This is a genomic window from Mesobacillus sp. (assembly GCF_057785455.1).
In genome coordinates this window covers 1-115,343 of sequence record NZ_JBYNSB010000030.1, presented here as the reverse complement: position 1 = coordinate 115,343, position 115,343 = coordinate 1, and the positions used below count along the sequence as shown (strand labels likewise).

At 44.3% G+C, this 115,343-nt stretch carries 115 protein-coding genes, 1 other RNA gene, 3 pseudogenes, 3 riboswitches and 1 other annotated feature (1 of these 123 running past the window's edge); of the genes and pseudogenes, 38 read left to right on the top strand and 81 right to left on the bottom strand.

Features of this window, described 5'->3' with window-relative positions; all coding sequences use genetic code 11:
• Both AC3EBE_RS11780 and AC3EBE_RS11775 read right to left on the bottom strand, forming a co-directional pair.
• A protein-coding gene (locus AC3EBE_RS11780; protein ID WP_488595219.1) for a DUF86 domain-containing protein crosses the window boundary here: on the bottom strand, positions 1-221 show its 5' portion. 217 nt of this gene lie to the left of the window's left edge; only the first 221 of its 438 coding nucleotides appear in the window; its start codon is at positions 219-221; the stop codon falls past the left edge of the window.
• 21 nt (positions 222-242) lie between these two features.
• Positions 243-1,532 (bottom strand): EAL domain-containing protein, encoded by a 1,290-nt coding sequence (locus AC3EBE_RS11775; RefSeq protein WP_488595218.1) that lies wholly within the window; start codon positions 1,530-1,532, stop codon positions 243-245.
• Positions 1,533-1,891: 359 nt separating this feature from the next.
• On the opposite strand from AC3EBE_RS11775, the gene AC3EBE_RS11770 reads away from it, so the two are divergent.
• Positions 1,892-2,158 (top strand): DUF3055 domain-containing protein, encoded by a 267-nt coding sequence (locus AC3EBE_RS11770; RefSeq protein ID WP_488595217.1) that lies wholly within the window; start codon positions 1,892-1,894, stop codon positions 2,156-2,158.
• An 81-nt stretch (positions 2,159-2,239) separates the two neighbouring features.
• The gene (locus tag AC3EBE_RS11765; protein ID WP_488595269.1) at positions 2,240-2,524 is read left to right on the top strand and encodes a cytosolic protein; all 285 of its coding nucleotides are present in this window, start codon (positions 2,240-2,242) and stop codon (positions 2,522-2,524) included.
• A 57-nt stretch (positions 2,525-2,581) separates the two neighbouring features.
• Here the strand turns inward: AC3EBE_RS11765 and AC3EBE_RS11760 are convergent, their stop codons facing one another.
• Positions 2,582-2,872, bottom strand: coding sequence for a YutD family protein (locus tag AC3EBE_RS11760; protein WP_488595216.1), 291 nt, complete (start codon positions 2,870-2,872; stop codon positions 2,582-2,584).
• 146 nt (positions 2,873-3,018) lie between these two features.
• Here AC3EBE_RS11760 and AC3EBE_RS11755 point away from each other — a divergent pair, with 146 nt between their 5' ends.
• Positions 3,019-3,711, top strand: a complete 693-nt coding sequence (locus AC3EBE_RS11755; RefSeq protein WP_488595215.1) for a YhcN/YlaJ family sporulation lipoprotein — start codon at positions 3,019-3,021, stop codon at positions 3,709-3,711.
• Between the two features lie 46 nt (positions 3,712-3,757).
• Here AC3EBE_RS11755 and lipA read toward each other — a convergent pair whose 3' ends face one another.
• Entirely contained in the window at positions 3,758-4,675 is a 918-nt protein-coding gene (gene lipA / locus AC3EBE_RS11750; protein ID WP_488595268.1) for a lipoyl synthase, read from the bottom strand.
• A 280-nt stretch (positions 4,676-4,955) separates the two neighbouring features.
• Between lipA and AC3EBE_RS11745 the strand changes: the two genes are divergently transcribed.
• Positions 4,956-5,951: a M23 family metallopeptidase gene (locus AC3EBE_RS11745; RefSeq protein ID WP_488595214.1), complete on the top strand. Its 996-nt coding sequence runs from the start codon at positions 4,956-4,958 to the stop codon at positions 5,949-5,951.
• An 83-nt stretch (positions 5,952-6,034) separates the two neighbouring features.
• Here AC3EBE_RS11745 and AC3EBE_RS11740 read toward each other — a convergent pair whose 3' ends face one another.
• The 29 genes and pseudogenes from AC3EBE_RS11740 to AC3EBE_RS11600 form a co-directional block, all read right to left on the bottom strand.
• Positions 6,035-6,139: a methionine/alanine import family NSS transporter small subunit gene (locus AC3EBE_RS11740; RefSeq protein WP_488595213.1), complete on the bottom strand. Its 105-nt coding sequence runs from the start codon at positions 6,137-6,139 to the stop codon at positions 6,035-6,037.
• Positions 6,139-7,650, bottom strand: a complete 1,512-nt coding sequence (locus AC3EBE_RS11735) for a sodium-dependent transporter (protein WP_488595212.1) — start codon at positions 7,648-7,650, stop codon at positions 6,139-6,141. Before AC3EBE_RS11735 ends, AC3EBE_RS11740 begins: the two co-directional genes overlap by 1 nt.
• Before the next feature lie 240 nt (positions 7,651-7,890).
• Positions 7,891-9,477, bottom strand: a complete 1,587-nt coding sequence (locus AC3EBE_RS11730; RefSeq protein ID WP_488595211.1) for a Na+/H+ antiporter NhaC family protein — start codon at positions 9,475-9,477, stop codon at positions 7,891-7,893.
• A gap of 130 nt (positions 9,478-9,607) precedes the next feature.
• A riboswitch (Lysine riboswitch) is annotated at positions 9,608-9,789 on the bottom strand.
• Positions 9,790-9,856: 67 nt separating this feature from the next.
• Entirely contained in the window at positions 9,857-10,615 is a 759-nt protein-coding gene (gene yunB / locus AC3EBE_RS11725) for a sporulation protein YunB (protein ID WP_488595210.1), read from the bottom strand.
• Between the two features lie 59 nt (positions 10,616-10,674).
• Positions 10,675-11,784, bottom strand: a complete 1,110-nt coding sequence (locus AC3EBE_RS11720; RefSeq protein WP_488595209.1) for an HD-GYP domain-containing protein — start codon at positions 11,782-11,784, stop codon at positions 10,675-10,677.
• Positions 11,785-12,001: 217 nt separating this feature from the next.
• A complete protein-coding gene (locus tag AC3EBE_RS11715) occupies positions 12,002-12,304 on the bottom strand; it encodes a YunC family protein (protein WP_488595208.1) in 303 nt (100 codons plus the stop codon).
• A 93-nt stretch (positions 12,305-12,397) separates the two neighbouring features.
• Entirely contained in the window at positions 12,398-13,780 is a 1,383-nt protein-coding gene (locus AC3EBE_RS11710; protein ID WP_488595207.1) for a bifunctional metallophosphatase/5'-nucleotidase, read from the bottom strand.
• An 82-nt stretch (positions 13,781-13,862) separates the two neighbouring features.
• Positions 13,863-14,711 (bottom strand): DUF72 domain-containing protein, encoded by an 849-nt coding sequence (locus AC3EBE_RS11705; protein ID WP_488595206.1) that lies wholly within the window; start codon positions 14,709-14,711, stop codon positions 13,863-13,865.
• Positions 14,712-15,170: 459 nt separating this feature from the next.
• A complete protein-coding gene (sufB, locus tag AC3EBE_RS11700) occupies positions 15,171-16,568 on the bottom strand; it encodes a Fe-S cluster assembly protein SufB (protein ID WP_488595205.1) in 1,398 nt (465 codons plus the stop codon).
• Between the two features lie 111 nt (positions 16,569-16,679).
• Entirely contained in the window at positions 16,680-17,126 is a 447-nt protein-coding gene (gene sufU / locus AC3EBE_RS11695) for a Fe-S cluster assembly sulfur transfer protein SufU (protein ID WP_488595204.1), read from the bottom strand.
• Positions 17,116-18,345 carry a cysteine desulfurase gene (locus tag AC3EBE_RS11690; protein WP_488595203.1) on the bottom strand — a complete coding sequence of 410 codons (1,230 nt, stop codon included), beginning with the start codon at positions 18,343-18,345 and terminating at the stop codon, positions 17,116-17,118. Before AC3EBE_RS11690 ends, sufU begins: the two co-directional genes overlap by 11 nt.
• Entirely contained in the window at positions 18,345-19,652 is a 1,308-nt protein-coding gene (sufD, locus tag AC3EBE_RS11685) for a Fe-S cluster assembly protein SufD (protein WP_488595202.1), read from the bottom strand. The genes AC3EBE_RS11690 and sufD overlap by 1 nt, the downstream gene beginning before the upstream one ends.
• Before the next feature lie 18 nt (positions 19,653-19,670).
• Complete coding sequence (gene sufC, locus AC3EBE_RS11680) at positions 19,671-20,456, bottom strand: Fe-S cluster assembly ATPase SufC (RefSeq protein ID WP_144478499.1); 786 nt, start codon at positions 20,454-20,456, stop codon at positions 19,671-19,673.
• A 1,285-nt stretch (positions 20,457-21,741) separates the two neighbouring features.
• Positions 21,742-21,894 (bottom strand): YuzK family famiily protein, encoded by a 153-nt coding sequence (locus AC3EBE_RS11675; RefSeq protein WP_488595201.1) that lies wholly within the window; start codon positions 21,892-21,894, stop codon positions 21,742-21,744.
• Positions 21,895-22,146: 252 nt separating this feature from the next.
• On the bottom strand, positions 22,147-22,518 hold the full coding sequence (locus tag AC3EBE_RS11670) for a carboxymuconolactone decarboxylase family protein (RefSeq protein WP_488595200.1): 372 nt from the start codon (positions 22,516-22,518) through the stop codon (positions 22,147-22,149).
• A gap of 123 nt (positions 22,519-22,641) precedes the next feature.
• Positions 22,642-23,475, bottom strand: a complete 834-nt coding sequence (locus AC3EBE_RS11665) for a MetQ/NlpA family ABC transporter substrate-binding protein (RefSeq protein ID WP_488595199.1) — start codon at positions 23,473-23,475, stop codon at positions 22,642-22,644.
• Positions 23,476-23,489: 14 nt separating this feature from the next.
• The gene (locus AC3EBE_RS11660) at positions 23,490-24,158 is read right to left on the bottom strand and encodes a methionine ABC transporter permease (protein WP_488595198.1); all 669 of its coding nucleotides are present in this window, start codon (positions 24,156-24,158) and stop codon (positions 23,490-23,492) included.
• On the bottom strand, positions 24,151-25,176 hold the full coding sequence (locus tag AC3EBE_RS11655; protein ID WP_488595267.1) for a methionine ABC transporter ATP-binding protein: 1,026 nt from the start codon (positions 25,174-25,176) through the stop codon (positions 24,151-24,153). Before AC3EBE_RS11655 ends, AC3EBE_RS11660 begins: the two co-directional genes overlap by 8 nt.
• Before the next feature lie 221 nt (positions 25,177-25,397).
• Positions 25,398-25,510: riboswitch (SAM riboswitch) on the bottom strand.
• Positions 25,511-25,627: 117 nt separating this feature from the next.
• Positions 25,628-26,938: an O-acetylhomoserine aminocarboxypropyltransferase/cysteine synthase family protein gene (locus AC3EBE_RS11650; protein WP_488595197.1), complete on the bottom strand. Its 1,311-nt coding sequence runs from the start codon at positions 26,936-26,938 to the stop codon at positions 25,628-25,630.
• Between the two features lie 86 nt (positions 26,939-27,024).
• Positions 27,025-27,125, bottom strand: a riboswitch (SAM riboswitch).
• A gap of 85 nt (positions 27,126-27,210) precedes the next feature.
• Entirely contained in the window at positions 27,211-27,528 is a 318-nt protein-coding gene (locus AC3EBE_RS11645; RefSeq protein WP_488595196.1) for a hypothetical protein, read from the bottom strand.
• A 221-nt stretch (positions 27,529-27,749) separates the two neighbouring features.
• On the bottom strand, positions 27,750-29,015 hold the full coding sequence (locus AC3EBE_RS11640) for an MFS transporter (RefSeq protein ID WP_488595195.1): 1,266 nt from the start codon (positions 29,013-29,015) through the stop codon (positions 27,750-27,752).
• A gap of 113 nt (positions 29,016-29,128) precedes the next feature.
• Complete coding sequence (locus tag AC3EBE_RS11635) at positions 29,129-29,455, bottom strand: thioredoxin family protein (RefSeq protein WP_488595194.1); 327 nt, start codon at positions 29,453-29,455, stop codon at positions 29,129-29,131.
• Positions 29,456-29,461: 6 nt separating this feature from the next.
• Positions 29,462-29,818 carry a toprim domain-containing protein gene (locus AC3EBE_RS11630; RefSeq protein WP_488595193.1) on the bottom strand — a complete coding sequence of 119 codons (357 nt, stop codon included), beginning with the start codon at positions 29,816-29,818 and terminating at the stop codon, positions 29,462-29,464.
• Between the two features lie 413 nt (positions 29,819-30,231).
• Positions 30,232-30,471: a YusG family protein gene (locus AC3EBE_RS11625; protein ID WP_488595192.1), complete on the bottom strand. Its 240-nt coding sequence runs from the start codon at positions 30,469-30,471 to the stop codon at positions 30,232-30,234.
• Between the two features lie 145 nt (positions 30,472-30,616).
• A complete protein-coding gene (gene gcvH / locus AC3EBE_RS11620; RefSeq protein ID WP_488595191.1) occupies positions 30,617-30,997 on the bottom strand; it encodes a glycine cleavage system protein GcvH in 381 nt (126 codons plus the stop codon).
• 52 nt (positions 30,998-31,049) lie between these two features.
• Positions 31,050-31,388, bottom strand: a pseudogene (locus tag AC3EBE_RS11615) (arsenate reductase family protein); the annotation flags it as partial.
• A gap of 350 nt (positions 31,389-31,738) precedes the next feature.
• On the bottom strand, positions 31,739-33,523 hold the full coding sequence (locus AC3EBE_RS11610; RefSeq protein WP_488595190.1) for an acyl-CoA dehydrogenase family protein: 1,785 nt from the start codon (positions 33,521-33,523) through the stop codon (positions 31,739-31,741).
• Between the two features lie 86 nt (positions 33,524-33,609).
• A complete protein-coding gene (locus AC3EBE_RS11605) occupies positions 33,610-34,785 on the bottom strand; it encodes an acetyl-CoA C-acetyltransferase (protein ID WP_488595189.1) in 1,176 nt (391 codons plus the stop codon).
• A gap of 60 nt (positions 34,786-34,845) precedes the next feature.
• Positions 34,846-37,227, bottom strand: a complete 2,382-nt coding sequence (locus tag AC3EBE_RS11600) for a 3-hydroxyacyl-CoA dehydrogenase/enoyl-CoA hydratase family protein (protein WP_488595266.1) — start codon at positions 37,225-37,227, stop codon at positions 34,846-34,848.
• Between the two features lie 302 nt (positions 37,228-37,529).
• Between AC3EBE_RS11600 and AC3EBE_RS11595 the strand changes: the two genes are divergently transcribed.
• A complete protein-coding gene (locus AC3EBE_RS11595; RefSeq protein ID WP_475094735.1) occupies positions 37,530-37,661 on the top strand; it encodes a YuzL family protein in 132 nt (43 codons plus the stop codon).
• 543 nt (positions 37,662-38,204) lie between these two features.
• Here AC3EBE_RS11595 and AC3EBE_RS11590 read toward each other — a convergent pair.
• Complete coding sequence (locus AC3EBE_RS11590; RefSeq protein WP_488595188.1) at positions 38,205-39,122, bottom strand: proline dehydrogenase family protein; 918 nt, start codon at positions 39,120-39,122, stop codon at positions 38,205-38,207.
• Positions 39,123-39,342: 220 nt separating this feature from the next.
• On the opposite strand from AC3EBE_RS11590, the gene AC3EBE_RS11585 reads away from it, so the two are divergent.
• Positions 39,343-39,618, top strand: coding sequence for a hypothetical protein (locus AC3EBE_RS11585; protein WP_488595187.1), 276 nt, complete (start codon positions 39,343-39,345; stop codon positions 39,616-39,618).
• 30 nt (positions 39,619-39,648) lie between these two features.
• On the top strand, positions 39,649-39,993 hold the full coding sequence (locus AC3EBE_RS11580) for a spore coat protein (protein ID WP_488595186.1): 345 nt from the start codon (positions 39,649-39,651) through the stop codon (positions 39,991-39,993).
• 52 nt (positions 39,994-40,045) lie between these two features.
• Here AC3EBE_RS11580 and AC3EBE_RS11575 read toward each other — a convergent pair whose 3' ends face one another.
• The 5 genes from AC3EBE_RS11575 to AC3EBE_RS11555 are packed head-to-tail and all read right to left on the bottom strand — an operon-like array spanning position 40,046 to position 43,966.
• Entirely contained in the window at positions 40,046-40,288 is a 243-nt protein-coding gene (locus AC3EBE_RS11575; RefSeq protein WP_488595185.1) for a DUF2573 family protein, read from the bottom strand.
• Between the two features lie 12 nt (positions 40,289-40,300).
• On the bottom strand, positions 40,301-41,065 hold the full coding sequence (locus AC3EBE_RS11570; RefSeq protein ID WP_488595184.1) for an IucA/IucC family C-terminal-domain containing protein: 765 nt from the start codon (positions 41,063-41,065) through the stop codon (positions 40,301-40,303).
• A complete protein-coding gene (locus tag AC3EBE_RS11565) occupies positions 41,065-41,883 on the bottom strand; it encodes an ABC transporter ATP-binding protein (RefSeq protein ID WP_488595183.1) in 819 nt (272 codons plus the stop codon). Before AC3EBE_RS11565 ends, AC3EBE_RS11570 begins: the two co-directional genes overlap by 1 nt.
• A gap of 26 nt (positions 41,884-41,909) precedes the next feature.
• Entirely contained in the window at positions 41,910-42,965 is a 1,056-nt protein-coding gene (locus AC3EBE_RS11560; protein WP_488595182.1) for a FecCD family ABC transporter permease, read from the bottom strand.
• The gene (locus AC3EBE_RS11555; RefSeq protein ID WP_488595181.1) at positions 42,962-43,966 is read right to left on the bottom strand and encodes a FecCD family ABC transporter permease; all 1,005 of its coding nucleotides are present in this window, start codon (positions 43,964-43,966) and stop codon (positions 42,962-42,964) included. The genes AC3EBE_RS11560 and AC3EBE_RS11555 overlap by 4 nt, the downstream gene beginning before the upstream one ends.
• A gap of 223 nt (positions 43,967-44,189) precedes the next feature.
• On the opposite strand from AC3EBE_RS11555, the gene AC3EBE_RS11550 reads away from it, so the two are divergent.
• The 4 genes from AC3EBE_RS11550 (at position 44,190) to AC3EBE_RS11535 (ending at position 49,227) form a co-directional block, all read left to right on the top strand.
• Positions 44,190-45,149: an ABC transporter substrate-binding protein gene (locus AC3EBE_RS11550; protein ID WP_488595180.1), complete on the top strand. Its 960-nt coding sequence runs from the start codon at positions 44,190-44,192 to the stop codon at positions 45,147-45,149.
• 414 nt (positions 45,150-45,563) lie between these two features.
• A complete protein-coding gene (locus AC3EBE_RS11545) occupies positions 45,564-47,048 on the top strand; it encodes a spore germination protein (RefSeq protein ID WP_488595265.1) in 1,485 nt (494 codons plus the stop codon).
• Positions 47,049-47,068: 20 nt separating this feature from the next.
• Positions 47,069-48,163 (top strand): GerAB/ArcD/ProY family transporter, encoded by a 1,095-nt coding sequence (locus AC3EBE_RS11540; RefSeq protein WP_488595179.1) that lies wholly within the window; start codon positions 47,069-47,071, stop codon positions 48,161-48,163.
• Complete coding sequence (locus AC3EBE_RS11535; protein ID WP_488595178.1) at positions 48,160-49,227, top strand: Ger(x)C family spore germination protein; 1,068 nt, start codon at positions 48,160-48,162, stop codon at positions 49,225-49,227. Before AC3EBE_RS11540 ends, AC3EBE_RS11535 begins: the two co-directional genes overlap by 4 nt.
• 42 nt (positions 49,228-49,269) lie before the next feature.
• On the opposite strand, the gene AC3EBE_RS11530 is transcribed toward AC3EBE_RS11535, so the two are convergent.
• Both AC3EBE_RS11530 and AC3EBE_RS11525 read right to left on the bottom strand, forming a co-directional pair.
• On the bottom strand, positions 49,270-50,445 hold the full coding sequence (locus AC3EBE_RS11530) for an FtsW/RodA/SpoVE family cell cycle protein (protein ID WP_488595177.1): 1,176 nt from the start codon (positions 50,443-50,445) through the stop codon (positions 49,270-49,272).
• 208 nt (positions 50,446-50,653) lie between these two features.
• On the bottom strand, positions 50,654-51,436 hold the full coding sequence (locus AC3EBE_RS11525) for a DUF4931 domain-containing protein (RefSeq protein ID WP_488595176.1): 783 nt from the start codon (positions 51,434-51,436) through the stop codon (positions 50,654-50,656).
• A gap of 371 nt (positions 51,437-51,807) precedes the next feature.
• On the opposite strand from AC3EBE_RS11525, the gene AC3EBE_RS11520 reads away from it, so the two are divergent.
• The 7 genes from AC3EBE_RS11520 (at position 51,808) to AC3EBE_RS11490 (ending at position 57,973) form a co-directional block, all read left to right on the top strand.
• Positions 51,808-52,590 (top strand): undecaprenyl-diphosphate phosphatase, encoded by a 783-nt coding sequence (locus AC3EBE_RS11520; RefSeq protein ID WP_488595175.1) that lies wholly within the window; start codon positions 51,808-51,810, stop codon positions 52,588-52,590.
• Positions 52,591-53,320: 730 nt separating this feature from the next.
• Positions 53,321-54,244 (top strand): helix-turn-helix transcriptional regulator, encoded by a 924-nt coding sequence (locus AC3EBE_RS11515; RefSeq protein WP_488595174.1) that lies wholly within the window; start codon positions 53,321-53,323, stop codon positions 54,242-54,244.
• A 2-nt stretch (positions 54,245-54,246) separates the two neighbouring features.
• The gene (locus AC3EBE_RS11510) at positions 54,247-55,107 is read left to right on the top strand and encodes an ABC transporter substrate-binding protein (RefSeq protein WP_488595173.1); all 861 of its coding nucleotides are present in this window, start codon (positions 54,247-54,249) and stop codon (positions 55,105-55,107) included.
• Between the two features lie 25 nt (positions 55,108-55,132).
• Complete coding sequence (locus AC3EBE_RS11505; RefSeq protein ID WP_488595172.1) at positions 55,133-55,831, top strand: ABC transporter permease; 699 nt, start codon at positions 55,133-55,135, stop codon at positions 55,829-55,831.
• Positions 55,828-56,559, top strand: coding sequence for an ABC transporter ATP-binding protein (locus AC3EBE_RS11500; RefSeq protein ID WP_488595171.1), 732 nt, complete (start codon positions 55,828-55,830; stop codon positions 56,557-56,559). The genes AC3EBE_RS11505 and AC3EBE_RS11500 overlap by 4 nt, the downstream gene beginning before the upstream one ends.
• 171 nt (positions 56,560-56,730) lie before the next feature.
• The gene (locus AC3EBE_RS11495) at positions 56,731-57,201 is read left to right on the top strand and encodes a hypothetical protein (RefSeq protein ID WP_488595170.1); all 471 of its coding nucleotides are present in this window, start codon (positions 56,731-56,733) and stop codon (positions 57,199-57,201) included.
• A gap of 19 nt (positions 57,202-57,220) precedes the next feature.
• The gene (locus tag AC3EBE_RS11490) at positions 57,221-57,973 is read left to right on the top strand and encodes a (S)-benzoin forming benzil reductase (protein ID WP_488595169.1); all 753 of its coding nucleotides are present in this window, start codon (positions 57,221-57,223) and stop codon (positions 57,971-57,973) included.
• A gap of 62 nt (positions 57,974-58,035) precedes the next feature.
• On the opposite strand, the gene AC3EBE_RS11485 is transcribed toward AC3EBE_RS11490, so the two are convergent.
• Positions 58,036-58,590, bottom strand: coding sequence for an STM3941 family protein (locus AC3EBE_RS11485; RefSeq protein ID WP_488595168.1), 555 nt, complete (start codon positions 58,588-58,590; stop codon positions 58,036-58,038).
• 162 nt (positions 58,591-58,752) lie between these two features.
• On the opposite strand from AC3EBE_RS11485, the gene AC3EBE_RS11480 reads away from it, so the two are divergent.
• The 3 genes from AC3EBE_RS11480 (at position 58,753) to AC3EBE_RS11470 (ending at position 61,011) form a co-directional block, all read left to right on the top strand.
• On the top strand, positions 58,753-60,102 hold the full coding sequence (locus tag AC3EBE_RS11480; protein ID WP_488595167.1) for a sensor histidine kinase: 1,350 nt from the start codon (positions 58,753-58,755) through the stop codon (positions 60,100-60,102).
• 85 nt (positions 60,103-60,187) lie between these two features.
• The gene (locus AC3EBE_RS11475; RefSeq protein ID WP_488595166.1) at positions 60,188-60,493 is read left to right on the top strand and encodes a hypothetical protein; all 306 of its coding nucleotides are present in this window, start codon (positions 60,188-60,190) and stop codon (positions 60,491-60,493) included.
• A gap of 362 nt (positions 60,494-60,855) precedes the next feature.
• On the top strand, positions 60,856-61,011 hold the full coding sequence (locus AC3EBE_RS11470; protein ID WP_488595165.1) for a hypothetical protein: 156 nt from the start codon (positions 60,856-60,858) through the stop codon (positions 61,009-61,011).
• A gap of 41 nt (positions 61,012-61,052) precedes the next feature.
• On the opposite strand, the gene AC3EBE_RS11465 is transcribed toward AC3EBE_RS11470, so the two are convergent.
• The 3 genes from AC3EBE_RS11465 to nagE form a co-directional block, all read right to left on the bottom strand.
• Positions 61,053-61,244 carry a hypothetical protein gene (locus tag AC3EBE_RS11465; protein WP_488595164.1) on the bottom strand — a complete coding sequence of 64 codons (192 nt, stop codon included), beginning with the start codon at positions 61,242-61,244 and terminating at the stop codon, positions 61,053-61,055.
• 163 nt (positions 61,245-61,407) lie between these two features.
• Complete coding sequence (locus AC3EBE_RS11460) at positions 61,408-62,325, bottom strand: DUF7916 family protein (protein WP_488595163.1); 918 nt, start codon at positions 62,323-62,325, stop codon at positions 61,408-61,410.
• A gap of 66 nt (positions 62,326-62,391) precedes the next feature.
• Positions 62,392-63,768 (bottom strand): N-acetylglucosamine-specific PTS transporter subunit IIBC, encoded by a 1,377-nt coding sequence (gene nagE, locus AC3EBE_RS11455; RefSeq protein WP_488595162.1) that lies wholly within the window; start codon positions 63,766-63,768, stop codon positions 62,392-62,394.
• A 345-nt stretch (positions 63,769-64,113) separates the two neighbouring features.
• On the opposite strand from nagE, the gene AC3EBE_RS11450 reads away from it, so the two are divergent.
• Positions 64,114-64,263: a hypothetical protein gene (locus tag AC3EBE_RS11450; RefSeq protein WP_488595161.1), complete on the top strand. Its 150-nt coding sequence runs from the start codon at positions 64,114-64,116 to the stop codon at positions 64,261-64,263.
• Positions 64,264-64,298: 35 nt separating this feature from the next.
• On the opposite strand, the gene AC3EBE_RS11445 is transcribed toward AC3EBE_RS11450, so the two are convergent.
• The gene (locus AC3EBE_RS11445) at positions 64,299-65,504 is read right to left on the bottom strand and encodes a membrane-associated sensor domain-containing protein (RefSeq protein WP_488595160.1); all 1,206 of its coding nucleotides are present in this window, start codon (positions 65,502-65,504) and stop codon (positions 64,299-64,301) included.
• A 180-nt stretch (positions 65,505-65,684) separates the two neighbouring features.
• Between AC3EBE_RS11445 and AC3EBE_RS11440 the strand changes: the two genes are divergently transcribed.
• Positions 65,685-66,707 (top strand): YeiH family protein, encoded by a 1,023-nt coding sequence (locus AC3EBE_RS11440; protein WP_488595159.1) that lies wholly within the window; start codon positions 65,685-65,687, stop codon positions 66,705-66,707.
• A 289-nt stretch (positions 66,708-66,996) separates the two neighbouring features.
• On the opposite strand, the gene AC3EBE_RS11435 is transcribed toward AC3EBE_RS11440, so the two are convergent.
• The 5 genes from AC3EBE_RS11435 to AC3EBE_RS11415 form a co-directional block, all read right to left on the bottom strand.
• Entirely contained in the window at positions 66,997-67,260 is a 264-nt protein-coding gene (locus AC3EBE_RS11435) for a hypothetical protein (protein ID WP_488595158.1), read from the bottom strand.
• 65 nt (positions 67,261-67,325) lie between these two features.
• On the bottom strand, positions 67,326-68,885 hold the full coding sequence (locus tag AC3EBE_RS11430; RefSeq protein ID WP_488595157.1) for an alpha/beta hydrolase: 1,560 nt from the start codon (positions 68,883-68,885) through the stop codon (positions 67,326-67,328).
• Positions 68,886-69,033: 148 nt separating this feature from the next.
• Positions 69,034-69,474, bottom strand: a complete 441-nt coding sequence (locus AC3EBE_RS11425; protein ID WP_488595156.1) for a hypothetical protein — start codon at positions 69,472-69,474, stop codon at positions 69,034-69,036.
• Between the two features lie 77 nt (positions 69,475-69,551).
• Positions 69,552-70,919, bottom strand: a complete 1,368-nt coding sequence (locus AC3EBE_RS11420) for an FAD-binding oxidoreductase (RefSeq protein WP_488595155.1) — start codon at positions 70,917-70,919, stop codon at positions 69,552-69,554.
• 24 nt (positions 70,920-70,943) lie between these two features.
• Positions 70,944-71,972 carry a ThiF family adenylyltransferase gene (locus AC3EBE_RS11415; protein WP_488595154.1) on the bottom strand — a complete coding sequence of 343 codons (1,029 nt, stop codon included), beginning with the start codon at positions 71,970-71,972 and terminating at the stop codon, positions 70,944-70,946.
• Between the two features lie 148 nt (positions 71,973-72,120).
• Between AC3EBE_RS11415 and AC3EBE_RS11410 the strand changes: the two genes are divergently transcribed.
• Positions 72,121-73,962 (top strand): aldehyde ferredoxin oxidoreductase family protein, encoded by a 1,842-nt coding sequence (locus AC3EBE_RS11410; protein ID WP_488595153.1) that lies wholly within the window; start codon positions 72,121-72,123, stop codon positions 73,960-73,962.
• A 587-nt stretch (positions 73,963-74,549) separates the two neighbouring features.
• Here the strand turns inward: AC3EBE_RS11410 and AC3EBE_RS11405 are convergent.
• The 3 genes from AC3EBE_RS11405 to AC3EBE_RS11395 form a co-directional block, all read right to left on the bottom strand.
• Positions 74,550-74,822 (bottom strand): MoaD-like domain-containing protein, encoded by a 273-nt coding sequence (locus AC3EBE_RS11405; protein WP_488595152.1) that lies wholly within the window; start codon positions 74,820-74,822, stop codon positions 74,550-74,552.
• A gap of 4 nt (positions 74,823-74,826) precedes the next feature.
• Positions 74,827-75,099: a ubiquitin-like small modifier protein 1 gene (locus tag AC3EBE_RS11400; protein WP_488595151.1), complete on the bottom strand. Its 273-nt coding sequence runs from the start codon at positions 75,097-75,099 to the stop codon at positions 74,827-74,829.
• 187 nt (positions 75,100-75,286) lie between these two features.
• Entirely contained in the window at positions 75,287-76,180 is an 894-nt protein-coding gene (locus AC3EBE_RS11395; RefSeq protein ID WP_488595150.1) for a selenium metabolism-associated LysR family transcriptional regulator, read from the bottom strand.
• A gap of 174 nt (positions 76,181-76,354) precedes the next feature.
• Positions 76,355-76,590 (top strand) — a binding site (T-box leader).
• A gap of 94 nt (positions 76,591-76,684) precedes the next feature.
• On the opposite strand from AC3EBE_RS11395, the gene brnQ reads away from it, so the two are divergent.
• Positions 76,685-78,028 carry a branched-chain amino acid transport system II carrier protein gene (gene brnQ, locus AC3EBE_RS11390; protein ID WP_488595149.1) on the top strand — a complete coding sequence of 448 codons (1,344 nt, stop codon included), beginning with the start codon at positions 76,685-76,687 and terminating at the stop codon, positions 78,026-78,028.
• A 95-nt stretch (positions 78,029-78,123) separates the two neighbouring features.
• On the opposite strand, the gene AC3EBE_RS11385 is transcribed toward brnQ, so the two are convergent.
• A complete protein-coding gene (locus AC3EBE_RS11385) occupies positions 78,124-78,666 on the bottom strand; it encodes a GNAT family N-acetyltransferase (protein WP_488595148.1) in 543 nt (180 codons plus the stop codon).
• A 321-nt stretch (positions 78,667-78,987) separates the two neighbouring features.
• On the opposite strand from AC3EBE_RS11385, the gene AC3EBE_RS11380 reads away from it, so the two are divergent.
• A complete protein-coding gene (locus AC3EBE_RS11380; RefSeq protein ID WP_488595147.1) occupies positions 78,988-79,638 on the top strand; it encodes a DsbA family oxidoreductase in 651 nt (216 codons plus the stop codon).
• A gap of 45 nt (positions 79,639-79,683) precedes the next feature.
• On the opposite strand, the gene AC3EBE_RS11375 is transcribed toward AC3EBE_RS11380, so the two are convergent.
• From AC3EBE_RS11375 to AC3EBE_RS11365, 3 genes are all read right to left on the bottom strand, one after another.
• Positions 79,684-82,803 carry an MMPL family transporter gene (locus tag AC3EBE_RS11375; protein ID WP_488595146.1) on the bottom strand — a complete coding sequence of 1,040 codons (3,120 nt, stop codon included), beginning with the start codon at positions 82,801-82,803 and terminating at the stop codon, positions 79,684-79,686.
• Between the two features lie 2 nt (positions 82,804-82,805).
• Positions 82,806-83,261 carry a MarR family winged helix-turn-helix transcriptional regulator gene (locus tag AC3EBE_RS11370; RefSeq protein ID WP_488595145.1) on the bottom strand — a complete coding sequence of 152 codons (456 nt, stop codon included), beginning with the start codon at positions 83,259-83,261 and terminating at the stop codon, positions 82,806-82,808.
• Between the two features lie 151 nt (positions 83,262-83,412).
• On the bottom strand, positions 83,413-83,841 hold the full coding sequence (locus AC3EBE_RS11365) for a cell wall hydrolase (protein ID WP_488595144.1): 429 nt from the start codon (positions 83,839-83,841) through the stop codon (positions 83,413-83,415).
• A gap of 293 nt (positions 83,842-84,134) precedes the next feature.
• On the opposite strand from AC3EBE_RS11365, the gene AC3EBE_RS11360 reads away from it, so the two are divergent.
• The 4 genes from AC3EBE_RS11360 to AC3EBE_RS11345 all read left to right on the top strand — a co-directional run bounded on the left by AC3EBE_RS11360 (position 84,135) and on the right by AC3EBE_RS11345 (position 86,002).
• Positions 84,135-84,404, top strand: coding sequence for a spore germination protein (locus tag AC3EBE_RS11360; protein WP_488595143.1), 270 nt, complete (start codon positions 84,135-84,137; stop codon positions 84,402-84,404).
• 73 nt (positions 84,405-84,477) lie between these two features.
• Positions 84,478-84,720, top strand: a complete 243-nt coding sequence (locus tag AC3EBE_RS11355; protein ID WP_488595142.1) for a spore germination protein — start codon at positions 84,478-84,480, stop codon at positions 84,718-84,720.
• A 28-nt stretch (positions 84,721-84,748) separates the two neighbouring features.
• Positions 84,749-85,192: an Hsp20/alpha crystallin family protein gene (locus AC3EBE_RS11350; RefSeq protein WP_488595141.1), complete on the top strand. Its 444-nt coding sequence runs from the start codon at positions 84,749-84,751 to the stop codon at positions 85,190-85,192.
• A 543-nt stretch (positions 85,193-85,735) separates the two neighbouring features.
• Positions 85,736-86,002: a DUF2188 domain-containing protein gene (locus AC3EBE_RS11345; RefSeq protein ID WP_488595140.1), complete on the top strand. Its 267-nt coding sequence runs from the start codon at positions 85,736-85,738 to the stop codon at positions 86,000-86,002.
• 48 nt (positions 86,003-86,050) lie between these two features.
• On the opposite strand, the gene AC3EBE_RS11340 is transcribed toward AC3EBE_RS11345, so the two are convergent.
• Entirely contained in the window at positions 86,051-86,614 is a 564-nt protein-coding gene (locus AC3EBE_RS11340; protein WP_488595139.1) for an FAD-dependent oxidoreductase, read from the bottom strand.
• A gap of 361 nt (positions 86,615-86,975) precedes the next feature.
• Entirely contained in the window at positions 86,976-87,890 is a 915-nt protein-coding gene (locus tag AC3EBE_RS11335; protein WP_488595138.1) for an ABC transporter permease, read from the bottom strand.
• Between the two features lie 268 nt (positions 87,891-88,158).
• Here AC3EBE_RS11335 and AC3EBE_RS11330 point away from each other — a divergent pair, with 268 nt between their 5' ends.
• The 4 genes from AC3EBE_RS11330 to AC3EBE_RS11315 are packed head-to-tail and all read left to right on the top strand — an operon-like array spanning position 88,159 to position 91,526.
• The gene (locus AC3EBE_RS11330) at positions 88,159-89,310 is read left to right on the top strand and encodes an ABC transporter ATP-binding protein (RefSeq protein WP_488595137.1); all 1,152 of its coding nucleotides are present in this window, start codon (positions 88,159-88,161) and stop codon (positions 89,308-89,310) included.
• Positions 89,311-89,958 carry an ABC transporter permease gene (locus tag AC3EBE_RS11325; protein ID WP_488595136.1) on the top strand — a complete coding sequence of 216 codons (648 nt, stop codon included), beginning with the start codon at positions 89,311-89,313 and terminating at the stop codon, positions 89,956-89,958.
• A gap of 27 nt (positions 89,959-89,985) precedes the next feature.
• Positions 89,986-90,879: a glycine betaine ABC transporter substrate-binding protein gene (locus AC3EBE_RS11320; protein ID WP_488595135.1), complete on the top strand. Its 894-nt coding sequence runs from the start codon at positions 89,986-89,988 to the stop codon at positions 90,877-90,879.
• Between the two features lie 14 nt (positions 90,880-90,893).
• Positions 90,894-91,526, top strand: coding sequence for an ABC transporter permease (locus AC3EBE_RS11315; RefSeq protein WP_488595134.1), 633 nt, complete (start codon positions 90,894-90,896; stop codon positions 91,524-91,526).
• 74 nt (positions 91,527-91,600) lie between these two features.
• Here the strand turns inward: AC3EBE_RS11315 and AC3EBE_RS11310 are convergent, their stop codons facing one another.
• The 3 genes from AC3EBE_RS11310 to AC3EBE_RS11300 form a co-directional block, all read right to left on the bottom strand.
• Positions 91,601-92,635, bottom strand: a complete 1,035-nt coding sequence (locus AC3EBE_RS11310; protein ID WP_488595133.1) for an ABC transporter permease — start codon at positions 92,633-92,635, stop codon at positions 91,601-91,603.
• Positions 92,632-93,498 carry an ABC transporter permease subunit gene (locus AC3EBE_RS11305; protein WP_488595132.1) on the bottom strand — a complete coding sequence of 289 codons (867 nt, stop codon included), beginning with the start codon at positions 93,496-93,498 and terminating at the stop codon, positions 92,632-92,634. The genes AC3EBE_RS11310 and AC3EBE_RS11305 overlap by 4 nt, the downstream gene beginning before the upstream one ends.
• A 466-nt stretch (positions 93,499-93,964) precedes the next feature.
• The gene (locus AC3EBE_RS11300; RefSeq protein ID WP_488595131.1) at positions 93,965-94,396 is read right to left on the bottom strand and encodes a DUF2935 domain-containing protein; all 432 of its coding nucleotides are present in this window, start codon (positions 94,394-94,396) and stop codon (positions 93,965-93,967) included.
• A 115-nt stretch (positions 94,397-94,511) separates the two neighbouring features.
• Between AC3EBE_RS11300 and AC3EBE_RS11295 the strand changes: the two genes are divergently transcribed.
• Positions 94,512-95,228 (top strand): YwaF family protein, encoded by a 717-nt coding sequence (locus AC3EBE_RS11295; protein ID WP_488595130.1) that lies wholly within the window; start codon positions 94,512-94,514, stop codon positions 95,226-95,228.
• A gap of 126 nt (positions 95,229-95,354) precedes the next feature.
• Here AC3EBE_RS11295 and AC3EBE_RS11290 read toward each other — a convergent pair whose 3' ends face one another.
• The 12 genes and pseudogenes from AC3EBE_RS11290 to AC3EBE_RS11235 form a co-directional block, all read right to left on the bottom strand.
• On the bottom strand, positions 95,355-96,758 hold the full coding sequence (locus tag AC3EBE_RS11290; RefSeq protein WP_488595129.1) for a M20/M25/M40 family metallo-hydrolase: 1,404 nt from the start codon (positions 96,756-96,758) through the stop codon (positions 95,355-95,357).
• Between the two features lie 204 nt (positions 96,759-96,962).
• Positions 96,963-99,566: a bifunctional acetaldehyde-CoA/alcohol dehydrogenase gene (gene adhE / locus AC3EBE_RS11285; RefSeq protein ID WP_488595128.1), complete on the bottom strand. Its 2,604-nt coding sequence runs from the start codon at positions 99,564-99,566 to the stop codon at positions 96,963-96,965.
• A gap of 96 nt (positions 99,567-99,662) precedes the next feature.
• Positions 99,663-99,890 (bottom strand): hypothetical protein, encoded by a 228-nt coding sequence (locus AC3EBE_RS11280; RefSeq protein WP_488595127.1) that lies wholly within the window; start codon positions 99,888-99,890, stop codon positions 99,663-99,665.
• Between the two features lie 731 nt (positions 99,891-100,621).
• The gene (locus tag AC3EBE_RS11275; RefSeq protein ID WP_488595126.1) at positions 100,622-101,857 is read right to left on the bottom strand and encodes an MFS transporter; all 1,236 of its coding nucleotides are present in this window, start codon (positions 101,855-101,857) and stop codon (positions 100,622-100,624) included.
• 60 nt (positions 101,858-101,917) lie between these two features.
• Entirely contained in the window at positions 101,918-103,288 is a 1,371-nt protein-coding gene (locus tag AC3EBE_RS11270) for an NAD(P)/FAD-dependent oxidoreductase (protein WP_488595125.1), read from the bottom strand.
• 12 nt (positions 103,289-103,300) lie between these two features.
• Positions 103,301-103,798 carry an arsinothricin resistance N-acetyltransferase ArsN1 family A gene (locus AC3EBE_RS11265; protein WP_488595124.1) on the bottom strand — a complete coding sequence of 166 codons (498 nt, stop codon included), beginning with the start codon at positions 103,796-103,798 and terminating at the stop codon, positions 103,301-103,303.
• 16 nt (positions 103,799-103,814) lie between these two features.
• On the bottom strand, positions 103,815-104,267 hold the full coding sequence (locus AC3EBE_RS11260) for a MarR family winged helix-turn-helix transcriptional regulator (protein WP_488595123.1): 453 nt from the start codon (positions 104,265-104,267) through the stop codon (positions 103,815-103,817).
• 13 nt (positions 104,268-104,280) lie between these two features.
• Positions 104,281-105,411, bottom strand: coding sequence for an NAD(P)-binding domain-containing protein (locus AC3EBE_RS11255; RefSeq protein ID WP_488595122.1), 1,131 nt, complete (start codon positions 105,409-105,411; stop codon positions 104,281-104,283).
• A 375-nt stretch (positions 105,412-105,786) separates the two neighbouring features.
• Complete coding sequence (locus tag AC3EBE_RS11250; RefSeq protein WP_488595121.1) at positions 105,787-106,206, bottom strand: universal stress protein; 420 nt, start codon at positions 106,204-106,206, stop codon at positions 105,787-105,789.
• A 13-nt stretch (positions 106,207-106,219) separates the two neighbouring features.
• Entirely contained in the window at positions 106,220-107,668 is a 1,449-nt protein-coding gene (locus AC3EBE_RS11245; RefSeq protein ID WP_488595264.1) for a SulP family inorganic anion transporter, read from the bottom strand.
• A gap of 177 nt (positions 107,669-107,845) precedes the next feature.
• A pseudogene (locus AC3EBE_RS11240) lies at positions 107,846-108,186 on the bottom strand (FAD-dependent oxidoreductase); the annotation flags it as partial.
• Positions 108,146-108,253, bottom strand: a complete 108-nt coding sequence (locus tag AC3EBE_RS11235; RefSeq protein WP_488595120.1) for an arsenic metallochaperone ArsD family protein — start codon at positions 108,251-108,253, stop codon at positions 108,146-108,148. The gene AC3EBE_RS11235 and the pseudogene AC3EBE_RS11240, both read right to left, overlap by 41 nt.
• 332 nt (positions 108,254-108,585) lie before the next feature.
• Here AC3EBE_RS11235 and AC3EBE_RS11230 point away from each other — a divergent pair, with 332 nt between their 5' ends.
• A complete protein-coding gene (locus AC3EBE_RS11230; RefSeq protein ID WP_488595119.1) occupies positions 108,586-108,714 on the top strand; it encodes a hypothetical protein in 129 nt (42 codons plus the stop codon).
• A complete protein-coding gene (locus AC3EBE_RS11225) occupies positions 108,698-108,898 on the top strand; it encodes a hypothetical protein (RefSeq protein WP_488595118.1) in 201 nt (66 codons plus the stop codon). Before AC3EBE_RS11230 ends, AC3EBE_RS11225 begins: the two co-directional genes overlap by 17 nt.
• A 317-nt stretch (positions 108,899-109,215) precedes the next feature.
• Here AC3EBE_RS11225 and AC3EBE_RS11220 read toward each other — a convergent pair.
• The 6 genes and pseudogenes from AC3EBE_RS11220 to secG form a co-directional block, all read right to left on the bottom strand.
• Positions 109,216-109,434, bottom strand: a pseudogene (locus AC3EBE_RS11220) (HTH domain-containing protein); the annotation flags it as partial.
• Positions 109,435-109,633: 199 nt separating this feature from the next.
• Positions 109,634-109,992, bottom strand: a transfer-messenger RNA (tmRNA) gene (gene ssrA / locus AC3EBE_RS11215).
• Between the two features lie 148 nt (positions 109,993-110,140).
• Positions 110,141-110,608, bottom strand: a complete 468-nt coding sequence (gene smpB, locus AC3EBE_RS11210; protein ID WP_488595117.1) for an SsrA-binding protein SmpB — start codon at positions 110,606-110,608, stop codon at positions 110,141-110,143.
• A 422-nt stretch (positions 110,609-111,030) separates the two neighbouring features.
• Complete coding sequence (gene rnr, locus AC3EBE_RS11205) at positions 111,031-113,430, bottom strand: ribonuclease R (RefSeq protein WP_488595116.1); 2,400 nt, start codon at positions 113,428-113,430, stop codon at positions 111,031-111,033.
• A 34-nt stretch (positions 113,431-113,464) separates the two neighbouring features.
• Complete coding sequence (locus tag AC3EBE_RS11200) at positions 113,465-114,211, bottom strand: alpha/beta hydrolase (protein ID WP_488595115.1); 747 nt, start codon at positions 114,209-114,211, stop codon at positions 113,465-113,467.
• Positions 114,212-114,468: 257 nt separating this feature from the next.
• On the bottom strand, positions 114,469-114,702 hold the full coding sequence (secG, locus tag AC3EBE_RS11195) for a preprotein translocase subunit SecG (protein WP_488595114.1): 234 nt from the start codon (positions 114,700-114,702) through the stop codon (positions 114,469-114,471).
• 216 nt (positions 114,703-114,918) lie between these two features.
• Between secG and AC3EBE_RS11190 the strand changes: the two genes are divergently transcribed.
• Positions 114,919-115,077, top strand: a complete 159-nt coding sequence (locus tag AC3EBE_RS11190) for a hypothetical protein (protein ID WP_488595113.1) — start codon at positions 114,919-114,921, stop codon at positions 115,075-115,077.
• Positions 115,078-115,343 lie beyond the last annotated feature (266 nt).

Sequence of the window (115,343 nt, the reverse complement as noted above, 5' to 3'; positions counted from 1 at the left end):
ATATCGATGATGTCTTCGTAGCTCCCCGGGTCGCGCATGATGAATCCATCAATCATGGCATTTCCCACGTCGAGGATCGCTTCAATCATCGTATGGGCAATGCGTTCAAAAGCGGCCTGCTCCATTGGTGTTTCCCAAGACTGCTGGGTTTCAAAAAAGTCGATCTGTCTGTCCAAAAACGCAAGTGTTGTTTCGATTTGTTCTCTGTCGACAAAGTACATTGCAATCACCCCACAAAGATGCTAGACGGTCTTGAGCAATCCAGGCCGGGCATAAAAGTAGCCCTGAGCCAATTCTACCTTATTCCTAGTAAGAACCGAGGCCTCGGCCTCACTTTCGATACCCTCGGCAACGACAATGGAGCCTGCCTCCCGTGCCACTAGCAAAAGCCCCTTCAGCATGGATTCCTTTACTGAATTTTTGTCGATGTTCTGGATTACGGACCGGTCAATTTTTATCACGTCCGGCATGATTTCGCTGATGGTGTTCAGGCTGGCATAGCCTGCCCCTGTATCATCCACCGCAATTTTTATCCCCATGCCTCTTAACACCTTTATATTATAGATAAAATTTTCAATTCCCTCAATCGAATCCCTTTCTGTTACTTCAAAGGTGATCTGACTTGGCTTGATGCTTTTATAGCGTTGGAGCATATTTTTCAAGTCGCGGATAAAACGTGAGTTGCCAAGTGTTATAGGCGTAAAGTTAATGAAAATATCATGGGTGCAGCCTGTTGACCTGATTTGCTCGAGTGATTTATCGAGCACAATCATCTCAAGCTCATACAGCATGTTTGTCTGCCTGGCGACTGAAAAAAGCTGCAGCGGGCTTTCCAGAGTCGTCCCTTCTGGACCGCGTGTGAGCATTTCCCATGCCCTGATTTCCTTGGTTGCCACATCGATGATTGGCTGTGCGAGCAGCTTGATCTTCCTTTTTGAAATGATTTTGTTCATCTCATAAACCATTTCATTAAAATCAGACTGTATTCTTTTTTCTGCCATTGCGAAGGCCTGCTGATGGCCTTTTAATACTGCTTCATGGACGGATCCAACCGTTTTATCAATAAAAATGTAGCCCGTATCAAAAACAGGCTGGACGGTAGGATACTCATGGAACAGCCGGCTTTCGGCCTCACGCAGGATCTTCTTCATCTTCGTATCTATTTCAGAGATACAATGTCTGTTATGGTCAATCCTGATGAACAGGCTGAGGCTGTCACTATAATAATCATGAAGGACAATCATGTCCTGCTGATCGATTTCTTTTTCAATCACCGCTTTGAAGTGCTTTTTCAGTGCTTTTGAGTACTTCCAATTGTGGTCACCCATCTGGGCTGCCAATTCACGGTGATTTTTGATGGTGTATGCGATGACAGCGACTTCACAGCCATCCTTAAATGCTTTCTTTACCCCTGATACAACAGGGTTCCGCAAAGTAAACTGAGGAGGGTAATAGCAAATTGATGAATGCGGCAGCATTATTTTTCCCCAACCAAGCAGGTTGTCAACAACGCTAGTTATGCGGCGGGCCATAAGTTTCAATCCTCTCAGATGCTTAGAACTTTTAGTTAATTGTACCATATTTATCTAATATAGAGCTTTTTTCCTAGATAGTATTTCGAAATATTTTTATTTTTTTCTGATTAATACAAAAAAACTTCTGTTCCTTATAACTAGGATGTTGATTTCCGTTCCAGGCGTTCGCTTTCCGCCGAGCTGGCGCTGAGCTTGCTGCGCAGGAGTCTGCGCGCCTTCCACTACAATCAACAGATTTCGAAATCAATATTGGGCAATAACCGCACTATTTGGTAAGATGGTGAGTATGAGTGCTAAATGTAAATTTGAGCAGCTAGTTTAATACATAATTCTTAAGCAATTAGGAGGAACTACTTATGACTGATCGATTTTTTCTATATGATGATACAGAAGATACTAAAACACGCTATGTGAGCTTCCTTGGTGAAAATCAGCGCTTTGACCTGGCGATTATGCAGACGAGCCGTTATTACGGTAAGAGTATCGTTCTTGATATCCAGGGCAGCCGTTTCGCCATTATCGGGCAGGATGATTTGGATGAGGAAGGCTACCTGGAGTTTGCCTATAATCTGTCAGAAGAGGATGCAGAGGAGCTGCGTTCATTCCTGAGGCAGCTCGTGTAAGTGTCAGCTGGAACGAACTGTTTGTTTGTTTTGCCCTATTCAAGAAATACTAATAGGACAACAAGCAAAGAGGGTGAGTTCATGAGCAAGGAAGACCGTGAATTGTACTCAGATTTTTCTAATGTTGAAAAACAAAGGAACTATGCTACGGCCGAGGATTTGCCGGACGGACCCTACGGCTCGCCTTTTCGCGAGCATGAGCCTGTTGAAGGAAAAAGCACTCCATGGCGGGAAGGCCAGCGATCGTACAGCAATTTCAATTATGAATTCAAATCGCTGCATCAGGGAATGCCCCGCAAGGAAGCCGGCGCGCATCCTACGCACGATGACCCGTATGAAAGCGAGCAGCCGCCATATAGTGAGTGATGGGTCCCGGTTTTTGCCGGACATTAAAAAGAGGACCCCAATCCAGGGTCCTCTTTCCTATTGGCTTGCGTTTTGCCTGGCTACCTTTTTGGCAACGAAATATGCACAGCCAAAATTGCAATACTCATAAAGATATTCGCTCACCGTACTGATTTTTGTATCAAAGGTCGATTTCTGGTTCTGGTCATCGAAGAAGCCTCTCAGCCTAAGCTGCCCATATCCCCAGTCACCGACAATATAATCGTACTTCGTTAAAATTTCACTATATCTTGCACGGAACGCTTCTTCATTGAACCCATCGCGCGCTTCGTCAACTATTTCGTAACACAAATTGTTGATGCAAATCATTTAAACACCTCTTTTTCATTGCTGTTTTTCATATCCATTCATTCTTTCCCACATTTGGTTTATTTAAATTATAACTGATTCCCCATCAATTACTAAGCAAAAAAAATAAAATCGAAGCCATTCTAATCAGTAGGAGGTGTTTTTTTATGAAAAAGGCAATCATTGCTCTGGGTGTTTGCGGTGCGGTTGCGCTGACTGGGTGTGCAAATAATAACAATGCATCCCCGGATGATCGCGGCGGTGCTGGAATTTACCAGCGAAGCGGAACTACAATGAATGTGAATGATCAGCGGGCAGATATTTACAATAAGAACACAGATAAAGGCTTAAAAAATTCCAGCGAGGATTTTGGCTATGTCCGCCACCAAAGAACAGGGGTAATGGGCACAGACTATAACACTGATGCTTATCGTTCCATCGATCGTGAACAGCTGGCAGATATGATCGGACGCTACAGCCTGATGGCTAAGGATGTAGATGATGTCTCTACCCTTGTTACCGATGAAGAAGTTCTGATTGTTTATAATACTGAATCAGAGAACCGTTTTGAAACAGCGGACCAGGTGAAGAAGATGGCAATGTCAGTTGTTCCCCGCTGGTTCCATGTGTATGTGTCTGATGATCCGAGCCTGCGCAGTGAGGTCGAGAACTTTGCTTCCCTTGATACCGACAGCCGTGATGTAGACACGATGATTGACGGCGTTGTAAAACAAATGCTGAAATCTCCTCAAGGCCGTGATATGAGTACTGGAGAAAATGCAAACGGCGAAGCAAAAGGTGAGATGAATGAAAAGATGGATCGAGACGATCTTTCTACTCAAATGAAAAAAGGGAAATAAAAATGGAAAAGAGTTCAGCAATGCTGAACTCTTTATTTTTCTCCTATTAAGCCTGCTGGGCCGCTGCCTGATCGGCAAGCTCCTGCTTGTGCTTGGCTGCAGAATTGACCTGTTCGTCCGCGTGGTAGGAAGAACGGACCAGTGGACCTGCTTCACAGTGGCTGAAGCCTTTTTGCAGGGCGATTTCTTTTAACTCTGCAAATTCATCTGGATGATAGTATTTAACAACCTCCAGATGTTTTTTCGAAGGCTGAAGGTATTGCCCAAGTGTCAGGATGTCTACATTGTTTGCGCGCAGGTCATCCATCGCTTCGATCAGCTCTTCTTTTGTTTCTCCCAGACCGACCATAATGCTTGATTTTGTTGGGATATCAGGCTGAAGCTCCTTCGCACGGCGCAGGAATTCAAGTGAGCGTTCATACGTCGCACGTGCCCTGATTCTTGGAGTCAGGCGTTTAACTGTTTCAATATTATGGTTGAGGATATCAGGGCGTGCATCCATCAGCGTCTTCAGGTTTTCCAGCACCCCACCCATATCGGAAGGCAATACTTCAATGGATGTGAAAGGATTTTTCCTGCGGACAGCTCTTACCGTTTCGGCAAATACTGCAGCCCCTCCATCCTTCAGATCGTCACGTGCTACAGCGGTAATAACAGCATGCTTCAGGTTCATAAGCGCTACTGAATCTGCCACTCTTTCCGGCTCCTGCCAGTCCAGCTCAGTTGGAAGGCCGGTTTTAACCGCACAGAAGCGGCATGCACGCGTACAAACATCGCCAAGGATCATGAAGGTAGCAGTCCGTCTTACTGCCCAGCATTCGTGGATATTCGGGCATTTAGCTTCTTCACAAACGGTATGTAGGCTCTTTTCCCTCATCATCTTCTTCAAGCCGGTATAATTTTCGTTCGTATTCAACTTTATTTTCAGCCATTCAGGCTTTCTCTGTACTTCTTTTTTGCTCATCATTTTCACTCCATTCCTGCTGCAATACATCAAGAACACCATGAAAAAATCAAGGCCGATCTACAGCTTCTGATGTCACTTTAACATAATGAAAATAACTCGACAAGTGCGATAACTTTCCATTACCATTATTTGATATTTATGAAATGAATCCTTCATCGCAAACTATAACAAGACAAGCAGAAGCATCTTGATATTTCCTGCGAAAGCTTTCTATAGAACGAATCACTTCACGCAGGATCTGGACTTAATTGGTGCAAAATCTGAAGGGAGGATTAAGGTGAAATTTTTAAATGCAGTCATCGTTCTTTTTTTATTATGCCCGGTCCTTTCGGCGAATAAGGCAGCGGCGGCCGAACAGGATACAGATGTGTATAAAAAGAGAATGGACTTATATACCCGTGTTGAGGCTGTTTCCCAAATCCCATGGTATTATATTGCCGCTGTAGATCAATATGAGCGGAATGTCCGCCAGGCACGCAAGGATTTGCCAAAAGCAGAAGGCATTGCTGGCATCTATTTTAAACCGGAGGAATGGGCTGGTTTGCTGAATCCAAATCTTCAGGATCATAATCCAGTATCAATTCAATTTTTCAATGGAATCGGCTTTGATGGGAATGGGGACGGCAAGGCGAACCTGAATGACGACGAGGATGTACTCCAGGCTTTTGCACACTATCTTCTCCATTACGGGACTGATCATGAAAACATAAAAATTGGGCTCTGGAACTATTATAAACGAGATAAAACTGTTGGGATCATCATCGGCAAGGCGATGATTTACAGGCATTTTGGCAGGCTCGACCTGGACACGCATTCCTTCCCTCTGCCATTGCGCAGCAACCACAGCTACAACAATACATGGGGAGATGCCCGCGGCTGGGGAGGCAGAAGGATTCACGAAGGTACTGATATCTTCGCAAACTATGGTGTACCTGTCAGAGCCACTGGGTACGGCATCGTTGAGATGAAGGGCTGGAATAAATACGGAGGCTGGCGTGTCGGAATCCGGGATATTAATAATACTTATCACTATTTCGCCCATTTAAGCGGCTTTGCCAAGGAGCTGCAGGTAGGACAAATCGTTGAACCTGGAACCGTGATTGGCGGTGTCGGCAGCTCAGGCTACGGCCCTCCTGGTACATCAGGGAAATTCCCGCCTCACCTGCACTATGGCATGTACAAGGATAACGGCTATACTGAATGGTCATTTGATCCATATCCTCATTTGAAGATGTGGGCAAGGCAGGAACGTGCACGGCTTAAGAATAAATAAATATTTTTCTTGTATGCTTAGGTTAGATCACCAAGGAACAGGATAAAAAAGGCCAGCCTGATCGGCTGGCCCTTTAACTATTATTAAGATGATCTGGATTTTTTCACAGCGTGCATGACACTTGCTGCAAGTCCTCCCCAAATGATGACCATCCCAACTACCATCATAACTACTGCACTAGCATCCATTATTTTGAAACCCCCTTGTCTTGTGGAATTTCATATAGCGATTTATCCCATTTCTTCACATTCGCGAAGATGAACCCTACAATAATTGCGCCGATGGCAACAAGCCATCCAGAGTAAACATTGAAGATTACCGGGTAGCCGCCATAGCTGGTCTTGATATCTGTCATGATGTTCATTACCATCATGATACCAAGTACGATTGGTGTGATGTACTTAAGGGAAATATTCCACCAGCTTCCAAGCTTGATGTCAGAAATCGCATCTGCATGGCCGCGAAGGGCGTCTGCTTCTTTAGCAATCCAAACGATGAAGACAACTTCCACAAGGCCGGCAAGAGCAACACCGTAGTTGTTGATGAAAGCATCAGCAGAGTCAAGGAAGTTCAATCCGCCCTGAGTAGCGAAAAGGATTGAGATCAGCGCAGAGATTCCGCCTCCGATTGCTACTGCCTTTGTACGTGATACATTGAATTTATCCTGGAATCCGGCAACATATGTTTCAACAATTGAGATTAGTGAAGAAAGTCCCGCCAGTGTCAAGCTGACGAAGAACAGTACACCGAACGCTGCACTGAATGCAGGCAATTCATTGATGATTTGCGGGAAGACCGCGAATGCCAGGATTACACCTTTGCTTACTACCTCGTTAACAGGGACGCCTTGCTGCATTGCCATGAAGCCCAATGCCGCGAATACACCGATACCGGCAAGCAGCTCAAATGAAGAGTTAGCAAAAGCTGTGATGAAAGCATTGTTCGTAATATCCGATTTCTTTGGCAGATAGCTTGAGTATGTGATCATGATCGCAAATGCGATTGATAAACTGAAGAAAATCTGTCCGTAAGCCGCAACCCAGACTTTTCCGTTGAGAATCTGGCTCCAGTCTGGCTTGAAGAAGGCATTCACACCATCAATAGCTCCATCCAGAGTCAACGCGCGAACAACAATGATTAAGAATAAAATAACAAGTGCAGGAATGAAAATCTTGTTCGCAACTTCAATACCTTTTTTGACACCCTTGAACAAAATGCCAAGTGTTATGACCCAGACAATCACCAATGGAAAGAATACTCCTGGTACGATGCTGCCTACCTGGCCTGCATCGACCACTTTCAGGTAATCGCCGACAAGGAATGTAAGCGGGTCGTCTCCCCATTGCTTGCTGATTGAAAAATAAGCATATGACATTGCCCATGCAATGATAACTGCATAATAAGTTGAGATAACAAATGAAATTGCAAGCTGCCACCAGCCAAGCCATTCAGAACCTTTGCGGATTCTTGCGAAGCTTAGAGGTGAAGATCCGCGATACTTATGGCCAATTGTAAATTCAAGAATCAAAATAGGAATACCAGCTGTCAGCAATGCGAATAGATATGGGAAGAAAAATGCACCCCCGCCATTTTCATACGCAACGCCGGGAAAGCGCCAAATATTTCCCAACCCGACTGCTGAACCAACTGCTGCAAGAATAAATCCCGCCCGTGTTCCCCACTGTGGACGATTTTCCATTATGAATCCCCCTTCCTTCCTAACCCAAAGTAAAATATTGATGAATTAGAAAGTTTTATATTTTCTGATTATTTAGTCTAGGAATAGTATAGCTAGTTTTTAATTGCTTGTCAAAATATTATTTTCCTCATAATAAATTTTTTTTAATATTTATTTTCCCAAGTATACCAATCCCTGTATTTATAAAGAGAGTTTTGACGTTAAATGGAAAAGGCTGTCTGGTGAACAGACAGCCTTTTGTTATTCTGCTAGATTTTCTTTTAACGATTCCGCTTCTGGGGACTTGGTGCCAAAGATGAACGCAAATCCAGTTAACAGGATTGCAACTACTGCAAGAGATGCAAGAGTGCTGCCTGTAAAACCCACTACAATGAAGCCAACGGCCGAGATAGCTGCAGTAATGAGCGCATATGGCAGCTGGGTCATGACATGGTCCAAATGGTTCGATCCCGCACCAGTAGAGGAAAGGATCGTTGTATCGGAAATTGGCGAACAGTGGTCACCAAATACCGCACCGGCCAATACGGCTGCAAGAGCCGGAAGAAGCATGCTGATATCTGCTGCAGCAGCGATATCTCCTGCGATTGGAAGCAGGATACCGAATGAACCCCATGAAGTTCCTGTTGAGAACGCCATGATTCCCGCTACGATAAATAGAAGGAATGGCAGGAAGGAAATATTCATGTTTGATTTTTCAACAAGTCCTGCAAGATATGTTCCTGTTTCAAGTCTGCCAATCAAATCAACAATTACCCATGCGAACACAAGAATATAAATGGCCGGAAGCATAGATTTGATTCCCTCAAGAATGCCTTTTCCGAATACATTTGCATTTACACCTTTAAGGACAACTGCCTGTCTTACAAACAGAAGCAATGCGGCAGCGAGTCCCAGCAGGCCGCCTGTTACAAGTGATTTCGTTACATCGGTATTTTCAAGGATTTTAAAAATAGTCGCTTTGCCTTCAACCGCACTCAAGCCTGTCCACATCATCATACCGACAGTTCCGGCAACAAGCGCGGCGATTGGCCAGACTAGGTCTCCTACTGTGCCTTTTGAGCTTGTCGGAAGATCATCTTTTAGCTCCCCTGGGACAGGCTTGCTCTGATCCACAACGATGCCTTCATTCCAGGCACGTGTTTCGTGGACCTTCATTGGTCCGATATCGATATTGCGAAGCGCTACGATGAACACCATAGCAAGTGCAGCAAGTGCGTAAAAATTCATTGGAGCGATTTGCATGAATGCCGAGAAGGCACTATATTCTGTTACTCCATGCGCAGCAAGGATCGTGCCGATCAGGGCGATAATGTAAGCCCCCCAGCTTGAAATCGGAGATACAACACACATTGGAGCGGATGTTGAATCAATAATATAAGCAAGCTTTGCGCGAGACACCTTTTGACGGTCCGTAATCGGGCGCGAGATTTGTCCTACAGCCAGGGCATTGAAGTAATCATCAATAAAAATGATAATACCTAAAAATGCACCTACTAGCTGGGCGCCAGCTCTTGTTTTAACACGCTTCATTGCCCATTCGCCAAATGCGCGGCTGCCGCCGGAAATTGAGATGAACGCTGTAATGATTCCCAAAAGCAATAAGAACAGGATGATATATAGACTGTATGTGTTCAGCTCGCCATCGGCAATGAATATTCCTTTTACCGCATCGCCTATGATTGAAAAGGTCTTGCCAATATTGAACTCAGAAAGCAATAAAGCCGCTGCGGCGATGCCCGTCCCCAAAGACAGAAGCACCTTTCGTGTGATTACTACCATTAGAATCGCCAGCAAGGGCGGAAGTAATGAATATATTGTGTTCTCCATTTTTTCTCCTCCTAGTTTTTTGTCAGGGGGAAACTGTTCCATGAAAAGAGCAACAAGTCCAGATAAATATAAAAGGGCAACGATAGAGAATGTCTATCGCTGCCCTTGATAAGCAACTAGTTTCTCCATCACGATCTGTAGCTCCCCATTATGGAGATTCCTCCATAATGACAGTGGTACTCTTGTTCAAAGTACCCCCAGCAATATAAATGCGACACATTTAAACTGCTTCGGCAAAATTCCCTTTCAGCTGTGATCAACGTTGTCATCCTCACACAGCATACTCTTGAATTCTGCACCTCTACCCCACCGGAATGATAAGGTTATTTATTCAATTAGGTTTATAATATAACAATATAGTAAACTTGGCAACTCCTTTTTACTCACCCGGCAATTGGATAGCTGGTGAAGAATCCCCGCCGCCATTGTAAAATTGGGGCACTTTTCCAGGATAATAGAAGCTTCCGATCGGGATATCCTCTTGGACTGTGGCTATATCTGTTGCGAATGGAATAATAATTTGCACATTTACCTTTACTCTAACCGAAACATTGATCAGGGTGTTGTTGATGCCATGCTCCTCTGTTTCCCAAACGATATCCGCTGTGACATCGCCAATCGCATTGAATTTTACCGGAACCCTCGGCCCCATATTACCGAGAAGCGCATTATTGGTAGCCTGCCCTAATGGGACATAGTAGATGATTCCTTCCTGCCTTTCATCCTCATCTGTAACAAGCTCCACATCTGACAGCATTTCAAGTGAGGTGAGATTCCCTCTTTCTGCTTCCTTAAGATTCATTTGCACAATGTTCGTCGTCTCAGCCTTCACGCGGTTGATGATTTCGGTGTTGAACTTCACTACAGTGGTTGTACCGCCATCAACCGGGACAAACTCAATGACTTTATCAATATCCATGCCGCTTGCGATTTTCTTATTAATGGCTTTATTGATTACCAGTGTCGCAATCTTCCTTGTCTGGGATTCTGCATATCTCATTAGTGTTGGTTCAAGACCTTTATCTATAATCCAGAGCCCTGCTGCTGTTGAAAAAGAAAAAAAGACAAAGGTCAGCAGGAACACGTATCTGAAAGGCAATGGCCCTTTTCGAGGCAGCCTGCGGCCGAACTTTGCCAAAACAAATCCCCCCTCTAAAGCTATATGTATGCTTTAAAGGGGGGAACTAGCCTTAAAAACTAATAATTGTTGGCGTACTCATATTTCATGATGGTGTCACAGCTGACGATCATAATTGATAAATTGACCTTAAGGTCGATTTCATATGGGTTGACCCGCTGGCCGTTTTCTTCGAGTACCCGTATGAGCGGGCGTTCGCTCAAGCCTGGATTCTGGGCAGCGACTGCTCCTTTGCGTCCGTCGCTTAGCACGACTGTCAATCCGATTGGGTAGATTGCTACTGCCCTGCGGAAAGCATCGACGACCTTCGGATCGAATAAGCTCCCCGAGCCGGAATAGAGGATTTCCAGTCCTTCATGGGGCAGCATAGCCGGCCTGTAGACACGGTTTGAGGTAACAGCATCAAATACATCCGCTACTCCAAGGATTCTTCCGAACAGGTGGATGCTGTCATCTTTAAGCCCCCTCGGATAGCCTGAGCCATTTAGGCGTTCATGGTGCTGGTAGGCACAATGGGCAACAATCAAAGGAACTCCTGGAACATTGCGAAGCAGTTGAAAGCCATCCTCAGCATGCGCCTTGATGATCTGGAATTCTTCAGCTGTCAGGCGGCCTGGCTTAGTTAATATTTCCTCAGGCACCTTCATTTTGCCGACATCATGCAAAATTGCACCAAGTCCGAGCAGCTCAAGCTCCTTAGGCGGCAGCTTCATTTCGATTCCAATTGCCAGTGAATATAGCGTCACATTTAAAGAATGCGAAAAAATATAGTGGTCGTGGATAAAGACATCTGACAGCAGATTGAGCAGTTCCCTGCTTCTCTGCAGTTCATCCAGCAAAATGCTGATCAGCTTCTTGAATTTCCGCGCCGATTTTTCGATCACGAAGGACTGTGATATTTTCGTATCCATCTGAATTTGCCTGAATGATTCCCCAATGGACTTGATGGCATCAATCCGTAATTCCTCGGAAATGGAGTTCGTTAAGACAAGATCATTTGTGTCAGGATCACTTATATAGAGATAATCGATTCCAAACTCCAGGAGGCGGCCCAAAATCTTCTTCTCAAGCACCGCACCTACATTTAACAGGATTTTCCCCTGGTCATTATAGATGGCTTTTGCAAGTAAAGCACCATCCTCAACAGTTGAGGTCGCTACCAATCTCATGTCAATTCCCACTTTTTCTGTTTGATGTTGGCTGATTTCGAAAACATTGTGGAAGTCATCCAGCAAGAAAATTTTACATATTACGACAATTATTTCTTCCATTCTAACATAATCATGCATGAAATGGTTATCGTTTTTTAGTTGGGAAAAATCGATGATAATCAATTTTGTTCATGGTAATGAGGAACATAGAAAAAGACAGCCTGGGCGGCTGTCTTTAATTCATTAAAAGCAAGGCATCCTTGCCGATCATTCCTTTTACTGCTCCAAGGTTCTCTGCTTCAAAAGTAACGGATTCCAAAGGTGCTTCAAGCAATTCATCAATTGTTTTTACCCCTACTGCCCTGCCGGCGATGACCTTCCTGGCCTTAAGCTTTTCATTGAGCAGCGCAACATCCAGGGCTCCGCACATAATATATCCTTTATCTCCAGTCACAACAAGCAGATTGGTCTTTGGCAATCTGACGGTAATGCATAAGAAAGTCCTGCCCTCTATCTCTATCGGTGACATTTCCATCATGGAACACACTCTCCTTCCATTTATCCAATAACACTTTATGAATAGAACAGGAAAAGCGTGATATTTTGCATAAAATCTATTTAGATTTGAGGATTACTTGCAGTATACTGAAGCAATTTTCCATTGCAGCAGATTGCGCAAGAACTCCGGCAGCCAGTATCTTTTGTTTTCTGCACGGTATATCTCGGGGAAGAACCGGCCAAACGTGAACATATCCGGAATCGCCAACACATATTCTTTTTTCGGATCAAGCTGTTTTCCATTTATCAAGATCGTCGTGACATTATGCTGCATCTGAAATTCAATGCCATCATATACCATTACACCCATAACGGTCCCCCGGAAGCCCAGTCCTTTGATTTGCATATGCGGCCATTTTTCGTCGCGCGTCTGAAGAAGCACTTCCTTTAATTCAGCTCCTGAAAGCCTGATTGTGCATGGATTAATCGGGTGCGGACATATTTCAAGCAGGTCGTACTCGGTAACCTCCCCAGCTTTTAAGCCATCAAGCAGCATTCCTGCATTCATGAAAGCGCAATCGGCATCACACCATTCACGGAGAGCCTGGGTCAGCATGGCGGAAAGCTCGGATACCTCCATTGGGTCGGCATTTAAGTCATCAGGCAATATCGCTGCCCTCTTTGAAAGCAGTCTTTTTCCTTCGCTGAAATACCCATTGACGAGCTCAAGCTCATTATCAGCTTTTTCTGCCTCATTCATGTCATACAAAATTGCGCTTTTAGCTACAATTCGTTTGGAATCTATATCGAGTTTAAGCGTGACATGCCCGGTGTAAAGCCCATGCTTGCCTGCACCGGCGAGCAATGAGAAGCCCACTTCTTTCCCTTCATGTAAAATATGATGGGTATGGCCGCCAAGGATGACATCAATTTCAGGGAACATGCCGGCAATCAGCTCATCATCATGAATTCCGAGATGGGAGAGAAGAATAATTACATCCGTCTTTCCTCTAAGCTCTGCTACACAATGCTTTAATTCATCAATCGGGTCAGTCAGCTTCCAGCCCAGCTGTTCATAAAAACGGGAAAAGTTCACGCTCAGGCCAATGACACCAATTCTTGTTCCCTGCTTAGTTATATATGTATAAAACGGCTTTGCCCATTGCGGTCTGGAACCATCGGGTTTATAAAGATTAGCTACAAGCATCTCGAATTCTTTTTCAAGATACATGGAATCCAGATCCTCAAACGGAAGAGTGATTCCCTCGTTATTTCCAATGGTTGCTGCATCATAGCCGGCATCGTTCAGCAAGCGGCAATTGGCCTTGCCTCTAGTCGCATCAGACAATGGATGCCAGCGGTCCATATGGTCGCCGATATCGAATACCAGAACCTCATCGCCTGCCTCTTCATGCCAGCATCTTCGTTCAGTCACCAGCTTATGGATCGCAGGCCAGTGTTCAAGATGGCTATGCAAATCGTTCGTATGGTAAATGTGGATTATTTCTTCCCTCAACACCATCAATCCTCTTTAAAATGAAGTACCCCTGCCTTTTTAACGGAAGGGGCTTGGTTATTATTTGTTTCCTTCATCATCGCTAAAATAAATCAAGCTGACGCGGGTTCAAGCCTGAATATTCAATATCCAGGATATCAAGCATCTGCTTGGCGTTATCAGCTGCATCCCCGCCAGAATTGTTGTTGAACAGCGCATACACCTTTGCTGTGCTTTCATCGAGCTTTTTCAGGTGCTCCGCCCATTCTTTTAATTCTTCCTGATTGTAACGATAAAGATACCTGACCTCGCGCCAATCCTGTCCCCTGCCCTTTTTGTTCCAGCCATGGACATTGCGTCCGTGGAAACGGACAAGTACTTTCTCAGGAGATGCCGATTCAAGGACAGTCGGAATTGAGCCCTCTCCCGCCTGCGGTTCATCACAGATGCTGTGGATCCATTTTTCCGCTTTCATAAAATCAAGCGTCTTTTCGCGCATCCCGCCTTCAAACCAGGATTGATTGCGGAACTCGAGCGCACAGTCTATATCCCCCATCTGCTCCCTGCACCATCGCAAATAATCGACATTCTCCTTGCGCAGGTCAAACCACGGCGGAAACTGAAAGAGTGTCATACCATGCTTATTAGCTTCCAAATATGGTTTCAGTGACTCTATATAGGCATTGAACATCTCATTTTTATCTTTAAAAGGAATCTCACCGCGCTGATGCCCGGTCATCCCTTGATATGCTTTTACAATGAATTGAAAATTATCAGGGGTATCCTCTACCCATCTCGCCGCATTTTTTACAGGCTGCACAGCGTAAAAAGAGGCATCGACCTCGACTGCGGGAAAGTGGCTGGAGTATTCCTTCAGTTTATCTCGCGGAGCTACCTTGCCATCATATAAGCTGTCATGGTCTCCCCAGCCCGTTAAGCCAACAATAATCATCTGTGCACCTCCATTTTAACTTCATGATAGCATAATTCCCCTCTGTATAAGAACTAAGACATCGTTTAATCTTATTTCCCGGTTATCAAAGAGGGAAAACCTTGGTGGAGAGCGCTGAGCTTAACGGCGTTACGAAGAAACACTGCGAATATGCCGATAAATGCTTCACTTTTGCTGAAAGATTAATCATGTCGGTTACACGTTACACCCCATATTTCGAAATGATTGCTGATTTTTGCGTGGCATCCTGATAAAATCGCACCTTTAAAGCGGATAATCGCACGGAAGTGAACATTAATCGCACGGAAAATTACATTATATGCACAGACAATCATTCGTATTGCACGAAAATGCTTACTAATTGCACCTTCTTCCTTTTAACTGGAAATCAGATGTCGTTTATATGCTTTACCATAAAAAAATCCACCTGCCAGAGCAGGTGGATTCCCGAAACTTTCATTAACCGATTGAACCTTCCATCTCAAACTTGATCAGGCGGTTCATTTCGACTGCATATTCCATTGGCAATTCTTTAGTGAATGGCTCAATGAAGCCCATTACGATCATTTCTGTTGCTTCTTCCTGCGAAATTCCGCGGCTCATCAGGTAGAATAACTGCTCTTCTGATACCTTGGAAACCTTCGCTTCGTGCTCAAGAGAAATGTTGTCGTTCAGGATTTCGTTGTATGGAATTGTGTCTGAAGTAGACTTGTTATCCATGATCAGCGTATCGCACTCAATGTTAGAGCGGGCGCCGTCAGCTTTGCGTCCGAAGTGAACGATACCGCGGTATGTTACTTTTCCGCCGTGCTTGGAAATTGATTTTGATACGATTGTTGAAGATGTATTTGGTGCAAGGTGGATCATTTTCGCACCTGCATCCTGGTGCTGGCCCTTACCTGCAATCGCGATTGACAATGTCATACCACGTGCGCCTTCACCTTTAAGGATGACTGCCGGGTATTTCATTGTAAGCTTGGAGCCGATGTTGCCATCGATCCATTCCATTGTTGCGTTTGCTTCACAAACCGCACGCTTTGTAACAAGGTTGAAGACGTTGTTTGCCCAGTTCTGGATTGTTGTGTAACGGCAGTAAGCGTCTTTTTTGATGATGATTTCAACGACAGCACTGTGAAGTGAATTCGTTGTGTAAACAGGAGCAGTACATCCTTCAACATAGTGTACATGCGCGCCTTCATCAACAATGATTAATGTACGCTCGAACTGACCCATGTTCTCAGAGTTGATGCGGAAGTATGCTTGTAGAGGTGTTTCTACTTTTACTCCCTTAGGAACGTAGATGAATGATCCACCAGACCATACTGCAGAGTTCAATGCTGAGAACTTGTTGTCTGTTGGCGGAATCACTTTTCCGAAATGCTCACGGAAGATATCTTCGTTTTCTTTAAGAGCTGAATCTGTGTCTTTAAAGACAATTCCAAGGTCCTCAAGCTCTTCTTTCATGTTATGGTATACAACCTCTGATTCGTATTGCGCAGAAACACCCGCAAGGTATTTTTGCTCAGCTTCAGGAATTCCCAGCTTATCAAAAGTCGCCTTGATTTCATCAGGAACTTCATCCCATGATTTTTCAGAGCGCTCTGAAGGTTTTACATAATATGTGATTTCATCAAAGTTCAATGAAGCCATATCTCCGCCCCATTGAGGCATTGGCATATTGTAGAAGTGCTCAAGTGACTTTAAGCGGAAGTCGAGCATCCATTGAGGCTCTTCCTTCATTTTTGAAATTTCTTCAACGATTTCACGCGTCAGACCGCGTTTAGACCGGAAGATGGAAACGTCTTTGTCGGCAAAACCGTATTTATAATCACCGATCTCTGGCATTTTTTTAGCCATCGTCGAATTCCTCCATTCTTAAAGCAAGGAATTGCTCCTGCTTTGTAGTGTTGTACTGGCTGCAGGCCAATCCCCTGCAGGCTTTCTATAAAATTAATTCTATGATGTCTCTTATTGGTTGGCTTCGTCTTCCTTAAGGCCCTTCTCCATCGCCTTCCAGGCAAGTGTTGCGCACTTGATCCTTGCCGGGAACTTCGCGACACCCTGAAGTGCTTCAATATCACCAAGGTCCAGTTCATCTTCATCATAGTCATTGCCCTGCATGATGTCGGAAAAAATCTTGGACAGCTTGAGCGCGTCCTCAACATTTCTTCCTTTGATTGCCTGCGTCATCATCGATGCAGAAGACATGGAAATCGAGCAGCCTTCGCCTTCAAACTTGGCATCCGAAACCTTGCCGTCTTCAACATTCATCGTCAGCTGGATGCGGTCTCCGCAGGTAGGATTGTTCATATTGACAGTCAGGCTGCCTTCATCTAAAACACCTTTATTGCGAGGGTTTTTATAGTGATCCATAATAACTTGCCGATAAAGGTTATCTAAATTATTAAAAGACATCGCTGAAATACTCCTTTGTTTTGACAAGCCCTGCTACAAGCTTGTCAATATCTTCTTCTGTGTTGTACAGGTAGAAGCTTGCACGTGCAGTAGCCGAAGCCTTAAGCCACTTCATCAATGGCTGTGCGCAATGGTGTCCTGCGCGTACGGCAATTCCTTCAGCATCAAGTACTGTTGCCACATCATGAGGATGCACATCATCCATATTGAAGGTCACAAGGCCAGCGCGCTTGCCGGCATCCTTCGGTCCATAGATGGTCATGCCCTCAATCCCTGACATTTTGTCCATAGCATAAGCAGCAAGCGCATGCTCATGCTTTTCGATATTTTCTAGTCCAATGTCGTTAAGGAAGTCGATTGCTGCACCAAGACCAATCGCACCGGCGATGATTGGTGTTCCGCCTTCGAATTTCCACGGCAGCTCTTTCCATGTAGACTCGTATAATCCTACGAAGTCAATCATCTCGCCGCCAAACTCAATTGGCTCCATTTTTTCAAGAAGAGCCTTCTTACCGTACAGTACCCCGATACCAGTAGGGCCACACATCTTATGTCCGGAAAAAGCAAGGAAATCACAGTTGAGATCCTGGACATCAATTTTCATGTGCGGAGCACTCTGGGCGCCATCCACAACCATGACTGCACCATGCTGGTGGGCAATTTCGGCAATCTCTTTAATCGGGTTCATGACACCAAGGACATTGGATACCTGCATGATTGAAACGATTTTCGTATTCTCTGTAATGGTTTCCCTTACAGTATCAAGCGAAATCGTACCGTCTTCCTGCAGGTCAAGATATTTCAAAGTTGCACCCGTCTGTTTTGCCACCTGCTGCCACGGGATGATATTGCTGTGATGTTCCATATAAGAGATGACGATTTCATCGCCCTCTTTCAGGTTCTCACGAGCATAGCTTGCAGCTACCGTGTTCAGCGCAGTTGTTGTACCGCGGGTGAAAATGATTTCTTCGATCGATTTTGCATTAATGAACTTGCGAACCTTTTCCCTCGCACCTTCGTATCCATCGGTAGCTCTTGTTCCAAGAGTATGGACACCGCGGTGAACGTTTGAGTTGTATTCGCGATAATATTTATCCAATGCTTCTATTACTTGCACCGGCTTTTGAGAAGTTGCCGCGCTGTCGAGATAGACGAGCGGGCTGCCATTGACTTCCTGATTTAGAATCGGAAATAATTCTCGAACCTCGCGGGCGTTCATTATCTTACTTTCCTTTCGATGACTTCCACCAATTGCTTTTTAACTCCCTCGATTGGAAGTTCGTTTACAACAGGTGCAAGGAAGCCGTGAATGACAAGGCGTTCTGCCTCGTGCTTTGGAATACCGCGGCTCATCAAGTAGTAAAGCTGAAGAGGGTCAACGCGTCCAACAGATGCTGCGTGTCCTGCAGTTACATCATCTTCATCGATCAGAAGGATTGGGTTCGCATCCCCACGAGCCTTTTCGCTAAGCATCAAAACGCGTGATTCCTGCTCAGCGTTGGATTTAGAAGCACCATGCTCGATTTTACCGATACCATTAAAGATAGAAGTCGCGCTATCCTTAACAACACCATGCTTTAGAATATAGCCTTCAGAATTTTTCCCGAAGTGGATGATGCTTGTCGTGAAGTTCTGAGTCTGCTCCCCACGTCCAACCATAACCATCTTAGTATCACCGTACGAACCATCACCAACAAGATTCGTCACGTTTTCAGAGATTGTGTTGCCATCGTTCATCAATCCAAGAGCCCACTCGATGCGAGCATCTCTTGCTGCTTGACCGCGGCGATTCACATAAGTTGTCAGGCCTGAAGCCAATGTATCAACCGCACCGTACTGGATTTTCGCATTTTGTCCTGCGATCGCTTCAGTTACGATGTTGACTAATCCGTTCACTGCACCTGTAGTTGAAATATAGTTTTCAACATAAGTCACTGAGCTGTTGTCTTCAGCAACGACAAGCACGTGGTTGAACAGGTTTGCTTCTGCATCATCATGCAGGAAGATCGCCTGGATTGGGTTAGTAACCTGAACATTTTTAGGAACATAAAGGAATGCTCCGCCGTTAATAAATGCTGTATGAAGAGCAGTTAGACGGTTTTCATCCGTTTTTACTGCAGTCATGAAATATTTCTGAAGAAGGTTGCTGTACTCGCGTGCTGCTGTGAAAATATCCGTGAACACAACACCTTGCTCTTGCATTTCCTTCGATAGCTGCAGGTATGCAGGCTTATTATTGCGCTGAATGTACAAGCTGCTATCCTTAGCTTCCTGGTCAACAAGTGCTTTTACTTCTTCTGGAAGCTCGTCAATAGTTGAGAACACATCGCTTTTTACTAAAAGCTTCTCAAATTGCGTGAAGTTCCACTTATCAATTTTTGTTTTATCCGGTCTTGGCATTGGAAGGTCTTCAGCCTTTTCAAGCGACTGAACACGAAGTTCTGTCAGCCATGCCGGTTCGCTCATTTCTTTTGAAAAGGAAGTAATATACTCCTGGTCAAAAGGCAATTTCGTTTCCGTAGTCATTATAAATCCCCCCAACGCTTACGCTTCTTGCCCAACTGTTTCGTCTTCAATACCTAGTTCTTTCTTAATCCAGTCGTATCCTTCTGCCTCTAAGCGCTGTGCAAGCTCTGGTCCGCCAGACTTCACGATGCGGCCCTGCATCATTACATGCACATAGTCAGGAGTGATGTAGTCAAGAAGGCGCTGATAGTGAGTGATGATCAGGCAGCCGAAATCTTCGCCGCGCATTTCGTTGATTCCTTTAGAAACAACCTTCAATGCGTCGATATCAAGACCAGAGTCAATCTCATCAAGAATAGCGATCTTTGGCTCAAGCATCATCAATTGAAGGATTTCGTTACGCTTCTTCTCACCGCCAGAGAAACCTTCGTTAAGGTAACGCTGTGCCATATCAAGGTCCATTTCAAGGAACTCCATCTGCTTATCCATCTTGCGGATGAACTTCATCAATGAAATTTCATTTCCTTCGCCAAGGCGGCTGTTCAAAGCAGAACGCAAGAAGTCAGCGTTCGTAACACCGCTGATTTCGCTTGGATATTGCATAGCAAGGAACAGACCAGCGCGAGCTCTTTCATCAACTTCCATTTCAAGAACATCTTCGCCATCAAGAGTAACAGAACCATTAGTTACTTCATATTTTGGATGACCCATAATAGAAGAAGATAAAGTTGATTTACCAGTACCATTAGGTCCCATGATCGCGTGGATCTCTCCACCCTTAACTTCAAGGTTAACACCCTTTAATATCTGCTTGCCTTCAATCTCAACTTGAAGGTCCTTAATTGATAATACAGATCCTGCCATAATAATACCTCCGTCAATATAGAAAAGATTTAAGCGACCATTGCCGTCTTTAACTCTATTCTCATTTTATTCTCATTACAATCTTATAACAAATGAAAAGTGTTAGCAACTCTTTCAGAGTGGAAAGAAATTCATTAAACAAAAGAAAAAAACTTGATTTATCACTCATCATAGAAGCCCCTGTTTTGCCCAACCTCATTGATTTTTGGCTCATTGCAAAGTGAAATGAAACGGGAAGAGCAAACGAGTTTGCTCTTATCGTTTCACTTTCCCTTTGCAGCTTTTCAGCACAGCTGAAAAGTTTGTGAAGCGTCAGCTTCACAAAATGAGCCAAAAATCAGCACCAACCTGGTCAATATGGTCTCAGAAGAAGCTTGATGAAGATGCGCTAAATCTGTTTTCTTCATGTATTATAATATATTTCTTTACACTCCCACCCCCGCCCGCCAGCACAGCAGGCGGGCGACGAAGCAACAAGCCGAAACAAACTTTTCAAATAATTGAATCATTCTTATTTTAACAGAGTATTACGCTCAAGTCGGCTCTTTTAGCTCACTCTTGTCCATCATTATATTTTTCACCGCTAATTAGAAAAAAATGTACGATTCTCAGGTTTTACCATACCTGTGCCATAGCATCAAGGGAGCTGGAATCACTCTTATGACAATTCGAATAGTTTTTTTGCTTCCATATTGTCTTGCGGTCTCTCTTTTGACAATTCAAACGGATTTTTGAATCACGAATTGTCTTGGCGAACCCTCCTATAACAATTCAATTGGATTTTTCACTCACGAATTGTCTTGAAGACCCCTTCTATAACAATTCAATCGGATTTTTCACTCACGAATTGTCTTGGCGAACCCTCTTATGACAATTCAATCGGGTTTTCCACTCACGAATTGTCTTGGTGAACCCTCTTATGACAATTCAATTGGGTTTTCCGCTCACGAATTGTCTTGAAGACCCCTCCTATAACAATTCAATCGGATTTTTCAATCACGAATTGTCTTGGCGAACCCTCCTATAACAATTCAATTGGATTTTCCGCTCACGAATTGTCTTGGCGAACCCTCTTATAACAATTCAATCGGATTTCTCTTCCCGAATTGTCTTAAGCCACATCCCATAACAACTCAAACAAATATTTCGCTTCCGAATTGTCATAGGAATCGCCATTAAAAAAATCAACAGCCGCCGCCACACACATGTCTTAATTATAATAAAGAAACCAGTGCATCAATCTACACTGGTTCTGGAAAATTTCTTCTATTATATATGTCTAGGCTTACGAATGAACTTTTCTGTCCAGATCGGCAACCATCCGTTGACTTTGGATATAGTCACGTTCGCGTTTTCTTTCAACTTCCATCCTTGCGTCATGGTTCATGCTGTAGACCTCGTAACTGATTCCATGGGCTCCATGCATTGCTTTTTCCATTTCACTTGTGTAATTCAGCTTTAGCGAATTAATAGTGAATCATCCCTTCGGTTTTTCGCTGTAATCAGCGATTTTTTTGTTAGTGCTAATGTTAACACCTTTCCTTTACCACTATCAAAGCGATTAAAACCGTTAATATTTGGATGTCATGGAATAAGGAGCCTTAAGAGTCCCTCAGCTCGCCGGTTCTTACAATCCTTCTGGAATCCTCCATATATGAGCATATCCTGTAAAGAGGACAATCAAAAAGGCTTATTGTTTCAAAGTATTTAGTTCTGCCATCGCTTCCTGGACAAGCGTGACTGCCTGGCTCATTGCCGCGCCGCCTCCGAATGCAGCCGTCACTCCCACCGCTTCTAGGATCTGCTCTTCAGTAGCTCCCTGGTCCAGGCAGCCCTTTAAATGATAAATGATACAATATTCATCCTGCGAATAAAGAGAAATACCAAGAGCAATCAGCTGCTTTTCTTTTTGCGAAAGTGTTCCTTCCTGAAAGCACACTTCTGTGAAAGCATTATAGTGTCTGGCTAGTTCAGGCATTTTTTGCGTAAAGACGCCCAAGCCTTGTTTATATTCATGTAATGCAGCTTCAGTTGAATTACGTGGTTCATAATGATGTTCCATACAGTCCACTCCATTCTGTTTTTTTCTCGGTTAGTATGGTAAATTTCGTGGCGGGTTATACAACTGATATGGATAGACTTCAAAAGAAAAAACAGGCCCGGGAGCCTGCTTTTCAAATCAACATTATTCTTTAACCGGTACTACAGCACCTTCATATTTCTCAAGAATGAAATCCTGGATTTCCTTTGAGTGAAGAACTTCGACAAGTGCCTTGATAGCTGGCTTGTCTTTGTCGCCTTCGCGTACTGCAATAACGTTTACGTATGGAGAATCACTTTCTTCGATCGCGATTGAATCTTTAAGCGGGTTCAAACCAGCATCGATTGCATAGTTTGAGTTGATCAATACTGCGTCACCTTCACCGTTGTTGAAAATCTGTGGAAGAAGGGCTGCTTCATATTCTGTATCAAACTTAAGCTCTTTTGGGTTTTCTGCGATATCATCGATTGTTGCTGATACTTTTTCAACGCCATCTTTAAGTTTGATTAGGCCTTCTTTTTCAAGCATTGTCAAAATACGGCCGTGGTCTGCAACTGAGCTGCTCATGATAATGTGTGCGCCTTTTGGAAGGTCATCAAGGCTTTTATGTTCTTTAGAATATACACCGATTGGCTCGATATGGATTCCGCCTGCATTTTCAAACTTGTAGCCATGTTCTTTCATTTGTGACTCAAGGTAAGGAATGTGCTGGAAATAGTTTGCATCAAGCTCTTTTGATTCTAACGCCTGATTAGGTACTACATAATCATTAAACGTTTTGATTTCTAGCTCATAGCCTTTTTCTTCAAGAAGAGGTTTTGCTTCTTCAAGGATTTCAGCGTGAGGTACGTTTGAAGCACCTACTACGATTTTCTTGCTTTCTTCCTTGCCGCCTTCTGTTTTTTCTTCAGATGTGCCGCAAGCAGCCAATACAGTGGATAATGCTAATGTTAAAAATACAAGAAGCCATTTTTTCATGTTTTTCTCTCCTCTTATCGTTTGTCTAATTTTCTTGTGAAAAAGTCACCCACAAATTGAATGACAAAAACTATGATTAAAATAATGATTGTTGCCATTAAGGTTACATCGTTCCTGCTGCGCTGGAAGCCTTCAAGATAAGCAAGGTTTCCCAAACCGCCTGCTCCAATGACACCTGCCATCGCTGTGTAGCTTACCAGCGCAATTGCTGTAACGGTAATCCCTGACACGAGCGCAGGCATTGACTCAGGGAGGAGCACCTTCCAAATGATTGTTGTTGTTTTCGCTCCCATTGATTTAGCAGCCTCGATGACTCCCTTGTCAATTTCACGCAAGCCGATTTCAACCATCCTTGCATAGAAAGGAGCCGAGCCAATGATCAATGCTGGTAAAGCTGCATTCACCCCAATCATGGTACCCAAAAGGAATAGCGTGAAGGGGATTAACAAGACAATCAGAATAATGAATGGGATGGACCTAAAAATATTTACGATTGCACTTAACACAACATTCACCGGTCTATTTTCCCAAATATTGCCCTTTGATGTCAGGAACAGCAGTAAGCCGAGAATGGCTCCAAGAATAAAGGTGGCAACCACTGAGATGGCACTCATGTATAGTGTTTCAACAGTAGCTTCCCACATTCTGTCCCAGTTCACGTTTGGAAAGAATTTCTCAGCCATTGCTTACCACCTCCACTCCAACTTCCTGCTGACTGATATAATCGATTGCCCGCTTAAGGTCGCTATCTTCTCCATCCATGTGGATGAACAAAGTACCATATGAACCATTTTGGGTCTGTGAAATCTTCCCTTGTAAAATATTCACCATTATCGGGAATTCCCTGATCAAGTTGGTGATCAGCGGCTGTTCTGCGCCCTCGCCAACGAATGTCAGCTGGACAACACGTCCGTGAGGGTAACGAGATAATAAGTGCTCGACTGTTTCTTTTGTTTCTTCAGGCTCGGTAACCTGCTGGACAAATCTCTTGGTGATTGGCTGCTGAGGATTTTTAAATACCTCCAGCACCGGCCCGGTTTCTACCACTCGCCCGCCTTCCATGACAGCGACCCGATGGCAGATTTTCCTGATGACATGCATCTCATGAGTAATCAGGACTATCGTCAGACCCAGTCTCTCATTGATGTCAACAAGCAGGTCAAGGATTTGGTCAGTTGTCTGCGGATCAAGTGCTGAAGTGGCTTCATCACAAAGCAGTACTTTCGGGTTATTCGCAAGAGCCCTTGCAATCCCGACCCTCTGCTTCTGTCCCCCGCTCAGCTGAGATGGATAAGCATCCCCTCTGCCCTCAAGGCCAACAAGATCAATTAGTTCTTTCACGCGCTTTTCCCTGGCATCCTTTGGCACTCCGGCGATTTCAAGCGGAAAAGCGATATTTTCTGCGACTGTCCTTGACCAGAGCAAATTAAAATGCTGGAAAATCATGCTGATTTCCTGGCGGGCTTTCCGCAGTTCAGCACCTCTTATTCTCGAAACTTCCCTGCCAGCCACGACCACCGATCCTGAAGTAGGAATCTCCAGCCCGTTCAGCATGCGGATCAATGTACTTTTACCAGCACCACTATAACCAATTACACCGAAGATTTCGCCTTCTTTAATATCCAGGTTGACGTCGTCAACGGCTTTTACCTCTCCTCTTTTTGATGAATAAATTTTGATTGCTTTTTTTATCGAAATCAATTGACTCACCTTCTTTGCACCCGTGTTTTTTCACATCTAAACAGCGTTAGTCCACTAATATTTATCGATGTTATCAATCTAGTTTCCCATTCCCTTAACAAAATCATTCAAACTTGAGTAGAGCATGGATTCCAAGGTCATTCGGGAACCAAATCATGTTCTTAAAATAATAAAAGCCTCTCTGCATATGAGCAGAAAGGCATAATTGTAGGCTATCCTTTCTCTCATCTTTCAAAGCTCCAGCTTTGAGTGAATTGGCACCATTTCAATAAGCAAGCTTACTGACGGTTGCCGGGCTTCATAGGGCACTTCCCTCCACCTCTCTTGATAAGAGTACGCTATTAAATTATTTCATCGTTTTTTCAGTACGAGTGTGATTTTAGCACGGAATAAAAAAGAGTGTCAACAAAATTATTTCTAAATATTAAGTGGAATGTTCTGGATATTCAACTTAAGCAAGGACGGATGGGACCCCAGTTGCTTTTTCAATGGCCTGCTCAAGGTCTGCGAGAATATCATCTATATTTTCGATTCCAACTGATAAGCGAATCAGGTCCTCAGGAACTCCTGCCGCTTTGAGTCCTTCAGAGTCCAGCTGCTGGTGGGTCGTGCTGGCAGGGTGAATGATCAGGCTCTTGGCATCTCCAACATTGGCGAGATGGGACCATAAGTTGACCGAATTGATCAGCTTCGCCCCTGCTTCGCGTCCTCCTTCAATGCCAAATATGACAACTGAACCTGCCCCCTTCGGCAAGTACTGGTCAGCAAGCTTTTTATCAGGATGCTGATCATTCCCCGGATAGGATACCCAGGTGACAGCCGGATGGGCTTCCAGGAATTCAACGAGCTTTCGTGTATTGGCCACATGCTCTTTCATGCGCACATGGAGTGTTTCAATTCCAAGGTTGAACTGGAAAGCGCTAGCAGGGCTGATTGATGGACCGAGGTCTCGTAAAAGCTGGACTCTGGCTTTAACGATAAAGGCGGCTGGCCCGATTGCTTCACTGTAAACCAAATCATGATAGCTGGAATCAGGCTCATTGAATCCAGGGAATTTAGGAGATTTCCAGTCAAAATTACCGCCGTCGACGATAATTCCTCCTAAAACAGTACCATTACCCAGCAGCCATTTAGTCGCCGAGTGGATAACGATATCTGCACCATGCTCAATCGGCCTGCAAAGGTATGGAGTGGCAAATGTATTATCAATAATCAGCGGAACTCCTGCTTCATGGGCAATGTCCGCAACTGCCTTAATATCAAGGATCCTGAGACTTGGGTTGCCGATTGTTTCAGCAAAGACAGCTTTTGTATTAGGAGTAATCGCTTTACGGAAATTTTCCGGGTCTGTTGCATCTACAAACTTAACTTTAATTCCGTACTTAGGCAAAGTCACGGCAAACAGATTATAAGTTCCGCCGTATAAATTGGATGACGCTACAACTTCATCTCCGGCATGCGCGACATTAAGAATGGACATAGTGATAGCTGCCATCCCGCTGGCTACCGCGAGTGCCCCAATGCCCCCCTCCAGCAATGCAACCTTTTCCTCAAGGGCCGTAACCGTCGGGTTATGTATCCTTGAGTAAATATATCCCTCTTCTTTCAAAGCGAAAAGATCTGCCGCATGGTTCGTATCATTGAATTGAAAGGCATTGCTCGAATAAATCGGAAGCGAACGAGCTCCTGTCACCGGGTCAGGCGACTGCCCCCCATGGACTCCTAATGTTTCAATTTTGTAATTTTGCTGTTCTTTCGCCATTTCCATCTCTCCATTCAATCAGATTAATTTTAGGAAAGAAGATGCAAAAAAACCCTCTTCTTAAGAAGAGGGTTCATGATCATCTCTCCTTATCTTTCAGAGCATTACCTCTGATGGAATTAGCACCGTGTTTAAAACCGGTTGCCGGGCTTCATTGGGCCAGTCCCTCCGCCTCTCTTGATAAGAATATTCAGTTGATGTTCAAATTAATTTTACAAGTTAAAGTGATAATATCATGCAGTGAATCAAGCGGTCAAATATTTTTTAATTTTTCAGATAAAAACTTCTTCAGGCAGCGGCCGTGCCAGATAAATTATGGACTCCAGCGCAAGCAAAGTTCTGAAAGGGCACTCCAATTTCACATATCCGAGTTGTATAGCATCACGAAGTTTAATTTTCCCATCGAGCAAATACCGCATATTCCCCTCATTTCCAATCAGTGAAATATGCTGATCAGCTTGGGGACACCAGCCTTCGGTAAGATTTATTATATTCTTGTGAATGTGCAAGCAAAAAACTCCATATTCTATTTCAAACTCCAGGCAAAGGTTCATATTATGCGCTAGCTGCATAATATGATTCTTCTTCATCAGAACATTCCTGAAATCTTCAATTCTTTCCTTCATGCCGATCATCTCCCTAATATACATATTCCTTTTTATCAGGGAAAAACCTGTTTAATTCCTTCGACAAATAATATGGAAAAGTCGATTGCTAGCCATGATTTGATTCCTAAAAAAAAGACAATACCGTTGGATAATTCGGCATTGTCTTTCATTTCCCGAGAAATATCTCTACACCAATGGCGGTTTTACGCGGGTTTTGTTTCAAGAACGTTCGGTTTTGGCTTATTCATGCTTCTAAATACTATGAAGAAGTAAATTGAGCCGACTAGATATAAACATGCTGTAATACTGAATACCGCAGCATAACCCCAGTATGATCCGTATTTCAGGACAATCCCGGTGGACACAGGCCCCATAAGTGCCCAGCCCAGGTTAAAAACCATCTGGTTTACCGAATTGGCGAGTCCCTTCATGGAATCATCGACTTTCGACATCATCAACGACATTTGGATCGGGTTTCCGGCATTCATCAAAGCCTGCCGGAATAAAAATCCTAAAGCTGCCAGCCAAAATTGCTGGGTATAGGCGGTTAAAAGCAAGAATGGAAGGGAAAGAAGCTGGAGCACAGCGACTGCTTTTACCTCTCCAAGCCTGCGGACAACCATCGGCCCAATAATCATCGCAACCGCTGTTGCACCCTGACCGAGGGAAATGACCAGCCCTACAAGAGAGTTGGAAGCAGCAAACCGGTCGGCGAAATACAGGTTTAAATATGGAATGACTAACCCGGCACCAAATCCGATTAATAATTGCGCTACTGCGAATAGAATAACCATCTTCAGGCTAAAAAGATTCTGTTTAACATTTTGCAATCCTGTGAAATTGGACTTTGCGGAATTTGTTTTCTGTTTTTCTGTTAGCTTCGAGATTGGAATCAGCGCGGAAGTAAACAATGCCCCACCGATCAATAGCGTATATCGGATACTTTCAAGCTCAGTAAAGAATAACCCGAAAACATCCGTCAGCATTCCTCCCATAAGACTTCCGATTACATTGGCCCCTGTCATGGCGGCAAAATGAATGCTGAATAAGTGTACACGCTGTTCTGGCTTTGAGTTTTCAGCCAGCCATGGAATAATTGACACCTGTATAAATGCGGATACAAGACCTGTTCCAAACGCAAACAGGATAAGCATCGATTGTGTTTCCACCACACTTCTCACGAGGAGAATCGCTCCGGTGGAAAGAGCGCCAAATATCATCAGTCTCTTCCTGCCGACACGATCACTAATGAGGCCAGCCGGGACCAGGATCAGGGCAGTTGCCAGTGAAGCCATTGAGATAACCTTTCCGTTTACCAGTTCATTAAAGCCTAATTCACGAATGTAAAAATTGTAGATCACCATAAAAATGCCCAGTCCTATTTGTGTTAGGATATTGGCAATAAAGGTCAATTTGATATTGCGGTTATAGCTTTTGATTTGTTCTGCCCACTCGTCATAAAAAGCCATAGTATCCTGCGCTCCTCGAATATTTCGTATCTCTAAATATAATACTGTTTTTGGAATGTTATGTAAATCCTTTTTGATATTTTACTGCGATTTCCGGGCAAAAAAAAAACGGCTTAGCCGCTTGTTTGTACATTCTCGAGATTTTTTAATTTTTCATATAGATAAGGGACGGATTGAAAAGCATAAATCTTTTCTTGTACCTCTCCCCTGTTAATAATGATCAGGCATGGCACACTTTCAATTTGAAATCTTTCCGCCATTTCCGGTATAAAATTCAAATCCGCTTTTCCGTAGTCAATATTGGGCAGCAGCTGCTCTATGACTGTCAGCATTTTCCCTGCCACCTGGCATGTACCGCACATTGGCGTATAAAAATATAGGCAGCCTGTTCTTTTATTTGCAAGAAATGTATCGATATCTTCCTTTTTCCAATCCTTCATCTACAGTCATCCTTTTTCTAAATACTCTGCATGAACGTCAATATTTGCTGAAATCAAAACTGTAGCCAAATGATATTCTGGTGCAGTTGCGACCTCCCTGTACATTTTATCGATGTACAAATGATTCGCTTCCGGGAATTCACGTTTAAACTGCTTTCGCAGCTTTTCTCCAGATGCATCAGCATCAACGAGAATATATACATCTTTATCAAAAAGGGAATCAATCAGCTCATCCAGCTTCGATACTCCAATTGTCCCATTCGTACAAATTATTTCGACAGGCTCCTTCAGCACAGTCTGTACTTTACGTTTGTCAGATGAGCCTTCCACTATGATTACCTTGTGATTTTCATCCATCGCCATAACCACCTATGCACCAGAAAATGATTGCTTTACAACATTATAAACATTCTCAATAGAATTGTGCTGTTAAGTACATATTTCTATTGTCACGGTTTTCAAATCATATTGCAAAAATTTGAACTATATAGGTCAAACTTAAGTTTTACAATTTATCTGAATATCTGCGCTCCAGGCACTTCGCTTTCCTCGGGGCGTGAGGTGAGCCTCCTCGTCGCTACGCTCCTGCGGGGTCTCACTTGGCCCGCTGCATCCCGTAGGAGTCTTCGTGCCTTCCGCTCCGATTAAAGTTAGATATAACCATTTCAATTTCAACATACATAGCTACCCGAAAAAACAAGATTTTCCCTTAATATTAATGGTGCAAACCAATTACCAATGAAAAAACAGCGGCTAATCTGGCCGCTGCTCTACTGTTAACACCAGCCGCCTTCATCACAATCAGTATACCGCGGTTCTGACTGATCCGGCACTGATACATGCTGGTAAATCCTATTCTGTTCAGAGACAAAATGATGTCCTAGTTCAAGCTGCATTCCTTCAGGCAATTTGATTTTCCCTATAGGCTCTTTTTCTAAATAAAGCTGGATTTCTCCATTTTCCAATTTACCTGTCACCCGATCGGTGATATCCATTTTCTCCTGCTTTAACGTCATTGTTCACACCCCTTTTTTCATTCATCGCTGTTTTTATTTTGTCCGAAACCGGGAATGAAAGTGATGGAAAAATGCAGGAGATAGCGGAGCCGAAGTTTTCAACATAAATAAAACGCCTTGATTCAATCAAGGCGTTAGGCAGTTATTATTCTTTAGTCATTTCTTCGTATTGTTCAGCAGTCATCAGCTTTTCTACTTCGCTGCTGTCAGAAGGTTCAATTACGATCATCCATGCTTTTTCGTATGGAGATTCGTTAACGAATTCAGGGCTGTCGTTCAGGTCTTCGTTAATCTCAACGACCTTTCCGCTGATTGGAGCATAAAGCTCAGAAACAGTTTTTACAGATTCTACGCTTCCGAATGGCTCATTTACAGTGATCTCGTCGCCTACTTCAGGAAGTTCAACGAATACGATGTCACCCAGCTCAGACTGAGCAAAATCAGTGATTCCTACGCGTGCTCTTTCCCCTTCAACCTTAACCCACTCGTGTTCTTCAGAATAACGCAATTCTTTTGGTGTATTCATTAACTATCCCTCCATTTGTATATCTCTATCGATTAAAATCGATTGGACCCATTTACAGCCAAGCCTTCTCGTATTCTTCCTCTTTAAAACCGACTGTCACTTTCTCTCCGTCTGTCATCAGAGGTCGTTTGATCAGCATTCCATCAGACGCAAGCAATTCCAGGAGCTCGCTCTCGGATGCCGTTTTAATCTTGTCTTTCATCCCCAGTTCCCGATACTTCTGGCCGCTCGTATTAAAAAACTTCTTGATATCCAGGCCGCTTTTCTTATGCATTTCTGCAAGCTCGGAGCTTGTAGGAGGGTTTTCGACAATATGTACTTCATTATAGGCTAATTCATGCTGGTCTAACCACTTCTTCGCATTTCTGCATGTTCCACATTTAGGGTACCATTAAAACGTTTTTGCCATGATTTCACCACCCTTTGCTAGTATCCCAATTTATAGTCCCTCTAAACGAGATAGTAACATAACAGCGTGGCAAAATACTAACATTGAGTGCCTATTTTTCCCCATTTTTTTCGGCATCCCTTATCTATTTCAACAAAAACTGCAAGAATCCTTCTTGGTATAAAATTTTATTGCGGAGTTGTAGTTGGTTAATATTTCTCATAACTTTAAACAGCTGTAAATTGGTGTCCAACATTAGTTAAAATTACCGAACGCCCTTTAGACTTCAAATGCCTTCATCAATATAAATAACTCCTCCCCGTAATGGAGAGGAGCAAAGTTATTATGTGTAATTACACAAGGAAGCGTTCCGCTTCAATCAGCTTTTCAGCTGCTTCACGCTTCTTAGCGATTACATTGATTGGAGTGTGCCTTGTGAACTTGCGAAGCGCTGATGTCAGCATGCGAAGTGCATCGCCTTCTTCAGTTGCTACAAGAGTTTCTCTTGCATCACGTTCGATTTCATTGAATGCTTCCTGGCAGAAGATTTGAGTGTAAAGAAGCTTTTGCTTGCTCTTTTCAAGTCCGTCTTTAGCGATCGCTTTTTCAGTACGCAGGACAGCAGACTCCATTGAATATGCATTAGAAATAATATCCGCGATATTCACAAGGATTTCCTGTTCTCTTTCCAGTGCCTTGCCGAACTTTTGAGCTGCAAGACCCGCTGCAAGTAAGCCGATCTTCTTAGCATTTTTAACAAGATATTTTTCCTGTGCAAGAGGCTCGTCGCCTGGCTCTTCCGGCATCAGCATCATTAATTCTTCCTGCAGCTGCATTGCTTTTTGGAATAATGGAAGCTCACCCTTCATTGCCTTTCGGATGAATGTTCCTGGTACTAATAGACGGTTGATTTCGTTCGTACCTTCAAAGATACGGTTGATCCTTGAATCACGGTATGCTCTTTCGATTTCATATTCCTGCATGAATCCATATCCGCCGTGGATTTGTACGCCTTCGTCAACCACATAATCTAGTGTTTCTGTAGCAAACACTTTGTTCATGGAGCATTCGATAGCGTATTCAGCAATTGAAGCAGCAACAGCCTTACCGTTATTGATTTCTTCCTCAGACAGCTTGCTCATGCGGTCTTCGAAAAGGCCAACCGTACGGTATACAGAGCTTTCTGATGCATAAATCTTTGAAGCCATTGTCGCAAGCTTTTCTTTTGTCAGGTTGAATTGGGAAATAGGCGTCTTGAACTGCTGGCGCTGGTTTGCGTATTTTACTGTGATGCCGAATGCATGCTTCGCTCCGCCTGTAGCGCCTACCCCTAATTTGTAACGGCCGATGTTCAGGATGTTGAAAGCAATGATATGACCTTTTCCAGCTTCTCCTAGAAGGTTTTCAACTGGTACCATTGCATCTTCAAGAATTAATGTACGAGTTGAGGAGCTCTTGATCCCCATTTTCTTTTCTTCAGCGCCGACTGAAACACCTGGATATTCCCTTTCAACGATGAAGGCAGAGAATTGTTCGCCGTCGATTTTTGCATATACAACGAATACATCAGCAAATCCTGCGTTTGTGATCCATTGTTTTTCACCATTCAGTACATAGTGCGTTCCCTCAGCGTTCAGCTTAGCAGTAGTTCTTGCGCCTAAAGCATCCGAACCTGAACCTGGCTCTGTTAATGCATACGCAGCAAGCTTTTCGCCAGTTGCCAGAGGAGGAAGGTACTTTTGCTTCTGTTCCTCGTTACCAAAAAGCACGATTGGCAGTGAACCAATTCCTACGTGTGCACCATGGGAAATAGAGAAGCCGCCAGCGATTGACATTTTCTCAGCGATAAGTGCTGAGCTAACCTTATCAAGGCTCAGGCCGCCGTACTCTTCAGGAACGTCTGCACCAAGAAGGCCTAGCTCACCAGCTTCCTTCAATAGTTTTACAGTACGGTCAAATTCATGCTGTTCAATATATTCAACCTGAGGCAATACTTCATTCACCACAAAGTCCTCAGCTGTTTTCGCGATCATTTTATGCTCATCTGTGTAATCTTCAGGAGTAAAAACCTGATCATATGTTACATCCTCAATTAAAAAGCCTCCGCCTTTTACGAGCTTTTCTGTTTGGTTTTCCATTGAATCTTCCTCCTGTCTATTTTGGGAGGAGCATGGTGCTCCTCCAGGTTTTTTTATCTATTTAAGTTGGTATGGCTGGTTCTGTTTTATAAAAGTTCAAATACTCCGGCAGCACCCATTCCGCCGCCGATACACATGGTCACCACGCCGAACTGTTCATTGCGGCGTTTCATTTCATGAATGATCGATAATGTCAGCTTAGCACCAGTCGTTCCTAGTGGATGTCCAAGCGCGATTGCGCCTCCGTTTACATTGACTTTATCTTCGTCAAGGCCAAGCTCACGGATGACCTGGATGGACTGGGAAGCGAATGCTTCATTAAGTTCAAATACTCCGATATCGGAAACCTGAAGTCCGGCAAGCTTTAACGCTTTAGGTATCGCCACGACCGGGCCGATCCCCATGATTTCAGGCGGCACTCCGCCAAGAGCGAAGGACCTGAATTTCGCAAGCGGCTTCAGTCCAAGGGATTCAGCCTTTTCTCGATCCATTACCATCACCGCTGCCGCACCATCACTTGTTTGTGAAGAGTTGCCGGCTGTTACTGTTCCTTTTACTGAAAAAGCTGGGCGAAGCTTCGCGAGCGTTTCGATGCTTGTATCCGGACGGACACCCTCATCCTGTTTGAACTGGAAAGTTTTTTCAACAAGCTTGTTGTCTTTCCCTACTGAACGGATCGTTACATCGACAGGTACGATTTCGTCCTCGAACTTTCCTTCTGCGATTGCCTTTGCAGCACGCTGATGGCTTCTTACCGCAAATGCATCCTGGTCCTCACGGGAGATTCCGTACTTTATTGCAACCTGCTCCGCGGTGTGTCCCATGCTCATATAATACTGAGGTGCTGTTTCGGCCAGCTTCGAATTCGGGCGGACAACATGCCCCATCATCGGCACAAGGCTCATTGATTCAGCCCCCCCTGCAATGATGGTATCTGCATGGCCAAGCATGATTCTTTCTGATGCATTCGCAATTGCCTGCAATCCTGAGGAGCAATAACGGTTGATTGTTATTCCCGGCACTTCATGTGACAGGCCAGCCAACGCTCCGATATTGCGGGCCATGTTCAATCCCTGTTCTGCTTCTGGCATTGCACAGCCGATGATTAGATCATCGATATTCCCTTCATAATTGCCTGCACGCTTTAGAGTTTCTCTGACTACAAGAGCCCCAAGATCATCCGGGCGGACATTAGCAAGAGTTCCTTTTTTCGCTTTTCCGACAGGTGTTCGTGCTCCGGCTACGATTACCGCTTCTCTCATCTCATTCCCTCTCTTTCCTTGGATGTTCGATCTATTGTTAACTAGTAAAATATCAATTCATTAATTGCGTAATGGCTTTCCTTTTACGAGCATATGCTGCATACGCTGCTGTGATTTCGGTTCAGCAACAAGGCTGAGGAATGCTTCCCTCTCAAGGTCAAGCAAGTATTGCTCATCCACTTCAGTACCATATGGAACCTTACCGCCTGAAATGACGTACGCTAGCTTTCTGGCGATCTTCAAGTCATGCTCAGAAATATAGCCTGACAGATGCATCGCCTGTGCTCCAAGGAGCAATGTCGCATAACCAGGTTCACCAGTTACAGGTACCTTCCTTCTGACTGGGGCTGTATAGCCTTTTTCATAAAGACTTAATGCAGCCTGCTTCGCATCGTATAAAAGGTGATCGCTGTTGACGCTGATGCCATCTGATTCACTCAGGAAGTTGTTTTCGCGAGCTTCTTCACCTGATGTTGACACCTTGGCCATCGCAATTGTCTCGAATACTTTGTTCGCTACCTTTTGCAGGTCAAATTCGACGCCCTTTGGCATTCCTTCAAGGTGCTTAATATAAAGCTCCTTGTTGCCTCCTCCGCCAGGAATCAGACCGACACCTGCTTCAACCAAGCCCATATAAGTTTCCATAGATGCCTGGATGTGTGCAGCTGGCAAGCACATTTCAGCACCCCCGCCAAGCGTCATGCCGAATGGAGCGACAACGACCGGCTTCGAGCAGTACTTGATTTTCATCGTTGTCTGCTGGAACTGGCGGACAACCATATCAAGATCCCAGATATTATCATCCTGTGCTTCCATCAGGATCATCGCCAGGTTTGCGCCAACAGAGAAATTCTTGCCCTGGTTGCCGATTACAAGCCCTTTGTAATTCTTTTCTACTTCATCAATGGCAAAATTGATCATCTGGAGGATATCCGGCCCGATTGCATTGCTGTGTGAATGGAACTCAAGAAGGGCAATGCCGTCGCCAAGATCAATCAGGCTTGCTCCGCCATTCTTTTTAATCACGCCGTTTTGCTTTTTCAGAAGCTTAAGGTTGATCGCTTTTGGATTTTCTTCAACAGCGACATATTCGCCATTATGATAATAGCTAATCTTGCCTTCTTCTTCTTTGTAGAAGGAAGTAAAGCCTTTCTCAGCCATTTCTTTCACCCATGCAGGAACGGTCTTGCCTTCAGCTTCCATTTTGCTGATTGCTTTTTCAACGCCTAAGGCATCCCAGGCTTCGAATGGACCCATTTCCCAGCCGAATCCCCATTTCATCGCACGGTCGATCGCTACTACATCATCAGCGATTGTTCCAAGCAAGTCAGCTGAGTAGATCAACACTGGACTAAAGATGTTCCAGAGAAGTTCACCTGCGCGGTCATTCGCGTACACAAGCGCTTTCATTTTATTGGATAGACCTTTTTCCTGCTTGCTCATTTCAGTCGAAGCAGTTTTCAGCTTTTTGCGAGGTCCATATTCAAGTGTTTGCGGATCAAGCTCAAGGATCTCCTTGCCCTGCTTCAGGAAGAAGCCTTGCCCTGACTTGCTTCCAAGCCAGCCGTTCTCAAGCATTTGCTTCATGAATCCAGGTACTTCGAAGACTTCCTTTTCTTCTCCTTCTACCTGGTCATACACGTTTTTCGCTACATGAGCGAATGTATCAAGTCCTACGACATCAAGTGTGCGGAATGTTGCACTCTTAGGCCGGCCGATCATTGGTCCGGTTACGGAGTCGACTTCACCGACACTGTAGCCGCCTTTCAGCATTTCGCGGACAGTCACAAGCAATCCATAAGTTCCGATTCTGTTAGCGATAAAGTTTGGAGTGTCTTTTGCTTCAACGACACCTTTGCCAAGCTTATCTTCACCAAAAGATTTCATGAAGGCCAGAACTTCAGGGTCTGTATCCTTTGTTGGGATTACTTCAAGCAGCTTCAAGTAACGCGGCGGGTTAAAGAAATGTGTTCCAAGGAAATGCTTCCTGAAATCCTCTGAACGTCCTTCGGCCATCGCCTCAACTGAAATACCTGATGTATTGGAGCTGATGATGCTTCCCGGTTTACGATATTTATCAACATCCGTGAACACTTTCTTTTTAATATCCAGGTTCTCGACTACTACCTCGATTACCCAGTCAACGTCCTTCAATCTAGCCATATCATCTTCAAAATTGCCCGCTTCAATTAGAGCAAGATTCTTTTTGGAAGCCAAAGGTGCCGGTTTTTGCTTCAGCAGCTTCTGCAGCGCGCCTGCACTGATCCGGTTGCGCACCTGCTTGTCATCCATCGTCAGGCCCTTCGCTTTTTCTTCTTCCGTTAATTCCCGAGGTACAATATCCAGCAGCAATGTCGGTATGCCGATGTTAGCAAGATGAGCGGCAATCCCTGAACCCATGACACCTGATCCAAGCACCGCTGCCTTTTGAATTTGTCGCATCAAATTTGTCTCCCCCTTTGACTCTTTTTGAATGAATACTCATTCATTTTTGCACCAAAAAAAATATGCATATAAATGAGTTCTGTTAATAACTACTATAAAATATTTAAAAAATTTACGCAATAATAAGGTGCGGAAAAAATAAAATTTTTTGAATTTTTTACTCACCCATTTTTATCTGCAATTTGGACAACCTAAAAAAGCGATCAAATTACGCAACGATCGCTTCACCACTTTAAAGCACCGGGGGTCTGACCCCCAGTGCGTTAATGCTTTAATTCATTGCAATGGAGGTAATCGTTATGGCTAAGATGAAGAAGCATCCTTCGAAGGCTGGGGTTAGTGCTGCTAGTGTAAAGGGAAATGCTGGTCCTTCTATGGGACAGGGCGGGGAAGGTAAAGTAAACAGCCAGAACAGCCAGTATAAGAAGTGATATAGAGAGTGACTGCCCCGGACATGTGAATAGATCCGGGGTTGCCTTTTTATGTGATTGTCGTAAAGATCTGTTGATGATGATGGATGGACTCGGGATTGATGGACACGGGATTGATGGACTCGGGTTTGATTACCTCTAGGGGGGATTTCCCTTCATGCAGGGCGTTTATAAGGCTTTTAAGTTACATTCCAGCTGCGATTTCCCCTCGTGCAGGGCATCTAGAAGGCATATAAGTTACCTCCAGCTTCGATTTTTCTTTGAGCAGGGCATCTAGAACACCTTTAAGTTACCTCCACCAACGATTTCCCCTCGCGCAGGGCATCTAAAGCCTTTAAGTACCTCCAGCTTCGATTTTTCTTCGAGCAGGGCATCTAGAACACCTTTAAGTTACTTCCACCAATGATTTCCCCTCGTGCAGTGCATCTATAACCCCTATAAGCTACCTCCACCACAAATTCCCGCCTCCTACCCAATACAATCACAATGCTCTTCCGCCACCAAAAAAACAGGCTGACACGCGCTGTGCCAGCCTGTTGATATTTATTTTCTGAACATGCCTTTTAGTACGAATGCGACGTTTGCCGGGCGTTCTGCCAGGCGGCGCATGAAGTAGCCGTACCAGTCTGTGCCGTATGGTACATAGACGCGCATTGTGTAGCCTTCATTTGCAAGCTGCAGCTGTCTTTCCGGCATGATTCCGTAGAGCATCTGGAATTCGAACTGGGTGTTAGGGATGTTATTAGCTTTCGTGAATTCTTTTGTAAAGTTGATGATTGCGTCATCGTGTGATGCGATTGCTGTATAGTTGCCGTTCAGCAAGTGCATTTGGATGATTTTTTTGAAGTTTTCATCCACATCTTTTTTCTCCGGGAATGCGACTTCGGCAGACTCCTTGTAAGCACCTTTAACCAGGCGGAGGTTTGGAGAGTATTGATTCAGGTCTTCGATATCCTTTTCAGTCCTGTATAGGTAAGCCTGAAGAACGGTACCGATATTATCGTATTCGGATTTCAGCTGCTTGTAGATATCGAGTGTCTTCTGGCAGCGCTCATAATCCTCCATGTCGATCGTGACGAAAACATTGTTTTCCTTTGCGGCATCCATGATCCTGCGCATATTTTTCATTACAACTGCTTCAGAGATATCAAAACCGAGCGAAGTCATTTTTACGCTTAGCTGAGCATTCAATTTCTCACGGCCAATTGCCTTGATGGCTTCGATTGAATTATCGGCGCGTTCATTCGCTTCTCTTTCGTTGTCGACGAACTCACCAAGATAATCGACGGTGACAGCTAATTTTTTCTCGTTAAGGCCCTTGATGACCTGAACAGTCTGGTCGATTCGTTCACCAGCTACAAATCTTGAAGCACCGAAACGGAGGCCGTATCTTTTCGCCATTTCAGTGAAGAATTTATTCTTTGATAAAAAAAGAAAAAAGTTTTTCATAAGTTGTTCCATCACAAGTTCCTCCCCCTATTGTAACCGATTACAATATCCCTTAAAAAAAGTTGCTTCATCTATATATATTTTGCAAAATCATTTTATCACTTTTTCCTTCTTTTGAATATTACTTTTGTACGAAAATGTTCTTTTTTGACGAATCTTGTCCTGCATAGTTCAATTCGGTATGGGAAGCATAAGATTCGATGAAATAAAACTTTATTTAGGAGGTTTCGTTATGCAGCAGAATATGAATTTTCAGAACCAGCAGCAGCAAGGAATCATGCAGCAGCCGCCTTCAGTCATTTCTACAAAGGATGCACTATACTTAACGGATATGCTTTCATGGAATTTACTCGCGACAAAGAAGGCTCATTTTTTCGCTCAGCAATGCCAGGACCAGGAATTGAAGATGGAAATCGAAAAGTGCTGCCATATGCATGAAAAGCATTACCAGACAATCCTGTCACACCTGAACAGCCAGCAAAACCAGGCTTATACTGGAATGCAATAACACCCAAACATTATTCAGGAGGTAAAGCGGATGAATCAGAACCAGAATCAGCAAAAAATCCAGAATCCAGAAACACAGATTCAGAAAACACCGCAAATGAATGAGCGAGATTTTATCAATGACATTTTAACAACTGAAAAGTATATGACAACATCCTATACCCAGGCACTGCACGAAGTCAGCCATGATCAGCTGTACCAGGACCTCTTAGCCATCTACACAGAAACAGCAAATGCACAGCGCAGCCTTTATAACTTAATGTTCAAAAAGGGCTGGTATGCTGTCGAGGCGGCAGATCAGCAAAAGCTGCAGCAATCTCATCAGCAGTTCCAGGGATATATGAACCAGTTCCCGCATGGCGGCCAGCTTCAATAAATATGCATATCAAAAGAACCATCCCGCATAAAGGATGGTTCTTTTGCTGGTGTTATTTTTGACGGGTACGTTCGTTCAATTCCTTCACTTCGCCAATGACATTCTTCATTGCTTCCTTTGCCTCCGGATATTCGGCATTCCAATGCTTTGCCAGCGCCGGCATTGTTTTGGCGATGTGGCTATAAAGGATATAGGCCTTTACCTTCTCTATATTTTCAGCAGATCCTTCCCCTACTAAAAGCTCTGTATATTTCTCCAGCAATCCGTCGATTTGTTCTGTAAATGTCTTTTCCATTTCATCACTCCCTCAATGCTTTAGCCCGCAAACTTTCGGACATGTCTTGCAAAAACTTTTCGCATCCAGCTTATAGCTGAAACAACAGGTCTTTCTAATTCTGACTGGCGTGACTGATTCTTCCTGAGTGACTGGTTCCGTATAATACCTCGCCAGCGGGTTTTGATGATAATTCCCGAACGATGGACCCGGTGCAAGACGGATGATATACTCAAAATCCTCTGCAGCCCGTGCTTTGATGGCCTCATCTGGATGCTCTGCCAAAACTTTTTCATACAGCCAGTAAATATAGACAGCGACATTCTCCCACAAAATCAGTTTGGAGATTTTTGCGGCTTTGCTGAGAGCCCCCATGACCGGAAAAATATTTTCCTTAAACAACTGGCTGACCGCTTCCCTTCTCCAGTCTTTACGGTTCTCAGCAGTACAATGAAGGACTGCACGATTTTTAAAATAAAATTCCGGCAGCCAAAGCCCGTCCTTTTTCATCTCTATTAAAAGCAAGGAACCTGGCGCAGCATCAAGCTTCTTATTAAAAGCACTCATCGCATATAAGTAAATGACCGCAAGAAAGGCGTGCCTTTTCATCCATACAGATGCAGTGGTCTTGGGATCATGGGAGCCCATTTCGGCTTCGAGCTTCCTGAGCAGATTGCTCATGCTAGTATCCGAAAGCAAGCTGATAAACTCTATTGGAGCTGCTCCCACTGGAAGCTCTGCAGCAAAGCGGAATTTACTTAGCTCCTTTATTTCGTCAGCAGTCAACTCCTCTTTCATTACGCTTCCACCTTTTCCTTTTTCAATATACAACGGCCTTTTCCATAAGGGATGCACAGAGGAGTTCCGAACAATGGATCAACAGTGACCTCACAATCCATCCCGAATACATTCTTCACCAATCCGCAGTTAATGACTACTTCTGGCTTCCCCTGAGCAAAAATCTTTTGATCCTTAATCGCTACGATATTATGCGCATACCTGCATGCCAGGTTTAGATCATGGAGCACCATTAAGATGGTCCGTCCTTCTTTTTCATTCAATTCATATAGAAGATCGAGGATTTCAATCTGGTGTGTCATATCCAGATAGGTTGTCGGTTCGTCGAGCAAGATGATATCGGTATCCTGTGCAAGCGTCATGGCGATCCAGGCGCGCTGCCGCTGTCCTCCCGACAATGAATCGACAGTCCGGTCCTGCAAATGGTCGATTCCGGTAGCCACCAGTGCATTCGTTACTTTTGCTTCATCCTCTTCCGACCATTGTTTAAGCCAGGATTGATATGGATATCTCCCTTGTTTGACGAGCTGTAATACCGTCAGTCCTTCTGGGGCTGTTGGAGATTGTGGAAGGATCGCCATCCTTCTGGCAACCTCTTTGGTTGAGAGCTTTGAAATCGCTTCTCCCTCAAGCAGGATTGATCCTGACTGTGGTTTTAAAAGTCTGGCGATGGAGCGGAGCAAGGTTGATTTGCCGCAGCCGTTTCCGCCGATGAAGACCGAAATCTCGCCTTTTGGTATCTCTATATTCAATTCATTGATGATAATCGTGTCGCCATATGATAAAGTCAGTTTTTCTGCAGCAATTGCCTCTGCCATGACGATTCCCCCTTCAACAACTAGGCTTATGAATTCCGTGTTTTAAATAGCAGGTAAATAAAGTAAGGTGCTCCGATGCTGGCAGTAAACACTCCTGCCGGAACCTCCAGCGGCGAAAACATTGTTCGTCCAATCAAATCCGCCACCATGACAAGAATCCCGCCAATCAGTGCGGATACAGGCAGCAATGCGCCAAAGGCCGAGCCTACTAGCCTTCGCGCCATATGAGGGGCCATCAATCCGACAAAGCCGATCCCTCCGGCAAAGGCAACAGAGCTTGCGACCAGACCAGTGCTGACCAGCAGCAGGATAAAACGCTGGCGCTGGACATGGCCGCCTACGCCTGTGGCAATCTCCTCACCAAGTTCCTGGACATTTACATTTCTTGAGAGAATAAAGGCGATCGCCACAAGAATCAATGTCCAAGGTACCAGAACTGAAACATTAGCCCAAGTTGAACCATGCACTGTGCCTGTAATCCAAATATTGGCCTGGCTGGCGCGGTAAATCGGCCCCATCAGCATCATCAGCGTTGTAAGTGCCTGCATCATTGCTGATATGCCAATCCCAATCAATACCAGCCTGACCGGTGACACGCCATTTTTCCATGAAAGGAAATAGACGAGGAACGCAACCAGAGTTGCTCCGATGAAAGCCGATAAAGGCATCCATTTTATACTTACTGTCAAAGCATTGTTTTCATCACTAAAATAAGCAAGGAAGCCGACGACAGCAACCGCTGCCCCGCCGGTGATCCCGATGATATCAGGTGAAGCGAGCGGGTTGCGGATCATCCCCTGCAGCAAACCTCCGGCAACAGCAAGGCCAATCCCAACCATTAACGCAACAATAATCCGAGGCAGGCGGATAGAGTGAATCACCAATCTTTCCAGATCGGTGCCGCCGCCGAAAAGTACCTGAAGTACATTCCAAGGGCTGATTGCCATTTCACCCAAACCAGTACTGATGACGAACGCAGCAAATGCTGCAAAAAGCAGGCCCGTGAAGATGGCGAGCGCTCTTTTATCAATCAAGTAAGATAGTTTACCTTTAAACATTCTAAAGCTTTTATACTGACTCATTTACCGTTGAACCCCTTTCTCGCAATATAGATGAAAAATGGGGTTCCAATCATTGCCGTCATGACTCCTACAGGAATTTCCTGCGGCATCAGAACATAGCGAGCGGCAATATCCGCAGCCAGCAGAAGCATGCCGCCAAAAATTCCGGCGAAAGGAATGACCCAGCGATGGTCGATTCCTACCACTGCACGAGTTAAATGCGGAATGACAATCCCGATAAATCCAATCGGGCCAGCAACAGCTACCGCACCGCCAGATAAAAGAATGATGATGACACCGGCCCCAAGCTTTACAAACCCTGTATTCAGGCCAAGCCCTTTTGCGACATCCTCTCCCATGGATAATACATTCATTTTCGAAGAGATCAGGATTGAAGCAGCCCAGCCGACTGCCAGATAAGGCATTACCCCTACGAGGGTTTCCAGCTTGCGACCCTGGACAGAGCCTGCGAGCCAATAAAGCACTTGTTCAAGTGCAGCCTCATTCAGCACCAAAAGACCCTGGGTAAAAGAAGAAAACATAGCCGTCATGGCAGCACCAGCCAGTGTCAATTTCATTGGAGTAAGGCCTTCGCGGCCAGCAGAGCCAATCACGTAGACACTGACAGCCGCAGCCGCTGCTCCAAGGAATGAAATCCATGCAAAGGCCTGCAGGCTGCCTACCGAAAAAACTGTAACAGCGACAACTACTGCAAAGCCCGCCCCTGCGTTCACCCCAAAGATTCCCGGTGAAGCAAGCGGATTCTTTGTCAGGGTCTGCATCAGCACACCCGCAATCGCAAGGCTCGCACCAACAGCAGCAGCGATCAATGCACGCGGCAGCCTGACAGACTGGATGATTATATGTTCATTTGAGCCGTCATAGCCAGTAAAGGCACGGACAGCCGTTCCCCATGAGGTGTCGGTATAGCCGTATACAATGCTCGCGCATAATAAAATTGATATAAGCAAAATTGCTATTAATAGCCCGGCCCATCTTTGGCCAGTTGTTTTAAGCAGCATAATCCATTTACCTTCCTAAGTTAAAGAGCTTTCTAACATGTTAATATTTTTTACTTTAAATCACGCAAAGCTTTAAATCAGTAAAATTAAGTAGCTTTCACAAAATTGTCACTGATTATGAAAATCATTATCATTTAGGTATTGACACATACTACATAGTCATTTTATCATAAAGGAGCACTAATTGAAAACGATTATCATTAACATTCAGGAGGAAATACATATGAAGCATTCTAAATTCATGCTAGCCCTTATCACTGTTTTCACGATGTTCGTTCTCGCCGCTTGCGGTGGCACCGAGGAAAAGGAAACAAAGACTGCTGATAAACCAAAGGAAGAAACAAGCTATACTGTCGAACACGCAATGGGCACGACGAAAATTGATAAAACGCCTGAAAAGGTCGTGATCCTGACGAATGAAGGAACAGAAGCCTTGCTTGCTCTTGGAGTAACTCCTGTGGGGGCTGTACAGTCCTGGACTGGCGACCCTTGGTATGATCACATTGCTGAAGAGATGAAGGATGTTAAGGTTGTCGGTGTTGAAAGCCAGGTAAATGTTGAAGCAATCATCGCCCTGCAGCCAGATTTAATCATCGGCAATAAGATGCGCCAGGAAGCAATCTATGAACAGCTGAGTGCGATCGCACCAACCGTTTTCGCTGAAGATCTTCGCGGAAATTGGAAAACGAACTTTGAACTTTATGCAAAGGCTGTTAACAAAGAAGAAAAAGGAAAAGAAGTACTTGCTGCTTATGACAAGCGCATCGAGGATTTAAAAGCTGACCTTGGCGACAAAGTCAATCAGGAAATCTCCATGGTCCGTTTCATGGCTGGTGATGTCCGTATCTATCACAAGGATTCTTTCTCCGGTGTCATCCTGGATCAAATCGGCTTTGCCCGTCCTGAAAGCCAGGATAAGGAAGACTTCGCTGAAAAAGGTGTAACACAAGAAAGAATTCCAGCAATGGATGGCGATGTCCTCTTCTACTTCACATATGAAGAAGGAGATGGCAAAGCAACTGAGATTGAAAAAGAATGGATTGAGAATCCATTATTCAAAAACCTTAATGTCGCAAAAAGCGGCCAGGTTTACAAGGTTGACGACGCAATCTGGAACACAGCAGGCGGCGTAAAGGCAGCCAACCTGATGCTCGATGATCTTGAGAAATTCCTATTAAAATAGAGCTCCCAAATCAAACGTTATTCCTCACTTCCAAATAAATTGAGAAAAACCCGCAGATATTTGCGGGTTTTTTTACTTTGAAAAAAATTATTCACCAGTAAGAATGGATTTTTAACTAGTAAGAGAAGTTTTTTGACTAGTAGGAACAGATTTTTCACCAGTAAAAGAGATTATTTCACCAGTAGGCAATTTCCCGCCGATATCCGATCCGATTCCCCCAAATTTTAAAAATTGATAATGATTAAGCGAACAATCAATTATTTTGAACTAATTTTTCTTTTTTTCATAAACCTCCCAATTTCGGAAAGAATAAGCGTAAATACAAATTGGCGGAGATTTTCAATGAGACAGCTATTCAAGAAAAAGTTAATGAAGGAAATTGAAAAGGAAGCCGAAAAACAAGGCACAGCACCCATGAGGAAAAATGGCGATGAGAACAGCGATCAAAATATCCATGAATGGGAAAAAATGCTGCTGCGCTCCAATGATTTTCAAAAAACCTTTTATGTGAACCAGAAAACCGGAAAGAAATTCTGTTTCGCTTTCATTTCTACACTGGTAGATGAAAGCATTATCCAGCAAAGTGCCCTTCCCTATCTGCTAGAAGGGGATTTCAATTATATCGATGATGTGAAAAGGCTGCTTCCGGTTGCAGATGTCCAGGTCTCGACTGATAACGCAGATATCGAGAAAAAGCTGTTCAATGGCTATATCCTTTTGACACTTGAAGACCAGGAAGACCGATTTGCCTTTATGGCTGCCCAAAAAGAAGTTGTCAGAGCGGTTGGCATGCCGGAGGTAGAATTCAGCGTAATCGGCCCTAAGGAATCCTTTGTGGAATCCTTGGACCAAAACCTGAATCTCATCCGCAAAAGGGTGCCTATCAAGGAATTGATTGTTGAGAATTACACGGTGGGTAGTATCTCAAAGTCGAGTGTTGCAATTTTATATATTGAAGGCATTACGAATAAGGATAATGTCAACACAGTTGTTCAGCGAGTGAAGGATATCGAGTTTGATGAAATTACCGACAGTTCGTATATTGTCCAGTTGATTTCCGATAACCAAAATTCTCCGTTCCCGCAGCTGCTGGATACAGAACGGCCGGACAGGATTGCCGCCATTCTGGCAGAAGGAAAAGTGGCCATACTCGTGGATGGCTCTCCGCATGCTTTGATTGGGCCAACGACGCTAGTTGAGTTTTTCGGATCTTTCGAGGATTATTTTTTAAATTATCTACTATCCTCGTTTTTCCGATTGATCCGGCTATTCGCCGTTGCGTTCTCGATTTTGATCACGCCAATCTATGTTGCAGCTCTGTCTTATCACTACGAACTGATTCCCAAGGATCTTTTAAGTACTTTGATTACATCAAGAAGGGAAATTCCGCTTCCTCCAATCCTGGAAGCGTTATTCCTGGAATTAACGATCGAACTGCTGCGTGAGGCAGGAGCCCGATTGCCTACGAAGGTCGGCCAGACGATCGGTATCGTGGGCGGTATCGTTATCGGGACCGCATCGGTTGAAGCCGGTCTGACCAGTAATGTCCTGCTGATCATCGTAGCTTTGGCGGCGCTCGCATCGTTTACCACTCCGGTTTACCGGATGGGCAATACAATCCGTTTGCTTCGCTTTCCGTTTTTATTTTTTGCCGAGCTCTGGGGTTTGCTGGGGATTGTCATTTCGTTTTCGTTCCTGTTAACCCATTTGCTCCGGCTAACTTCTTTAGGCCGGCCTTTCCTGGAGCCGCTGTATCCGCCAAGGGTGACTGATTTCAAGGATGCGATTATCCGTTTGCCATTTACGATGCAGTACAATCGCCCACAGTATCTGAGGACAGAGGACCCGTCCCGTTTCAATAAAAAGAAAGCCAAAGAAAAAAAGGACATTGATGAATGAGCATGGGAGGTCATTTAAAGATGGAGCAGCAACAGTCTGTACCCGAACGATTGCAAGTTTCGCCGTTTCTTGTTCTTTATTTGATCATGTCCATGCAAATCGGGATCGGTGTCCTCGGCTACCAGCGCATCATTGCCAAGGATGCCGGCTATGATGCCTGGATATCGGTACTTGCTGCCGGGCTCAGTATTCATATCATTGTCTGGATGATCTATAAAATCTGCGGTACCGTCGATGGTGACCTCGTTGCAGCAAACGAATATGTTTTTGGCAAAAAGATTGGCAAGGTGCTCAGCTCTGTTTTCATTATCTATTTACTGGTTTTCGGCCTTGCAGTACTGAGGACGTTCATTGAGGTCATTCAGGTGTGGATGTTTCCGGAGATGAGCGTCTTTTGGTTCAGCAGTGTGTTTCTCCTTTTATCGGTGTACATCGTCTTCGGCGGGTTTAGAACTGTAGCCGGTATTGCCTTTTTCGGCCTTGTTCTCCCTAGCTACCTGCTGCTGACTTTTGTATTTGCCATAAAGTATGCCGAATTCAGGAATTTACTGCCGATATTTGACCATTCAGCAACAGATCTTGCTAAGGGCGCATTCCATATGTCCTTAACGTATATTGGTTTCGAAATTCCGATTTTTTTCTACCCATTCATTAAGGATGCAAAGAAATCACAGAAATGGGCTCATTTAGGAGTCTTTTTAACAACAATGATCTATACAATTCTGGCAATCATCACTTTTGCTTATTTTTCAGAAGAGCAGCTCGCGAAATCAATTTGGGCTACGCTTGAAATGTGGAAAATCGTCAGCATGCCTTTCGTCGAAAGATTTGAGTATATTGGGATCGCAAACTGGAATTTGATCATCCTTCCGAATATCTGCATTGCCTTATGGGGTTCAAGCCTTATTTTAAAAAGAGCGTTTAAGCTTAAACAGCGGAAAGGCGTCATTATCCTTGCCCTGATATGCCTTATTTCCATCAATTATTTTGATACACGCTTAAAAATCAACATGCTTAATGATTGGACAGGAAGAATTGGCTTTGCTGTCACCTATGTATATATCCCATTTTTGTTTTTCGCGACATTGATTGCCAAGAAGGTGAAGAAAAAATGAGCTGCATAAAGTTGATGTCACTTTTCATTGTTGCCATAATGCTGGCAGGCTGTGTCGAAAAGGAAATCATTGACGACGTGAACATTGAAATGGGTGTAGGCTTTGATTTAGTGGATGAAGATAAAATTGAAGGAACCGTCATGGTTCCAATATTTAATCCTGACAAGAATATTGGCAACTTCACTTTTTCATCAAAAGCCACAAGCAGCAGGGACTTGTTTCAGGATATCCAGCGCAAATCAGCACAGCCGCTAGTAACCGGTTCATTGGAAATTATTATATTTGGAGAAGAGATTGCCAGAAAAGGCGTTGTTGAGCTCCTTGATTCATTTGAACGCGACCCAAGCATAGGAGCAAGGATTTATTTGGCTGTTGCTGATGAAGATGCCAAAGGAATTCTTTCCGGTCAATATGGCAACAGAGGGAATGCCATTCACCTGTCAGATTTGATCAAGCATAATACTGAAAACCGGAACTTGCCGATTACTAACTTCCATCTTTTCATGTCCGAATTTTACCAAAAGGGCAATGATCCCTATTTGCCGATTTTGAAGAAGATTGAACCTGATGTCATTGATATTGTCGGAATTGCCCTGTTTCATGAGGATAAGATGGTAGGTGAACTGGATGCAGACAAAATGTTCTTTTTTAAATTGCTCACGGACCGCATCAGCGAGGGGAATTACAGACTCAAAGTCGGAAATGAAAATGTGGCCTTAAGGGACTTAACATCCAAAAGCAAAATGAAGCTGATTAAGCGTCATCCATATGAAATTACCATAAAAATTAAGATAGAAGGTCTTATCAGGGAATACACCGGTAAAATCATAAACCCTGCAATAATAAAGGAGATTGAAGCAGAATTCGAAAAAAACATTACCAAGGAAACTGAAGCATTGATTGCCAGCTTCCAGGAAAAAAATATCGACCCCGTTGGTTTTGGCCAATTCCTAAGAAGCAAAAATCGCGATTTTGATTTTAAAAGATGGGAAGATGAGTATAAAAATTTAAAGGTCAATGTTGAGACAGACGCGGTGATTACTGAGGTCGGGATTATTGAATAGGATATAAATGAAAAGAGCAGGAATCGAGGATTCCTGCTTGACCTATGTTGTCGTGGAAAACATGTATTTTTTATAGTGATAACGGATCGAGAAAATCAGGCTGACGGCCAGCATATTCCCCATAAGCGAGCTTCCGCCATAGCTGATGAACGGCAGTGGAATACCCGTAATCGGCAGCAGACCAATTGTCATGCCGATATTCTGGAACACGTGAAAAGTAATCATGCTGATAACCCCAACACAAATATAGGTGTAAAAATCATTCTTTGTTTCCATGCCGATTTTCGTGATTTGATAAATCAGCAGGAAGAACAGACTGACCAGGACACTGGCGCCAACGAAGCCGAACTCTTCACCGATGATGCTGAAAATGAAGTCAGTATGGCTTTCAGGCAGATAGACTTCCCTCGTGCCGTATCCCTTTCCTACCGTTTCACCAGACCCGATCGCCAGGAGTGAACGGGTCAGCTGGAAGCCTGTGGTACTTTGGTAGTTATAAGGATCAATCCAGGAATAGATACGTCCGAACTGGTACTCCTTAACACCAAGGTATTTCTCAAGGATTTCCGGTTTCCAGATGACAAAGTAGAAAATGATTGAAATCAGCGTAAGGCCTGTCCCAAAAATCGGTACCAGCAGCTTCCAGGTAATCCCTGAAATAAAGATCATGCCAAGCATGATGGCAATGTATACAAGCGATGTCCCGAGGTCAGGCTGCTGCATGACGAGCATGAGCGGGACCATGGTGACAATGCCGATTTTGACCAAGAGCCAAAAATCGGATTGCATCGTTTTCAATCGATACTTTTGATGATGGTCGACAATGGTCCTGGCCAGGGCCAGAACAATGAAGACCTTTACCAGCTCTGATGGCTGGAGCGTCCCCATGCCCGGCACCTTATACCAGCTTTTCGCCCCATTGATCACAGGCGCAAGGCTTGAAGGAGCAACAATCAAGCCCATCAGCAGCACCAGGCCGAATCCATATGCGTACCAGCTCAGCTTCTGGAGCTGGTCAGAATCAAGCGTAATAACGGCAGCAATGATGCCGATGCCAATCATATACCAGACGACCTGCTTTAGCAGGAAGTTTTCAGATCCATATTGCCCTGTTGTCTGAGCACTGTAGATGGCAATACAGCTCGACAGAAATAATAGCATTAATATCGTAACCAGCCCATAATCGAGCCGGGTATTATTTTTTTGGTTGGAAGTCATGTCTATTCCCCTTTAATGAAGGACTGTACAATACTTCATTATATTTTTTTCGACAATAAATCACAACTTCTTAGCATCAATTGGTTATTATTACACAAAAGGCTAATGAACCTTCTGGTATTAGCCAATCCTGCACGGCGCCTGGTTTCAAGCGGCCATAAGCATGCGAATTCCCGATTAAGATTAGGTCTAATTACATATTCCCTGTTTACGCTTCTTTTCCCAATTCCCCTGGAAAATAGCGGCTTTGGATGTCATTTTTCATCCATTCTAGATTTGTAGGGACCTGGGGAAGCTGATAGCCAATGAAAAGCGGTGTCGTCACAAATCTCGGCACAACCTTGCAGATGATTTTTTCACCTGCCCTGTAAAAGAACAGATTATAGCTGCTGCATCTGAATGGGAATGAATTCATGATGTAATGGACCGCAGTCTGGACAAAGGATGAAAAAATGGCGGATGGCTGGTCTTGATCCATGATAATATTGAATTCATAAAAGCCCACCTTTGGGCGGTCGGACAGATTGAACTGGACGCCATCAAGTTCATGGATCACAACTCCAGCAAAATCAGATTCGCTGATTTTTTCATGGTAGTCGAGGTCATACAGCCCGACAATCTGCATATGTGAATGGGCGATTGTCCCGCCTGACAGCGGTCCATGGTTCTTGAACATCACGACTGACCGATACTCCCCTGATTCCTCCATTCTGATCCAATGGCGAATCGCAAAATCCAGCAGCCTGTTCAAATGTTCCTTGGAGTATTGTGAAAACTCCTCCTCACAAACATCGGTCTCCACCAATACGGTTTGAAAGGCATTTTCAAGAACGGGATACTTATTCTTCAGCAAAAGGATCGGGCCGTCTTCATCAATGATCCCTGTCAGCTCCTCCCTTGCGCAAAAAGGGCAGCTCTGATTTTTATTGCGGATACTCTCAGGCTTTTGCACACCAATGGATGTATTGAAAAACAAATGTGTATGATTCATTTTCCCCACCTGCTTCTTATTTTTTCGTTTTCTACTATTGTATTAGAAATTACCGGATTTATCGATTTTTAATAACTGCATGAAATTTTAAGGGCATAGCTCAGTGGACTTGTTCATAGCTTTGTAGTGGACAACTCATTGGGGTTTTTATTATAAAAAAGGCTTTGTTATAAAAGGGTGTTGATTTTCGTTACAGGCGCTTCGCTTTCCTCGGGGCGTCCGGTGAGCCTCCTCGTCGCTTCGCTCCTGCGGGGTCTCACCTGTCCGCTAAATCCCGAAGGAGTCTGCGTGCCTTCCACTACAATCAACACGATTGTAATTCAACATTGGCCATAACTGAGCAATTTTTTAAAAAAAGTGGGGATAAAAATATGCTATCTAAAATTGAAGCGTTCATTTTGGGATTGATCCAGGGTCTGACGGAGTTTTTGCCGATCAGCAGCACCGGGCATCTTTACCTCGGCAGAAACCTGTTCAACCTTGAGGAAGCTGGACTCCTGCTTGATACGATGCTCCATGTTGGTACACTTTTGGCAGTGTTCGTATTCTATAAGGCGGAATTCATCAAGATTCTGAAAAATCCATTTGGCAAGCTGACCTTCCTTTTGGTCGTCGGAACACTGCCTGCAGTTGTCGTGGGCTTGCTGTTTGAGGATTATTTTGATGAGATTTCAAAGACTGGTGTGACGATTGGCTGGGAGTTCCTGATTACAGGCATCTTCCTTTGGTTCGCTGATTCAATTAAAAATGGGCGGAAGAAGATGGACGACATCAGCTATAAGGATGCGCTGATTATCGGCTCGTTCCAGGCGGCTGCCATCTTCCCTGCTATTTCCCGTTCGGGGTTCACGATTGTCGCTGCCCTTTGGCGAAAGCTTGACCGAGAGACAGCTGCCTATTTCTCCTTCCTGCTTTCCACTCCAGCAATTTTAGGCGCCATTGTGCTGCAGGCTAAGGATCTATTTAGCGGAGGCAGTGAAACGATTTCGCTCCAGGCACTGCTCATCGGCATCATTTCCTCCGCTATTTTTGGCTATATCGCTGTAAAATGGATGATTGGCTATCTAAAAAACCATTCTTTGAAGCCTTTTGCTGTGTATGTCTGGCTAATGGGCCTTGCAGTCCTGTATTTTCAGTTCACCGGGCAGTTTTAAACGGTTATTGGCAGAAAAATGTTTTTTTTTGCTGAGTTCGTAATTTTATTGGTGAAAATTTCGTTTCATTGGTGAAGTTTACTACTTTATTGGCGAACTGGAAATTCTGCAGCTTTTTTTTAAGTTGCAGGTCGGATAAACACAAAAATGCACACCATTCCAGGAATGGTGTGCATCTTTTTTATCAGCAGCCTCCGTCGCCGCCCATCAGGACCAAACCTTCACGGTACTCATCGTACTCAAGTGAAAGACCTTCTGTATAGTCCACGATATTGGCTTCAATCGCTACTCTGATCTCATTAATAACTGCTACATGATCATCTTCTTCCGGCTCTTCCAGAGCCAGACCAATCTGCGGGCCTCCTCAGCCAAAGCCGCCGAAGTAGACGCGGATTCCATTTGCATTGCGCTCAGCAAGGATGTCTTTCAAGATGTCGCGCGCTTTATCTGAAATTTGCATGCTCCTGTTCCTTTCTTCATTAGATCTTAATGCTTAGTTTACCATGGTATGAACAAGAAATACACTATACTGCCCGGAGTATTTTGTGAAGGTGGAAATTGGAAATTTTATTAATTTCGCTAAAAATTAAAAAAATTCTCCCAAAAATGTGAACACAATATGATACACTCATGATAAAACCAAACAAAACTTAACAAAAACAAACATTTGTCACATCTTTCTACTAAATATTCTATTATATTTAGTTAATGAAGAAAAGGAGGGATTCCTGTGGAAGTCTTCACCCCGGATGAAATCGCTTCCATGCTTAAAATTTCTAAGCACACAGTTTACGAGATGATTAAGCGGGGCGACCTGTCTGCTTTTAAAGTGGGCAATAAAATGAGAATTGAAGAAAGCGAATTTAATAGATACAAAGAAAGCATGACTGCTGCACCCTCAAAACGCCAGGCAGAAGCACAAATCAATCCAATGCAATCGCTTCAGCTGGCGGGAAGCCATGATTTCCTCGTCGAACATCTTGTTAAATATACTGCTGCGGAAGGAACGGGACTGGCAATCACGCCATCATACATAGGCAGCCTTGAAGGGCTGATGATGCTTTACAGAGGCAGCGCTGATGTTGCGGCAATCCACCTGCTGGACCCCGTATCACAGCAATACAACCTTCCGTTCATCCGTCAATTGTTTGTCCATGAGCCAATCACGGTGATGCGGCTTGCATCCCGTGAACAAGGCTTGATCATTGCAAAAGGAAATCCGAAGAACATCTGCGGAATCAAGGACCTGACAGGATCGGATATTACGATCGTCAACCGGCAAAAGGGCGCGGGCACCCGCTTCCTGCTGGATTCCTTCCTGGCTGCCGAAGGTCTTCAGCCGGGGGATGTCCGTGGCTATGAAAATGAGGAATGGAACCATCTGGGGGCCGCTTCCCATATCAGCAGAGGCACAGCGGATGCAGCCTTTGGGATCAGATATGCAGCAAGCCAGCTTGGTTTGGATTTCATCCCATTGACTAAGGAACAGTTTGACCTTGTCCTCCGCTGGACACCTGAAAACAAAGCAGCCCTACAGCACCTGATCGACCTTATTCATTTTACCAGTTTTAAAGACAGCATCCTTGAGCTCGACGGCTATGATGCTGAAGATTTCGGAAAAATCATTTATGGAAACCATATAATGGAGGCTTGAAGATGAAGGTAAAACATTTAATCTCAATACTATTAGTACTAATGTTAGCGTTTATAACGGGCTGCTCAGACACTGAAAAGGAAGCAAATGCCAAGCCGGCAAAAACGGAAAAGCCATCAGACTTGATCCTTGCCACTACCACGAGCACCCAGGACAGCGGACTGCTTGAGGTCTTGATCCCTGAATTCGAAAAAAACAATAACTATAATGTAAAAACCATTGCAGTTGGAACAGGACAAGCTCTCGAAATGGGTACACGCGGCGAAGCGGATATCCTGCTGGTGCACGCTCCTGAAGCGGAACAGAAGATTGTCGACAGCGGCGACGCGATCAACCGCCAGAAAGTGATGTACAACGATTTCATCCTTGTCGGCCCAGCCGCAGATCCAGCCAAGGTAAAAGGATTGGCAGTAAGTGAAGCTCTGACAAAAATAATCGAAGCGAAAGCAGCGTTTGTCTCACGCGGGGACGATTCCGGCACTCATAAAAAGGAATTGGAATTATGGAAGAAATCAGACCTTGATCCAACAAGCCTTGGCGAGAGCTATATTGAAGCAGGCCAAGGAATGGGAGCAACTTTAAAAATCGCTTCAGAAAAACAAGGGTACACATTGACTGACCGTGCGACCTTCCTGGCGCAGCAGAAAAACATGCCTGACACTGCTATTTTAGTAGAAGGTGATGAAAGCCTATTGAATATTTACCATGTCATGCAGGTGAACAACGAAAAGCATGATAAAGTAAATGCAGAAGGTGCGAAAGCATTTGTAGAGTTCATGGTTGCAGAAGATACGAAGAACATCATCAAGGAATTCGGCGTGGACAAGTACGGAGAGCCGCTCTTCTTCCTTTTTGAAAAATAATAATTTGAAAGAAAGCTGATTGCAGATGGAACTTTTACTAGAGGGATTAAAAAAAGCGATAGAGATGATTTTGTCCGGTGATCCGGAGATATTCAAAATCACCTTACTGACACTGAGGGTATCGATCACGGCGGTGCTGATCAGTACATTGATTGGCCTGCCTGCCGGGATGCTGCTGGGGCTTGCCCGTTTTCCAGGAAGACGGTTACTCCTTGCCCTGGTCAATATTGGCATGGGACTCCCTCCGGTTGTCGCCGGTCTGTGGATAACGCTTTTCCTCTGGAGGTCAGGCCCGCTCGGTGACTTCGCCTGGCTATACACACCAACTGCCATCATCATGGCCCAGATTCTAGTTTCCCTGCCGATTGTCACCGCGCTCACGAGTACGGCTTTCCAGCAAATCAATCCTAAAATGATCCTGCAGGTTAAAGCATTGGGGGCAACGAAGCTTCAGCTTTACTGGATTTTAATGAAAGAGGTTAAGCTCGCCATCCTGGCTGCTATTATTGCCGGCTTCGGCAGGGTCATCGCCGAGGTTGGGGCAGCGATGATGGTCGGCGGCAACATCAGCGGCGAAACAAGGATTTTGACGACATCGATTGTCATGGAGGTTTCTAAGGGCAACTTCGATATCGCACTGGCCCTCTCCTTCATCCTGATGACATTGGCATTCATCATCACTTTTTGCTTAACCTACTTACAGCAAAGGAAGCGGAGCCTATGACCTCTTTGATCACAGTTAAAAGCTTAGAAGCGCGAGCGGGGAAAAAAGTGCTGCTGTCCATCCCCCATTTCGAGATTCAGCAGGGTGAAGTCCTTGGCATCATGGGTCCGAATGGTGCGGGTAAGAGCACTTTTATAAAGGCACTGTCCCTACTGGAGCAGCCTGCCCAGGGGTCGATTTATTTTAAGGGAAAAAATATTACAAGTGATTTATCAATTGAGATGAGAAGGAAATTCGCTGTCGCGATGCAGCAGCCTCTCCTCCTCGATACGACAGTCTTTCAAAATGTTGCTGTGGGATTGAAGCTGCGGAAACTTCCGCGCCCGGAAATCAATAAAAGAGTGTCATATTGGCTTGAAAAGTTCCAAATCAGCCAGCTCGCCAAAAAACAAGCCTTCCATCTTTCCGGAGGTGAAGCCCAGCGCGTCAACCTGGCGCGGGCAATGGTACTGGAGCCAGAAGTGCTGTTCCTGGACGAACCGTTTTCTGCCCTTGATTTCCCCACCAAGGTGCAGCTGCTGAAGGATATCAAATCGATTATTGGGCAAACGAAAACGACGACAGTTTTTGTCAGCCATGACCTGATGGAGCTGAAATACCTGGCAGACACACTGGCGATTTTAATCGATGGTGAACTGAAGCAAAGCGGGCCGACAGAAGAGGTTTTGTCATTCCCTAATCCATCTGCTGATGCTTTTATTAATGAATGGAAAAGCCTTCTCAATTAGTTTTTCAGACAGTGTGGATGTTCGTGCCATGCTGTTTTTTATTTTATTTAAATGAAAAGCAGGGTTTTAACAGGAAATCTCCTCGAATTGTCAAATTGATATAAGTATACACATTGGCATTTTTCGCACGGTTTACCGCGAAACAGCCAAAAGGTAAAGGAGACATCAGAGATGGAATTGGATATGGATTATACGACACACAAAAAGATGGCAATCGATTTATTTAACCTGACATGGGATTTAATCGAAAAGCAGGATCGTACAGAGGACGATAATGATACGATGATTTATGCGGCGAATGCTTCGCGGTACCACTGGGGAATCGTTGGCACACCGCTTAATTTTGCGAGAGGCGAATGGCAGATTTCCAGAGTTTATGCGATGCTTGGCAGAGCTGAGCCGGCGCTGCATCATGCAAAAAGGTCGAAGGAGCTTTGCCTGAAGCATGATTTGAGCGCATTTGACCTTGGATTTGCTTATGAAGCAATGGCCCGTGCGTATGCTGTAAATGGTGATATCGGAGAACAGGACCATTACCTAAGATTGGCGCAGGAAACGGCACAGCAGGTAGAAAATGAGGAAAATAAGAACTGGCTTTTGCGGAATATTACTTCTGTAAGTACCGGAGCCATTCCAGTATAAAAAGAATAGGAGTGTTAACATGAAATATGCAGTCATCACTGGCGCTTCCAGGGGACTCGGAGCGGCGGCTGCGCAACAATTCATTTCAGAAGGTTACCGTGTCATCACGGTTTCAAGGAAGGAAAACGCTGATTTAAAATCGTCTGCCGAGGAAGCAGGAACAACTCTTAGCCATTACAGCTGCGATCTTGGTTCAGCCGAGCAGGTGCAGAAGGTGTTTGCCGAGATTGCAGAGACTGTTTATGGAGATGCCGAGCTTGTTTACGTAGTGAACAATGCAGGGGTAATTGAGCCAATTGAGATTGCAGGAGAGCTGGATGCCGGGCTGGTTATGACCAATGTCCAGGTCAATCTGACTTCCCCCATCCTGATCAGCAACCTGTTTCTCGAGAAGGCAAAGAAAACAGGGATTGAAACAATCATTGCAAATGTCTCCTCTGGTGCCGGAGAACGGCCGATCCAGGGCTGGAGTATATACTGCAGTACGAAGGCTGCCCTTAATATGTTTACAGCGACTGCAGGACTCGAGCTGAGCAGTGCCAATAGCAACAGCAAAGCAATCGCCTTCAGTCCGGGAATCATGGATACTGATATGCAGGCGACAATCCGCTCTTCTTCCGAGGAAGCATTCGCAGACGTGGAAACCTTCAGGAATTACAAAGAAAGCGGTGCACTCCGAAGCGCCGAAACAGTAGCAGGCGCACTCGTTAAACTGCTGCAGGACAGCAGCCTCGAAAACGGAAAAGTGTATAAGGTCAATGACCTGTTGTAATGGATATGGCTTGCTTTAACGCATTAACGCGCCGGGGGTCAGACCCCCGGCGCGTTAATGCGTTATTGGGCTGATGTGTTTTCGTGGTCGAGTGGTTCTTTGTCTGTGGATGGCAGGTAGAATGGGATTTTCATTTCGATTAGCAGGTCGACTAGTTCTTTTTTATGTTTTAGGTTGCCGAGGCCGATGTTGAAGGCCGGGAAGCCTGTTTTGATGTTGAGCCTTGCCAAACGCTGTTTGTTTTTTGACAGAGTTTCAATATATTTTTCTTCGTCCTTTAAGATGATTCCCAGCAACGAATTATTATGTACTTCATATGGCAGGACACCATCAATTTCTTCCCATGGCATAAAGCCAGGTCCGCCCGGCCCCCTTATGGTCAGGCCTTCATCGCTTACTGTAACGTTCGCTTCCTTCCTGGAGAAGTTTTTAGCTAAAAAATACAGGCAAAAAAGAAGCAATAAATCGACCAAGCCGACAAAAATCAATTCCCCCGTATTCCCGTCCGGACTCCCCGCCATAACAAGAAGCGCAGCTGAAAAGCCGACGATCAGCAGCACCAAGAGACCGGAAAGCAAAAATAATCTGACTCTGGAAAAATAAAAATCTCTCTTCATTGTTTCCCCTCCTTAATTTTGTAATGATATGTATCCCTGGATAAATTACCCACCCTTTATATGTATAAACCAAATAATTCCATATTGCATGATTCTTTCTGCTCAGTTTCTCGATAATTTCAGTGTATGATATCCTTAAGATTATTTTTAGGAGTGGCATTCATGGATCGTATTTCATTAAAAATAGGTGCCGTATTTTTTATCACGATTTTACTGGTGGAAGGAATTTCGTTCTATTTTCTTCATTCCTCTATCATCCATTCGCGGATTGATGAGGAGCTGGCTTCCCTGCAAACCAGGGGCAATAATCACCGTGATATCCTCGAAACATCGTATCATGATGAAACCATCCGCCACATCACATCGATGGAATCACGGACCGAAACCCATGCAGTGATTACCGATGAAATTGGCCAGATCGTCTCCTCCTCCATACCGGTCGATGAAAGCATGCGAAAAATGATTGAGTCCTCCCCTTCGGAATTGCCGCGTTCAGGATTGATTCTTGAAGATGACTGGAAGGATGAGAAATATATTGCCTCAGTCAGTCCACTTGAAAATAACGGGGCTGTTTACATGTTCAAAAACACCCAGCGTGTCCAGAGCCTGATTGCCAAATTAAATCGGCATTTCTTGCTTGCCGGCATCCTGCTGCTCACTTCCATGGCGATCATAACACTGTTCCTGTCGAGGTTCATTACGAAGCCCATCATAAAAATGAATGAAGCTACCATGAAAATCAGGAAGGGCGATTACTCTGTCACCCTGCCGACCCTTGGCAGAGATGAATTAGGTGAACTTGGAGAATCCATACAGGTACTTGCCGATGACCTGAACCATATCAAAAAACAGCGCAATGAATTTTTGGCGAGTATCTCACACGAGCTGCGGACTCCGCTTACCTATATAAAAGGGTACGCAGACATTGCCGGGAAAGAAAACACTCCATCAGAGGACCGCAGCAAATACCTGCAAATCATCCACGAGGAAGCAACGAAGCTTTCGAGCCTGGTCAAAGGATTATTCGAGCTCGCCAAAATGGATGAAAATTCTTTTACAATAAAAAAAGAAAGACTTGAGCTTTGCAATTCCCTGCAGCTTATCCATAAGAAAATTGCGCCATCATTTATTGAAAACCAAATTTCGCTTAAATTCATTTGCCCTGGGGAACTCTATATCGAGGCTGACCCTATTCGTTTTGAGCAAATAATCCTCAACCTGCTTGATAATGCGCGCAAATATTCCGAAGCCGGAACGAATGTAACGATTCAGGTCCTTAGAAAAAATGAACATATCCATATCCAGGTGCAGGATGAAGGCAAGGGAATTCCTGAAGAAGATCTTCCATGGATATTTGACCGTTTTTACCGGGTCGACAAATCAAGATCGAAAGCTCTGGGCGGATCAGGACTTGGACTCGCGATTGTAAAAGAGCTCGTTGAAGCACACGGCGGCAAAATCACCCTCACAAGTGAAGTTGGCAGGGGTACAGTTTTTACGATCATTCTATAAATATTATGTAAATTTCATGAAGATTGTCCATACTATGGTTTTAAAACCTGCAAATATGGAATACATAATTAAAGGGGTGATGCAATTGAGACAGGTAGAAACTTTAGATGAAATTGTTGAAGCTTTAAAAAATGGCAGCGAAAACAAGAAAGTATTCGTTAGTCAGCATGAAACTAGCCGATCTGCAGTGACATTAGGTGACGAGGATACAGAATCCGGAACACGGCTTCGAGTCAAAGTTGTGCTGGATCAATCCCTGTATTACTCAGAGGAATTCCTCGACGACCTGCTGTATGAAGAAGCTAGCGATTTGATCAAGGAAATGAAGGAATATGCACAGGTCGAGCTGATAAGCGAAGACGAAATAAATGGATTGGTGACAAACAAATAAGCATCATCTTCTTTGATTATCAATATTCTGTAATTGAAAGGCGGCTGACTGGGATCAGTTGCCTTTTTTGCAGTGATCTTAACTGGAAAAAATCCGCGTTTTTTCCCAGTTTGCGGGATTTCGACACGAATTTGCGGAATCGAGGGGGAAAGTTGCGGAATACCTGCTGGAGTTTGCGGGATTTCGACAAAAATTTGCGGAATCCAAGGTTAAAACTGCTGAATAGCTGTTTTCCTTGGCGGGATAAACAAGATGAGGCAGCCACATTCCATCCTGTAGCAAAGCAATTTTCGTTTTTCCATACATATCGCCCCCTGGTTGTTGCGAAAACTAAGGTGTACATCCAAAAAGGAGGGCTTTCGATGACGAAGAAATCCAATAAAGGCAGCAGGAATCAAAATTCTCCGAAGCTTGGGAACCAAATGGCCGAGTTTTCCGGGGAGCTGACCAGCGGGGACAATAGCAAGGGAAATAAGCGCAACAAGGACCAAAGCGATAAAACCGACCGCCACCATTAATATTGGCATCCAAAGAGAAGCCGGCTGTAATCAGCCGGCTTCTAGTCCATATCTGTCAGGATGGCAGATTGGTTATTCAGGTTTGCAGGGTCAACTCCATTGCTTTCATTTTCATCGTAAAAAGCGTCCTGAAGCTTCATGTTAGCCTCTGCCGTTTCCATTTGTTCCTCTTCTGAGCCAGTTGATACGGGCTTGGCATTAGGATCAATGTTGACATATTTGTCTTTTTTCATCTGATATCCCTCCTGCTTTTAGTATCAGCATTCTGTTCTTCTTTTACCCGTTATCAACATGCTGCGAACTTGCAAAAAATGGATTAGAGAAAGCTTTTTTATATAAAAATTCTTGTTTTATGGAGGTGACAATCCCCTTTTCAAAAGTTACTGAAAAGCAGCCTTACCTCACTACCGAAGCCGCCATCCTTACGTACGTGTGGCGTTTGCCGCGGACAACGATGGAATATGCCATGATATTTTCTGGCAGCGCTATTCCGTTCGCTCCTGCATCACCGATATGGTACATATCTGCTCCGGCCATCTTGCTGTTCAAGGCGATTTGCTTGACCGTCGCTTCATCGGCTCCCTCCTGGCTTGTCCCTGTTGTCAGGATGGCAAGCGCACCTTTCTGATGGACCAGGTCAACAAGCTTCGCGGTCTTTTCAACGGTAAAACCGGGAACTGTCCCCGGCGAAGGAATCAGGATGATGTCTGCGCCGGCCTCTACAAAGGCATGCAGCGTTTCTTCCGTCATCATAGAGCTGCCAGTCTCCCCTGCCACACCTGCGCCATGCATTTTCCCGGCAATAATCAAGCCTTCTGGCCCAAATGCCGCCCGCGCTTTTTCAATCGCTTTCGTAATCTCTGCGTTCGTCACTCCTGTTTTCGGATTGCCGGTCAGGCAGACAAAGTCAAAACCAAGTTCCTTCGCTCTTTTTAACGATGCCTCTGTTGCGATTCGCCCCTCTGGCAGCTGCTGCAGTGCCTCGAGCTTGTCCGCTTCAAGATCGACCGGTTCAAGGTTCAAGCCAATTGGCCGCCCGACGAGTCTTTTCAAGGTGCGCACAACATTTTCCGGTTCAGTTTCCACGAGACTCTCCACCCCAGGATTCATGACGTCGAAAAAGTTCAAAAGAATTAAGTCTGCTCCGAATGCGGCGGCCATTTCTGCATTCGTGACGGCTGGGTATAATGGTGAAAATGCACCGATTACCTCTGATAAAATTGTTCTTCCCTCGGATGCTATAATCGCCTTCTTTATATCCTGCCCAGTCATAGTTTCAAAATCTGATGCTGTGCAATCCAATAGCCTCTTCATGGTTTATCCCTCCTATTATGTAAAAGGACTTGGCGGTAAAAACCGCCAAGTCCCTTGAGCCAATGCTTATTTCCGCTTCATTTCGTTAGCCAGGAATTCTACATCCGTACCAACGATTACTTGAAGGTCTGTTTTATTTAATTTCAGCACACCTTTAGCGCCAAGGCTTTTTAGCTCTGCTTCATTTACTTTATCCATATCAGCAACTTTTAAACGAAGGCGCGTTACGCAGTTGTCCAGCTCCTTCAGATTGCTTTTTCCGCCAAGCGCAGCAAGATACTCGTCTGCAAGCTCTGCATAGTTTCCTTTTGAAGCGCTGCTTTCCGTGTATTCGCCTTCAACATCGTCTTCACGGCCAGGCGTTTTCAGGTTAAGCTTGATGATCAGGAAGTAGAATAGTACAAAGTACAGGACTCCGTAGACCAGGCCTACTCCCAACAGCAGCAGCGGCTTTTGCGCAATTCCATAGTTCAGTACATAGTCAATGGCACCGGCTGAGAAACCGAAACCATGATGGATCCCGAGCACGTAGGTGATGGACATCGCCAATCCAGTTAATACAGCATGGATACCATAAAGTACTGGAGACAGGAACATGAACAGGAATTCGATTGGCTCAGTGATACCAGTCAGGAAAGATGTGAAGGCAACACCGGCAAGTGCGCCTGTAACTGCTTTTTTGCGTTCTTTTTTAGCAGCGGCAATCATCGCGAAAGCAGCTGCCGGAAGACCGAACATCATGACCGGGAAGAAACCGTTCATAAAGATACCAGCCTTAGGATCTCCAGCGAAGAAGCGGTTCAGGTCACCTTTTACAACCTCACCTGCTGCATTCGTGAATTCCCCGAATTCAAACCATACAAGCGTATTTAGTACATGGTGAAGGCCCATTGGAATCAATAGACGGTTCAGGAAGCCGAATACGCCCACTCCAAGCGCGCCCGCACCGACAATCCATTCACCGATGTTGTTGATGCCAGCCTGGATTGGCGGCCATACATAGCCGAAAATGCCCGCTAAAATAATCATCACGAGCGAAGTAATGATCGGGACAAAACGTTTTCCACCGAAGAAACCCAGCCAGTCAGGCAGTTTAATATCGTGGTAACGGTTGTATAACAGACCTGCGATTACACCCGATAAAATCCCGCCAAGGACCGCCATGTTGATGGTCTCGTTGACTGCACCTGCTCCCTTTGTCAATACAAAGTAGCCGATCGCACCGGCAAGTCCGGCCGCACCATTTCCATCCTTGGCAATTCCGACTGCAACCCCAATGGCAAACAATAGTGCAAGGTTAGCGAAAATCGCGTCACCTGCTGCAGAGATAAAAGGAATATCTAATAAGTCCGGTTGCCCGAGGCGCAGCAAGAGCGCAGCTGCAGGTAAAACAGCGATCGGCAGCATGAGTGCTTTACCGATTCTTTGTAAAAATCCTAGCATACTTAACACCTCTTCCGAAGAAATTGTAAATGCTTACATTTTTCCTGATAATTGTTGAAATTTGTAAACATACCTACAGTTTAACACTTCGATTCCCTAAAGGACAGAGTGAAAAAGACTTTTTTAAATATTATGAATTCAGAAGATAAAGCTCTCCTTTCCTGAGGTGCTCACCCAATCCTAAGGGGACATGGGTTTATACTTATAGCTTATTCGATTTTTATAGGATAATTCCTTTGCCATATTTGTGTAGGGAATTTGTTTATTTTTAACAAATTATGTAAAAAGAATTCCTTATTCCAATCCTTCATGTCATAATAAAAGAAAAACAAAATTAGGGGTGCCATGATGAGTTTAAATGAGCAAATCAAGGATTTGATTGATACATATCCTGTACTGTCAGGAATATTCCTTACTGTTTGGTTTTGGCTGCTCGCTTATCATCTTGGAAGCACAACTGGGAAAATGGCTGCTGTTATTTTAAATCATCTATAAGTGTGTAGAAGAGCAGCTATCCCTTAGCTGCTCTTTTACAATGCGCCTGCCCGGGAATTCCGTGAACAGCGCTCCAGCCTTGAATGTTTCACCACCCTCATGACGGCACCGGCCATTTCGGCTACATCCCCATTATCCATCACAGGCCTTAGCGAAATAGCATACGGATTCCCGCCAATTTCAACCTCAAAGACGATTTTTTCATTATTGTTCCAGGCACAATCATAATATTTTTCGATCATCACCGCTTTGCCCGGGAGGAACTCAACAAGTGTCTTTCCGTCAATATCCCTCCTGGTAAATCCAAGGTCATCAAGCAGGCCTCCGCCAATTACATGGTGGACGAAGTTATCTCCATGCTTCGTCAGCCTGAAGAGGATTCCGTAATGGGACTGAATCATCTCTTCTGTTTCGCGCCATAGCTTTTCCGGCGTAGCCTTAAAGATGCTGTCATCTCCAATACCTGAAAAATAAAATCCCCTCATAATAAAATAGTAGCCAATCACTTTAAAGAGGTGGCCGGTAAAATTATCGATATCATACACACTTTGATAGATGGTAAAAACCAGTTCCGATAAAAACAGCAAGGTCAAGGCAAGCGCTACATAGAGGTGCTGGCCATTTTTACCTTCGTTGTAAAAGTAGAGCGAGATAACGATCGAAATAAAATGCAAAAAGCTTACGCCATATTCGAATAAGTTTTTCAGGAAAGTCGTCCCTTCCCCTTCCACAACGAGCAGCGGGAGACTTTGCTCAAATTTAAATATGAAAAAGGCAATTACACTAATGAGAATTGCACACAAAACAAGAAAAATCCTTCTTGGGTCCAAGGCCATTTTCCGATCCGGCAGAATAAGGACAGCCACCAGCATGACGGACTCAGTTGTCCGCGCGGCAATCCAAAACCAGGTTGCTTTTGCGATGGAGCTCTCCGTTATGAAAAACGGCATACCCTTGAACGTCAAAGTATGCAGAAGATCCAGCATTCCTACGGTGAAAAAGAGAAAAGAAAGCAGCAGGATCCTGCTTGATTTTATGGAACTGAACGATTTCCAGCCATATGAAAAAATAGAGAAGGAAACCGCGATACTGAAAAATTCAAGGATTGTGTGGATAGCCGTATAGTTTTCGGGCTGGAGATAGGCTGAAAGCGTGGAATGATAGAGATGGATCAGCATTAACAGAAGGACAGCAAAACCGATGTAGGCGATGAATCTTCTTTCGGTCATACTCTTCTCCAATTTTTCCACCTGCTTTGCTAGTTTATTATTTTATTATAAACACCATTTACTCCTTTAGATCATGCTACATATAGAAGTTTTGTGAAAATTGACAATTCATTATGAATACTCTCAGGGGATTTGCTATTTTCCTTCAATTCGTTAAAGTGGTAGATAGATTGTTTTAAAGGACGTGCAGGCATGAAAGCAAAAGACTTATTGCCAAGATTCACGCTTCCGGTGATGAAAGGCATTTTATTGACTTTGGCATTAGCTCTTGCCGCAAAATTGATTGCAGGGCTGCCATTTTTCTCAATCATGGGACAGCTTGTCATCGCCATCATGCTTGGGATGATTTGGAGGGCGAGCCGCGGCGTTAACAGCGGCCTGATGGAGGGGGCTTCTTATTCCAGCAAAAAGCTGCTTCGACTGGGGATCATTTTGCTCGGCTTCCGGCTGAACCTCTATGATATTTACCACGCAGGAGGTACGGTCTTTTTAATCGCATTCGCAAACCTTGTGTTCGCGCTGGCAGTAGTCTACGGACTGAGCAGGCTTTTCGAGGTTGAAAAGCGCCTTGGGATTTTGACTGCCTGCGGTACAGCGATTTGCGGTGCGGCAGCGGTCGTTGCCATCGCACCGGTCATCAAGGCGAATGAAAAGGAAACCGCAGTCGGTGCGGCTAATATCGCGGTACTCGGGACGATTTTCACCATCCTCTACACACTTATATTCTCGTATCTTGGCTTAAATGCCCTGGATTACGGCGTATTCGCCGGCGGCACATTGCATGAAATCGCCCATGTTGTAGCGGCCGCAGACCCGGCCGGCCAGCAGGCGACCGATCTTGCCATCATTGTAAAATTGACCAGGGTGGCGCTGCTTGTTCCAGTAGCAATTGTGATTGGATTTGCAGTTTCTCGAAAAGAAAATCAGAAGGCTGGCCAGAAAATGACGATGGCTTCCCTGCCGATTCCGTGGTTCATCCTTGGATTCCTGGCTGTCAGCGGCCTCAATACCACTGGTTGGATTGACGGCGATATCGCCGCTGCATTTGTCACCTTCGCCTACCTGCTGATCGGCATGGCGATGGCAGGACTCGGTTTAAGTGTAGATTTCAAAGCATTCAAGCAAATGGGCGGCAAGGCCCTTTCTGCAGGCTTAGCCGGATCAGTGCTTTTATCCGTTTTTGGTTATGTTCTGGTAGCGTTATTTCTAAAGTAGCATAATGAAAATCCCGCAGACAGCGATTGTCCTGCGGGATTTTTTATTTAAATGAAGAAGTAAAGATTTATATAAAAGTATGTAAGCCTGCTGCTCTTCGTTCCAGGCGCGTAGACTCGTTCAGGATGTAGCGGGACAGGTGAGACCCCACAGGAGCGAAGCGACGAGGAGGCTCACCGCACGCCCCGAGGAAAGCGAAGCGCCTGGAATGGAGATCAACAGCCCCATCTGCCATCCAAACATAATAAAATAGCAGCCAACTCCATATCAGGGTTGGCTGCTTCCTTTTTCAATGATGCTTATAAAACATTCCGTTGACGATTTCAAGCAAGTCGCTGGTCAGGCGCTCGTCACGTTCGATTGTATATAGGTACTGGACAAGCTCGCAAAGCTTTTTTGTCTGGACCATGTCCATTTTGTCAGCGTGCCGTTTGAGCAAACCAAGCAACAGAATGAAATCTTGATCCGAGTATGTATCATTGATGATCTTATTTTGGACAGATCGGAATTGCCTTTGTTCTGCCGTATCATGCAAAATCAATTCGTCATTCATGTAATCATGCTCCTTTGCTGCAATTTCATTCTAACTACTATAGCAACAAAAGCATTACAGAATCATTACAAGAATGACGAATCACTTTTATTTCTGAAATATCGAGCTTCTTTATGTCTATTTGTATGATGCAATAAAGATATGAGCTGCTCCTGGTAAAATTCTTCTCCCGGATCAAGCTTCACAAGAATTCTGAGCAGCTCTACCGCTGTTTCTCTCTTAGGAGGGGCATCAAGCAGCTCTTCACAAATCTGGATTATCCGGCTTTCGAGGGTTGTCCGGATTTTCAGGAACCAGTCATCGTAAAATAACGGAAAGAGCGGGTCTGGCAGCCCGGAAAACTTCTCGACTGCCCATTTTGCTTTTAGTTCATAATCGCCCGTATGCTCGATTTCATCGATAAAGCTGTATAGCTCCTGAAGATCGAGCTTGCAAGGGACCTTCAGGTGGATGGAATCCCGGTTTATCTCCACATAGTTCTCGATCGGTTCACCTGTATGGTTTTCGAACATCGATTTGATATGGTTAAGCGAGACTCGCAATAAATTCCTCGCCTTGTCAAGCTGATGCTCCGGCCAGTAAAGATCATAAAGCTGTTCCCTTGTAACCGACTGATGGTAAGCAAGATACGCAATCAGCTCTTTGGCCTTCCGCTGATTCCATTTCCCCTCTATTTCTTTGCCGTTCATCTTGATCGAAAAGCGGTTGATGACATTGATTTCAAGCTGATGCTGCGAGTCTTCCTTTTTCAGGCCAGAGCGGACGATGGAGCTGACTTCCTTTTTCAGTGCGTCTGTATAGGTAAAAGCTGAGCCGCCAGTGCCAGTTTGTTTTTTAAGGAACATCTTTAAAAACTGGCTGAACACCACCGGCTGGTCCATCATGAGAACATGGCCGCTGTCCGGAATGATGAAAAACCGCATATTCTTTAAATAAGGAATATTCATCACTTGCATCTCAAGCGGGAACAAGGGGTCATACTCGCCTTGAAGCATCATCATCGGCACCTCGAGCTGTCCAATCTCCTCCATCGAATAGTCCAGGATTGTTTCGGTAACAAGCTTGAAATAGCCAATATAATCATAAGGGCAGACACTTTTATAAATCGCGGTCAATTTAGCAAGTCTTCTTTCCGGCGGCTGGTGGCTTACTGTTTTGGCAAGACGGGCTGTCAGCTGTTCAAACCTGCCAGAATCCCTCACCACTTCAATCCGGTTATTCAGCTCCTGCTGCGTGAACTCCTTCGGAATGTAGATCGGCGTTGCAGCCAGGGTCAAAGTCTGGAGCAGCCCTTTCTCTTTCTTCGCTATCTCTAGCCCCAGCACCCCGCCGCCTCCATGCCCGATAAAATGGATTGAAGACAGTGCCAGCCTGTTCATAAGCGCCTTTATGCTGTTGATCAGCAGCTCCCATGTAAAATCCAGCCCTTGTGCAGACTCGCTTTTTCCATGGCCTGGTATATCACAGCGGAGCACATGGAAGTCCTTCTGGAACAGCGGAATCACATCGTCCCAAACCGAGAGATCGAGACCGACTCCATGCACCAATAAAACCGTTTCAGCCTCTGGCTTCGCACATTTCAAGTATTCATAATTCAGTTTGATATGTGTTGTTGGTTCCGGCATTGGACGCGCCTCCCTCCCTATTTGCGTTCAATGATTCCATTATACCTGTTTGACATGCGAAGGAAAAAATTTTGACCAAAAGAAAAAGCAGCCGGACCGCCGCTTTAAAATTTTAGGGTATTTTTAAAAAGATTTGCTCAACTGCATGTTAATTTTTGGACTTCTTATTGCGGATTATGAATCCGGCTATTATCAGTCCGATTAATACAATTGCAGAGATGAAAAAGAAGTTTAACACTACATTCATTACATGAAAAGGTGCTTCATGAACATAAACAGCTTTTACCCACTGGCCATCTTCTTTTACTGCGATTGCGGCTGAGGTTGAAGTCCCTTTTATCTCATAATATTTTGTTCCCTTTGGATAATAATTTGATGCATTTCCATAGTAACTACCAGTCATATCATTTGGTTTGGTCTTTACTTTCCCTATGACTTTACCGATCTCGCTGTCTTCAATCATTTCTGTTTCTTTAACCTCGTAAACCTGGCCCTTCCAAACAACAAAAGGATACGCCCATGACAATGCTTGCACAGGGGAAGATATCACGAACACAAGCAATAGAGAGAACAACATGATTCTTTTCATAAGCAGCCCCCAATACTTTTACTGTAAAGCTGAGCCTGTGTTTGCATTATTTATATGTATTGCTAAGTTAATTTTTACTAATCAATGAAGATCTTCCCCGGATTAAGGATGCCGTTTGGATCGAGCGTCCTTTTTAACAGTTTCATCACTTCATAGGCCTGGCCGTGCTCAAGGCGCTGGTATTTGGTTTTCCCCAGACCGACTCCATGCTCTCCGGTACATGTCCCGCCTCTTTCCAGGGCGTAGTGGACAATTGCCTCATTTATGGAGTTCCCGTCTGTAACCTCCTGTGGGTTGTTTTTATCGATCAGGAGGAGGACGTGATAGTTGCCGTCACCGACATGGCCGACAATTGCTCCTTCTATGGAGGAGGCATCGATCAACTCCCGCGTATGGAGAATTGCTCCGGTCAATTCGGAAATCGGCAGGCTGACATCTGTGAGCATGATGCTTTTGTGGCCTGCTTTATGCTTGTAGGCGTAAAGCAGGTTATGCCTTGCCTCCCATAGCTGGTTGCGGGCCTTGGAGTCAGCTTCAAACTGGAAGCTTGTGCAGCCATGGTCCTGGACAATTTCCGAGGCAAACTCCAAGTCCTGTGCAAGTCCCGCTTCATTTCCATGGAATTCCATGAAGAGCGTCGTGCTGACTTCATAGCTTGTATCCATATACTGATTCACTTTTTCAATCGATTCAGCATCGACAAATTCAATTCGGGCAACGGGGATGCCTGCGGATAAAATAGCGACAACTGCATCGACTGCATTTTTTACAGACGGAAAAACTGCTCTTGCAGCAGTTATCGCCTCAGGTATCCCATAAACCCTCAGCGTCAATTCCGTAATGACGCCAAGCGTGCCTTCAGAACCGACGAACATCCCGTTAAGGTGTATTCCCGATGAGGATTTGGCCGAGAGCCCGCCGGTATGGATGATGTCACCATTTGCGAGGACGACTTCAAGATCCCTGACCTGGTCGCGCATGATCCCATAGCGGACGGATGTGGTGCCGCTGGCATTCGTTGCGGCCATCCCGCCAAGTGTCGCATCTGCTCCCGGATCGACAGAGAAAAATAAGCCATATTTCTTCAGCTCTTTGTTCAGCATCGTCCTCGTGACACCAGGCTGAACTTTTACAAGAAAATCATTTTCCTTGATTTCGAGAATGCTATTCATCTGGGATAAGTCGAGTGAAATACCGCCATGAACCGGAATCACGTGCCCTTCCAGGCTTGTGCCAAGCCCGAATGGCACAACCGGGATTTTGCGTTCATTGGCAAATTTCAGTATCCGGCTTACATCCTCCTTCGTCTGCGGAAAAACAACCGCGTCCGGCATGCAGGGAGTGTGTGACGACTCATCCCTGCTGTGCAGCTCCAGGATGGATTCATTCACTGATACGTTGGCGCCGCCAACAATCGACTTTAATTCTTCCAGATAGATTGCCAATTCCATCTCCCCCTTATTGATCGTTTAGGAACCTAGATATCTAGCGTAATAGGATTTTGCTTTTACCGTGTCGTTCGTGCCATGGACCAAGACCCTGCCGTCCTGAAAAATCACCATCGTGATCTCGTCATCCGGCATGAAGCGCAGCAGGAAAGGGTTGCCCTTTATCTGGCCATTGTTCTTCAGGCGATCTGCAAGCTTCTGCAAATCTGTCTTTGTTTTTTGACGCGGGTTGATCTGGATGGTGTTCCGGCCGCATAACGATGCAAAGTTAATTTGCTGTTGTGACGATCGGTCCAGAAATTCATATTGATGGTGGACGCAGGCAGGACATTCGGCATTGCGTCCATTGCTGACATCCATCTGCAGGAAGGAGCTGAACCAAATATCCATTTGCTCAAGATTTGGGTCCGTCTCGGCACCGACAAGCAGCTTGAGTGCCTCCACTGCTTCAAAAGAACCGATGATATCCGTTATCGGTGATAGGACGCCGATGCTGTCGCATGTTTCACCGAGACCTGCAGGCACGGTCGGGAACAGGCATCTGTAGCAAGGCGTTTCCCCAGGCTTGATGACCGCGAACATTCCCCGTGAGCTGACCGCGCCGCCGTATACCCATGGAATTCCATGCTTGACGGCGACATCATTGATTAAGTAGCGGGCCATGAAATTGTCCGTGCCGTCGACAATCACATCGAACCCTGAAAGCAAATCCTCCGCGTTGTCCAGCGTGAGGTCCGCGATAATAGGCTCCACTTTCACCCCGGAATTGATTTTGTTCAGCTTTTTTTCCGCCGCGATAACCTTCGGCAGGCTTTCACGCGCATCGTCCTCATCATAAAGCGTCTGGCGCTGGAGGTTGGACAGCTCGACCAGGTCACGATCGATGATCCGGACATGGCCGACTCCGGAACGGACAAGGTGGTTGGAAATGACCGTCCCAAGCGCACCCATGCCAACGATGACCGCAGAACTATTCAATAGTTTCTGCTGGCCTTCCATGCCGATGGGCTGAAATAAAATTTGCCGCGAATAACGCTCCATTTCTGTCATGAACATCCCTCATTTCTAATTCGATTATATCTTTAAATAAAGCTTTTTTTTATTAAAAATTTTAACTATACTTAATATTAAGAGGATTTCAGGACCCTCTTGGCTAATTTTATATTAAATTGAAAATGGAAGAGGTGGATTAGTTAAGATGAATCTTGGGGGATTTAAAAACAAGGAAGTTCTGGTTGATTTGACAAATGGCACTGTTGGGTACAGAAGCATCAATGAAGACGATGCAAGAAAGTACATCGGCGGACGCGGTCTTGGCGTTAAATATGTATTGGACAATGGTCCAGAGGTGGAGCCTTTATCTGAAGACAATATCCTATGTATCATGACGGGTCCTGTCACTGGCTCTCGTTCTTCGATGAGCGGACGCCTTGCGGTTGTGACAAAGTCGCCGCTTACTGGCACAGTAACTGACTCCCATATGGGCGGTTGGACGGCTGCCCGCCTTAAGTGGGCCGGAGTTGACAACATCATTTTCAAAGGCAAGAGCGACAAGCCTGTTTACCTTTACATCGAAAATGGCCAGGCAGAGGTACGCGATGCTTCAGAATTATGGGGATTAAGCACACGCGCGACTGTCCAGGCTATGAAGGACCGTTACGGCGAAGATAACCTTAGTGTAATGACAATCGGCCAGGCTGGCGAAAATGGCGTGCGCTTCGCAGGTTTCATGAACGAGCATGACCGCGCAGCTGGACGCGGCGGCACTGGTGCTGTTGCAGGCTACAAGAAATTGAAGGCGATTGTTATCAAGGCTGCTCAAAAAGGCAATATGCCTGAGCCGGCACAGAAGGATGAGTACAACCAGGCGAACAAGAAAGCCGTTAAAGCGATTCTTGAAGGCGGCTTGACTGCCCCTAACAAAGGCGGACTTTCCGTATATGGTACAAATGTACTTACAAACCTGATCAATGAAGTGGGAGCGCTTCCAACCCGCAACTCACAGTTGACTCACTGGGATGAAGCGGAAAAGCACTCCGGCGAGTGGGTAAACGAGCACCTGCTTGTAGCGAACAATACATGCCATGCTTGCCCTGTTGGCTGTAAGATCGAGGTTGAAGTTAAAGAGGGTAAATACAAGACTCGCGTTGAGAGCTTTGAGTTTGAATCTGCATGGGCTCTTGGAGCGAACAGCGGACTATCAGATTCAGAAGCAATCGCATACTTAATCGATATCTGCAATGAATATGGAATGGATACAATCGAGCTAGGGCATGCAATCTCCGTTACAATGGAAGCCTATGAAAAAGGGCTTGTTGACGAGAAGCTTGACTGGGGCGATGCTGACGGCATGATCGAGATCGCGCGCAAAATCGCGTTCCGTGAAGGCTTCGGCGGAATCCTTGCTGAAGGTCCTGCCCGCGCAACTGCTGCATGGGGCGTTCCGGAGTTCTCAATGTCCGTTAAAGGCCAGTCCATCCCGGCTTACGACCCACGCGGCATCCAGGGTATCGGCCTTGGCTACGCAACTAGCAACCGTGGTGCCTGCCACCTTCGCGGCTATACAATTGCGTCAGAAATCGCCGGCATTCCTGAGCCGACTGACCGCACTGTGGCAGAGGGCAAAGCAGAGCTTCTTAATGTATTCCAGAACCTGCTTTCATTCTCTGACTCTATGAATATCTGTAAGTTCTCTTCATTCTCTGAAAATGCCGAGCACTATGCTGAGCAATACAGCACAATGACAGGCATCCCAATGACTGCAGAGGACGTGATGCTTGCAGGCGAAAGGATCTATAACCTTGAGCGTTACTACAATAACCTTGCTGGCTTCAATAAGCGTGAGGACGACTTCCTTCCTAAGCGCTTCACTGAAGAAGGCGCATCCGGAAACAGCGCAGGCATGGTCAGCCGCATGGATATCATGCTGGAAGACTACTACAAGGTTCGCGGCTGGGTAGATGGCGTCGTTCCTGAGCAAAAGCTTCGCGAGCTAGGAATCATTGACGAGTCTGCTACTCCTGCTCCTGAACAGGTTTAATTTATGTTTCCGTGGCTGTGGCCTCGGCCCCAGTTTGGAGCATTTTATTAGAAATCTTTGCGGAAACCAGGCGATTTTGCCTGGTTTTTTGTTTTTGATGCAGAATTTTGGCAAGTTAGTGGAGAGCGGCAGGTGAACAGAGTTGAATTGAGCATTTATTTTAAAGCTCTTTTTTCGAATCTGGCGAAATCGTCGGAGCACGGGGACGTACCCAGTGCTTCCATCAATTTAAGTTTGATAGGATCACTGTGGCGGAGCATGGGAACGGATACTGAGCTACCAGCAATCTAAAAGTGATAGAATCCATGAAATTTGGGATCAAATTGACGCTTACCTTCCAATTATGTAACAGAATGATCCTTAACCTAAGCTATTGTCTGCTGGTAATGGCGCTAAAAAATTTATATCGACGATTTTGTGATTATATCGACGAAAACTGGATGGATATCGACGAATTTATTAATATATCGACGAAATATCAATTTTATCGACGAAAATCAGTAATATATCGACGAATTGGAAAAAACGCTTGATTTTTTCCAATTAAAAAAGAGACCACAGCTAATTATGCCATGGCCTCTTCTCTATCACCCGCCGACACGGGTTGTTTTATAACGGTAATTCTTAATGAGCTGTTCCAGTTCATCCGGACTATTAGCAGTAAATCGTATATGTACAGCGTTCACGACAAATGTCTTGGTGAAAGCAATCTCTTCCTCGCTCAGGATTTCCGCTTTCCAGCTATCTCCTACATAAATATATGGAAAAGAATCTGTTTGCAGCTTCCCGCCCAGCTCTTCAAAATAAGTGCCGAGATGTTTGAGGTTGATGCCTCGAAACTCCAGTATTTTATCAACCATCCCATCAGCCGCCAGCTACTGGAGGAAACAGTGCGAATTGGTCAGTATCCTTCACCAATGTTTCAAGCTCCTGATCATGGACGATATTCCGGCCATTTATATAAACATGGACGAAAGGCTTGAGTTTCCTTTCCTCATTAAAAATTTCATCATCCAAGTCTGGAAACATTTCAACCATCTTGTCCAGAACATCAATGACCCGATCTCCATCAGGCTTCACTTCGACTGTCACGCCGCCGCAAATCTGCCTGAGATTCGCAAACACCTTCACCTGCATCCAAACCGCCCCTTTCCTGCTTATCACTATAATAAAATGAAAATTCCAAAATGTCATCAGCTCTTTCTATCAAACTCGCAAAATACAATGGAGCCCTCACCTTGCCGCATTAACGCATCACACTAGTGGGGGTCTGACCCCCACCGCTTCACCGCATTACCGTGCCGGGGGTCTGACCCCCGGTGCTTTAAAGTGGTAAAGGGGTGGTTATTGTTTCTGCGAATTGTTTGATGATGGTGCGGTTTTGGTTGTCTGCCTGGGTGACGAGGTAGAATGCTCTTTGGTATGGCTCGAATTGGTCGATGATTTGGATGCGTTTGGCTTTGGCTGCTGGCTGTGCTGCCAGCCTGGAGATGAAGCTGATGCCCAGACCGGCTTCGACGGCCGCGATGACAGCTTCAGTGCTGCCCATGGATATGGCCGTTCTAATATCGGTGGGCGATATCCCGTTCACGGCCAGGTATTCCTCCATCATCTTCCTTGTTCCCGAGCCTTCTTCTCTCATCACGAATTCATATTGCTTTAAATCAGCGAATCCAGTTTCCTGCGATTCTGCCAACGGATGCCCAACAGGTGTGATCAGTACGAGAGAATCAGCAGCTATCGGCTTGCTTATCATCAGCCTGATATCTTCTTTCAGACCAATAATTCCAACATCCACCTGGTTAGCGTGGATTTTGTCCAGCACCTTCCTCGAATCCCCGATCTCAACCCTTACCTCTACCTTCGGATAAAGATTGCGGAATGTTTTGATCCATCCTGGCAGGAGGTACGTACCTGGAATTGTACTGGCTCCAACAGTCAATGTTCCGGTAAGGGTGCCCTCGAACTCCCTCAGCTCATCTTCAAGGCTAGTCCATCTTTTTGAAATATCCTTTGCAGCAGTATACACAAGCATTCCTGCAGGAGTAGGGCGAATGCCAGCCGCTCCCCTGTCGAGCAGTTCGATCCCCAAATCTTCCTCTAGGCTCTTGATTTTAAGGCTGACTGTTGGCTGAGAGCTTTTCAGTGCCGCAGCAGCTTCTGAAAAACTGTTCTTTTCCACAACCATTATGAAAGCTTCCAGTTTTTTTAGATTCATTTTTAAACTCCATTTTGTGTCCGACATGTCTACCTTCATTGTAATATGGAATGTGCCACCTAGGTAAATCAATTTTAAAAGACAGTATTTTCTAAGTAAAAAATTACATACTTTTTAGTATTGACATATTATTGTCTGAATATTATTATAGTTCATGTAAATGATTTTAGAATAATAAAATCGATGACGAGAACAAGTCCTTTATAAAAGCTGTTCCCCAGAGAGCCGGTGCTTTGCTGAAAGCCGGCGTTCAGGTTGTAAAGGCCATCATCTCTGAGATGCAAAGCTGAATTCAGTAAGCTTTTGCCGGTCCGTCCACCGTTAAAAGGAACACGTATGATGGTACGTTGATGAGAGCCGCATATTTATGCGGAATCAGGGTGGTAACGCGAGCACAACTCGTCCCTAATTTGTGGGACGAGTTTTTATTTTTCAATGGATAACATTCCGTTCCGGATTTCCTATACTCTCAGTGCCAAATAACTTTTCAGGAGGAGAAAAAGGATGGGAAGCTTAAAAGGAAGAGAAACATTAACGATCGGACTTATGCTATTTGCATTATTCTTTGGGGCAGGGAACTTGATTTTCCCTCCATTTCTAGGACAGGAAGCCGGAGCGAATTTCTGGCCGGCAATGCTTGGATTTGTTGTTACCGGGGTTGGCCTCCCGCTTTTAAGCGTAGTTGTCATCTCGATGGCAAAGGATGGAATTGCTGAGCTCGGCTCCAGGGTACACCCCGTTTTTGCAGTCGTTTTCAGTGCAGCAGTTTATTTATCGATCGGGCCATTCTTCGGAATTCCCCGCAGCGCCAATGTTGCTTTTGAAATGTCGGTAAAACCATTCCTGGGAAGCACAGGATCCAGCTCCATGATTTTGCTGGCCTTTACAATAGTGTTCTTCGCGCTTGTTTACTGGGTTTGCTTGAATCCGTCAAAAATGGTGGAACGAATCGGAGCCATTTTAACGCCTGTACTTCTGGCTGCTATCGTCCTTCTTGTACTGGGCAGCATTTTCAAACTGGACGGAGCATTAGGGCAAGTGTCTGAAAAGTATGAAGCTGCTCCATTTTTCACGGGCTTCCTCGAGGGATATCTGACGATGGATACGATTGCTGCTCTAGCTTTTGGTATAGTCGTGATTGGCGCAATCCAGCAGAAAAAATCGCTTGAACGAAAGCAGATTGTCAGGGAAACAGTGAAAGCTGGGATCATCGCCGGTGCTGGGCTTGCTTTTGTCTATGTAACCGTTGGCCTTCTTGGTGCAAAAATGGCATCTGTTGGAACTTATGATAATGGCGGAACAATTTTGACAGAAGCAGCCAAGCTGATGTTCGGCACACCGGGCATGCTGCTGCTAGGACTGATTGTAACACTTGCCTGCTTCACAACTGCGGTTGGTCTTGTTTCGGCGACAAGCCAGTTCTTCGCGAAAATGATGCCAAAGGTTTCCTACAAGACCTTTACATTGATTGTTACACTAGTCAGCCTTGTAATTGCAAACCTTGGATTGAACCAAATCATTTCGATTTCTGTTCCAGTCCTGATCGTTCTTTACCCAATAACCATAGTACTTGTCGTATTATCGTTATTTGACCGCTTCCTCAAGGGTTCAAAGGGTGTATATGTTGGTGCTGTTTTCGCAGCTGGAATGGTAAGCATCATTGATGGCCTGAAATCATTTGGCATCGAATCAGAAGCTCTTGCGTCTATGCTGAAGGCACTTCCGCTTTATGCAGAGGGACTCGGCTGGCTGCTCCCTGCTGTGATTGGCGGGATCTTGGGCCTGGCATTCGATAAACTTGTTCTAACCAGATTTGCAAGAAAGAATCTGAAGCCCGCATCTGAATAATAAAACAAGCTGTGCAGATAAGAGCTTTCTGCACAGCTTTTATTTTGAACAAAAAAGCCAGCTTGCACTTATTCAGCACAGACTGGCTTTTCCCCTTACTTATTCAATTCTTCCCACTCGGGACGCAAAATCCCCATTATGATCCGGTCATGGATTTTCCCGTCACGATTAACAGCTTGCCTCATTCTGCCTTCGATCTGGAAGCCTGCTTTTTGATAAGCACGGACCGCTCCGCCATTGTATTCAATAACGTCGAGGCCGACGCGGTGCAAGTTCAATTCATGGAAGGCATATCGCAGGATCAATTTCAGTGCATCGGAGCCATATCCTTTATTCCTGTCGCTGGCATCGCCAATTCCGATTGCCAGCATCCCTGCCCTATTATTCCACTCGATACTGTGGATGACGACAAAGCCTACCAGCCTGTCCTCCTCGATGGTCCTTAATCGGAAGTAGAAGCTGTTCGAGCTTGGTTCTCCCTCGCCTTCAAAGCTCTCCTGAGGTCTCGGCCTGGCAATATCCGTATCAACGTTGCGAAGATATTCAGGATCCTCATCCCAACTGGCGATGATTTCAGTGTCTCCGTCCCTTTTGGCTGTAAGCTTTAGAAATTGTCCGCGAAATAGATTGGTTGTCATGTTAATCTCCTATTCTTGTTAAAATTTCACCTCTTCATTTGAAAAAACCAGATTAGATATACGCAATATTCTATCCCCTTTATGGTTAATACTCATACTTTACTAGTTTATTAAAAATATGGCAATATCTCTCAAAACATAGGTTTTCGGTCTTTCCTGCAAATTATTGTCACTTCCCTTTTACCTATATACTTATCAACAGTGCTACAGTATTAAAACCGTTATTAATAAAGCAAAAAGTTTATCTCCCCTGCATAAAGGTAAAAAATCAAACAGACCATATTATCATGTGCAGATTTTATTGTATATAAGGAGGCATTTATGACTTTAAAAATTAAAATCTACTCTGATTATGTATGACCATACTGTTTCTTGGCGGAGGCTCCGCTGAAGGAAGCAATTAAAGGGAAAGATGTGGAACTGGAATGGATGCCTTTTGAATTGAGGCCATATCCAAACAAGACACTCAAACCCGAAGAGCATTATTTGCAAAGCACGTGGAAGCAGTCCGTTTATCCAATGGCGGAGCGGATGGGCATTAAGATTGTACTGCCTGATGTTTCACCTCAGCCATATACCCACATGGCTTTTGAAGGGTATCAGTTTGCAAAGGAATCAGGCAAGGGCAATGAATATAATGAGCATATCCTGAGAGCTTTTTTCCAAAGAGGGCTAGATATTGGAGATATTGAGGTGCTCACGAAACTGGCAGGTGAAATCGGGCTGGATGAATCGGAATACCGCGAAGCGCTTGAGTCTCGCAAGTATAAAGAAGCACATCAAAAAGCACTGAGTCATGCTTATAATGAAGTAGACATTGCTGCTGTTCCGACAATGGTCATTGGGAACAGGAACGTGCCGGGATTGCGGTCAAAGGAAGCGCTCGAACAAATCATCCTTGCAGAATTGGAAAAAGACAAGCCGGATGAGTCTGACGGCAATGGATTATATTGCGGTCCTGATGGCTGCTGACCAAATAGCAAAAAGGCTGCCCAATTGGACAGCCTTTTGCTATAGTTATGCTCTTTTAAATGGCCACCAGTTTGCCTCGCCGAAGTTTTTCACCAATACCGGGATGAACAATGGCAGCATGACAAACGAATACAGGAATAGGCCAACAAGCAGGATGGATGCGATCTGCAGCAGTGACAGCATGCCGGATGGCATCATCGCCGCGAATGTTCCGCCAAGGATGACGGCTGCGGAAATGATGACGGTTCCCATCTTTTTCATTGATAGGAGCATAGCTTCTGATACAGAGAGATCCTTATATTCATTGAATCGGTCCATCAAGAAAATACTGTAGTCTACGCCAAGCGCGACCAGGATGACAAAGGCAAAGAACGGAACCGCCCAGCTGATGCCTGAGTATCCAAGAAGGTTTACATAAATCGCTTCGTTGATCGCCATGGACGTATAGTATGTCAAGATCAGAGAGCCGATGATATAGATCGGCATGATCAGGGAACGGAACAGGAACACAAGGATGATGCCGATTCCCAGAAGCATCAATACGACTGTACGGGAGTAATCCTGTTCTGACATCGTATTAAGGTCGGCATTTGTGCTCGTGATACCGCCAATTGCAACTTCTGCGTTTTCAAGCTTCGTACCCTTCGTTGCCCGTTCAACAGCAGCCTTGATTTCATCCACCTGGGCAATCGCCTCATTTGAATAAGGGTTTTCTTCAAAAATAACATCCATTGTCATGACTTTGCGGTCGTCTGACATATACACATCAAAAACCTGTGCAAAATCTTCATTTTCCAGTGCGTCTTCAGGCAGGTAAATGCTGTTCGCATTTGATTCTGACAAGCCGGCAAGGTAATCTTGCGCTGAACCTAGACCCTCTGATACCTGGTTCAAGCCATCAGCACTCTGGCCCAATCCGTCCGTCAGCTGGCTCAATTGGCCGCCAAGACCGCCGAAACCTGCAAGAAGCTGCTGCTGGCCAGCGTTTATGCCATTCAATCCATTCGTCAATTTAGGGAAGTTGTCAACAATCTGTCCCTGACCGTTTGCCAGCTGATCCAGGCCTTTTTGCTGCTGGTCGATACCGTCGATTAGCTTCTGGAGGCCAGGGGCAAACTCTTCTTGTTTGGCAAGTATTTGGCCAAAACCGCTATTCGCTTCATCCATACCTGAAATGATTCCCGTTAGGTATTTATTGATCTCGTCAATTCCGCCTGAAGCTTCCCCTACTTTTCCTTGAAGAACAACGAGGCCACCTTTCAATGCTTGATACTGTGTATCGGTTTTCAAAGTACCATCCCGAGCTTCCAAATAAGCAAATAAATTATTATTTGTTTCCTCTAATTTTTTCGATAGCTCAGTCAGACCTTCACTGACACCAGCATATTGACTATTTAATGCTGTCAAACCGCTGCTAGCTTGAACATAACCTTCTTGCAGCTTTTTGTAATTGCTTAAAAGCTGTTCCGCCCCGGCCTTCGCCTCTGCCAATCCAGCCTTGATCTGGTCAGACCCTGCCGAGCCCTGGCGGATGCCGTTTTCGATTTTCGCAAGGTTCGTCTGGATTTCTCCTAAACCTGACTTGATTTCAGTTGTACCAGTAATCAATTGATTGATGCCGTCAGCAGCACCAGTTAATTCAGGCTCTGATTTTGACAGCTCACTCTCCGCTTCCTGGAGGCCTTCGCTGATTTTTTCAAGACCTTCCTTTCCTTCTCCAAGGCCGGACTCCAATGTTTCAGCCTGCTTGGATACGAAGAAGTCTTCAATTGGTTCGCCAGTCGGCCTTGTCACTGAACGGACATTTTCGACCAGGTCAACCTTCTCCAGCTCCTGGCTGATTTTTTCCGCCAGTTCGATGTATTCTGCTGAATCCATTCTTTCATCGTTTTTCAAAATGACCTGTGTCGGCATCGATTCACCAGGACCAAAGCTGTCGGCAATCGCATTAAAGGCTTTGATTGAATTTACATCATCGCCGATTTCATCCAATGAGTTGTAGCTGAGCTTTCCATCATAGGCAACGAGGAATGGAACACAAACGGCTGCGACAATCAGTAATGAAACCAATGGACGTGCTAGCGAGAAGCTGCCAACCACTCCCCACAATTTGCTTTCGCCGTGCTCAGCACTGCTTTTCGATGGCCAGAAAATCTTTTGGCCCAAAACCGCCATGAAAAATGGCACAATCGTGAATAGTCCAAGCAATAGGAACGCTACGCCAATCGCTACGGCTGCAGCGGATTGATACAGGATAAACTGCGAGAAGCCAATCGCAGCGAAACCGATCATTACGGCAATTCCGCTGAAAAATACTGTACGGCCGGCATTTTTATAAGTAGCAACGATCGCTGCCCCTACGCTTTCATGATGCGCCAGTTCTTCTTTAAAACGGCTTAACAGCAAGATGCAGTAGTCTGTTCCGATCCCGAACAGTACGGCAACAAGGAATATCTGTGTGTAATTCGATAATGGGAAATCCATTTTATCAACGAGGACAGCCACTACCGATTGCGAAACAAGGTACGCAAAACCAACTGTCACAAGCGGTATGATTGGCGCGATAATTGACCTGAACACAAGCAGCAGGACGACAAGGATAAAGACGACGGTAATTCCCTCTGTCTTTTTGACACCCTCTTGGGAGCTGTTCATCAAGTCCTCATTGATCAGCCACTGGCTTGTGTAGTAATGGTCGACTTTCACATCTTCGATCGCTTCGTACAGAAGCTTGCTTACTTCCTCAGGTTCACGGTCGTTCCAGCTGACGGTCACCTGTGACAAGATTGATTTTCCATCCTCTGAAACGAGCTGGTCCTTCAGGCTCTCTTCGTTAAAATGAGTCAGAATGTCTGTGATCCCGATCTCTTCACTCTTTTTTTCAAGCTCGCGAATCGCTTTTTCTGCTTGATTTATTTCATCCTGGGTCAGTTTTTTCTCACTATGGAAGACAAGGGCGACACTTGTTTCATCTCCGCCGCCTTCCTGCTTCCGGACATCGTCCATGATTTTGCCGGCAAGAGTGGATGAATATTCGTCAGGCACGGTAATCTGCCCTTTTTCACGAACCAAATCGGCCATGTTCGGTGCTGCCATAAAGAGTCCGACAGCTGCCAAAATCCATACGATGATCACAAACCATTTCTGTTTAATGATAAAGTTCACGTTTATTCCACCTTACTCTTTCTTTCTAGTAAAATTTCGTTCAGTTTTTCATAGGTATTCAGGAATTGAAGGATTTCACTCTGATCGAACCGGGTGATAAAAGATTCAACCAGATCCTGAATTTTTTCCTCCGTTTCCTGGAACAGCGCTCTTCCCTTGTCAGTCATCGTCAAATACACAACACGGCGGTCATTCTCATCGCGCGTTCGCTGGATCAGCCCCTTTTCCCACATCCGGGTAATGATGGCGGTAATCGCGCTTTTTTTGACATCAAAAACTTCAGCGAGCTCAGAGGATGTGCAGGTTTCAACCTTGTTGATGTATCTCAATGTGTAGTGCTGGTCATTTGTCAGGTCTGAACTGATCTGTTCTTTCACGAGTCCTTCGGCAATCTTATTTACGGAAAAGGAAAGATTGATATAATGGTCGACCATTTCCTTGATTGATTTTTCACACATATTTATATATTCACCCCTTCACAAACTTATTCTCTTGTTTAACTGTTCAACTGTTTAACTATTAACCTTTTTAACTTTAATACTGTTGGTTTTAACTGTCAATATATTTGAAAATAAAAATAGACTGCCGTTTTCAGGCAGCCGCAGCTGTTTAAAAGGTATTATAGATATTCTCACATTCTTCCCCAGTCGGTTCGTAAAAGCAATGAAGCTTGAAACGCCCTGCAAGCGGCTGATTGTACCATGTTGGCGGGCATTCGCCGGGTGGACGGAAATACCACAGGCTGAATTTTGACGGCCAGATTCGTTCTCCTTTTACCGCCCGCCTTGCCAGCCTCTTTTCAACTTCTCTTGCCCGCTGGTAAAAATAACCCTTCTGCACAGCCTCGAAGGCGTGTTCCTGATAAACCATTTGCGGAATCGTCCTTAAATTTTTGAAATCCGAGCAATTGCCCCTGATCCGGTTGATTCCGACGTTGCCGACCATCAGCATCCCCTGCTGGCCCTCACCCTCAGCCTCCGCCCGCAACAGCCGCGCCAGCAAATCGATATCTGCTTCTGTATGCTTTACTACTGCCATGGCATAACCTCCACCAGTTTATTGTTCATATCCCGTAAACCTTTTTAAGGAAAAACAGTTCCAGGCAAAGACAATATCATTACATCTTATTTTTCGCTGGCTTGGGCTATACCCGGGTTTCTGGCTGTTTTAAGTTTCATTCTAAGACCGCGCTTGCCCTTCTTTTACAGTGATTGGCAATTTGATATCAACAGCTTCGTAGCCATGCAGGCTGTCCACTGGCATCCTCGGCACGAACATCTAGGCAAGAGTACGCATATAGTACCTCAAAGACGTAATAAGGATGAAAAAACATGTCAATTACGATCAACTTGTTTTATTTCAAAGTGAACAGTATCTCAGGAAACGGTTCGATCACAATAGGTCCCGGAACCCATAACAGCCATACTGCCAATGATAAATCACAAGGTATCAATTCTTCTTATGGAGATACGTCCCCGGCAGAAGCGTTGATGGATAATGTCTATATAGATCCTGATGTAAATGATCAAGCTGCAATTGCAACTGCTGATTCCACTTATCAAGGAGTTCCACTATTACCACGCGATGAACCAATCCTATAGATGCAGAGTTTTCGGATTTCTGAATTCTTGAGTAATGTAGTCAGCTTCACAAATAAATATAAGGAGTTTTTCTATGCCTTATCAAATTAATATCTTTAATATCAAGGTAAACGGGATTGCGAATAACGGGAATGTTGATGTAGGGCCTACCGTCCATAACAGTCATACTGCCAACAGCAAAAATTTCGGAGTCAATTTTTCCCTGGGTGATTTTGCGCCAGCATCTTCATTGCTGAATACAGGTGTTTTTGATCCAGACTTTAGCGATCAGGACCAAATCGCCAACCCTTCAATTCCGGTAGCCAACCAGATATAAGTCGTATGTGTAAGAATGGAGGGCAGTCATGGATATTGATAAAATAAGAAATTGGATTGAATTGACTGGCCAATATCAGAAAAATGATTTTTGGAGAAATCTTTTCAGCCATTCGCTGCCTGAAAAAGTAATAAAGGCAGACGATGCCTTCCCTTTATATGATATTTACCAGAATCAATCTTCGGTTTGTATCATCATCGAACTCCCCGGCATCAATCGGGATGATCTTTCCATATCCTTAAGGCAGAAATCCGCCTTAGTGGTCAAAGGCAAAACAGTTCCATTTTTCCCGGCGGATATGGAAGTGAAAAAAGAACGGTACTATGGTGATTTTGAGCGAGTCATCCCGCTCCCTGAGCCGACAGACTCTGCTTCGATTCAAGTCAATTTCTTCGATGGACTTGTTCAGGTATCCTATCCAAGGAAAGACGGGAATCAGGTTCCACCCGAATATGATGAAAGGCTTTTTTAACAGAGATCCGCTATTGGACTCTGTTTTTGTATGTGGACAAACCAATATTAAATGCATGAAGACCATCCTCAGGGTGATATTTTTGCCTGGATGGTCCTAAGAACCTTTATTAAGACCATCCTCGCGGGATTTTTTTGTCTGGATGGTCCTAAGAACCTTTATTAAGACCTTCCTCGGGGTGGTTTCTTTGCCTGGATGGTCCTAAGAACCCTTATTAAGACCATCCTCGGGGTGGTTTCTTTGTCTGGATGGTCCTAAGAACCCTTATTAAGACCATCCTCGGGCGATTTTTTTGCTTGTATGGTCATAAGAACTGTTATAAAGCCGTTTCTTCTATGCTTAAAAAATGCCGGTTACCTGTTTTACTGAAAACATTTAATGAACATCAAGACATATTCCTTTTTTAAATTCAGTCATTTTAAAATCGTAATAATTTACCTTTATTGGAAATCTTTCTTGTATTCCACTTTGTTTTTCAGCGAATTTACAGGGGTAAAAACAATCTGTAGGCTGATAATCAACTTGGATAGAGGAGGTAAAATCATGGCACAGAAAAACGATAATGGAATGGAACGCGAGGATTACTTCAAGGACCGCGCTGGGACGGATGACGCGAGATTCCATGCCGTGCCTCACGACGATGAGGGCTGGGCTGTTAAAAAAGAAGGACAAGATGATCCTGAATTCACAACCGACTCAAGGTCAGATGCTGTGAACGAAGCGAAAAGGCTGGCCGAAGAGGCTGGGACAATGGCTTATATCCATGATGAGGATGGCAAAATCGAAGAGCAATTCAATTATAGCGAGTAATAAGAGGAAAGCCTTGCAGGAAATAATCTGCAAGGCTTTTTCTTTTGATTATGCTTTTAAAACATCGTGGTCAACATAGCGTTCGCCGTTCAATTCACTGATAACGTTAATCGCGACCTTTGCGCCATCACCAGCCGTGATGATGGTGTGCATGCTGACGCCAGCGCATGTTCCTGCAGCCCAAACGCCATCCACATTCGTCTTGCCAGCAGCATCGACGTCAAAAATAGTCTTGATTCTTGGCTCTGTACCATCCTTCGTTGCAAGGCCGGATGCTTCAGCCACATCTGTCATCATGCCTGTTGCCAGGATGACATGCTTCGCTTCGTACTCGCCGTTTTCTGTAGCGACCTTGACACCGCTTTCAGTCTTGCTTACAGATGTCACAGTCGTTTCAACAAACTTAGCACCAAATTTCTTCGCCTGGCTGATGCCTGTCTCAACAAGATCAGGACCAGTTACTTCAGAAACGCCATAATGATTTTCAACCCACGCACGCTTCGTTACGCTTTTGTTGCTGTCGAGAACGACTGTTTTCTTGCCTGCCTTAGCCGTAAAAATCGCTGCGCTGCCGCCAGCTGGGCCAGCACCGATAATAACTACATCATACATTGGTAAATACCTCCTTTAATTCAATACATTTCTATCATACCAAATATTAATTCTATAGACTAAATATTTTAAACTAGGACTTTAGCTATAAAAATAGTCTGTTGATTTCCGTTCCAGGCGCTTCGCTTTCCGCGGGGCGTCAAGTGAGCCTCCTCGTCGCTTTGCTCCTGCGGGGTCTCACCTTGGCCGCTGATCCCGCAGGACTTTGAATAGCTTCCTCGAACCTACCCACGCACGATGGAAATGCGGCAGCATTTTCGGAGGAGTCTACGCGCCTGGAACGAAGAGCAACAGGGGTTTAAATAATTTGTTAGTAAATTAATTTGGATACAAAAAAACTTACCCTATTAGGTTACCATCATCAATCTACTTTTATCCGCGGATCGACTGCGCCGTACAATATATCCGCGATCAGGTTGCCGATGATGGTGATTGTCGAAAAGAGCATGGTCAAGTTCATGACCATCGCAAAATCCCTCATATTGATGGATTTGATAAATAGCTGGCCAAGGCCGGGATAGGTGAAAATCGTTTCCACAATAATTGCGCCATTCACGATATTCACCATATCGATTCCAAAGTATGTGATAACTGGAATCAATGAATTTTTTAAAATATGGATGTTGTAGATTCTTTTTTCCGATATGCCGATCGCTCTTGCTGTGCGGACATATTCCTTCTGGCTGTTGTCGACAATATCATCCCTGAGAAATTGTGTATAGGTAGCCGTTCCCACTACTCCAAGGACACAGGCAGGCAAAATCAGGTGGTGCAGCCGATCGAGCCAATATTCGAGGGTCCCCTCTGGCACGGTGATATCGACAGATCCATTTGAAGGAAACCAGTTCAGTTCAAAGGAAAAGAGATATATAGAATATACCGCCACGACAATCATCGGCAGTGACAGGCCTGTATAATTAACGCCGCTAATGAACCGATCTCCGAGGGAATTCGGGTTCCGGCCGGCGTACCGTCCCATGAAAAATGAGAGAACATAGGTAATCAGTAAAGAAGCAATCCCCAGCACCAGTGTGTTCTGCATCTTTTCATTCAGGACGACAGCCACGTCCACACGATAATACGAAGACTTCCCCAATTCCCCTGTTAAAAACTGAACGATCCACTTTTTATATTCCATCCAAATGAATCCCAGGTCAAAATCGGTACCCATAACGCCTGGCATCATCATGAACAGAAAAAAAATAACCATAGAGGTCAAGGCTAGGCTTGGTATAGCGAGCAGTATTCTTTTAATAATATAGATAAAAATCTTCATGGCCGACCCCTTCAAGAAACCTGCTTCATTACTATTTTTATAAGTACAAACCTTAATCCTCAGATGCTTCCCGCTTTATTTTACCTAAAAAATCCATATTTTCATATATAAGTTTTTCCTGGTTACTGCTGTCCTATGGGAATAAAAGGGAAACAATGCCAGAAGTGTTTCGCCATACGAAAAAAGGGTATTAACCTGCTAAGCAGCTTGCTTAGTTGCTTGGTTACTAGCTAAATTTTTCAACTTCAAGCGAAAATGGAGGAAAACGATGATACGGCTTCAGAATGTATCTAAAAAGTATAACGACGGGTTTCAAGCATTGAAACAGATAGATCTTGAGCTCGAGGCAGGAAAAATCCACGCCATTATCGGTCCGAGCGGCTGCGGCAAATCAACGACCATGAAGCTGATCAACCGCCTGATCACTCCCACCGGTGGCAAAGTGTATATCAATAATGAAGATATATCAAAAACAGATGCTGTCCAGCTGCGCCGCAGAATCGGCTATGTCATCCAAAACATTGGCCTTTTTCCGCATATGTCGATTGCAGATAATGTTGCAGCAGTTCCAAGACTCTTAAAATGGGATGAACAGAAAATCCAGAAAAAAGTAGATGAACTGCTTTCCATGGTGCATTTAGATCCGGAAATTTACCGTAATCGAAAGCCGAAAGAGCTGAGCGGCGGCCAGCAGCAGCGTGTAGGAGTCGTTCGCGCCCTGGCAGCTGAACCTGAAATTATTTTGATGGATGAACCTTTTAGTGCCCTCGATCCAATCAGCCGGGAACAGCTTCAAAATGAACTTGTCAATGTACAAGAGGAGCTGAAGAAAACAATCGTCTTCGTTACGCATGATATGGATGAAGCCATCAAGATTGCTGATAATATCGTACTGATGAAAGACGGCGAGGTCGTGCAGGTTGGTTCTCCAGATTATATTCTAAGGCACCCGGCAAATGATTTCGTCAAAGAGTTTATCGGAAAAGATAGATTAAGAGAGCAGCAGGATATACCAACAGTCAAGGAAGTAATGACAGATAATCCGGCGACCGCCTACCCTGAACGCGGGCTGGCTGCTGCCTTAAAGCTGATGGAACAAAGGAAGGTAGACTCCCTTATTGTCATCGACCAAAAACGAAAGCTGCTAGGCTATGCACCTATTTTAAATGTTCTGGGCCAATACCGGGACGAATCAAAAACATTGGGAGATGTGATGCTCCCATTCAACTATACGGTCCAGCCTGACATTCCTTTTACCGTCGCGCTCGAATATATGAGTGAGCATAATCTCCCATATGTACCTGTTGTGACTCCGGAACAAAAATTAGTTGGAATCGTTACCAGAGGCAGCATGGTGCGGTTAATGGCCGAAGTCTTCCCGATTGAAGAGATTTTTCCCAGTGAACATGAGGTGGTTTAATTGACGCTGATCCAGGACTATTTTGATTTTTTGCAGCAGCGCCTGCCAGATATTTTGGCCCGCTCAGGTGAACATCTTCTCATCGTCGCAGTGGCTGTTACCCTTGGATGCCTTGTTGCGATAACGACAGGGATCCTTCTTACTCGCATAAAAGAAGGAACGCTCACTAGCTTCGTATTCGGAATCGTAAATGTTTTTCAGACAATCCCGACCATCGCCCTGCTTGCGATGCTGATTCCCCTTTTGGGAATCGGCTTGACGCCGGCTATTTTTGCCCTATTCCTCTATTCCCTGCTTCCTTTATTGCGCAATACGTACGCAGGAATTAAAGAGGTGGATGCAGGTATCGTCGAATCTGCAAGAGGAATCGGGTATAGTCCGATGATGCGATTATGGAAAATTGAATTGCCTCTGGCATTTCCGTTCATACTCTCAGGAATACGGCTGACAACTGTCTATATCATAAGCTGGACTACACTTGCCGCACTCATCGGGGCAGGAGGATTGGGAGATTTAATTATCGCCGGCATGGCAAACAACAATAATTTCCTGATTTTTACCGGTACCGTAAGTGCGATTGTGCTGGCACTGATTGTGGACATCACGCTCGGATTCCTGGCACGCAAAAATAAACAGCTAACCCTTTAGATCAAATATAAATAATGGGAGAAGATTATGCCGAAAGCTATTACCATTCTTACTGCATTTATGGTGGCGCTGCTTTTATCCCTTTCTGGGTGCAGCTCAAAGGATACAATCAAAATAGGAGCAGCAACCTACACTGAAACAAAGATAATGGCAGCCATCTATAAAGAATTAATCGAAGATCGCACAGATTTAAAAGTAGATATTATCCCTGACCTGCTGTCCAACTCAATGATTATAAAAGCCATGGACCGGGATGATATTGATATGTCATTAATGTATTCCGGAGTTGTTTTTAATAATTTTTTCCCTGTAAAACAAAGCACAGACCGGGAAGCAGTCTTAAAGCAGGCCCAGGAGGGTTTTGACCGCTATTATGATTTTAAATGGTTCGATCCGCTGGGATTTGAAAATACGTATGCACTTACTGTCAGAGAAGATGTAGCAAAGGAAAAGAACCTGAAGAATGTCTCCGATTTGCAAAAATATCAGTCAGATATGGAGTTTGGTGTTGATTCATCGTGGATGGAACGGAAACAGGACGGCTATCCAGCCTTTATAAAGCACTATCACTTTGATTTCCAAAAAGCTTATTCCATGGATATCAACCTGGTCTATGAAGCGGTTGCCAATAAGAGGGTTGATGTAGTCCTAGCCTATTCTACAGACCCAAGGCTTTTAGAATACAACCTGAAAACATTGAAGGATGACAAGCGTTTCTTCCCTCCTTATGATGCTTCAATGGTGGCAAGAAATGAGATATTGGAGGAACATCCCGAATTAACAGATATTATTGAGGAGCTTACAGGTAAAATTGATGAGCAAACCATAACTGGGCTTAATTATGAGGTGGATATAAATAATAGAAGTGAACGGGATGTAGCAAGGGAATTTTTACAAAAAGAAGGCCTCCTTAAAAAATAGCTGGAGTGAAAAAAATGACATTCATAAAGGAATTATTTATCTATATAAAAGATAATGCTGATTTGCTGTTGGTGTATACTGGACAGCATTTGCTCATGGTCGTCTTCGGGGTGGCAGCGGCCTTGATTGCCGGCACCTTGCTTGGCATCCTCTGCAATCGATACCCGAAGGCAGCTCCCGTTATCCTGTCTGCTGCCAACATTATTCAGATCATCCCGAGTTTAGCATTACTCGCATTGCTGATGCTCTATTTTGGCCTGGGATTCTATACGGTTGTCGCGGCACTCTTTTTATACTCGCTTTTGCCTATCATCCGCAATACTTATGTCGGCCTCCAGCAGGTTGATTCATCCATTACGGAAGCCGGTCATGGGATCGGGATGACCTATTGGCAGCTTTTAATGAAAGTACATCTGCCGATGGCAATGCCGTTTATCATGGCTGGCTTGCGGATCGCAGCAGTCATCGCAGTCGGGGTTGCGACACTCGCACCTTTTGTAGGCGGCGATGGACTGGGACGCGAAATATTTTCCGGCCTCAACTCAAGGAACGATGTCCGGATTTTCGTCGGAGCAATCCCGGCCTCCCTGCTTGCCATTATCGCAGATTTTAGTTTGGGTACCATGGAAAGAAGATTCAAGCTTTAATCTAAAAAACCCTGTAAGCCGACACTTCAAAATGTCCTCTTTACAGGGTTTTTAAATGTAAAATTATCACTGCCTTAGAAGCCAGCTTCATTCTGCTTATTGTTTACGAATCGGAAGGATGGTGTGGTCACCTGCTGGTCTTTTTTCTGAGGCTCCTTCTCCTTCTCCTGCTTCGCTTTTCTTTTACCGAAGAAATCCATATTTTCATATACTAAGTGACCTTCCAGTTCCTTTTTCATCATGTTCGTGCTGGCAATCAGGATAAAGAAAAAGAACATCGTACTGAGCACGATCCATGGGTATTGAATCATGACCTTGAAGTTTTGGCCAATCAGGCCTCCCCATTCGTTTGAAAGTGTCTCAGGCGGCGGCACTCCGTCATCCGCTGTAAAAATCCCTCCCTTTGTCTGCCCTCCCAGATAAGCCTTGAAAATGCCCAGATGCATGAGCATGACCAGGGTGCTGTAAAGCTGCTGGACAAACATCAGCAGTCCAATCGATTTCAGAAACGGCCATATGTGCTTTTTCAAGACGTGAATCCGGCTTGCGCCCAATAAATAGGATGACAGCACGTAGGACTTCTTTTGAATTTCCTCCAAATAATCAATCGTCAGCAGGACAATCGCCGGAAAAGCAATGATTGTCAGCACACCGATTTGATAGCTGGCAACGATCCAGACCGGGACTCCGGTGTAGCTGTCGATGAAGGGCGACATCATGAAAATGGCGATGATCAGTGATGGCACAAAGCGGAAGCCCAGGAATAGGTCCTTGAAATAAATTTTTAGCTTTGGAAGGTACAGTGCAATGATTATTCCGGTCGATACCCCGGCTAACACTCTTAAAACCGTAATGATAAACGCTGCAGCAATCGTGAACTTTGCTCCATAAAGATGAATATAGATCATATCCTGGCCATTCCGGTCAGTGCCCAGCAGGTGGTCTGGTGTCGGCGGGGTTGGAGCTTTGGCGATTAAGTCACCCTGTTCATTATAAATATAGAACTCCTCATTATAATCCTCATCCCCGTATAGCGGATAAAGGATACTTGCGATTAACAGGCCGAGTATCAATGAGAAACCGAGGAGAGTTTTTGTATAACTTTTCATAACTGGATCTCTTCCTTTCCCCGGTAAAAACGGGCTGTTACCCGGGCAAGTATATCAACGAGCAGGATTGGCACGGCCATTAGCAGGCAAAAGATGATAACTGCAGGTGCTTCCTTTGTAAAAATATTATCCAGATCCTTAGTAAATCCTTGCATCGCAAAGATGTATTCAATTAAGACAAGATTTGAAAGCAGGACCCAGATGAGTGTTCTTAACTGGATGATTGCCAGCGGAAAAATGTTGCGCAGGATATGTTTTAAAAAAATCGTCAGGTTATGCAGTCCCTTCGACTTCGCAAAAATGATATAATCCTTCTCCCATTCCTCTTCAATCTGCTTGATCAGAAATTGCGCCATGAAAAAGGATGGCAGCAGCGAGACAGCCAGCACTGGCATGATATACGATTTTTCGCTCAATCCGTAAAGACGGAACAGTTTGATTCCCGTCTCTTTGTACAAATAGATTACGAGAAACTGCAGCACGAAAATGATTAATAGATCCGGAATTGCTTCACTGAAATTGATAATATCCTTCACCCATGACTGGAATTTACGTGGCATAATGACGAAGAAAGCAGTTAATAGAATCCCGCCCAGAATCATCGCCAGCAAGGAAAGCCCCAGTATCTCAAGTGTATAAAGGTAACGCTCCGCAATGCTTGAAGTGGACCATTGCAGGATGACCGGCTCCAGGTCAAACCGAACTATTTGCCCGGCCACATCCCCAAGCGACTGGATAAAAAATTCCGGTCCGTAGAGCAGCCTTCTGCCTTCCACATAGAACAGCCGTGGAATCGATAAAAATAAAACCACTCCTCCAAGCAGACAGGCCGCTCTGATCAGATAATGAATGAAACGCTTCATCGAGCCCTCCCCTCCGTCTAATGCATGACAGATTTATTTTCTTTTTAAACGGAGGATATAGGGAGATTGTTACAAAGTTTTTAAAAAGGCTCTTTTCTAATACTTTGTTGCTATTATATACATTTGAAAGAAAACTCCCATTTTCTAAAGGGTAACCAAATGTTTTTCTAATTAAGGCTTTATAATAAAATGCTGTTGATTTCCGTTCCAGGCGCTTCGCTTTCCTCGGGGCGTGCGGTGAGCCTCCTCGTCGCTGGGCTCCTGCGGGGTAAAATGGCCCCTTCATTCGGGCCATTTCTACCTAGGTCTCACCTGTCCCGCTGCATCCCGAAGGAGTCAGCGCGCCTGGAACGAAGAGCAACAGGATCTTTATTCAACATTGGTGAAAGCAACAATCTTTGCGGAAACAGTCTTTAAAAAACAGAAAAAAGCCAGCCATGATAAAAATGGCTGGCTTAGTTGCTTTTCATCCCTGCTGCTGATATAGAAGTGCCTGGGCAATGCCCACAAAATACTCGGATTCCCTGATGATATGGTCCAAAACGACTTTTACCGTCGGATTCTCCTTTGCCGCCTGGCTTTCGGCTTTGATTTCCTCCAGCAGCTGGATAAATTCAAGACTCTGTTTCATATAATACTGTGTCAGCTTCAAGACATGCTGATACAGCTGGGCAGGTATGTAATTGCCTGTTCTTACCCTGGTTTCGATGAAGCGCAGCACTTGATGCCGAGTCTCTCCAAGGACTTTCTCCCAATTTTTAAGGGCATCCACATAGTTCGTTTCCAAACCGGGTGCGAGCTCCCTGATGACAACGGTGTGCTCTTCCTCCTGATGCTTCCAGAATTCAGCCTCATCCAGAATCCGCAAGGGCATTTGCTGTCCATAATAATATTGCATGTTCTCTCCCCCTCCAATTATAATTGTTTCAAATGTATGATTTTTCCGATTTGGATATGCCTGATTCGAATATGTTAGAGATAAACGAAAAAGTTTCATAGATTGGAGGCGTCTTATGGGAGCTTTTTTTGAACCTGGTACGGAGCATGTCTTTCAGCTTTTCTCAAAAACTCACCTGCTGACGCTTGGCGTTTTCTTCGCTTTGATTCTTGCTATGTTCTTGCTGCGGAAACCGTTAAGAGAAGCATATGTGAATCTGGCTTCAAGGATTGGTCTGTTTCTTATTCTGATTATTTCTGAAGTCAGCCTTCAGGTTTGGCTTTGGTGGAGCGGCTACTGGACATACCAGCATGCATTACCGCTGCATCTCAGCAGCATCTCCCTGATTCTTTCTGCCGTTCTGCTTTTAACGAAAAGCTACCAGCTATTTGAGTTTACCTACTTTGTTGGTGTCGGCAGCGCTTTGCAGGCGATGATCACGCCTGATATCAGCCTTTATACATTTCCGCATTACCGGTATATCCATTTCTTTGTTTCCCATGGCGGGACCGTCGCCGCGAACCTGTTCATGGTTTTCGTTGAAGGCTACAGGCCGGAATTCAGGTCTGTATGGAAGGCTTTTTTATGGCTGAATGTTTATACAGCGCTGATTTTTATCGTGAACTTTTTGATTGAGGGAAACTACATGTACGTCTCAGAAAAGCCTGTAAATCCTTCGATCATTGATTATCTTGGACCATGGCCTTGGTATATCCTGTCGCTGGAGGCCATTGCGCTCCTGACATTTTTTATTCTGTACCTGCCCTTTGTTATTTTGAATAAAAAGAAATGAAGAAGCATTGCTCCAAGGCGAGGAGTAATGCTTCTTCATTTCGTTAAATATTGTTTTGCCTAAGGTGGCTGTTTTGCCCAGCTGCATATGTTTAAAAGAGTTCAGTAAAATCAGCAATCAAGCAGCTTATTTAATTGCTTCCTCATAATATAAATGTGGTACCTTTTGTTCGGCTTCTCTTTTGGCCTTTGGCCCTTGATTCTCTGGACGGACGATATCATAGACAGCTGTACCTACGATTTCTGCCACATCCTGCAGTTTTTCTTTGCTGATTTTATCAATCGTATCTTCTGGAGTATGGTACCATGGCTCCAGCGGTCTATGGATAAACGAACCTGATGCGATGCCTCCTTCATAGAATGACACATGGTCACTGCTGCCGCCTGGCTGGATCGGTGTAGCTTCTCCATTCAAGCGTTCACTGGAAGCCTGAGCTGTTTGAGAAACGATGTTTTGGTTGCCATCAACTGTATTGATAACCAAATCTCCAGCATCCCTGCTGCCTACCATGTCCATATTGAAGTAACCTACAAAGCGGTCCTTTTCCTCCTCAGATAGTTGGCTAACGTAATAACGTGAACCAATCAATCCCAGTTCCTCAGCACCAAATGTAATAAAGCGCATTTCCTTATTTGTCGGCAAATCCTTCATGATACGGGCAAGCTCAAGCGTCATTGCTGTACCTGATGCATCATCATTTGCACCGGGCGCTCCCGGAACTGAATCATGATGGGCACCTAATGCAAGGATTCCGTCCTCTGCTTTGTTTTTATTCGTAGGTGCTTTTGTGGCAATGACATTATAAGAAGTCCTCATTCCGCCCTCTGCACCCTCAATGTTAATGGCAGCTTTGAGAGCTTCACCATTGTTCAGCTTGTCCAATAATGCTTTTCCAGCATCCTGGGTAATGCTGACAGCCGGTACATAGGCATCATTTGGCACTCCAAATGTACCGTTTAAATCCCCTGGTGCATTGTTAAAAATGATCACCCCTGCTGCACCGTTTGCTGCTGCGTTCAGGACTTTATCAGCAAAAGAAATCGCTCCACGCTCTATTAAAGCAATTTTGCCTGTCACATCTTTGCCCGCAAAATCTCCAGTTTGCCCCAATCCTGCATATACCAATTCACCTGAAGCCGTTCCATCCATCCCATATGTGAAGGATCTCGGCTTAATTTCACCGGAATAACCATCTACTGTAAGTTCGACTGTGTGCGGTGCTGTATATCCGTAAAATGTGAATTCCTGAAGCTCCGTTTTATAACCGTATGACTCGAATTGCTCTTTTATATACTGAATCGCACTATGCTCTGCTTCTGTACCGGCAACACGGGGTGTTCTTGAAAGATATTCAATGTTATTGTAGATATTTTCAACATTAATTTTGTCCAGTACCTTGTTGTCAAAAACATTGAATGGCTGAACCTGTTTCGAAGTTTCCGCTGGCTTCGCGTAAATGGCCTGTGCTCCAAAGGAACTAACTGCTAGACCTGCTGCTAATGCGATTGATAGATAAGGCTTCGTATTCATACATTACCTCCCGGATTAGTAAAATAGTTATCCAGGATAAATAATATAATATTCTAAAAATACAAACTAGTTAATTAACTACTGTTTTTTCTAGGTAAAAAGGACATTTTTTTCACAACATTTCATTAAAATAGGCACTATTTCTCAGATAATCTTAAAAAAGAAAAGGGATGGAACCTGATGGCTCCATCCCTATATAATCTTTTATACTCCTTTGAATGCCAATCGATATATTTCTGCCAGTTCTGATACCAATGGAAGCTTAGGGTTGGCTGTTGTGCACTGGTCTTCGAATGCACGGTCGGCAAGCTGGTCGACCTTGGCTTCAAATTCAGCTTTTTCAACACCATTTGCTTCGATGCTCATCGGTATATCCATTTCTCGCGCAAGATTGATGATCGCCTGAACGAGGCTTTCAACACCTTCTTCCGTGTTGCGGCATGGAAGACCGAGGATGCGGGCAATTTCCGCATAGCGCTGGTCGGCAACGAAGTTTTCGTATTTAGGGAATGCTGTGAATTTCTTTGGTTTTGTCGCATTATACCTAATGACATGCGGCATCAGGATGGTATTTGAGCGCCCGTGGGCGATATGGAATTCTGCACCAAGCTTATGCGCAAGACTGTGGTTGATTCCCAGGAAAGCATTCGCGAACGCCATGCCGGCAATCGTCGAAGCATTATGCACCTTCTCGCGCGCGACCTCATCCTGGCCGTTACGGTATGCTCTTGGCAAATACTCAAATACAAGCTGGATCGCTTTGATGGCAAGGCCATCTGTGTAGTCATTTGCCATGCAGCTGACATATGCCTCAATGGCATGTGTCAATACATCCATTCCGGTATCGGCAGTAATATGCTTTGGCACCGTCATGACAAATTGCGGGTCGACAATGGCCACATCAGGTGTCAGCTCGTAGTCTGCGAGCGGATATTTGATGTTTGCCTTTTTATCGGTAATGACCGAGAAGGATGTGACTTCAGACCCGGTACCAGAAGTTGTCGGGATCGCAACGAATTGCGCTTTGCGGCCTAGTTCTGGATATTTGACAATCCGCTTACGAATATCAAGGAATTTTTGCTTTAGGCCATGGAAGTCAGCATCAGGATATTCATAGAAGAGCCACATCCCTTTTGCTGCGTCCATCGCTGAACCTCCGCCCAGGGCGATGATGACATCTGGCTGGAAGCTCGCCATCAATTCAGCGCCCTTCATCACCGTCTCGATTGATGGATCTGGCTCTACATCAGAGAAAATTTCACAATGCACGTAATCCGGACGCTTTCTTAGGTGATATAGAACCTTGTCGACATAGCCCAGCTTTACCATTCCAGGATCAGTGACAATAAATGCTTTCGAGATTTTCGGCATTTTGGCAAGATACTGTGTTGAGTTCTTTTCGAAATAAATCTTGGACGGCACCTTAAACCACTGCATATTCACATTCCTTCTCGCCACTTTTTTCACATTGATCAAGTTGATTGCACCAACATTGGTAGAAACTGAGTTCCCGCCGTAAGTTCCGCAGCCGAGCGTTAAGGATGGCAGATAGGCGTTATAGATATCCCCAATGGCTCCCTGTGACGATGGAGCGTTTACGATGATCCGGCCTGCTTTCATTCTTAAGCCAAATGCTTTAATCACTTCATCACTTGCAGAATGAATGACTGCAGAATGGCCGAGCCCGCCGAATTCAAGCATCTCTTCAGCGCGCTTGAAACCTTCTTCCGTTCCATTTACTTTATAGCAGGCTAACACTGGACTTAATTTTTCACGGGAAAGCGGATATTGCGGACCAACGCCTTTCAGCTCAGCTACAAGGATTTTTGTCTCCTCCGGTACGGCTACACCCGCCATTTCAGCAATTTTATGGGCTGGCATCCCGACTATATCGGCATTAACCGCGCAAGAGTGCTCATTGATGACAAGCTTCTCGACCTTTTTCCTTTCTTCTTCACTTAAGAAGTAGCAGCTGTTCGCGATCATTTCTGTTTTTACATCATGATAAATTTCCTTATCGATGATGACTGCCTGCTCGGAGGCACAGATCATCCCGTTATCAAATGTTTTTGATAAAATCAGGTCATTAACCGAGCGTTTAACATTTGCAGTGCGTTCAATATAACAAGGTACATTACCAGGTCCAACACCCAGTGCCGGCTTGCCTGAACTGTAGGCTGATTTGACCATTCCTGAACCGCCAGTCGCTAAAATCAAAGCAATTTTGGGATGATTCATCAATGCTTGTGTCGCTTCCAGTGATGGTTTTTCAATCCACTGAATGCAATCTTCAGGCGCTCCCGCTTTTATCGCAGCATCGCGCAGGATCCTGGCCGCCTCACTGCTGCATTTCTGTGCAGATGGGTGGAAAGCGAAAATGATTGGATTCCTCGTCTTGATTGATATCAATGCTTTGAACATTGTCGTGGAAGTAGGGTTCGTTACAGGTGTAACACCTGCAATCACGCCAACCGGCTCCGCAATCGTGATCATTCCTTCGTGCTCATTTTCGTCAATGATGCCAGCGGTTTTATCATATTTGATATTGTGGTACACATACTCTGTCGCAAACATGTTCTTGATGATTTTATCTTCATAAACACCGCGCTTCGTTTCTTCAACTGCCATTTTTGCAAGCGGCATATGCTGGTCAAGTCCTGCGAGCGCCATTTCCTTTACGATCTTATTTACAGTTTCCTGATCCAGTTCACGCATTTTGCTTAATGCCTTCAAGCCTTTTTCAACTAAACTATCGACCATTTTTACAACAGATGTTTGTTCTTTTACCACTTTTTCGATTGTCCCCATTTTTCAGGACCTCCTTAATATTTTGGTTCCGGGTATTTGCTTGGTTTTGAGTTGCCTTTTACTTTGTGAAATATTTCACAAGTTTTATTAAAAAAATTACTCGCAAACAGGGTTTCTAGGTATTTTTTCAAAGCAGATGTCGGTTAATACTTTCGTGCTTCTTTTTACAATGACCACGAAGTTTACGGTCCAGATATAAGCCGGGATCTCTTTATCATCCTTATACATCATCGCCTCAAATTCATCACCAATGAGATCCTCAATCATCTCCTGAGTGTATGTTTCCGTATCGGTTGAGAAAGGTTTGAATTCGCAGTACATCATATCTACTCACTCCTTTTTCCTTTTCTAATTAAAGATTATCATATAAATCGCATAATAGTTTGTGAAGTATTGAACAATATATGAACTTATTAGTTCTTTTATAAAAGGCATTCACAACAATAAGAAGAAAACGCTTACATATTTTTATTATATTAATATATTAATTAAACTGATAAATAAACAATAGCCACGGTTGACTTTTTCCTTCGTTACAGCTACTTTTTAAGCACAAACTGGTGCTGGAAAAATTATTCTCTTATTCGGGAGTTATAATTAAGCAATCAAAGTAGATAATTTCCCGAAACTTAAGCATATTTGCCCGAAACGATCTACTGCTCTCTCGAAAAGCCACCCTTATCTCCCCTTAATCCATAAAGCGGAAAACGACAAGCAGCTTACTCCAGCTTAAACCTAGTGATAAGCGATAGAACTTTGCATCAAATAAAATAAAAAGCATTATGATGTGACGTAAGGGGGCCCCTCTTCGGTTACTTCCCCCTCTCCCATGTATAAAGATTAGTAATAATTTTTTATATATTTAGCTCTGTTAAACTAGGCTGTTGGTTTTCGTTCCAGGCGCTTCGCTTTCCTCGGGGCGTGCGCTGAGCCTCCTCGTCGCTTTGCTCCTGCGGGGTCTCACCTGCCCGCTTCATCCCGAAGGAGTCTTCGCGCCTGGAACGAAGAGAAACAGGGTTTAAAAATCAACACTCGGCATTAACAGAGCCATATATTCAGGAAGAATGATGTAACAAATTCTTTTTGGAACTTATATCTCTTGAAAATACCCATACAACCGCAAGAAAAAAACACAACAATCCTGAAAAACCAAATAAATTGGCAAGCCCTATTTTTTGTTCAAGTGTATACCCAATAATCGGTCCAAGTGCAGCACCTAAGTCTACAATTAGAGTAAAAGAAGTCATGATAAAAACCTTGTTTAAAACTCTTGATGAATAATCAGTGATAATAGCATCCATTATTGTCGTTAAAACTGAAGCCACTAAAAGGTGAACAAGTAAAATTGGCATCCAGACAAGTAGAGGGATAGTTCTTGGAATTATGAAATACAGCAATGCGGCACATACCAGGAAAATGGATAAAATCCGATTTTTCTGGTTAGTATTATCAAGCGCGGTTCCAATCTTCATTACAATGATTGGCGCAAGCCCCCACCTTATTGCCTGAATTAAGCCCGCCAGTGTTGCTGCACCTGCTATTATTCCTATTAAATCTATTTTATCAGTGAATTTGACTTCAATGATATGGCTTAAAGTTGCGGTCAACATTCCGTCTAGTAACATTACCAATAGTAACGCTGTTCCCAGAATCTTAATAAGCCTTCTATTCAGGAATGAATTAAAGTTTGTTAGAAGGGATAGTTTCTTCTCTGATGCCTCAGTGGTTTGAATAGTTTTAGGTATGTATTTAAATATGATAGGTATGCTTAAAAGTGCTGAAGTTCCTATTATGATACTTATTGCCTTAATCCCAAATAAATCTGCAAAAAGACCGCCAATCAACATCCCAACTAGACTTCCGAGACGATAAAGACCGTTATACGTGCCGACATAATTTCCACGGTTACTGTCAGTTGCGAGTTGTAAAATTAGTAAAAAGGCACCTAGTTTAAAAAGTGACCATGCCAATCCCCATATAGAACGCAATATAATCCAAACAGTAAAATCCTGAGCTAACCCGTAACTCACAGTCGTAATACCACTTAACATTACAGCTAAAAGTATACCTGTCCGAAAGCTTATCCTCTTGTACATATAACCTATTAATGGGTTCAATGGCAGCTTTACAAAGCGGTTAACCGACAGAAGAATGCCAACTTGAACTAATGAAGTTAAGCCAGCTTCCTCCCAGTGCGTGGGCAAAACTATATAAAGCATTGCATCACCTGCTAAACAAATGGCTGTAATGAGAGAAATGGCAATAATCGTGTGTTTATTTTCAGATTCCATTTTCCACCTCTACTTAAAGAAGACCAGCCTTGAATTGAAGACTGGTCTTCAGGATTTATATCAGCAGCAAGAATTCTTTTTGATTTCAAATACCACAGGCTGCGGCCCTCTGCAACATGAAGATGCTGCGGACTTTTCTGAATTGGTTTCTGAATCACAGCAGCTTGAAGAAAAATCCGTCTTACATACTCCCGTTTCAGGCAGCTCTAAATGTACTTCTTTAGCTCCCTTATAATCTCCTGTTAAGTAAGCTGCAACCGACCTCACCTGTTCATATCCAGTTGCAAGCAGGAAGGTCGGTGCACGTCCGTAACTTTTCATTCCTACTATATAAAAATTCTTTTCTGGATGCTTTAACTCTGCTTCCCCATGAGGCCTCACCGTTCCACAGCTGTGAATATTAGGATCTATCAGCGGCGCAAGAGCTTCTACACTTTCTACAGATGAATCTAGACTTAACCTAATTTCATTCAGGAAACTAGTATCCGGCCTGAATCCTGTGCTTACCACAATCTCATCAATCAACCCAATTGTGCTTTCCTCTCCATTCAACTCACCTGATACGCTTATCTTCCCATCTACATTGTTTACTTCATGAATATAAAAAGGAGTAATAACCTCTGCTAATTTCATATCAACCAGCTTTTGTATCCGTGTACCCAGTTCGCCCCTCGCTTGTAACCCATCATTCTCCTGGCCTCCATAGGCTTCCATAACATGTTTTTTTCGAAGAACCCAATAAATGGTGGTGTCAGGGTGCTTTTCTTTTAAAGCTGCAAGGTCGAGGAGGGTGTTAATAGCCGAGTGGCCGCTGCCCACCACCATTACCGTTTTGTTCTTATATCGTTCTTCTAATTCTTGAAAATTTGGTATGCCGTAATAAATTCTTTCAATCAGATTTCTTTCAGAACTGGTCCAGATCCCATTAGAAAGGATCGGATTAGGATTTTCCCAGGTACCTGATGCATCAATTATTGCTTCTGCTTCAAAAACTTTTGTTAACCCATTTATTTCTACATACAATTGAAAAGGAACATTGTCTCTATGCTCTGTTTTAAGTTTGTCTCGGCCTTTTTTAGCAACACCGACCACTTTTGCATTTAAAAAGATGTGCTCTTTCAATATTGGCAAATTACTAAGCGGTAAAAGATAGTTTTCTACAAGCTCACGCCCCGTAGGCAAATCAGCATCATCGGGTGAAGCCCATCCAGCTTCATTTAGTAATTTCTTTGCTTCCTTATCAACGTTATATTCCCATGGTGAAAACATTCTCACATGTCCCCACTTCAACATACTTGAACCAATTGTGCTTCCTGCTTCAAACAGTACAAACTTTTTACCCTTATTGACGAGATGAGCAGCAGCTGCAAGCCCCACTGGACCGCCTCCAATAATTGCAATAGGAAGAGACTCTTTTCGATTAGAATTCAAGTTATTTACCCCCTAATATAATAATTTTTCCATCGCCATTACATCGACGAATTTCCCATCAAGCATTCCCTGGTTCTGAAATACACCGACTTCCCGATATCCTTTTTTTCTATATAGACCTTGCCCTAATTCGTTAAAAGCAAATGTAAAGAGAACAATTTTATGAAAGCCATATTCTTTGGCCGCTGATTCAATAAAAGTAATCAATTTGCCGCCTATCCCTTTGCCTCTATACTCTCTTTTGATATAAACCGAAAGGTCAGCCACACCTTTGTATGCCTCCCGGCTATTGTATTGATTTAAGCTAGCCCAGCCAATTACCTTCCCATCAAATTCAGCCACACTAACTTTGTATCTGCCAGTATGTTTATTCAGCCAATCTATCATGTAATCCTGATCTTTTGTTGTTGTTTCCAATGTAGCGATACGGTCAGATATTCCTTCGTTATAGATGGTTAATATATCATCTGCATCTTCTGGTGCAGCTTCCCGAATAATGATTTCTTTCAACTGTGATCCCCCCTGTTTAACAACTGCCGCCGTCTTTATATGTACCGCAAAATACAGGTGAGCTTGTCATCACCTTTGCAACTAGATGAATGGCTCTTTGGGCAGTTTCTCGCTCAAAGTCAGTCATTTGGCTAAAGATAGCCTCTAGATATTCATTAACCTGCCGATCAATTTCTTCTGCGACTTTTTCTCCCTTTTTAGTTAAAGCCAGGATACTGGACCTTTTATCTTCCTTCGACGGCATCTTTTTAACCAATTCCATTTTTACAAGTGTTTGAATCTGCCTGCTGAAAGTCGTAATATCAATACCCAGTAAATCTGCTACCTTCTGTATAGAGGGATAGTCATTCGCACTGATCTCATAAAGAATGTGGCTTTGAGCAGCATTCACATCCACTCCGTCAACAGAACAACAGGTTTTATTTAATAAGCCAAAACTTCGTGTTATTTCTTGAAAGGATCTTCTCATCGTTTAATGCTCCTTAACTGTTCACCAAATTATTTTTCTTCGCCATTACCGAAGGAATAATAGAAAATGCAGTCTTCCTTAATCCAAGGATAAATCTAAATGTAGGTCCATGGCTATGTGAAGATAATGGACCTGCAAAATATAAACCTGACAAATTTGATTCGAAGGATTCGTTTAATTTAGGGAACTGAGAATAGCCTTCTTCACGATCAATAATAGATAATAACTCCTCATCAAAAAATGGAACTTTATCCAAATCGATACGGAAGCCAGTTGCTGCGATAATATGATCCACAATTTTCTCGGTCCCATCTGATAAAACAATCCTGACCTCATCTTCATTTATCGGTTCAATATGTTCAACTGAAACCCCTGCATTTTGAGGAACAAGCCCTTCAACATAGGGTTTTAGAAAGTGTGCCACGCTTCCTGGAGATTGTCCCCATCCCTGTTTCTTTTCTTCAATTGGAAGTTGGTAAAAGACATCACCAACATCTCTAAGGGCAATTTCATTTTCCCTGCTGCCTGCGTAGTTAGGGGCTTCCTTGCGATATACCAATTCCACATCCGCCCCATCTCTATGCAATAACCCAGCAGCCTCCCATGCGCTTTGGCCGCTTCCTAAAACAACTACTCTCTTACCCTTGAAATGAGAAAAGCTCGTGTAGCCTGATGTGTGAGATACCAATTGAGGAGGTAACTGTTTCAGGAAATCAGGAAGATACTTATAATGTTCCACACCTGTTGCTACAACAATATTCTTCGCAGTGTAATGTTCTCCCGTTTCACTGATTACTTCGTAGCACCCTGCCTGATTTTTAACCTTAATGATCTTATTAGGAGTAAATTCAATGCCTGATTTCTGCGCAAACCAGTTTGCATACTGAACAAATATAGGCCTTGGAAGCGGTGTAACGAGTTCAATACCAGTATCCAAAGAAAACTGTTGAACAGTTAACTCATCCTTTGAGTCAGAGAAGCTGACAAATTCATGTGGTGTTCGAATGAACATGTCTTGGGGCATTTGGTTTTTCCAAAAATCCATTGGATAACCGAACAATTTGTATTTCAGATTGTTCGACACAGCATGAGAAGCTAACGAAATTCCAAACGGACCCGATCCAATGATAATTACATCCAGCATTAGTTACATCCCCTTTTTAATTGCAATATACAACAATTTTTCGTTTAATTAATTGAGTTTTTATTTATTATATAACCAACTTATAACATCTATATTTGCAAATTACAAGTATTATTAATCAATTTTTTTTGATTATTTTTGTAAAATAGAAAGACCTTTATCTAATCCCCTTGCGAGTACTCTCAGCTAAACATCTTTAGCAGTCAAATTAGCTCGAGAAGCTTGGGCAACCATTGCTTACAATCTTTTTGTAAGTTCTTTCGATTCTAAACAAAGTAGCAAAAAAACCGAATAGAGCTGCCTTATTATCTCGTTAACCCAATCAAACCAAAAAAGAACACATCACCAGTTAAACTGATAATGTGTTCTTTTCGTTTACTTTACTATTAGAACTGGACAGTTGGCTCGCTTAGCTACCTTATGACTTACACTACCTAATACAAATTCCTGAAGTCCATTTAATCCTCTGCTGCCTATAATAGCGATCTCAAAGTCATTCTTATTTGTATAATCTACAATGGCAGGACCTGGTTCGCCATGCAGGACTGTAATTTTATATGAAACGCCTGCTTCTTTTGCCATGCGTTCTACATCTTTCATTCTTTCCTTACGCTTATCACCTAAATCAGCTGTATTCCAGTTACTTAACACCTCAGATTTGGCTTTATCTGCATCCACTACATAAACTACATCTATTAATGAGTCTTTTGAGCACTTTGCAATATGGATAGCATTTTCAGCTGCTCTTTTTGAGTGTTCAGAACCATCTGATGCTAAAAGTATTTTTTTATACATCTCTCATCCCCCATTAATGTGATCCAAGTTTTTTTGCTAATTTATTTACTAATTCGGTACTGCTTTCGTTTAATCCTGTTACATTTACAATTATGTTATTTTCTTCAAATTTGTTCACAATTTTATCTACAGCAGCGACTGCGGAATCGTCCCAAACATGGGAACGACTTAAATCAATCTCAACAATTCTTACTTGTTCCTTGTAATCGAATTGAGTTAGCAATTCTGTAACAGAAGCAAAAAAGAGTTCGCCTATAATTGTATATTTTCTTGTATTTCCCTCAAGTTTACTTTCTACTCTTACTTTTGATATTTTTGACACAAAAAAGATCGCACTTAGTAAAATGCCAGTAAAAACTCCTATGGCTAAATTATGAGTGAAAACAACGGATATAACAGTGACAACCATCACTAAAGCATCACTCCTTGGTACCAGGTGTAAAGTCTTAATGGAATTCCAATCAAAAGTACTAATGGCAACCATAATCATGACACCAGCCAATGCTCCCATAGGAATCCGAACAACGACATCCCCAAGAACAACGATCAAGAAAATAAGAAAAACTCCTGCAACTAATGATGAAAGCCTTCCTCTTCCACCCGACTTTACATTTATAACAGATTGACCGATCATAGCACAGCCTGCCATTCCGCCAAAAAATCCTGTAATAATGTTAGCAATCCCTTGGCCTCTGCTCTCCATATTCTTGTCACTTTCCGAATCTGTCATGTCATCCACGATAGTTGCTGTTAACAAAGACTCTAATAGCCCCACCACTGCAAGTGCTAAAGAATAAGGGAGTATTATTAGTAAGGTCTCAATATTAAATGGAACATCTGGTAAAAAAAATGCTGGGAGTGACTTTGATATTTCTCCCATATCACCAACAGTTCTTACACCATAATTCATAAATATAGTTAGGGCAGTTATAGTAATAATAGCTACAAGTGTGGAAGGCACAACCTTGGTGATGTAAGGAAACAGATAGATAATCGCTAGTGTTAGACCTACTAATAGATAAATAATCCGATTCTCATTTTGAAAGTGCTGTAACTGAGAGGTAAAGATGAGTATTGCCAAAGCATTAACGAAACCTACCATGACAGATCTTGGAATAAACTTCATATATCTCGCTAACTTAAAAACCCCGAATAATATCTGAAATATCCCCGTTAAAATGGTTGCCGCTAATAAATATTCAATACCGTGTTCTGAAACTAGATCAATAAATAGAAGTGCCATTGCCCCAGTTGCAGCTGAAATCATTCCTGGCCTGCCACCAACGAAGGCAATTGTTATAGCTATTGTAAAGGATGCATATAAACCCACCATCGGATCTACTCCTGCAATAATAGAAAATGCAATCGCTTCTGGGATTAATGCCAGGGCTACAACAATACCTGAGAGAATATCCCCTTTAATGTTTCCAAACCATGAATCTTTATATGGAATGTTTCCCATCATGCCACCGCCTTTTTCAATAGTATGAACTATTGAAGAAAAGTCATGAATCTAAAACTATTTGGACTTTCGGTCTGTATGCTTCTAATCATGAATTATTTCTGGCCTTCTATCTAGTTGTTAAAATCGATAAAAAAAAAAAAACCGCAAAGCTCATGTGGCTTTGCGGTCCTCATTTACACTGCCTACCTTGCCGTCTTTATCATTGACCTATTTAATTGGTGGTTCCAAATAAAGTATATTTTATTTTTTGCAAATGCTCGGTCCTGGTGAATAGGTTAGGCACGCAGCTCAGCTCTTCGGTGAACGACTGTTACTTTAAGGCAAATCTTGTTAAATAGACTGCTTCTTAGACAGCAGAATCTCCACCGCCAACTACAACAAGTTCTTTCCCTTTAAAGAATGCGCCATCACAAACTGCACAATAGGAGACTTCCCGGCCTCCAAAACCAGCTTCACCTGGCGCATCCTAACTTCTTATACTCTGCTCCTGCCGAGACGATCAGGACACGCACTTTGTCCACTTGGTCCACATACTCCAGTAGGACAACATAATGCATGATCAAAGATTTCGACTTTTTTCATTCAAAACACTCCTTTAGTTTTGAAATACGAATTTGTTAATTTATTTAATGAACTAAGTTATAATGACATCATAAACTTCCAAGCATTCGGTGTATCGATTCGTCAGCTTTAATTGAAGGACAAAAGAAGTGATTAAATTTTTCAAGCAACCATAACTGGTCTACCCGAAAAAGGCGGGGGTTACTTAGTAAAACCTATTACTGGGGATAGCTGGCGGAGTTGTCTTAACCCTCTACGGTGTTATAGCGACATTTCTGACTTTCCATCATTCGCCAGAGTTATGAGGCTTATGGTTGGGTTGAGTCTCTATTGGTCTTATCCGTTTTACGGGGATGGGAATTGATAGGAAAACACCTGATTTATACGACTGGTTAGGTGCAGGAATATGTATTCTTCGCATTTCAGTAATGCTATTTGCACATGCCACTAGAAGGAGAATCTTTGATGGTCATACAAGCTAATATGTCACCAAGAGCAATTGTTAATGTTTGGGTAGAAACTGCCGATGTTTTTAAAAAGTATAATATTCCTCTTGTAAACCAATCGTTAGAAATGCTAGTCAACAAGGACCTTTTGATTTTACTGCTTCAAGAACTAAATTCCATTGTAGGAAGTTCTAGTGCTACTTGTATTGAAGGCGGCTGACAAATGCCTTTAAAAGAAGAGTAGTTTACTCTTTACTTAACACATCTGTAAAACACAGCCACCTTGTACATAGCAGTGAAGTGAAAGAAAAGCGCGGCTGCAGAAGAAAATGACTCCTGTTGTGGATAATGGATAATAACAACTGAATTTTTGAAAGTGACTTTTCATTAATAGTTCGTTCTCTGCTTTCAACCGATTATTTTCAGCTTATAATCTTGCTTATTTTTCTTCAAGGGAAAGGGAAAACTCCCTTTCCCTTGGTCTGCCTGAGATCCCTTAACCCTGAACTTGTATCACGAAGCCCAAGACTCCCATGCTTACGATAAGCCTCTCACCACCTTTTTCCCAGAAGACTCGATCCGTTTGATTCCTAATACCCCTGCATCGATCCCCCAGTCCTCGAATATCTCTCCAGGAAACTTCCCCTGTTCATTTTGAGTTATAATGTGCTCCTTAAACTCATTTGAATAGATAATACCTTTGGCACTTACTGATCTTACATAAGGTTTTTTAGCTAGTAATTCAATCTCTTTTTCAGAGAATAATTTTTAACTCATACTCTCTCCTTCATCATTTTTTTGATTTATTGTAAATAAAAAGACCCTGTGCAGCAGACTTTTTTAATGTGTCTACTACACAGGGGCCAGTTTAGTTAAACCTGCAATTCTATTTTGGAGTAAATTTAAGATTATGGTTCAAGTCACATGAAAAATAAAAATCCACCAACATATGTATTGGTGGAGACGGTGGGAGTCGAACCCACGTCCAAAGATATTGGCACTTAAGCTTCTACGAGTGTAGTCGGCATATTGGCGATTCGCTGGTCCTTTTGCCTACCGACAGGCGGCCGGCCAGCTAGCCTGGTTGTTCTCTTCCTTCATCCTCAGGCGGCGGAATCCGGCGTAGCCCACTTAGAGTGAGTCCGCTACCTTACCACATGGGCGATGGAAGGGCGAACCGCTATGCAGTATTAAGCTGCGAAAGCGAAGTTGTTGTTTTGTTTGCCAGTTATAGGCGTTGACGTTTTAACGAGGCCGATCCCCTCGACTCGCCACCTAAGCTCAAACTACCCCTGTCGAATCCGTAACGTCCCCGTTTAAAAGGTTGCTGTATCTGTGATACAGACGTTAGGAGAACTCGGTTAAGCCGAGCAAAAGTTATGTTGTCACTCGTGGTGACAGATATTATTATAACACACTGAGTACTTTTTTCAACTGGTACACTCTTCCTCAGCTGACAAGCTTACATTTTCTGGCGTTCGCGGAATGCACGCTCGATGTCCCGGCTTGCTTCCTTCTTCTTCAGAGTTTCACGCTTATCATAGTTCTTTTTACCCTTACCAAGTCCGATTAAAACCTTGGCAAAGCCATTTTTCAAGTAAAGTTTCAACGGTACAAGCGCATAGCCTGCTTCCTTAGTTTCCCCAATCAACTGGCTGATTTGGCGTTTGTGCAGAAGAAGCTTTCTTGTCCTTAAGGGATCATGGTTAAAACGGTTACCTTGTTCATAGGGGCTGACGTGCATATTATATAAAAACAGCTCCCCATTATGGACCTTCGCATAAGAATCCTTCAGCTGGATGCGCCCGTTGCGGATGGATTTGATTTCAGTGCCCTGCAGGACAATGCCGGCTTCATATGTCTCTTCTATAAAGTAATCATGGTTCGCCTTTTTATTTTGCGCGAGGACCTTACCTTCACCTTTTGGCATAAAACTTCCCCCTTCTATGTTCTATCATTTTAGCAAATATCCCCTTCTCCCACAACGAAAAGCGTAAGCGCCTGAATAAAGGAACAGCGACTAACTTCGCCACATCCTGTGGCAACGTCGGCACTAGAACATCGTGTCCGTCGGAGGGCTGACCAGTGAAGTCGTTCTTTGACTTCATTGGGCAGACCGAAACCGAAAAGTGTAGCCGACTGCCCAGAAACGCAGAAAACTGGAGACTCCGCGTCAGAAGCGCTTTTTGCTTCTGCAGGCGGAGTTGAAGTTTCGGAGTTTCTAGGAGGCGAAACTAGACTAGCGACTCGAGGGGCTAGGCGTTGGAGCTAGACAATATGAAAAGCACGACGCTTCCCTGGGCCAGGATAGAAGAGAGCCCCTGTTGAAGGAGCTCTCTTTTTAAGAGTTGCTTATTTTCTCTTTTTTGATTTTCGTTTTGCCGACGGCGCGTTCTCATAGAACTTCCGCTTTTTGTTCTTTGGCTTTGAACCGTCGCCTGAACCAGATCCGCTTCGGCCTCCGCCAGAGCTGCCTCGTCCGCCTCCTGAAGATCCGCGGCCGCCACCGCTACGCTGCTTGCCTTCTTCTTCTTTTCCGCGGCGCGGCTTTTTCTGGTTGCTGCCTGTTTTGAAAATCTTTGGAGCAGCCGGGCGTTCTCGTCGAGGAGTTCCCTTCATGCCAACAATTTCAAAGTCGATTGAACGCTCGTCTTTATTGACATTGATTACGCGGACAGTGATTTCATCGCCAATGCGGAAAACATTGCCCGTACGTTCGCCGATCATCGCTAACTGACGTTCCTCGTAACGATAGTAGTCATCGGTCATATAGCTGACATGGACAAGACCTTCGATTGTATTAGGAAGCTCGACGAACATCCCGAAGTTCGTAACTGAACTGATGATGCCATCGTATTCTGTGCCAACCTTGTCTTCCATGTACTCTGCTTTTTTCAGCTCATCGGTTTCACGCTCTGCTTCAACTGCGCGGCGTTCCATATTAGAAGAATGCTCAGCGATATCAGGCAGCATCGCATTCCACTTTTCCTTCGTTGCCTGGTCCAGCTTCCCGTTGATCAAATAGGTCCTGATCAAGCGGTGGACAATCAAATCCGGGTAACGGCGGATAGGCGAAGTAAAGTGAGTATAGAACTCTGTTGATAGCCCAAAGTGGCCGAGGCTTTCAGGATAGTATTTTGCCTGCTGCATCGAACGGAGCATGACTGTTGATACAACCATTTCCTCTGGCTTGCCCTGGACTTCTTCAATGATTTCCTGGAGCGCCCTTGGGTGGACCCCATTCGCAGAACCTCTTACAAGATAACCAAAGTTTGTGATGAACTCGAAGAATTTCCTCAGCTTATCTTCCTTCGGATCCTCGTGAATACGATAGATGAACGGAACATCGAGCCAGTGGAAATGCTCAGCAACTGTTTCATTGGCAGCAAGCATGAATTCTTCGATTAATTTTTCGGCTACAGAACGCTCTCGCAGGACAACATCGGTCGGCTGGCCTTCTTCATCCACCAGTACCTTTGATTCTTTAAAATCAAAGTCGATTGCGCCTCTTTCCATCCTCTTTTTACGAAGAATGGCAGCCAGTTCTTCCATCATCTCGAACATCGGCACAAGAGACTCATAGCGGGAACGTGTTTCTTCATCCTTGTCGACAAGGATTCTGTTCACGTCAAAATAAGTCATCCGCTCAGTTGTCTTGATGACACTCTGATAGATTTCGTGGTCGACCACCTGTCCGTCAGGGGAGATTTCCATATTACAGGAAAGCGTCAAACGGTCCACCTTCGGATTTAATGAACAAATCCCATTAGACAGGCGATGAGGAATCATCGGAATAACCCGGTCTACTAAATACACACTTGTCCCGCGGTCTTCGGCTTCCCGGTCGATTGGGGAATCTTCTGTGACATAATAGGTGACATCGGCAATATGGACACCAAGCTTGTAATTGCCGTTCTCAAGCCTTGTGACCTGAACAGCGTCATCAAGGTCCTTTGCGTCAGCGCCGTCAATCGTGACAATCACTTCATTGCGCAGGTCACGGCGGTTGGCGATTTCACTTTCATTAATCGAATCTGGAGCATCATTTGCCTGCTGTAATACCTCAGCCGGGAATTCAGTCGGCAAGCCATGCTTATGGATGACCGAAAGAATATCGACACCAGGATCATTTTTATGGCCCAGGATGGCGATGACTTCACCTTCCGCACTCTTGCGGCCTTCTGGGTAAGCTGTTAGTTTTACAACGACCTTATGCCCCTCGACAGCACCCATCCCCGCTTCCTTCGGGATAAAAATGTCGCTGGCGAATTTTTTATCATCAGGAATGACAAAGCCGAAGTGCTTGCTTTCGGTATACGTACCGACAATCTGCGAAACGCCCCTCTCAAGGATGCGCACAACCGTACCTTCCCGGCGCTGGCCGGAGCTGTCAGATGAGACTCGCACAAGGACGGTATCTCCGTTCATTGCATTGCCTGTCTCATTTGGCGGGATAAAAATATCATCCATTCCTGGCTCTTCTGTAATTACGAATGCGAAACCTTTAGCATGGGCGCTAAGACGGCCGCGTACGAGGTTCATTTTTTCCGGCAGGCCGTATCTGTCGCTGCGAGTCCTCACAACCAGGCCTTTTTCCTCCATGACGACAAGAGCTTTTACAAAGTCTTTGAAGGTAGATGAGTCCTCAATTCCGAATGCGGCTTCGAGTTCCTGGACTGTCAGCGGTTTGTAAGCCTCGTCCTTCATATAATGCAAAAGCCTGTCTATATGGGCTTGAATAGTTTCTTCCATATAAAATCCCTCCTTTTCCAAGGTTTCTATCCTTTTATTCTTTCCAATTTAACGATTCAAGAAACTCATAAACATCCTCATGCAGCTGATCACGTTCCTTGTCGAGCGTGATGACATGGCCGGATTCCTCATACCACTTGAGTTTTTTATTATCTGATTCTACCGCGTTGTAAATGATATTTGCGCTGTCTGGATTGATCATGTGGTCATTTCGCGCCTGAACAACGAAGGTTGGTGCGTAGATCATGTCCACATTATCCCTGACCTCGGTAATTAATCCCTGGAGTGCTTTAAGAGTAAGCATAGAACCATTTCGGAGCGCATCAACCTCTGTTTCAATCTGTTCTTCAGGCTTTCCTTCCATCCGCTTATACTCTTTTGCATACTCAAGCACGCCATGATACATGATTTCCTCGGTTTTGATATACATCGGCGCGCACATTGGGACAATTCCCTTAACAGGAACGGTGTAACCTAATTTCAGGGAGAAGACGCCGCCCAATGACAAACCTGCAACGGCAATCTCTTCATATCCTTCACTCTTGAGGAATTCATAGCCGCCAATGGCATCCTTCCACCAATCTTCAGGACCAGTATGTATTAACTCCTCCGGCGGCACTCCGTGTCCCTTAAAAACTGGTGCATGGCATGTGTACCCCTTCCCTTCCAGGAAACGCCCCAGCATCCGCACATCCGCCGAATTGCCGGTAAATCCGTGCAGCAGCAATACCGCTCTCTTTCCAGCTTTAAATGTAAATGGTCTTGGCACTAACTTTCTCATTTTCCTACTCCCTCTATCTTATGAATCATGTAATTGAATAATATCCTCCTTAGTTTTAACAAACAGTCGGTGAACAATCCAATAATAAGCCTCTTTTATATGTAATTACCCACAATGCAAAGAAATATGTAAATAAAAATGTTGGTTTATAGTAGATATGGTGAAGTGGGTTCTTCTTTATTATTGCCCCTGCGTGTTTTCCAGTTTTCTCCAAACATAACAAAACCCGGCCTCTCTAGAAGCCGGGTCATTGTGTATTATAGCTTGAAATAAGTAACGGCAATAGTCAAAACGAAGAACAATACAGATAAAACGACTGTAACACGGTGAAGGATGAGGTCAAGACCTCTTGCCTTTTGCTTGCCGAATAATTGCTCAGCACCACCGGAAATCGCTCCGGAAAGTCCAGCACTCTTGCCTGATTGAAGAAGAACAACGGCAATAAGACCAAGACAGACAATCACTAGAAGAACAGTTAAAAATGTATGCATGACGTACCTCCCGATAAAACCTGAATAACAGTAGTTTAAATTTATCATATTTTCTGGTATGAAACAATACTTGTCCGAATTGTTGTGAATTTTCTAATGTAAAAACAAAAAGCGGAAGCGCCTTGGTCAGCCCCGACAAGCGCTGGCCGACTAAAATCGCCACGTCCTGTGGCAACGTCGGCACTAGAACGTCCTGTCCGTCGGAGGGGCCGACCGGTGAAGTCGCTTTTTGACTTCATTGGGCGGACTGAAAACGAAAAGTGGAGCCGAATGACCAGAAACGCAGAAACTGGAGACTCCGACAAAGAAGCGCTTTTTGCTTCTGCCGGCGGAGTTGAAGTTTCGGAGTTTCTAGGAGGCGAAACTAGCCAATAAGAAAAGCGGAGGCGACTGCTTAACTCCGAAAAGCGCTGGAGGGCCTGACAGTGAAGTCGCTCTTTGACTTCATTGGCAGGACCGAAGCGTCTCGAGGAGTTAGGAGCCGCAGCTAGCCAAGCGACTCGAGGGGCTAGGCGCTGGAGCTGGATTAGGACAACTGAGTATTCATATTACAATTTAATTATTTTAACACCAATAAAAAAAGGAGCACAATCTTGTGCTCCTTTCGAAATGCAGATCAACAGCTTGCGTTTATCTCAGGG

Coding starts and splice junctions, on each gene's coding strand:
- AC3EBE_RS11775 (WP_488595218.1), bottom strand. CDS start 1,532: ATGGCCCGCCGCATAACTAGCGTTGTTGACAACCTGCTTGGTTGGGGA.
- AC3EBE_RS11770 (WP_488595217.1), top strand. CDS start 1,892: ATGACTGATCGATTTTTTCTATATGATGATACAGAAGATACTAAAACA.
- AC3EBE_RS11765 (WP_488595269.1), top strand. CDS start 2,240: ATGAGCAAGGAAGACCGTGAATTGTACTCAGATTTTTCTAATGTTGAA.
- AC3EBE_RS11760 (WP_488595216.1), bottom strand. CDS start 2,872: ATGATTTGCATCAACAATTTGTGTTACGAAATAGTTGACGAAGCGCGC.
- AC3EBE_RS11755 (WP_488595215.1), top strand. CDS start 3,019: ATGAAAAAGGCAATCATTGCTCTGGGTGTTTGCGGTGCGGTTGCGCTG.
- lipA (WP_488595268.1), bottom strand. CDS start 4,675: ATGAGCAAAAAAGAAGTACAGAGAAAGCCTGAATGGCTGAAAATAAAG.
- AC3EBE_RS11740 (WP_488595213.1), bottom strand. CDS start 6,139: ATGGATGCTAGTGCAGTAGTTATGATGGTAGTTGGGATGGTCATCATT.
- AC3EBE_RS11735 (WP_488595212.1), bottom strand. CDS start 7,650: ATGGAAAATCGTCCACAGTGGGGAACACGGGCGGGATTTATTCTTGCA.
- AC3EBE_RS11730 (WP_488595211.1), bottom strand. CDS start 9,477: ATGGAGAACACAATATATTCATTACTTCCGCCCTTGCTGGCGATTCTA.
- AC3EBE_RS11720 (WP_488595209.1), bottom strand. CDS start 11,784: ATGAGATTGGTAGCGACCTCAACTGTTGAGGATGGTGCTTTACTTGCA.
- AC3EBE_RS11715 (WP_488595208.1), bottom strand. CDS start 12,304: ATGATGGAAATGTCACCGATAGAGATAGAGGGCAGGACTTTCTTATGC.
- AC3EBE_RS11705 (WP_488595206.1), bottom strand. CDS start 14,711: ATGATTATTGTTGGCTTAACGGGCTGGGGAGACCATGACAGCTTATAT.
- sufB (WP_488595205.1), bottom strand. CDS start 16,568: ATGGCTAAAAAAATGCCAGAGATCGGTGATTATAAATACGGTTTTGCC.
- sufU (WP_488595204.1), bottom strand. CDS start 17,126: ATGTCTTTTAATAATTTAGATAACCTTTATCGGCAAGTTATTATGGAT.
- AC3EBE_RS11690 (WP_488595203.1), bottom strand. CDS start 18,345: ATGAACGCCCGCGAGGTTCGAGAATTATTTCCGATTCTAAATCAGGAA.
- sufD (WP_488595202.1), bottom strand. CDS start 19,652: ATGACTACGGAAACGAAATTGCCTTTTGACCAGGAGTATATTACTTCC.
- sufC (WP_144478499.1), bottom strand. CDS start 20,456: ATGGCAGGATCTGTATTATCAATTAAGGACCTTCAAGTTGAGATTGAA.
- AC3EBE_RS11675 (WP_488595201.1), bottom strand. CDS start 21,894: ATGGAAAAAGCAATGCATGGAGCCCATGGAATCAGTTACGAGGTCTAC.
- AC3EBE_RS11670 (WP_488595200.1), bottom strand. CDS start 22,518: ATGGAACATCATTATGAACCACGTAATTCAACTGAAGCTGCATTACAT.
- AC3EBE_RS11665 (WP_488595199.1), bottom strand. CDS start 23,475: ATGAAAAAATGGCTTCTTGTATTTTTAACATTAGCATTATCCACTGTA.
- AC3EBE_RS11660 (WP_488595198.1), bottom strand. CDS start 24,158: ATGGCTGAGAAATTCTTTCCAAACGTGAACTGGGACAGAATGTGGGAA.
- AC3EBE_RS11650 (WP_488595197.1), bottom strand. CDS start 26,938: ATGGCGAAAGAACAGCAAAATTACAAAATTGAAACATTAGGAGTCCAT.
- AC3EBE_RS11645 (WP_488595196.1), bottom strand. CDS start 27,528: ATGAAGAAGAATCATATTATGCAGCTAGCGCATAATATGAACCTTTGC.
- AC3EBE_RS11640 (WP_488595195.1), bottom strand. CDS start 29,015: ATGGCTTTTTATGACGAGTGGGCAGAACAAATCAAAAGCTATAACCGC.
- AC3EBE_RS11635 (WP_488595194.1), bottom strand. CDS start 29,455: ATGAAGGATTGGAAAAAGGAAGATATCGATACATTTCTTGCAAATAAA.
- AC3EBE_RS11630 (WP_488595193.1), bottom strand. CDS start 29,818: ATGGCGATGGATGAAAATCACAAGGTAATCATAGTGGAAGGCTCATCT.
- AC3EBE_RS11625 (WP_488595192.1), bottom strand. CDS start 30,471: ATGACGTTAAAGCAGGAGAAAATGGATATCACCGATCGGGTGACAGGT.
- gcvH (WP_488595191.1), bottom strand. CDS start 30,997: ATGAATACACCAAAAGAATTGCGTTATTCTGAAGAACACGAGTGGGTT.
- AC3EBE_RS11610 (WP_488595190.1), bottom strand. CDS start 33,523: ATGGAAAACCAAACAGAAAAGCTCGTAAAAGGCGGAGGCTTTTTAATT.
- AC3EBE_RS11605 (WP_488595189.1), bottom strand. CDS start 34,785: ATGAGAGAAGCGGTAATCGTAGCCGGAGCACGAACACCTGTCGGAAAA.
- AC3EBE_RS11600 (WP_488595266.1), bottom strand. CDS start 37,227: ATGCGACAAATTCAAAAGGCAGCGGTGCTTGGATCAGGTGTCATGGGT.
- AC3EBE_RS11595 (WP_475094735.1), top strand. CDS start 37,530: ATGGCTAAGATGAAGAAGCATCCTTCGAAGGCTGGGGTTAGTGCTGCT.
- AC3EBE_RS11590 (WP_488595188.1), bottom strand. CDS start 39,122: ATGGAACAACTTATGAAAAACTTTTTTCTTTTTTTATCAAAGAATAAA.
- AC3EBE_RS11585 (WP_488595187.1), top strand. CDS start 39,343: ATGCAGCAGAATATGAATTTTCAGAACCAGCAGCAGCAAGGAATCATG.
- AC3EBE_RS11580 (WP_488595186.1), top strand. CDS start 39,649: ATGAATCAGAACCAGAATCAGCAAAAAATCCAGAATCCAGAAACACAG.
- AC3EBE_RS11575 (WP_488595185.1), bottom strand. CDS start 40,288: ATGGAAAAGACATTTACAGAACAAATCGACGGATTGCTGGAGAAATAT.
- AC3EBE_RS11570 (WP_488595184.1), bottom strand. CDS start 41,065: ATGAAAGAGGAGTTGACTGCTGACGAAATAAAGGAGCTAAGTAAATTC.
- AC3EBE_RS11565 (WP_488595183.1), bottom strand. CDS start 41,883: ATGGCAGAGGCAATTGCTGCAGAAAAACTGACTTTATCATATGGCGAC.
- AC3EBE_RS11560 (WP_488595182.1), bottom strand. CDS start 42,965: ATGAGTCAGTATAAAAGCTTTAGAATGTTTAAAGGTAAACTATCTTAC.
- AC3EBE_RS11555 (WP_488595181.1), bottom strand. CDS start 43,966: ATGCTGCTTAAAACAACTGGCCAAAGATGGGCCGGGCTATTAATAGCA.
- AC3EBE_RS11550 (WP_488595180.1), top strand. CDS start 44,190: ATGAAGCATTCTAAATTCATGCTAGCCCTTATCACTGTTTTCACGATG.
- AC3EBE_RS11545 (WP_488595265.1), top strand. CDS start 45,564: ATGAGGAAAAATGGCGATGAGAACAGCGATCAAAATATCCATGAATGG.
- AC3EBE_RS11540 (WP_488595179.1), top strand. CDS start 47,069: ATGGAGCAGCAACAGTCTGTACCCGAACGATTGCAAGTTTCGCCGTTT.
- AC3EBE_RS11535 (WP_488595178.1), top strand. CDS start 48,160: ATGAGCTGCATAAAGTTGATGTCACTTTTCATTGTTGCCATAATGCTG.
- AC3EBE_RS11530 (WP_488595177.1), bottom strand. CDS start 50,445: ATGACTTCCAACCAAAAAAATAATACCCGGCTCGATTATGGGCTGGTT.
- AC3EBE_RS11525 (WP_488595176.1), bottom strand. CDS start 51,436: ATGAATCATACACATTTGTTTTTCAATACATCCATTGGTGTGCAAAAG.
- AC3EBE_RS11520 (WP_488595175.1), top strand. CDS start 51,808: ATGCTATCTAAAATTGAAGCGTTCATTTTGGGATTGATCCAGGGTCTG.
- AC3EBE_RS11510 (WP_488595173.1), top strand. CDS start 54,247: ATGAAGGTAAAACATTTAATCTCAATACTATTAGTACTAATGTTAGCG.
- AC3EBE_RS11505 (WP_488595172.1), top strand. CDS start 55,133: ATGGAACTTTTACTAGAGGGATTAAAAAAAGCGATAGAGATGATTTTG.
- AC3EBE_RS11500 (WP_488595171.1), top strand. CDS start 55,828: ATGACCTCTTTGATCACAGTTAAAAGCTTAGAAGCGCGAGCGGGGAAA.
- AC3EBE_RS11495 (WP_488595170.1), top strand. CDS start 56,731: ATGGAATTGGATATGGATTATACGACACACAAAAAGATGGCAATCGAT.
- AC3EBE_RS11490 (WP_488595169.1), top strand. CDS start 57,221: ATGAAATATGCAGTCATCACTGGCGCTTCCAGGGGACTCGGAGCGGCG.
- AC3EBE_RS11485 (WP_488595168.1), bottom strand. CDS start 58,590: ATGAAGAGAGATTTTTATTTTTCCAGAGTCAGATTATTTTTGCTTTCC.
- AC3EBE_RS11480 (WP_488595167.1), top strand. CDS start 58,753: ATGGATCGTATTTCATTAAAAATAGGTGCCGTATTTTTTATCACGATT.
- AC3EBE_RS11470 (WP_488595165.1), top strand. CDS start 60,856: ATGACGAAGAAATCCAATAAAGGCAGCAGGAATCAAAATTCTCCGAAG.
- AC3EBE_RS11465 (WP_488595164.1), bottom strand. CDS start 61,244: ATGAAAAAAGACAAATATGTCAACATTGATCCTAATGCCAAGCCCGTA.
- AC3EBE_RS11460 (WP_488595163.1), bottom strand. CDS start 62,325: ATGAAGAGGCTATTGGATTGCACAGCATCAGATTTTGAAACTATGACT.
- nagE (WP_488595162.1), bottom strand. CDS start 63,768: ATGCTAGGATTTTTACAAAGAATCGGTAAAGCACTCATGCTGCCGATC.
- AC3EBE_RS11450 (WP_488595161.1), top strand. CDS start 64,114: ATGATGAGTTTAAATGAGCAAATCAAGGATTTGATTGATACATATCCT.
- AC3EBE_RS11440 (WP_488595159.1), top strand. CDS start 65,685: ATGAAAGCAAAAGACTTATTGCCAAGATTCACGCTTCCGGTGATGAAA.
- AC3EBE_RS11435 (WP_488595158.1), bottom strand. CDS start 67,260: ATGAATGACGAATTGATTTTGCATGATACGGCAGAACAAAGGCAATTC.
- AC3EBE_RS11430 (WP_488595157.1), bottom strand. CDS start 68,885: ATGCCGGAACCAACAACACATATCAAACTGAATTATGAATACTTGAAA.
- AC3EBE_RS11425 (WP_488595156.1), bottom strand. CDS start 69,474: ATGAAAAGAATCATGTTGTTCTCTCTATTGCTTGTGTTCGTGATATCT.
- AC3EBE_RS11415 (WP_488595154.1), bottom strand. CDS start 71,972: ATGACAGAAATGGAGCGTTATTCGCGGCAAATTTTATTTCAGCCCATC.
- AC3EBE_RS11410 (WP_488595153.1), top strand. CDS start 72,121: ATGAATCTTGGGGGATTTAAAAACAAGGAAGTTCTGGTTGATTTGACA.
- AC3EBE_RS11405 (WP_488595152.1), bottom strand. CDS start 74,822: ATGGTTGATAAAATACTGGAGTTTCGAGGCATCAACCTCAAACATCTC.
- AC3EBE_RS11400 (WP_488595151.1), bottom strand. CDS start 75,099: ATGCAGGTGAAGGTGTTTGCGAATCTCAGGCAGATTTGCGGCGGCGTG.
- AC3EBE_RS11395 (WP_488595150.1), bottom strand. CDS start 76,180: ATGAATCTAAAAAAACTGGAAGCTTTCATAATGGTTGTGGAAAAGAAC.
- brnQ (WP_488595149.1), top strand. CDS start 76,685: ATGGGAAGCTTAAAAGGAAGAGAAACATTAACGATCGGACTTATGCTA.
- AC3EBE_RS11385 (WP_488595148.1), bottom strand. CDS start 78,666: ATGACAACCAATCTATTTCGCGGACAATTTCTAAAGCTTACAGCCAAA.
- AC3EBE_RS11370 (WP_488595145.1), bottom strand. CDS start 83,261: ATGTGTGAAAAATCAATCAAGGAAATGGTCGACCATTATATCAATCTT.
- AC3EBE_RS11365 (WP_488595144.1), bottom strand. CDS start 83,841: ATGGCAGTAGTAAAGCATACAGAAGCAGATATCGATTTGCTGGCGCGG.
- AC3EBE_RS11360 (WP_488595143.1), top strand. CDS start 84,135: ATGTCAATTACGATCAACTTGTTTTATTTCAAAGTGAACAGTATCTCA.
- AC3EBE_RS11355 (WP_488595142.1), top strand. CDS start 84,478: ATGCCTTATCAAATTAATATCTTTAATATCAAGGTAAACGGGATTGCG.
- AC3EBE_RS11350 (WP_488595141.1), top strand. CDS start 84,749: ATGGATATTGATAAAATAAGAAATTGGATTGAATTGACTGGCCAATAT.
- AC3EBE_RS11345 (WP_488595140.1), top strand. CDS start 85,736: ATGGCACAGAAAAACGATAATGGAATGGAACGCGAGGATTACTTCAAG.
- AC3EBE_RS11340 (WP_488595139.1), bottom strand. CDS start 86,614: ATGTATGATGTAGTTATTATCGGTGCTGGCCCAGCTGGCGGCAGCGCA.
- AC3EBE_RS11335 (WP_488595138.1), bottom strand. CDS start 87,890: ATGAAGATTTTTATCTATATTATTAAAAGAATACTGCTCGCTATACCA.
- AC3EBE_RS11330 (WP_488595137.1), top strand. CDS start 88,159: ATGATACGGCTTCAGAATGTATCTAAAAAGTATAACGACGGGTTTCAA.
- AC3EBE_RS11320 (WP_488595135.1), top strand. CDS start 89,986: ATGCCGAAAGCTATTACCATTCTTACTGCATTTATGGTGGCGCTGCTT.
- AC3EBE_RS11315 (WP_488595134.1), top strand. CDS start 90,894: ATGACATTCATAAAGGAATTATTTATCTATATAAAAGATAATGCTGAT.
- AC3EBE_RS11310 (WP_488595133.1), bottom strand. CDS start 92,635: ATGAAAAGTTATACAAAAACTCTCCTCGGTTTCTCATTGATACTCGGC.
- AC3EBE_RS11305 (WP_488595132.1), bottom strand. CDS start 93,498: ATGAAGCGTTTCATTCATTATCTGATCAGAGCGGCCTGTCTGCTTGGA.
- AC3EBE_RS11300 (WP_488595131.1), bottom strand. CDS start 94,396: ATGCAATATTATTATGGACAGCAAATGCCCTTGCGGATTCTGGATGAG.
- AC3EBE_RS11295 (WP_488595130.1), top strand. CDS start 94,512: ATGGGAGCTTTTTTTGAACCTGGTACGGAGCATGTCTTTCAGCTTTTC.
- AC3EBE_RS11290 (WP_488595129.1), bottom strand. CDS start 96,758: ATGAATACGAAGCCTTATCTATCAATCGCATTAGCAGCAGGTCTAGCA.
- adhE (WP_488595128.1), bottom strand. CDS start 99,566: ATGGGGACAATCGAAAAAGTGGTAAAAGAACAAACATCTGTTGTAAAA.
- AC3EBE_RS11280 (WP_488595127.1), bottom strand. CDS start 99,890: ATGATGTACTGCGAATTCAAACCTTTCTCAACCGATACGGAAACATAC.
- AC3EBE_RS11275 (WP_488595126.1), bottom strand. CDS start 101,857: ATGGAATCTGAAAATAAACACACGATTATTGCCATTTCTCTCATTACA.
- AC3EBE_RS11260 (WP_488595123.1), bottom strand. CDS start 104,267: ATGAGAAGATCCTTTCAAGAAATAACACGAAGTTTTGGCTTATTAAAT.
- AC3EBE_RS11255 (WP_488595122.1), bottom strand. CDS start 105,411: ATGCTGGATGTAATTATCATTGGATCGGGTCCGTTTGGAATTTCGTTA.
- AC3EBE_RS11250 (WP_488595121.1), bottom strand. CDS start 106,206: ATGTATAAAAAAATACTTTTAGCATCAGATGGTTCTGAACACTCAAAA.
- AC3EBE_RS11245 (WP_488595264.1), bottom strand. CDS start 107,668: ATGGGAAACATTCCATATAAAGATTCATGGTTTGGAAACATTAAAGGG.
- AC3EBE_RS11235 (WP_488595120.1), bottom strand. CDS start 108,253: ATGAAAAAAGTCGAAATCTTTGATCATGCATTATGTTGTCCTACTGGA.
- AC3EBE_RS11230 (WP_488595119.1), top strand. CDS start 108,586: ATGGGAATTGATAGGAAAACACCTGATTTATACGACTGGTTAGGTGCA.
- AC3EBE_RS11225 (WP_488595118.1), top strand. CDS start 108,698: ATGGTCATACAAGCTAATATGTCACCAAGAGCAATTGTTAATGTTTGG.
- smpB (WP_488595117.1), bottom strand. CDS start 110,608: ATGCCAAAAGGTGAAGGTAAGGTCCTCGCGCAAAATAAAAAGGCGAAC.
- rnr (WP_488595116.1), bottom strand. CDS start 113,430: ATGGAAGAAACTATTCAAGCCCATATAGACAGGCTTTTGCATTATATG.
- AC3EBE_RS11200 (WP_488595115.1), bottom strand. CDS start 114,211: ATGAGAAAGTTAGTGCCAAGACCATTTACATTTAAAGCTGGAAAGAGA.
- secG (WP_488595114.1), bottom strand. CDS start 114,702: ATGCATACATTTTTAACTGTTCTTCTAGTGATTGTCTGTCTTGGTCTT.